105 protein-coding genes, 12 tRNA genes and 1 riboswitch (2 of these 118 only partly in view) are annotated in these 113,933 nt (G+C 56.5%); of the genes, 65 read left to right on the forward strand and 52 right to left on the reverse strand.

Going from position 1 to position 113,933, the window contains the following annotated elements; all coding sequences use genetic code 11:
• A protein-coding gene (gene miaB / locus NUX24_RS00290) for a tRNA (N6-isopentenyl adenosine(37)-C2)-methylthiotransferase MiaB (RefSeq protein ID WP_032641703.1) crosses the window boundary here: on the reverse strand, positions 1–296 show its 5' portion. The gene continues 1,129 nt to the left of window position 1, outside the view; the window shows 296 of its 1,425 coding nt (coding positions 1–296); the start codon lies at positions 294–296; its stop codon lies off the left edge, out of view.
• 135 nt (positions 297–431) lie between these two features.
• Here miaB and ubiF point away from each other — a divergent pair, with 135 nt between their 5' ends.
• Positions 432–1,607 carry a 3-demethoxyubiquinol 3-hydroxylase gene (gene ubiF / locus NUX24_RS00295; protein WP_257829156.1) on the forward strand — a complete coding sequence of 392 codons (1,176 nt, stop codon included), beginning with the start codon at positions 432–434 and terminating at the stop codon, positions 1,605–1,607.
• Between the two features lie 110 nt (positions 1,608–1,717).
• On the opposite strand, the gene NUX24_RS00300 is transcribed toward ubiF, so the two are convergent.
• The 12 genes from NUX24_RS00300 to nagB all read right to left on the reverse strand — a co-directional run bounded on the left by NUX24_RS00300 (position 1,718) and on the right by nagB (position 8,584).
• Positions 1,718–1,792, reverse strand: a tRNA-Gln gene (locus NUX24_RS00300).
• 36 nt (positions 1,793–1,828) lie between these two features.
• Positions 1,829–1,903, reverse strand: a tRNA-Gln gene (locus NUX24_RS00305).
• Positions 1,904–1,943: 40 nt separating this feature from the next.
• A tRNA-Met gene (locus NUX24_RS00310) sits at positions 1,944–2,020 on the reverse strand.
• Positions 2,021–2,037: 17 nt separating this feature from the next.
• A tRNA-Gln gene (locus tag NUX24_RS00315) sits at positions 2,038–2,112 on the reverse strand.
• Positions 2,113–2,144: 32 nt separating this feature from the next.
• Positions 2,145–2,219, reverse strand: a tRNA-Gln gene (locus NUX24_RS00320).
• Positions 2,220–2,242: 23 nt separating this feature from the next.
• A tRNA-Leu gene (locus tag NUX24_RS00325) sits at positions 2,243–2,327 on the reverse strand.
• 8 nt (positions 2,328–2,335) lie between these two features.
• Positions 2,336–2,412: transfer RNA gene (locus NUX24_RS00330), tRNA-Met, on the reverse strand.
• A 226-nt stretch (positions 2,413–2,638) separates the two neighbouring features.
• A complete protein-coding gene (gene asnB, locus NUX24_RS00335; protein WP_023310762.1) occupies positions 2,639–4,303 on the reverse strand; it encodes an asparagine synthase B in 1,665 nt (554 codons plus the stop codon).
• Positions 4,304–4,552: 249 nt separating this feature from the next.
• A complete protein-coding gene (gene nagD / locus NUX24_RS00340; protein ID WP_023310763.1) occupies positions 4,553–5,305 on the reverse strand; it encodes a ribonucleotide monophosphatase NagD in 753 nt (250 codons plus the stop codon).
• 45 nt (positions 5,306–5,350) lie between these two features.
• Positions 5,351–6,571, reverse strand: coding sequence for an N-acetylglucosamine repressor (locus tag NUX24_RS00345; protein ID WP_021242995.1), 1,221 nt, complete (start codon positions 6,569–6,571; stop codon positions 5,351–5,353).
• A gap of 8 nt (positions 6,572–6,579) precedes the next feature.
• Positions 6,580–7,728, reverse strand: a complete 1,149-nt coding sequence (gene nagA / locus NUX24_RS00350; protein ID WP_047650586.1) for an N-acetylglucosamine-6-phosphate deacetylase — start codon at positions 7,726–7,728, stop codon at positions 6,580–6,582.
• A gap of 55 nt (positions 7,729–7,783) precedes the next feature.
• Entirely contained in the window at positions 7,784–8,584 is an 801-nt protein-coding gene (gene nagB, locus NUX24_RS00355) for a glucosamine-6-phosphate deaminase (RefSeq protein WP_023310765.1), read from the reverse strand.
• 328 nt (positions 8,585–8,912) lie between these two features.
• Between nagB and nagE the strand changes: the two genes are divergently transcribed.
• The 4 genes from nagE (at position 8,913) to chiQ (ending at position 14,992) form a co-directional block, all read left to right on the forward strand.
• Positions 8,913–10,934, forward strand: coding sequence for an N-acetylglucosamine-specific PTS transporter subunit IIBC (gene nagE, locus NUX24_RS00360; RefSeq protein ID WP_126328027.1), 2,022 nt, complete (start codon positions 8,913–8,915; stop codon positions 10,932–10,934).
• A 169-nt stretch (positions 10,935–11,103) separates the two neighbouring features.
• Positions 11,104–12,771: a glutamine--tRNA ligase gene (gene glnS / locus NUX24_RS00365; protein WP_032649541.1), complete on the forward strand. Its 1,668-nt coding sequence runs from the start codon at positions 11,104–11,106 to the stop codon at positions 12,769–12,771.
• Positions 12,772–13,217: 446 nt separating this feature from the next.
• Entirely contained in the window at positions 13,218–14,615 is a 1,398-nt protein-coding gene (gene chiP, locus NUX24_RS00370) for a chitoporin (protein WP_047650588.1), read from the forward strand.
• Between the two features lie 47 nt (positions 14,616–14,662).
• Positions 14,663–14,992, forward strand: a complete 330-nt coding sequence (gene chiQ / locus NUX24_RS00375; protein ID WP_257829968.1) for a ChiQ/YbfN family lipoprotein — start codon at positions 14,663–14,665, stop codon at positions 14,990–14,992.
• A 94-nt stretch (positions 14,993–15,086) separates the two neighbouring features.
• Here chiQ and fur read toward each other — a convergent pair whose 3' ends face one another.
• The 4 genes from fur to ybfF all read right to left on the reverse strand — a co-directional run bounded on the left by fur (position 15,087) and on the right by ybfF (position 17,699).
• Positions 15,087–15,533 (reverse strand): ferric iron uptake transcriptional regulator, encoded by a 447-nt coding sequence (gene fur / locus NUX24_RS00380; protein WP_010428651.1) that lies wholly within the window; start codon positions 15,531–15,533, stop codon positions 15,087–15,089.
• A gap of 290 nt (positions 15,534–15,823) precedes the next feature.
• Entirely contained in the window at positions 15,824–16,354 is a 531-nt protein-coding gene (fldA, locus tag NUX24_RS00385; RefSeq protein ID WP_008501067.1) for a flavodoxin FldA, read from the reverse strand.
• 155 nt (positions 16,355–16,509) lie between these two features.
• Entirely contained in the window at positions 16,510–16,797 is a 288-nt protein-coding gene (gene ybfE / locus NUX24_RS00390; RefSeq protein ID WP_028019455.1) for a LexA regulated protein, read from the reverse strand.
• Between the two features lie 128 nt (positions 16,798–16,925).
• Positions 16,926–17,699, reverse strand: a complete 774-nt coding sequence (gene ybfF / locus NUX24_RS00395) for an esterase (protein ID WP_214576221.1) — start codon at positions 17,697–17,699, stop codon at positions 16,926–16,928.
• A gap of 183 nt (positions 17,700–17,882) precedes the next feature.
• On the opposite strand from ybfF, the gene seqA reads away from it, so the two are divergent.
• Both seqA and pgm read left to right on the forward strand, forming a co-directional pair.
• Positions 17,883–18,431, forward strand: a complete 549-nt coding sequence (seqA, locus tag NUX24_RS00400; RefSeq protein ID WP_008501070.1) for a replication initiation negative regulator SeqA — start codon at positions 17,883–17,885, stop codon at positions 18,429–18,431.
• A 24-nt stretch (positions 18,432–18,455) separates the two neighbouring features.
• Positions 18,456–20,096, forward strand: coding sequence for a phosphoglucomutase (alpha-D-glucose-1,6-bisphosphate-dependent) (gene pgm, locus NUX24_RS00405; RefSeq protein WP_126328029.1), 1,641 nt, complete (start codon positions 18,456–18,458; stop codon positions 20,094–20,096).
• Positions 20,097–20,130: 34 nt separating this feature from the next.
• Here the strand turns inward: pgm and potE are convergent, their stop codons facing one another.
• From potE to kdpF, 9 genes are all read right to left on the reverse strand, one after another.
• Positions 20,131–21,444: a putrescine-ornithine antiporter gene (gene potE, locus NUX24_RS00410; protein ID WP_014831099.1), complete on the reverse strand. Its 1,314-nt coding sequence runs from the start codon at positions 21,442–21,444 to the stop codon at positions 20,131–20,133.
• Complete coding sequence (gene speF, locus NUX24_RS00415) at positions 21,441–23,639, reverse strand: ornithine decarboxylase SpeF (protein WP_257829166.1); 2,199 nt, start codon at positions 23,637–23,639, stop codon at positions 21,441–21,443. The genes potE and speF overlap by 4 nt, the downstream gene beginning before the upstream one ends.
• Before the next feature lie 254 nt (positions 23,640–23,893).
• Positions 23,894–23,998 carry a leader peptide SpeFL gene (speFL, locus tag NUX24_RS00420; protein WP_003858645.1) on the reverse strand — a complete coding sequence of 35 codons (105 nt, stop codon included), beginning with the start codon at positions 23,996–23,998 and terminating at the stop codon, positions 23,894–23,896.
• Positions 23,999–24,277: 279 nt separating this feature from the next.
• Complete coding sequence (gene kdpE, locus NUX24_RS00425) at positions 24,278–24,955, reverse strand: two-component system response regulator KdpE (RefSeq protein WP_257829169.1); 678 nt, start codon at positions 24,953–24,955, stop codon at positions 24,278–24,280.
• Complete coding sequence (gene kdpD, locus NUX24_RS00430) at positions 24,952–27,639, reverse strand: two-component system sensor histidine kinase KdpD (protein WP_257829171.1); 2,688 nt, start codon at positions 27,637–27,639, stop codon at positions 24,952–24,954. Before kdpD ends, kdpE begins: the two co-directional genes overlap by 4 nt.
• Complete coding sequence (gene kdpC, locus NUX24_RS00435; RefSeq protein WP_126328032.1) at positions 27,640–28,215, reverse strand: potassium-transporting ATPase subunit KdpC; 576 nt, start codon at positions 28,213–28,215, stop codon at positions 27,640–27,642.
• Positions 28,216–28,227: 12 nt separating this feature from the next.
• Positions 28,228–30,276 carry a potassium-transporting ATPase subunit KdpB gene (gene kdpB, locus NUX24_RS00440; RefSeq protein ID WP_045286153.1) on the reverse strand — a complete coding sequence of 683 codons (2,049 nt, stop codon included), beginning with the start codon at positions 30,274–30,276 and terminating at the stop codon, positions 28,228–28,230.
• A gap of 18 nt (positions 30,277–30,294) precedes the next feature.
• Positions 30,295–31,974: a potassium-transporting ATPase subunit KdpA gene (gene kdpA, locus NUX24_RS00445; RefSeq protein ID WP_257829177.1), complete on the reverse strand. Its 1,680-nt coding sequence runs from the start codon at positions 31,972–31,974 to the stop codon at positions 30,295–30,297.
• On the reverse strand, positions 31,974–32,063 hold the full coding sequence (kdpF, locus tag NUX24_RS00450; protein ID WP_014069365.1) for a K(+)-transporting ATPase subunit F: 90 nt from the start codon (positions 32,061–32,063) through the stop codon (positions 31,974–31,976). The genes kdpA and kdpF overlap by 1 nt, the downstream gene beginning before the upstream one ends.
• Positions 32,064–32,372: 309 nt before the next feature.
• Between kdpF and NUX24_RS00455 the strand changes: the two genes are divergently transcribed.
• The 7 genes from NUX24_RS00455 (at position 32,373) to nei (ending at position 38,479) form a co-directional block, all read left to right on the forward strand.
• Positions 32,373–32,579, forward strand: a complete 207-nt coding sequence (locus NUX24_RS00455) for a YbfA family protein (RefSeq protein ID WP_023310781.1) — start codon at positions 32,373–32,375, stop codon at positions 32,577–32,579.
• 599 nt (positions 32,580–33,178) lie between these two features.
• Positions 33,179–34,591 carry a deoxyribodipyrimidine photo-lyase gene (gene phrB / locus NUX24_RS00460; protein ID WP_257829181.1) on the forward strand — a complete coding sequence of 471 codons (1,413 nt, stop codon included), beginning with the start codon at positions 33,179–33,181 and terminating at the stop codon, positions 34,589–34,591.
• A 10-nt stretch (positions 34,592–34,601) separates the two neighbouring features.
• Complete coding sequence (locus NUX24_RS00465) at positions 34,602–35,345, forward strand: type 2 GTP cyclohydrolase I (RefSeq protein ID WP_023310783.1); 744 nt, start codon at positions 34,602–34,604, stop codon at positions 35,343–35,345.
• Between the two features lie 14 nt (positions 35,346–35,359).
• Entirely contained in the window at positions 35,360–36,016 is a 657-nt protein-coding gene (pxpB, locus tag NUX24_RS00470) for a 5-oxoprolinase subunit PxpB (protein WP_047650596.1), read from the forward strand.
• Complete coding sequence (gene pxpC, locus NUX24_RS00475; RefSeq protein WP_047650597.1) at positions 36,010–36,942, forward strand: 5-oxoprolinase subunit PxpC; 933 nt, start codon at positions 36,010–36,012, stop codon at positions 36,940–36,942. The genes pxpB and pxpC overlap by 7 nt, the downstream gene beginning before the upstream one ends.
• Entirely contained in the window at positions 36,929–37,669 is a 741-nt protein-coding gene (pxpA, locus tag NUX24_RS00480; protein WP_257829188.1) for a 5-oxoprolinase subunit PxpA, read from the forward strand. The genes pxpC and pxpA overlap by 14 nt, the downstream gene beginning before the upstream one ends.
• An 18-nt stretch (positions 37,670–37,687) precedes the next feature.
• Positions 37,688–38,479 carry an endonuclease VIII gene (nei, locus tag NUX24_RS00485; RefSeq protein WP_257829191.1) on the forward strand — a complete coding sequence of 264 codons (792 nt, stop codon included), beginning with the start codon at positions 37,688–37,690 and terminating at the stop codon, positions 38,477–38,479.
• Between the two features lie 96 nt (positions 38,480–38,575).
• On the opposite strand, the gene NUX24_RS00490 is transcribed toward nei, so the two are convergent.
• Positions 38,576–39,859, reverse strand: a complete 1,284-nt coding sequence (locus NUX24_RS00490) for a citrate synthase (RefSeq protein ID WP_023310788.1) — start codon at positions 39,857–39,859, stop codon at positions 38,576–38,578.
• Between the two features lie 639 nt (positions 39,860–40,498).
• On the opposite strand from NUX24_RS00490, the gene sdhC reads away from it, so the two are divergent.
• From sdhC to pnuC, 26 genes are all read left to right on the forward strand, one after another.
• Entirely contained in the window at positions 40,499–40,903 is a 405-nt protein-coding gene (gene sdhC, locus NUX24_RS00495) for a succinate dehydrogenase cytochrome b556 subunit (protein WP_020684965.1), read from the forward strand.
• Positions 40,897–41,244 carry a succinate dehydrogenase membrane anchor subunit gene (gene sdhD, locus NUX24_RS00500; protein ID WP_008501088.1) on the forward strand — a complete coding sequence of 116 codons (348 nt, stop codon included), beginning with the start codon at positions 40,897–40,899 and terminating at the stop codon, positions 41,242–41,244. Before sdhC ends, sdhD begins: the two co-directional genes overlap by 7 nt.
• Positions 41,244–43,010, forward strand: a complete 1,767-nt coding sequence (gene sdhA / locus NUX24_RS00505) for a succinate dehydrogenase flavoprotein subunit (protein ID WP_023310789.1) — start codon at positions 41,244–41,246, stop codon at positions 43,008–43,010. The genes sdhD and sdhA overlap by 1 nt, the downstream gene beginning before the upstream one ends.
• Before the next feature lie 15 nt (positions 43,011–43,025).
• The gene (sdhB, locus tag NUX24_RS00510; protein WP_008501090.1) at positions 43,026–43,742 is read left to right on the forward strand and encodes a succinate dehydrogenase iron-sulfur subunit SdhB; all 717 of its coding nucleotides are present in this window, start codon (positions 43,026–43,028) and stop codon (positions 43,740–43,742) included.
• A gap of 223 nt (positions 43,743–43,965) precedes the next feature.
• A complete protein-coding gene (gene sucA, locus NUX24_RS00515) occupies positions 43,966–46,773 on the forward strand; it encodes a 2-oxoglutarate dehydrogenase E1 component (RefSeq protein WP_257829209.1) in 2,808 nt (935 codons plus the stop codon).
• A gap of 14 nt (positions 46,774–46,787) precedes the next feature.
• Positions 46,788–48,008, forward strand: a complete 1,221-nt coding sequence (odhB, locus tag NUX24_RS00520; RefSeq protein WP_008501093.1) for a 2-oxoglutarate dehydrogenase complex dihydrolipoyllysine-residue succinyltransferase — start codon at positions 46,788–46,790, stop codon at positions 48,006–48,008.
• A gap of 83 nt (positions 48,009–48,091) precedes the next feature.
• Positions 48,092–49,258 carry an ADP-forming succinate--CoA ligase subunit beta gene (gene sucC, locus NUX24_RS00525; RefSeq protein ID WP_023310791.1) on the forward strand — a complete coding sequence of 389 codons (1,167 nt, stop codon included), beginning with the start codon at positions 48,092–48,094 and terminating at the stop codon, positions 49,256–49,258.
• The gene (sucD, locus tag NUX24_RS00530; RefSeq protein WP_008501094.1) at positions 49,258–50,127 is read left to right on the forward strand and encodes a succinate--CoA ligase subunit alpha; all 870 of its coding nucleotides are present in this window, start codon (positions 49,258–49,260) and stop codon (positions 50,125–50,127) included. The genes sucC and sucD overlap by 1 nt, the downstream gene beginning before the upstream one ends.
• Before the next feature lie 732 nt (positions 50,128–50,859).
• Positions 50,860–52,428 (forward strand): cytochrome ubiquinol oxidase subunit I, encoded by a 1,569-nt coding sequence (gene cydA / locus NUX24_RS00535; protein WP_023310795.1) that lies wholly within the window; start codon positions 50,860–50,862, stop codon positions 52,426–52,428.
• A gap of 15 nt (positions 52,429–52,443) precedes the next feature.
• Positions 52,444–53,583 (forward strand): cytochrome d ubiquinol oxidase subunit II, encoded by a 1,140-nt coding sequence (gene cydB, locus NUX24_RS00540; RefSeq protein WP_039261312.1) that lies wholly within the window; start codon positions 52,444–52,446, stop codon positions 53,581–53,583.
• A gap of 14 nt (positions 53,584–53,597) precedes the next feature.
• Positions 53,598–53,711: a cytochrome bd-I oxidase subunit CydX gene (cydX, locus tag NUX24_RS00545; RefSeq protein ID WP_003858598.1), complete on the forward strand. Its 114-nt coding sequence runs from the start codon at positions 53,598–53,600 to the stop codon at positions 53,709–53,711.
• Positions 53,711–54,001, forward strand: coding sequence for a cyd operon protein YbgE (ybgE, locus tag NUX24_RS00550; RefSeq protein ID WP_010428735.1), 291 nt, complete (start codon positions 53,711–53,713; stop codon positions 53,999–54,001). Before cydX ends, ybgE begins: the two co-directional genes overlap by 1 nt.
• Before the next feature lie 148 nt (positions 54,002–54,149).
• Positions 54,150–54,554, forward strand: a complete 405-nt coding sequence (ybgC, locus tag NUX24_RS00555) for a tol-pal system-associated acyl-CoA thioesterase (RefSeq protein ID WP_003858593.1) — start codon at positions 54,150–54,152, stop codon at positions 54,552–54,554.
• Positions 54,551–55,243, forward strand: a complete 693-nt coding sequence (gene tolQ, locus NUX24_RS00560) for a Tol-Pal system protein TolQ (protein WP_008501101.1) — start codon at positions 54,551–54,553, stop codon at positions 55,241–55,243. The genes ybgC and tolQ overlap by 4 nt, the downstream gene beginning before the upstream one ends.
• 3 nt (positions 55,244–55,246) lie before the next feature.
• Positions 55,247–55,675 (forward strand): colicin uptake protein TolR, encoded by a 429-nt coding sequence (gene tolR, locus NUX24_RS00565; RefSeq protein ID WP_003858589.1) that lies wholly within the window; start codon positions 55,247–55,249, stop codon positions 55,673–55,675.
• Positions 55,676–55,703: 28 nt separating this feature from the next.
• Entirely contained in the window at positions 55,704–56,990 is a 1,287-nt protein-coding gene (tolA, locus tag NUX24_RS00570; RefSeq protein WP_257829220.1) for a cell envelope integrity protein TolA, read from the forward strand.
• Positions 56,991–57,124: 134 nt separating this feature from the next.
• Positions 57,125–58,417, forward strand: coding sequence for a Tol-Pal system beta propeller repeat protein TolB (tolB, locus tag NUX24_RS00575; protein ID WP_013097529.1), 1,293 nt, complete (start codon positions 57,125–57,127; stop codon positions 58,415–58,417).
• 35 nt (positions 58,418–58,452) lie between these two features.
• Positions 58,453–58,974 (forward strand): peptidoglycan-associated lipoprotein Pal, encoded by a 522-nt coding sequence (gene pal / locus NUX24_RS00580; protein ID WP_003858578.1) that lies wholly within the window; start codon positions 58,453–58,455, stop codon positions 58,972–58,974.
• Between the two features lie 9 nt (positions 58,975–58,983).
• Complete coding sequence (gene cpoB, locus NUX24_RS00585; protein WP_102789923.1) at positions 58,984–59,778, forward strand: cell division protein CpoB; 795 nt, start codon at positions 58,984–58,986, stop codon at positions 59,776–59,778.
• 161 nt (positions 59,779–59,939) lie between these two features.
• A tRNA-Lys gene (locus NUX24_RS00590) sits at positions 59,940–60,015 on the forward strand.
• 26 nt (positions 60,016–60,041) lie between these two features.
• Positions 60,042–60,117: transfer RNA gene (locus NUX24_RS00595), tRNA-Val, on the forward strand.
• A 3-nt stretch (positions 60,118–60,120) separates the two neighbouring features.
• Positions 60,121–60,196, forward strand: a tRNA-Lys gene (locus NUX24_RS00600).
• Positions 60,197–60,337: 141 nt separating this feature from the next.
• A tRNA-Lys gene (locus NUX24_RS00605) sits at positions 60,338–60,413 on the forward strand.
• 31 nt (positions 60,414–60,444) lie between these two features.
• Positions 60,445–60,520 (forward strand) — tRNA-Lys (locus tag NUX24_RS00610).
• A gap of 191 nt (positions 60,521–60,711) precedes the next feature.
• Positions 60,712–61,755 carry a quinolinate synthase NadA gene (nadA, locus tag NUX24_RS00615; RefSeq protein ID WP_257829226.1) on the forward strand — a complete coding sequence of 348 codons (1,044 nt, stop codon included), beginning with the start codon at positions 60,712–60,714 and terminating at the stop codon, positions 61,753–61,755.
• 22 nt (positions 61,756–61,777) lie between these two features.
• Positions 61,778–62,497: a nicotinamide riboside transporter PnuC gene (gene pnuC, locus NUX24_RS00620; RefSeq protein ID WP_039261332.1), complete on the forward strand. Its 720-nt coding sequence runs from the start codon at positions 61,778–61,780 to the stop codon at positions 62,495–62,497.
• On the opposite strand, the gene zitB is transcribed toward pnuC, so the two are convergent.
• The gene (gene zitB, locus NUX24_RS00625; protein WP_126328043.1) at positions 62,494–63,432 is read right to left on the reverse strand and encodes a CDF family zinc transporter ZitB; all 939 of its coding nucleotides are present in this window, start codon (positions 63,430–63,432) and stop codon (positions 62,494–62,496) included. The genes pnuC and zitB overlap by 4 nt on opposite strands.
• A gap of 105 nt (positions 63,433–63,537) precedes the next feature.
• Positions 63,538–63,918 (reverse strand): protein YbgS, encoded by a 381-nt coding sequence (locus NUX24_RS00630; protein ID WP_047650607.1) that lies wholly within the window; start codon positions 63,916–63,918, stop codon positions 63,538–63,540.
• A gap of 304 nt (positions 63,919–64,222) precedes the next feature.
• Between NUX24_RS00630 and aroG the strand changes: the two genes are divergently transcribed.
• The gene (gene aroG, locus NUX24_RS00635) at positions 64,223–65,275 is read left to right on the forward strand and encodes a 3-deoxy-7-phosphoheptulonate synthase AroG (protein ID WP_024908788.1); all 1,053 of its coding nucleotides are present in this window, start codon (positions 64,223–64,225) and stop codon (positions 65,273–65,275) included.
• Between the two features lie 61 nt (positions 65,276–65,336).
• Here aroG and gpmA read toward each other — a convergent pair whose 3' ends face one another.
• From gpmA to modE, 7 genes are all read right to left on the reverse strand, one after another.
• Positions 65,337–66,089 (reverse strand): 2,3-diphosphoglycerate-dependent phosphoglycerate mutase, encoded by a 753-nt coding sequence (gpmA, locus tag NUX24_RS00640; protein ID WP_033144959.1) that lies wholly within the window; start codon positions 66,087–66,089, stop codon positions 65,337–65,339.
• Between the two features lie 206 nt (positions 66,090–66,295).
• Positions 66,296–67,336, reverse strand: a complete 1,041-nt coding sequence (galM, locus tag NUX24_RS00645) for a galactose-1-epimerase (RefSeq protein ID WP_257829235.1) — start codon at positions 67,334–67,336, stop codon at positions 66,296–66,298.
• The gene (galK, locus tag NUX24_RS00650) at positions 67,330–68,478 is read right to left on the reverse strand and encodes a galactokinase (RefSeq protein ID WP_257829238.1); all 1,149 of its coding nucleotides are present in this window, start codon (positions 68,476–68,478) and stop codon (positions 67,330–67,332) included. The genes galM and galK overlap by 7 nt, the downstream gene beginning before the upstream one ends.
• Positions 68,479–68,481: 3 nt before the next feature.
• Positions 68,482–69,528, reverse strand: coding sequence for a galactose-1-phosphate uridylyltransferase (galT, locus tag NUX24_RS00655; protein WP_047650611.1), 1,047 nt, complete (start codon positions 69,526–69,528; stop codon positions 68,482–68,484).
• A 9-nt stretch (positions 69,529–69,537) separates the two neighbouring features.
• The gene (gene galE / locus NUX24_RS00660) at positions 69,538–70,554 is read right to left on the reverse strand and encodes a UDP-glucose 4-epimerase GalE (protein ID WP_023334950.1); all 1,017 of its coding nucleotides are present in this window, start codon (positions 70,552–70,554) and stop codon (positions 69,538–69,540) included.
• A gap of 200 nt (positions 70,555–70,754) precedes the next feature.
• Positions 70,755–72,227, reverse strand: coding sequence for a molybdate ABC transporter ATP-binding protein ModF (gene modF, locus NUX24_RS00665; RefSeq protein ID WP_257829241.1), 1,473 nt, complete (start codon positions 72,225–72,227; stop codon positions 70,755–70,757).
• Positions 72,228–72,294: 67 nt separating this feature from the next.
• A complete protein-coding gene (modE, locus tag NUX24_RS00670; RefSeq protein WP_257829244.1) occupies positions 72,295–73,083 on the reverse strand; it encodes a molybdenum-dependent transcriptional regulator in 789 nt (262 codons plus the stop codon).
• A 127-nt stretch (positions 73,084–73,210) separates the two neighbouring features.
• Between modE and NUX24_RS00675 the strand changes: the two genes are divergently transcribed.
• From NUX24_RS00675 to modC, 4 genes are all read left to right on the forward strand, one after another.
• Positions 73,211–73,360 carry an AcrZ family multidrug efflux pump-associated protein gene (locus NUX24_RS00675; protein WP_008501118.1) on the forward strand — a complete coding sequence of 50 codons (150 nt, stop codon included), beginning with the start codon at positions 73,211–73,213 and terminating at the stop codon, positions 73,358–73,360.
• Positions 73,361–73,526: 166 nt separating this feature from the next.
• Positions 73,527–74,300 carry a molybdate ABC transporter substrate-binding protein gene (modA, locus tag NUX24_RS00680; RefSeq protein WP_047650615.1) on the forward strand — a complete coding sequence of 258 codons (774 nt, stop codon included), beginning with the start codon at positions 73,527–73,529 and terminating at the stop codon, positions 74,298–74,300.
• The gene (gene modB, locus NUX24_RS00685) at positions 74,300–74,989 is read left to right on the forward strand and encodes a molybdate ABC transporter permease subunit (RefSeq protein WP_033144966.1); all 690 of its coding nucleotides are present in this window, start codon (positions 74,300–74,302) and stop codon (positions 74,987–74,989) included. The genes modA and modB overlap by 1 nt, the downstream gene beginning before the upstream one ends.
• Before the next feature lie 2 nt (positions 74,990–74,991).
• Positions 74,992–76,050: a molybdenum ABC transporter ATP-binding protein ModC gene (gene modC / locus NUX24_RS00690; protein WP_257829248.1), complete on the forward strand. Its 1,059-nt coding sequence runs from the start codon at positions 74,992–74,994 to the stop codon at positions 76,048–76,050.
• Here modC and NUX24_RS00695 read toward each other — a convergent pair whose 3' ends face one another.
• The gene (locus NUX24_RS00695) at positions 76,051–76,869 is read right to left on the reverse strand and encodes a pyridoxal phosphatase (RefSeq protein WP_047650617.1); all 819 of its coding nucleotides are present in this window, start codon (positions 76,867–76,869) and stop codon (positions 76,051–76,053) included. It abuts the gene before it with no gap.
• A gap of 140 nt (positions 76,870–77,009) precedes the next feature.
• Between NUX24_RS00695 and pgl the strand changes: the two genes are divergently transcribed.
• A complete protein-coding gene (gene pgl / locus NUX24_RS00700) occupies positions 77,010–78,005 on the forward strand; it encodes a 6-phosphogluconolactonase (RefSeq protein WP_023310837.1) in 996 nt (331 codons plus the stop codon).
• A 77-nt stretch (positions 78,006–78,082) separates the two neighbouring features.
• On the opposite strand, the gene NUX24_RS00705 is transcribed toward pgl, so the two are convergent.
• Positions 78,083–79,366, reverse strand: a complete 1,284-nt coding sequence (locus tag NUX24_RS00705) for a putative acyl-CoA thioester hydrolase (RefSeq protein WP_257829252.1) — start codon at positions 79,364–79,366, stop codon at positions 78,083–78,085.
• A gap of 225 nt (positions 79,367–79,591) precedes the next feature.
• On the opposite strand from NUX24_RS00705, the gene hutI reads away from it, so the two are divergent.
• The 5 genes from hutI to hutH all read left to right on the forward strand — a co-directional run bounded on the left by hutI (position 79,592) and on the right by hutH (position 85,837).
• Positions 79,592–80,815, forward strand: coding sequence for an imidazolonepropionase (hutI, locus tag NUX24_RS00710; protein ID WP_257829254.1), 1,224 nt, complete (start codon positions 79,592–79,594; stop codon positions 80,813–80,815).
• Positions 80,812–81,750, forward strand: a complete 939-nt coding sequence (hutG, locus tag NUX24_RS00715) for a formimidoylglutamase (protein ID WP_257829257.1) — start codon at positions 80,812–80,814, stop codon at positions 81,748–81,750. The genes hutI and hutG overlap by 4 nt, the downstream gene beginning before the upstream one ends.
• A gap of 19 nt (positions 81,751–81,769) precedes the next feature.
• A complete protein-coding gene (locus NUX24_RS00720) occupies positions 81,770–82,504 on the forward strand; it encodes a histidine utilization repressor (RefSeq protein WP_257829260.1) in 735 nt (244 codons plus the stop codon).
• Between the two features lie 127 nt (positions 82,505–82,631).
• The gene (gene hutU / locus NUX24_RS00725) at positions 82,632–84,317 is read left to right on the forward strand and encodes a urocanate hydratase (protein ID WP_257829263.1); all 1,686 of its coding nucleotides are present in this window, start codon (positions 82,632–82,634) and stop codon (positions 84,315–84,317) included.
• Complete coding sequence (gene hutH / locus NUX24_RS00730; protein ID WP_257829267.1) at positions 84,317–85,837, forward strand: histidine ammonia-lyase; 1,521 nt, start codon at positions 84,317–84,319, stop codon at positions 85,835–85,837. Before hutU ends, hutH begins: the two co-directional genes overlap by 1 nt.
• Before the next feature lie 50 nt (positions 85,838–85,887).
• Here the strand turns inward: hutH and NUX24_RS00735 are convergent, their stop codons facing one another.
• Positions 85,888–86,364 carry a kinase inhibitor gene (locus NUX24_RS00735; protein ID WP_024908770.1) on the reverse strand — a complete coding sequence of 159 codons (477 nt, stop codon included), beginning with the start codon at positions 86,362–86,364 and terminating at the stop codon, positions 85,888–85,890.
• A 48-nt stretch (positions 86,365–86,412) separates the two neighbouring features.
• Positions 86,413–87,720, reverse strand: a complete 1,308-nt coding sequence (gene bioA / locus NUX24_RS00740; RefSeq protein ID WP_257829271.1) for an adenosylmethionine--8-amino-7-oxononanoate transaminase — start codon at positions 87,718–87,720, stop codon at positions 86,413–86,415.
• A 68-nt stretch (positions 87,721–87,788) separates the two neighbouring features.
• On the opposite strand from bioA, the gene bioB reads away from it, so the two are divergent.
• Genes bioB through bioD form a run of 4 tightly spaced genes read left to right on the forward strand, consistent with a single transcriptional unit; the run spans position 87,789 to position 91,416 of the window.
• Positions 87,789–88,829 (forward strand): biotin synthase BioB, encoded by a 1,041-nt coding sequence (gene bioB / locus NUX24_RS00745; RefSeq protein ID WP_257829274.1) that lies wholly within the window; start codon positions 87,789–87,791, stop codon positions 88,827–88,829.
• Positions 88,826–89,983 carry an 8-amino-7-oxononanoate synthase gene (gene bioF, locus NUX24_RS00750; RefSeq protein ID WP_257829277.1) on the forward strand — a complete coding sequence of 386 codons (1,158 nt, stop codon included), beginning with the start codon at positions 88,826–88,828 and terminating at the stop codon, positions 89,981–89,983. The genes bioB and bioF overlap by 4 nt, the downstream gene beginning before the upstream one ends.
• Positions 89,967–90,722 (forward strand): malonyl-ACP O-methyltransferase BioC, encoded by a 756-nt coding sequence (bioC, locus tag NUX24_RS00755; protein ID WP_214576249.1) that lies wholly within the window; start codon positions 89,967–89,969, stop codon positions 90,720–90,722. The genes bioF and bioC overlap by 17 nt, the downstream gene beginning before the upstream one ends.
• Positions 90,715–91,416 (forward strand): dethiobiotin synthase, encoded by a 702-nt coding sequence (bioD, locus tag NUX24_RS00760; protein ID WP_214576250.1) that lies wholly within the window; start codon positions 90,715–90,717, stop codon positions 91,414–91,416. Before bioC ends, bioD begins: the two co-directional genes overlap by 8 nt.
• Here bioD and NUX24_RS00765 read toward each other — a convergent pair.
• Positions 91,379–92,101, reverse strand: a complete 723-nt coding sequence (locus tag NUX24_RS00765; RefSeq protein ID WP_047061409.1) for an ABC transporter ATP-binding protein — start codon at positions 92,099–92,101, stop codon at positions 91,379–91,381. The genes bioD and NUX24_RS00765 overlap by 38 nt on opposite strands.
• A 751-nt stretch (positions 92,102–92,852) precedes the next feature.
• On the opposite strand from NUX24_RS00765, the gene uvrB reads away from it, so the two are divergent.
• The gene (uvrB, locus tag NUX24_RS00770) at positions 92,853–94,868 is read left to right on the forward strand and encodes an excinuclease ABC subunit UvrB (RefSeq protein ID WP_047650628.1); all 2,016 of its coding nucleotides are present in this window, start codon (positions 92,853–92,855) and stop codon (positions 94,866–94,868) included.
• A gap of 60 nt (positions 94,869–94,928) precedes the next feature.
• Here the strand turns inward: uvrB and yvcK are convergent, their stop codons facing one another.
• Positions 94,929–95,837 (reverse strand): uridine diphosphate-N-acetylglucosamine-binding protein YvcK, encoded by a 909-nt coding sequence (gene yvcK, locus NUX24_RS00775; protein ID WP_023310851.1) that lies wholly within the window; start codon positions 95,835–95,837, stop codon positions 94,929–94,931.
• Between the two features lie 225 nt (positions 95,838–96,062).
• A riboswitch (molybdenum cofactor riboswitch) is annotated at positions 96,063–96,196 on the forward strand.
• On the opposite strand from yvcK, the gene moaA reads away from it, so the two are divergent.
• From moaA to NUX24_RS00805, 6 genes are all read left to right on the forward strand, one after another.
• Entirely contained in the window at positions 96,184–97,173 is a 990-nt protein-coding gene (moaA, locus tag NUX24_RS00780; RefSeq protein WP_047650630.1) for a GTP 3',8-cyclase MoaA, read from the forward strand. (Overlaps the previous riboswitch by 13 nt.)
• A gap of 24 nt (positions 97,174–97,197) precedes the next feature.
• Positions 97,198–97,710 (forward strand): molybdenum cofactor biosynthesis protein B, encoded by a 513-nt coding sequence (gene moaB, locus NUX24_RS00785; protein WP_024908761.1) that lies wholly within the window; start codon positions 97,198–97,200, stop codon positions 97,708–97,710.
• 3 nt (positions 97,711–97,713) lie between these two features.
• Complete coding sequence (gene moaC / locus NUX24_RS00790) at positions 97,714–98,199, forward strand: cyclic pyranopterin monophosphate synthase MoaC (RefSeq protein ID WP_008501142.1); 486 nt, start codon at positions 97,714–97,716, stop codon at positions 98,197–98,199.
• Positions 98,192–98,437 carry a molybdopterin synthase sulfur carrier subunit gene (moaD, locus tag NUX24_RS00795; protein WP_257829290.1) on the forward strand — a complete coding sequence of 82 codons (246 nt, stop codon included), beginning with the start codon at positions 98,192–98,194 and terminating at the stop codon, positions 98,435–98,437. The genes moaC and moaD overlap by 8 nt, the downstream gene beginning before the upstream one ends.
• Position 98,438: 1 nt before the next feature.
• The gene (gene moaE / locus NUX24_RS00800) at positions 98,439–98,891 is read left to right on the forward strand and encodes a molybdopterin synthase catalytic subunit MoaE (RefSeq protein WP_219940720.1); all 453 of its coding nucleotides are present in this window, start codon (positions 98,439–98,441) and stop codon (positions 98,889–98,891) included.
• A 64-nt stretch (positions 98,892–98,955) separates the two neighbouring features.
• Positions 98,956–99,663, forward strand: a complete 708-nt coding sequence (locus NUX24_RS00805) for a Bax inhibitor-1/YccA family protein (protein ID WP_024908758.1) — start codon at positions 98,956–98,958, stop codon at positions 99,661–99,663.
• Positions 99,664–99,768: 105 nt separating this feature from the next.
• On the opposite strand, the gene NUX24_RS00810 is transcribed toward NUX24_RS00805, so the two are convergent.
• From NUX24_RS00810 to NUX24_RS00820, 3 genes are read right to left on the reverse strand one after another with little or no spacing between them, the layout of a single operon-like run.
• Positions 99,769–100,731, reverse strand: coding sequence for a YbhN family protein (locus NUX24_RS00810; RefSeq protein WP_023310857.1), 963 nt, complete (start codon positions 100,729–100,731; stop codon positions 99,769–99,771).
• A complete protein-coding gene (clsB, locus tag NUX24_RS00815; protein WP_047650634.1) occupies positions 100,731–101,969 on the reverse strand; it encodes a cardiolipin synthase ClsB in 1,239 nt (412 codons plus the stop codon). The genes NUX24_RS00810 and clsB overlap by 1 nt, the downstream gene beginning before the upstream one ends.
• Positions 101,966–102,727, reverse strand: coding sequence for an endonuclease/exonuclease/phosphatase family protein (locus tag NUX24_RS00820; RefSeq protein WP_023334979.1), 762 nt, complete (start codon positions 102,725–102,727; stop codon positions 101,966–101,968). Before NUX24_RS00820 ends, clsB begins: the two co-directional genes overlap by 4 nt.
• Before the next feature lie 133 nt (positions 102,728–102,860).
• Between NUX24_RS00820 and NUX24_RS00825 the strand changes: the two genes are divergently transcribed.
• On the forward strand, positions 102,861–103,271 hold the full coding sequence (locus NUX24_RS00825) for a YbhQ family protein (protein WP_014883088.1): 411 nt from the start codon (positions 102,861–102,863) through the stop codon (positions 103,269–103,271).
• Here the strand turns inward: NUX24_RS00825 and NUX24_RS00830 are convergent.
• From NUX24_RS00830 to cecR, 5 genes are read right to left on the reverse strand one after another with little or no spacing between them, the layout of a single operon-like run.
• Positions 103,233–104,339 carry an ABC transporter permease gene (locus tag NUX24_RS00830; protein WP_257829298.1) on the reverse strand — a complete coding sequence of 369 codons (1,107 nt, stop codon included), beginning with the start codon at positions 104,337–104,339 and terminating at the stop codon, positions 103,233–103,235. The genes NUX24_RS00825 and NUX24_RS00830 overlap by 39 nt on opposite strands.
• 9 nt (positions 104,340–104,348) lie before the next feature.
• Positions 104,349–105,482 carry an ABC transporter permease gene (locus tag NUX24_RS00835; RefSeq protein ID WP_257829300.1) on the reverse strand — a complete coding sequence of 378 codons (1,134 nt, stop codon included), beginning with the start codon at positions 105,480–105,482 and terminating at the stop codon, positions 104,349–104,351.
• Complete coding sequence (locus NUX24_RS00840) at positions 105,472–107,211, reverse strand: ATP-binding cassette domain-containing protein (protein ID WP_257829302.1); 1,740 nt, start codon at positions 107,209–107,211, stop codon at positions 105,472–105,474. Before NUX24_RS00840 ends, NUX24_RS00835 begins: the two co-directional genes overlap by 11 nt.
• Positions 107,204–108,199 carry a secretion protein HlyD gene (hlyD, locus tag NUX24_RS00845; protein ID WP_257829304.1) on the reverse strand — a complete coding sequence of 332 codons (996 nt, stop codon included), beginning with the start codon at positions 108,197–108,199 and terminating at the stop codon, positions 107,204–107,206. Before hlyD ends, NUX24_RS00840 begins: the two co-directional genes overlap by 8 nt.
• Positions 108,196–108,873, reverse strand: a complete 678-nt coding sequence (gene cecR / locus NUX24_RS00850) for a transcriptional regulator CecR (protein ID WP_047650639.1) — start codon at positions 108,871–108,873, stop codon at positions 108,196–108,198. The genes hlyD and cecR overlap by 4 nt, the downstream gene beginning before the upstream one ends.
• 207 nt (positions 108,874–109,080) lie before the next feature.
• On the opposite strand from cecR, the gene rhlE reads away from it, so the two are divergent.
• Together rhlE and dinG are read left to right on the forward strand one after the other, a co-directional pair.
• Complete coding sequence (rhlE, locus tag NUX24_RS00855; protein ID WP_257829310.1) at positions 109,081–110,460, forward strand: ATP-dependent RNA helicase RhlE; 1,380 nt, start codon at positions 109,081–109,083, stop codon at positions 110,458–110,460.
• Between the two features lie 97 nt (positions 110,461–110,557).
• Positions 110,558–112,735, forward strand: coding sequence for an ATP-dependent DNA helicase DinG (dinG, locus tag NUX24_RS00860; RefSeq protein ID WP_257829313.1), 2,178 nt, complete (start codon positions 110,558–110,560; stop codon positions 112,733–112,735).
• Here dinG and NUX24_RS00865 read toward each other — a convergent pair.
• On the reverse strand, positions 112,722–113,225 hold the full coding sequence (locus tag NUX24_RS00865; RefSeq protein WP_126328074.1) for a fimbrial protein: 504 nt from the start codon (positions 113,223–113,225) through the stop codon (positions 112,722–112,724). The genes dinG and NUX24_RS00865 overlap by 14 nt on opposite strands.
• Positions 113,222–113,933, reverse strand: the 3' portion of a protein-coding gene (locus NUX24_RS00870) for a fimbrial protein (protein ID WP_047650673.1). 281 nt of this gene lie beyond the right edge of the window; the window shows 712 of its 993 coding nt (coding positions 282–993); its start codon lies beyond the right edge, outside the window; the stop codon is at positions 113,222–113,224. The genes NUX24_RS00865 and NUX24_RS00870 overlap by 4 nt, the downstream gene beginning before the upstream one ends.

The following is a 113,933-nucleotide window of genomic DNA, read 5'->3' on the forward strand; positions in this document are numbered from 1 at the left end:
ACATACGGGGCTCTCTGGCGGATCAGCTTACCTTCCTGCGACGCGACGCAGCCACCCACCCCGATGATCAGGTCCGGATTTTTTCGTTTGAGAAGCTTCCAGCGGCCTAACACGTGAAAGACTTTTTCCTGCGCTTTTTCACGAATCGAACAGGTGTTCAGCAGCAGCACGTCCGCTTCTTTCACATTTTCTGTCAGCTGGTATCCGTGGGTTGAATCCAGCAGATCGGCCATCTTGGATGAATCGTATTCGTTCATCTGACAGCCCCAGGTTTTTATATGGAGTTTTTTAGTCATCGACTTGCTCAGCTCAGGATTGCAAGCCGCGTATTGTAATGCTTTGGTGGGGTTGTGACCAGTATGAAGGTTATGTGTCTCAGGACCGCAAAAATCCGGTAAACTTAAGGGATTCTCCAATAAGGAAAATTGACCATGACACTCCTACACACCGAAGTTGCCGTTGTCGGCGGCGGTATGGTCGGCGGCGCGCTGGCGCTGGGGCTGGCGCAGCAGGGATTTGAGGTAACGGTAATCGAACAGGCTGCTCCGCCGGCCTTCGATCCCGCCAGCAAACCGGACGTGCGCATTTCCGCGATCAGCGCGGCGTCCGTCGATCTGCTGCGCGGGCTGGGCGTCTGGGAGGCGGTGCTGGCGATGCGCGCCCATCCTTACAGCCGTCTTGAAACCTGGGAGTGGGAAAATGCCCACGTCGCGTTTGATGCCGCTGAGCTGAAGCTGCCGCGCCTGGGTTATATGGTGGAAAACAACGTGCTTCAGCAGGCGCTCTGGCAGGCGCTGGAGGCGCATCCGAGGGTGACGCTGCGTGTTCCTGCGTCGATTAAGGCTCTGCATCCTCACGAGAGCGGGTATTTGCTGACGCTCGACAGCGGCGATGAACTGGCCGTGAAGCTCGTCGTCGGAGCGGACGGCGCTAACTCGCAGGTCAGACAGATGGCGGGAATTGGCGTTCATGCCTGGCAGTATGAGCAGTCCTGCATGCTGATTACCGTCGAGTGCGAGAATGCGCCGGGAGAAAGCACGTGGCAGCACTTTACCCCGAATGGCCCGCATGCGTTTTTACCGCTGTTTGATAACTGGGCATCGCTGGTCTGGTACGACAAACCGGCGCGCATTCGCCAGCTGCAGGGGCTTTCAATGGAACAATTGCAGCGGGAAATCCGCCTGCATTTTCCGAGCCGTCTGGGCAACGTTACGCCGGTGGCTGCCGGGGCGTTTCCCCTCACGCGCCGCCATGCTTTGCAGTATGCCCGTGCAGGGCTGGCGCTGGTGGGCGATGCAGCACACACCATTCATCCGCTGGCCGGGCAGGGTGTCAACCTGGGGTACCGTGATGTCGATGCGTTACTGGAAGTGCTGAGCAGCGCCCGCGGGCACGCGGAAAACTGGGCCAGCCATCAGGTCCTGAAGCGTTACCAGACGCGACGCATGGCGGATAACTTTATTATGCAGTCGGGAATGGATCTGTTCTATGCCGGGTTCAGCAATGACTTAGCCCCGGTGCGCATTCTGCGTAATATTGGATTGATGGCAGCGGAGCGTGCTGGTGGTCTGAAGCGTCAGGCGCTGAAGTACGCCCTTGGCCTGTAATCTTTTTTCCCTCTCCCTGTGGGAGAGGGTCAGGGTGAGGGCATCAGGCAGCACAATGTCGAACAACAAAAACAAAAAAGCCCGCAGAGCGGGCTTTTTTGTTACTTAAGTGGCTGGGGTGCAGGGATTCGAACCCCGGAATGCTGGTATCAGAAACCAGAGCCTTACCGCTTGGCGACACCCCAATTGCGTTAAACAAACTGCTTAACGACTTTTTAAATTGGCTGGGGTACGAGGATTCGAACCTCGGAATGCCGGAATCAGAATCCGGTGCCTTACCGCTTGGCGATACCCCAACAATTTGTCTTGATTACCGAAAAATCGACAATCTTAATTTGGTGGCTACGACGGGATTCGAACCTGTGACCCCATCATTATGAGTGATGTGCTCTAACCAACTGAGCTACGTAGCCAGTACTGCAATCTTCGATGGCTGGGGTACCTGGATTCGAACCAGGGAATGCCGGTATCAAAAACCGGTGCCTTACCGCTTGGCGATACCCCAATACCGCGAAGAACCGCAAAATCGAAGAAATATGGCTGGGGTACCTGGATTCGAACCAGGGAATGCCGGTATCAAAAACCGGTGCCTTACCGCTTGGCGATACCCCATCCGTGCAACGCTTACCCGGGAATGGTGCGGGAGGCGAGACTTGAACTCGCACACCTTGCGGCGCCAGAACCTAAATCTGGTGCGTCTACCAATTTCGCCACTCCCGCAAAAAAGATGGTGGCTACGACGGGATTCGAACCTGTGACCCCATCATTATGAGTGATGTGCTCTAACCAACTGAGCTACGTAGCCATCTTTTTTCGCGTTACCTTATCGGCGTTGCGGGGCGCATTATGCGTATAGACCCTTGCAGCGTCAACACCTTTTTCAACGAAAATAGCCGGAATGTGACTGTTTGGTTAGGTTGCGAACAGCGTGGCCGAATATTCGGCAATTATTGGTTATTAATCAGATTTAGACGGTGAAATGTGAGGCAAAAAAATCAGGCCCCTGAGGGGCCCGATTGCGATCTGAGTGATTATTTGTAGGCTGACTGGTGAACGCCTACCGCACGTCCTGACGGATCGTTCATGGATTTGAACGATTCATCCCATTCAATCGCTTTGGCAGAAGAGCAGGCGACTGACGGGCCACCCGGTACGCACTCCGCGGCACTCGGTACCGGGAACAGCTCTTCAAAAATTTCACGGTACAGATAGGCCTCTTTCGAGCCCGGCGTGTTGTACGGGAAGCGGAAGCTCGCGGTTTCCAGCTGTTGGTCAGAAACCTGTTTTGCCGCGACCTCTTTCAGGGTGTCGATCCAGCTATAGCCTACGCCATCAGAGAACTGCTCTTTCTGACGCCATGCCACGCTCGCCGGCAGGTAGGATTCAAAACATTCGCGCAGGATATGCTTTTCCATTTTGCCGTTGCCGCACATCTTGTCCTGCGGGTTGATGCGCATCGCCACGTCGAGGAATTTCTTATCCAGGAACGGCACGCGCGCTTCTACGCCCCAGGCAGACATTGCTTTGTTGGCACGCGCACAGTCGAACATGTGCAACGCCTGCAGCTTACGCACGGTCTCTTCGTGCAGCTCTTTAGCGTTTGGCGCTTTGTGGAAGTACAGGTAGCCGCCAAACACTTCGTCAGAACCTTCACCGGAGAGCACCATCTTGATGCCCATCGCTTTGATCTTACGCGACATCAGGTACATCGGGGTTGAGGCACGGATGGTGGTCACGTCATAGGTTTCAATGTGATAAATCACATCGCGGATCGCATCCAGACCTTCCTGCACGGTGAAGTGAATCTCATGGTGCACGGTGCCGAGGTGGTTCGCCACTTCCTGCGCGGCTTTCAGATCCGGTGCCCCTTCCAGGCCAACGGCAAAAGAGTGCAGCTGTGGCCACCAGGCTTCTGAGCGCTCCTGATCTTCCACGCGACGGGCCGCGAATTTCTTGGTGATCGCGGAGATCACGGAGGAGTCCAGACCGCCGGAGAGCAGCACGCCGTACGGCACATCTGACATCAGGTGGCTTTTCACGGAATCTTCAAGGGCCTGACGCAGCTCGGCTTTGTCCGTGACGTTGTCTTTTACCGCATCATAGTCGAACCAGTCACGCTGGTAATAGGAGCGGATCTCGCCGTCTTTGCTCCACAGATAGCTGCCTGCCGGGAACTCTTTAATGGTGCGGCAGACCGGCACCAGGGCTTTCATTTCAGAGGCGACGTAGAAGTTGCCGTGCTCATCGTGGCCCATGTACAGCGGGATAATGCCGATATGGTCGCGGCCAATCAGGTAAGCGTCTTTTTCGCTGTCGTACAGGGCGAAGGCAAACATGCCCTGCAGATCGTCCAGGAACTCGGGCCCTTTCTCCTGATACAGTGCCAGGATCACTTCACAGTCAGAACCGGTCTGGAACGCGTAGCGGTCGCCGTATTCGGCGCGCAGCGCCTGGTGGTTGTAGATCTCACCGTTGACAGCCAGTGCGTGCGTTTTTTTCTCGTTATACAGCGGCTGTGCACCGGCGTTGACGTCAACAATAGACAGACGTTCGTGAGCCAGAATCGCTTTATCGCTGGCGTAAACGCCTGACCAGTCCGGACCGCGGTGGCGCATCAGGCGGGACAGTTCGAGTGCCTTTTTACGCAGTTCGCCCGCGTCAGTTTTAATATCCAGTACGCCAAAAATTGAACACATAACCTTCTCCGTTAACCCTGTTGCTTTGTAATGTTGCTTGCTTATGAAAATGCCGCAAAGGGGCTGGCCGCGCAAGCGTTTTACGGGTGAAAAAGGAAATAGTGCAATAGTGATTGCGGAATAGTGAAAAAAGAGTACGTCATGAATTATTTTATTGATGATTATGCAATGAAATGTGCTTTTTATTAGATGGGGTTTTATTTGTGCAGGCTATAAATGAAAAACCACGCCCTGAGGCGTGGTTCGGTATCAGATAATGTCGATTTCATCGACGGAGGGGTAAATCCAGCTTGGACGGAACGGCATTGAGTCAATGTCATCAAGCTGAGAGACGCCGGAGAGGACCAGAATCGTCTCCAGACCCGCCTGGAACCCGGCCAGAATATCGGTGCGCAGGTTGTCGCCGACAATAACCGTTTCTTCAGAGTGGGCCTGCATCTTGTTAAGCGCGGCACGAATAATCCACGGGCTCGGTTTACCGACCACAAACGGCTGACGACCAGAGATTTTCTCGATACCGGCGCACAGCGCGCCGCAGGCCGGATAAAAACCACGGCCGTGCGTATCCGGGTTGGTGGCGATAAAGCGTGCGCCGCTGGCGACAAAGTATGCTGCTTTATGCATCATCTCCCAGTTAAAGGAGCGCGTTTCGCCGACAATCACAAAGTCCGGGTTCACGTCAGTGATGGTAAAGCCAGCTTTGTACAGCTCGTGTATCAGCGCACCTTCACCCACCACGTAGGCTTTTTTCCCTTCCTGACGCTTCAGAAAATCCGCCGTGGCCATTGCCGAGGTATAAAACACGCTGTCCGGAACGTCGACGCCCGCCGTGGCAAAGCGGTTAGCCAGGTCCTGACCGGTTTGGGAAGGGTAGTTCGTGAGCAGAACCAGAGGCATTCCTTTGTCGATGATGCGGTGTAGAAACTCCGCAGCACCCGGCACGGCAACGTTGTCGTGCATCAGCACGCCGTCGATATCACAAATTACATTCTTAATGGTCATGGACAGTCCGACATCAAAAAAAGAAGGCGTTACTATAAGGTCCGATCAACTTTCCAGCAAATGCTGCAGCAGAATTCCGTTGAGCATGGCGCGTTTGACCAGCGCGAACGCGCCAATCGCCGAGCGATGATCAAGCTTTGAACGAACCACCGGGAGGTTCTGGCGGAATGCTTTCAGCGCCTGGGTGTTAATACAGCCTTCAATGGCGGGGAGCAGCACCTTTTCCGCCTCCACAATTTCACCGGCGATCACCACTTTTTGCGGATTAAACAGGTTAATGGCGATGGCGATGGTTTTCCCCAGGTGGCGTCCTACCTGCTCAATCACTTCACAGGCCAGCGCGTCGCCTTTATTGGCGGCTTTGCAGATGGTGCCTATCTTGCAATCGTCCAGCGTGACGCGGCTTTGATAACCCTGCTCAAGGAGATGACGAACGCGCTGCTCGATAGCGGTGTTAGCCGCGATGGTTTCAAGGCAGCCGAAATTGCCGCAGTGACAGCGCTCCCCGAGGGGTTCAACCTGAATGTGGCCGATCTCGCCGACGTTACCGTTTCGACCAATAAAAATACGGCCGTTAGAGATAATACCGGCGCCCGTTCCGCGGTGTACGCGCACCAGAATAGAGTCTTCACAGTCCTGGCTCGCACCAAAGTAGTGCTCTGCCAGCGCCAGAGAGCGAATGTCGTGGCCCACGAAGCAGGTCACCTTAAAACGCTTTTCCAGCGCGTCGACCAGCCCCCAGTTTTCAACCTGAATGTGCGGCATATAGCGGATCACGCCGCTTTCCGGGTCGACCAGACCGGGCAGAATCACGGAGATGGCAATGAGTTCGCGGATCTTGCGCTGACAGCTTTCAATAAACTGCGCGATGGTATTCAGCAGCGCATGCTCCAGCGTTTCCTGAGTGCGCTCCGGAAGAGGGTAGTGCTCTTCCGCAATCGCTTTACTGCTCAGATCGTACAGCGTGAGCGTGGTGTCATGACGGCCCAGACGGACGCCAATGGCCTGGAAATTGCGGGTTTCAGTAATAATGGAGATGGCGCGGCGGCCCCCGGTGGAGGCCTGCTGATCGACTTCTTTGATCAGACCGCGCTCAATGAGCTGGCGGGTAATTTTTGTCACGCTGGCGGGAGCAAGCTGGCTCTGTTCGGCTATCTGAATTCGCGAGATGGGTCCGTGCTGGTCAATCAGGCGGTATACCGCCGCACTGTTAAGTTGTTTAACGAGATCGACATTACCGATTTGAGCTTGTCCGCCAGGTGTCATACTTTTACTTACTCAGTGACGACCTCGTTACCATTAACGATGGTCTTAATAATTTTATAATCGTGTGTGAATGCCGTCAGGTTTGCAACCATACCTGGTGCAATTCCGCCGAGCTGTTTATCCACGCCCATTGCGCGCGCCGGATAAAGGGTTGCCATACGCAGGACTTCATCAAGCGCAATCCCGCAATGTTCAACCAGGTTACGCACCCCTTCAATCATGGTTAAAGAGGAACCACTCAGCGTACCGTTTTCATCCACACACAGCCCATTGCGGTAGTATATTGTTTTACCGGCAAAAATGAACTGCTCAATATTTGCACCTGCCGGTGCGGTGGCATCCGTCACCAGACAAAGCTTGTCACCTTTCAGCCGCTTAGCGTTGCGAATGTTGGTATAATCGACGTGTAAGCCGTCAGCAATAATGCCGCAGTAGACGTCTGGTTCATCCAGAATCGCCCCGACCAGACCCGGTTCACGGCCTGTGATATACGGCATGGCGTTGTAAAGGTGCGTTGCGAAGGTAATGCCCGCGCGGAAACCGGCTTTCGCTTCTTTCAGCGTCGCGTTTGAGTGGCCTGCTGAAACGATAATCCCGGCACCAGCCAGTTTGCTGATCACATCCGTACCCGCCATTTCGGGCGCCAGCGTCACTTTGGTGATCACATCGGCGTTTGCACACAGGTAGTCAACCAGCTCCGCATCCGGTTTACGCACATAATTCGGGTTATGCGTTCCTTTCTTGACCATATTTAGCCATGGCCCTTCAAGATGAAGACCCAGCGCCTGGTTAGGATGTTTGGCCAGGTATTCGCGCATCACGCGGATACCCTGCTTCATGAGGTCATCACTGCTGGTGATGAGCGTTGGCAAATAGCTGGTGCAGCCCGATTTCTCGTTGGCTTTCTGCATGATCTCCAGCGTTTCGACCGTCACCGCATCCGCGGTGTCATTGAATTGCACACCGCCGCAGCCGTTGAGCTGTACGTCGATGAAACCGGGGGAGATTACTGCTCCATTGAGTGAGCGCTGTTCAATCTCCGGCGGCAGTTCTGCCAGCGGGCAAACACGTTCAATCAGGCCATCAGCGATAACAATCGCATGGTCATCCAGAATGTCATGGCCGGTATAAATCCGACCGTGGGTTAAAGCGTACATAACGACCCCCGGTTAAAAAAAGCGGCCGCCTCTTGATGAAGAGGCGGTTATTCAATTACAGACCTTTGATGTTCTCGGCTTCTAACTCGTTAAAGTATTTCAGCGTTTTTACCTTCAGCTCCATCGTGGACGGTTCGTCGCAGACGATGACTGATTTCGGATGCAGCTGCAGGCAGCTGATGGTCCACATGTGGTTTACGTTGCCTTCAACGGCAGCCTGGAGCGCTTGCGCTTTCACGCCACCCAGCACCAGAATCATCACTTCTTCGGCATCCAGCAGGGTGCCCACGCCAACGGTCAGGGCGTATTTTGGAACCTGGTTAACATCGCCATCAAAGAAGCGGGAGTTTGCCACGCGCGTGTCATGGGTCAGCGTTTTAATACGGGTGCGGGAAGCCAGAGATGACGCCGGTTCGTTAAACGCGATATGACCATCATTGCCTACACCCCCCATGAACAGGTGGATCTTACCGTAAGAACGGATTTTTTCTTCATACTGACGGCATTCTGCGTCAATATCAGGCGCGTTTCCATTCAGCAGGTTAATATTTTCAGATGGAATATCAACGTGATCAAAGAAATTGCGGTGCATAAAGCTATGGTAGCTTTCCGGATGGTCTTTAGGTAAGCCAACGTATTCATCCATATTGAAGGTCACAACATGTTTGAAGCTAACCTGGCCTGCTTTATGCATCTCAACCAGCGCCTTATAGGCTGTCAGCGGCGTGCCGCCTGTCGGAAGTCCAAGAACGAAAGGACGATCGGCGGTCGGTTTAAAGGCGTTAATACGGTTAACGATATGGCGAGCGGCCCATTTACCGACTTGTTCAGCAGTTGCCAGGGGAATCAGTCTCATTGTTCACCTCAAGAGTTAAAGTAGAAGAGTGGGCGGATGGCTATCGGAACCTGATACTTAAGCGTAACCTGGAAACTTTCAGGCCGGATCAATCCGTCTTGATTTTTTGAATGATAAAATAAGTTTTCGCTGTTAGCCAGTATAAGGGAGGGTGAATAACGATATTTGGTGACAAAAATCACAAAAAGTACGCGTTTAATTTGCGATACGAATTAATTTTTCACACACTCACAATGCCAGTGAAGCATCAACTGTATCTATAGTTCGTGACACAATAAAAAACAGAGCTGAGAACATGCCTTAAACGGGGTCTCATAGGGGGAAGAAAGTGAGTATTCTAGGTTATTTACAAAAGGTTGGTCGCGCACTTATGGTGCCGGTCGCCACGCTGCCTGCCGCAGCCATCCTGATGGGTGTCGGCTACTGGATCGACCCCAACGGCTGGGGTAATACCAGCGCGCTGGCGGCGTTCTTTATCAAGTCAGGTTCCGCCATTATTGACAACATGTCCGTGTTGTTCGCGATTGGTGTGGCTTACGGTATGTCTAAAGACAAAGACGGTGCCGCTGCGCTGACCGGTTTTGTCGGTTTCCTCGTGTTAACCACCCTCTGCTCGCCAGCAGCGGTGGCCATGATCCAAAAAATTCCGGCGGACCAGGTTCCGGCGGCATTCGGGAAGATCAGCAACCAGTTTGTCGGTATCCTTGTGGGTATCATCTCCGCCGAACTGTATAACCGCTTCAGCAGCGTAGAGCTGCCAAAAGCGCTCTCCTTCTTTAGCGGTCGCCGCCTGGTTCCTATCCTGACCTCGTTTGTGATGATCGTTGTCGCGTTCATCATGATGTACGTCTGGCCAATGATCTTCGACGGTCTGGTGAACTTCGGTGAGCACATCCAGAAACTGGGCTCCGTCGGTGCAGGCGTGTACGCGTTCTTCAACCGTCTGCTGATCCCGGTCGGTCTGCACCACGCGCTGAACTCCGTATTCTGGTTCGACGTTGCCGGTATTAACGATATCCCTAACTTCCTGGGTGGCGCACAGTCCATCGAAGCAGGTAAAGCGGTTGTCGGTATCACCGGTCGTTACCAGGCGGGCTTCTTCCCGATCATGATGTTTGGTCTGCCGGGTGCTGCGCTGGCTATCTACCACTGCGCACGTCCAGAGAATAAAGCGAAAGTGCTGGGTATCATGATGGCGGGGGCGTTTGCGGCCTTCTTCACCGGTATTACCGAGCCGCTGGAGTTCTCCTTCATGTTCGTGGCGCCGGTTCTGTATGTGATCCACGCCGTGCTGACCGGTATCTCCGTGTTCATCGCTGCCAGCATGCACTGGATTGCCGGTTTCGGCTTCAGCGCCGGTCTGGTGGATATGGTGCTTTCGTCCCGTAACCCGCTGGCGACCCACTGGTGGATGCTGATCCCGCAAGGTCTGGTGTTCTTCGCGATCTACTACGTAGTGTTCCGTTTCACTATCACCAAATTCAACCTGATGACCCCGGGTCGTGAACTGGCCGTGGCCGGTAGCGAAGCGGATGGTCAGGATGTGAACGTGAGCGGTGCTCAGGATCAGGACGTATCAGGTCTGGCGCGTCAGTACATCGCCGCTATCGGCGGTTCTGATAACCTGACCGGTATCGACGCCTGTATCACTCGTCTGCGTCTGAACGTCAAAGACTCTTCCCTGGTGAACGAAGCGCTGGCCAAACGTCTGGGTGCTTCCGGCGTTATCCGCCTGAACAAAACCAGCGTGCAGATTATCGTTGGCTTCGTGGCAGAGAAAATTGCTAACGCCATGAAAACCACTGGTCCGGTAGCCGCAGCAGAAGCTTCTGCCGCACCTGCCGCCGCGCCAGCGGCCGCAAAACCGCAGGCGGTACCGAACGCCAAAACGGTAGCCGCGCTGGTTTCACCGGTAACCGGTGAAGTCGTTGCGATTGAGCAGGTGCCTGACGAAGCCTTCGCCAGCAAAGCGGTTGGTGACGGTGTGGCGGTGAAACCAACGGACAAAACCGTTGTGTCTCCGGCGGCCGGTACCATCGTGAAAATCTTCAACACCAACCACGCGTTCTGCCTCGAAACCGAAAATGGCGCGGAGATCGTTGTCCATATGGGTATCGATACCGTTGCGCTGAACGGTCAGGGCTTTACTCGCCTGGTGGAAGAGGGCGCTGAAGTGGTGGCCGGGCAGCCGATTCTGGAAATGGATCTGGACTTCCTGAACGCCAACGCGCGCTCCATGATAAGCCCGGTCGTTTGCAGCAACATCGACGACTTCAGTGGCCTGGTCATTCAGGCGAAAGGTCAGGTTGTTGCGGGTCAAACACCGCTGTACGAGATTAAAGGCAAGTAATCGCTCCTGAGTAGAGTCATGCCTTAAGCGGCGGGGGATATCCTCCGCCGCTTTTTTTTGCAGCAAAAGCCCCCATTATTTTCTTCAGAGACGTTTTAAGGGTTGTCACTACGTCCGGCTTATAAGATCATATGCCGTTATACGTTGTTTACGCTTTGAGGAATCCACGATGAGTGAGGCAGAAGCCCGCCCGAGTAACTTTATTCGTCAGATCATCGATGAAGATCTGGCCAGTGGTAAGCACACCACAATTCATACCCGTTTCCCGCCGGAGCCGAACGGCTACCTGCATATCGGGCATGCGAAGTCCATCTGCCTGAACTTTGGCATTGCGCAAGACTACCAGGGACAGTGCAACCTGCGTTTCGATGACACCAACCCAGTAAAAGAAGACATCGAATACGTTGAGTCCATCAAGAACGACGTGCAATGGTTGGGCTTCAACTGGTCTGGCGATATCTGCTACTCCTCTGACTATTTTGATCAGCTGTACGCCTACGCGGTTGAACTGATCAATAAAGGTCTGGCGTACGTTGACGAACTGTCTGCTGATGAAATCCGTGAATATCGCGGTACGCTGACCGCGCCGGGCAAAAACAGCCCGTTCCGCGATCGCAGCGTGGAAGAGAACCTGGCGCTGTTTGAAAAAATGCGTGCCGGCGGCTTCGAAGAAGGCAAAGCGTGCCTGCGTGCCAAAATCGACATGGCGTCTCCGTTCATCGTGATGCGCGATCCGGTGCTGTACCGCATTAAGTTTGCGGAACACCACCAGACCGGCAACAAGTGGTGCATCTACCCGATGTACGACTTTACCCACTGCATCAGCGATGCGCTGGAAGGCATTACGCACTCCCTGTGTACGCTGGAGTTCCAGGACAACCGTCGTCTGTACGACTGGGTGCTGGATAACATCACCATTCCTGTGCATCCACGCCAGTACGAGTTCTCTCGTCTGAATCTGGAATACACCGTGATGTCCAAGCGTAAGCTGAACCTGCTGGTGACCGACAAGCACGTTGAAGGCTGGGATGACCCACGTATGCCGACCATCTCCGGTCTGCGCCGCCGTGGTTACACTGCTGCCTCTATTCGTGAGTTCTGCAAACGCATCGGCGTGACCAAGCAGGACAACACCATCGAGATGGCTTCCCTTGAATCCTGCATTCGCGAAGACCTCAACGAAAACGCCCCGCGCGCGATGGCCGTTATCGACCCGGTGAAACTGGTTATCGAAAACTATCCGCAGGGTGAAAGCGAGCTGGTCTCCATGCCTAACCATCCGAACAAACCGGAAATGGGTAGCCGTGACGTGCCGTTCAGCGGTGAGATCTGGATTGACCGCGCTGACTTCCGCGAAGAAGCCAACAAGCAGTACAAGCGTCTGGTGCTGGGAAAAGAAGTGCGTCTGCGTAATGCCTACGTCATCAAAGCCGAGCGCGTAGAGAAAGATGCGGAAGGGAATATCACCACCATCTTCTGTTCCTATGACGCTGAAACGCTGAGCAAAGATCCGGCGGATGGCCGCAAGGTGAAAGGCGTTATTCACTGGGTGAGCGCTTCCCACGCGCTGCCGGTAGAAATTCGTCTGTACGATCGTCTGTTCAGCGTGCCTAACCCAGGTGCAGCGGAAGACTTCCTGGCGACCATCAACCCGGAATCTCTGGTGATCAAGCAGGGTTATGCGGAGCCTTCTCTGAAAGCCGCTGAAGCGGGCAAAGCGTTCCAGTTCGAACGTGAAGGTTACTTCTGCCTGGACAGTCGTTACAGCACGGCGGAAAAACCGGTATTCAACCGTACCGTAGGTCTGCGTGATACCTGGACGAAGATCGGCGAATAATATTGCTGGTCTGGTCAATGAGAGACAAACGCCGCACTATGCGGCGTTTTTTTATTTAGCGATCAGGGTATTAAGACAGGACCTAAAAAGGCGTGATAAAAATATCAGGTCAATGAGGTGCTACTTATTTTTCAAAAAAAAGTTTGTATCATTACGGAAATTAAAAAGGTTATAAAAAAAGGAGAATGTTCCACGTCTAGTCACTGAAATACCTGATAATTCCCCGCCATTTCTCGCCTCTCCATAAATGTTACAAAGCACTACCAATTATGTGCACTTCGTCATAATCCTGACTTTTGTCAGCTAAAAAGCATTGATAATTCGCGTCGCGAAAAATAACCTAAGGACGGTAGTTAATTCGAGGGTATTTAAAGCTATCCCTGACCATTTGGTCTTTTTTATTTACGCCGCTTCAGGCGTTTTAATTCGTCAAAGAGGAATAATCTATGCGTACGTTCAGTGGCAAACGTAGTGCGCTGGCGCTGGCTATTGCCGGTGTGACAGCAATGTCGGGCCTGGTGATGACACCAGAGGCGAAAGCGGCGGGCTTCATCGATGATTCTACCCTCACGGGCGGTATTTATTACTGGCAGCGTGAACGTGACCGTAAAGACGTCACTGAAGATAAATACAAAACCAACCTTTCTCACTCCACCTGGAACGCCAACCTGGACTTCCAGTCAGGCTATGCTGCGGATATGTTCGGTCTGGATATTGCTGCGTTCACCGCGATTGAAATGGCGGAAAACGGCGACAGCGCCCACCCGAACGAAATTGCCTTCTCCTCCAGTAATAAAGCCTATAAAGAAGACTGGTCCGGGGATAAGAGCGGCATCAGCCTTTACAAAGCCGCTGCAAAATTTAAATACGGTCCGGTTTGGGCGCGCGGTGGTTATATTCAGCCAACCGGTCAGACCCTGTTAGCACCGCACTGGAGCTTTATGCCGGGTACCTATCAGGGTGCAGAAGCCGGGGCGAACTTTGACTACGGTGATGCGGGTGCGTTGAGCTTCTCCTATATGTGGACCAATGAGTACAAAGCACCGTGGCACATCGAAATGGACAAGTTCTACCAGAACGATAAAAAAACCAAAGTCGATTACCTGCACTCGCTGGGCGCGAAGTACGACTTCAAAAACGATCTGGTGCTGGAAGCGGCATTTGGTCAGGCGCAGGGCTATATCGATCAGTACTTTGCCAAGGCCAGCTATAAATTCGATGTCGCGGGTAGCCCGCTGAGCACCAGCTACCAGTTCTACGGTACGCGCGATAAAGTCAGCAACGGTGGCGTCAACGACATTTATGACGGCACCGCGTGGCTGCAGGCGTTAACCTTCGGCTACAAGGTTGGTCAGGTTGATTTGCGTCTGGAAGGCACATGGGTGAAGGCGGAAGGGCAGCAGGGCTACTTCCTGCAGCGTATGACCCCGACCTACGCCTCATCCAACGGTCGTCTTGATATCTGGTGGGATAACCGCTCAGACTTCAACGCCGACGGCGAGAAAGCGGTCTTCTTTGGCGCAATGTACGATCTGAAAAACTGGAACCTGCCTGGCTGGGCGGTGGGCGCTTCTTACGCTTACGCCTGGGACGCAAAACCTGCCGATATGGCCACGCCGGATGCATACTACGATCCCAACTATCGCCTGAAAGAGTCTGCGTACAGCCTCGATGCTATCTATACCCTACAGGATGGCCGCGCGAAAGGCACAATGTTCAAACTGCACTTCACTCAGTATGACAACCACTCCGATATCCCGAGCTATGCAGGCGGTTACGGCAACATCTTCCAGGATGAACGTGACGTGAAATTCATGGTTATCGCCCCATTCACCATCTTCTGATGAACGCCCCGGCGGGCCGAGTCCCGCCGGTATGGAGACTGCATATGATGAAAAAAATCGTAATCGTCGCGCTGCTGGCATCAGGGCTGGTGGCGTGTGCTCAGAGTGAGGCACCGGAAGAGGACTCCCGTCTGAAGGAGGCCTATAGCGCCTGTATAAATACTGCGGAAGGATCGCCGGAGAAAATTCAAGCCTGTCAGAGCGTGCTGAACGTGCTGAAGAAAGAGAAAGCGCACGAGCAGTTCGCGACGCAGGAGAACGTCCGCGTAATGGATTATCAGGCCTGTATCCAGGCGCGTAAAACCGGTAACGATCAGGAAGTGGCGAAGCGTTGCGAGCAGATTTGGAAAGAAATACGAAGCAATAACAGTAACTAATTCGCTGTTATTATGCCCGGTGGCTCTGCGCTTACCGGGCTTTTTTCAGGCAAAAAAAAGCCAACCTTGCGGCTGGCTCAGAGTATGAATCTTATTATTTCGCGTCGTGCGCGTGGTCGTCTTCGCGGCAGTCGCCTTCAGCGCAGTGACCGTAAAGGTACAGGCTGTGGTTCGTCAGGCGGATGCCATGACGCGCCGCGATTTCACGCTGGCGTGATTCAATGGAATCATCGCTAAATTCAATGACCTTGCCGCAATCGAGGCAGATCAGGTGATCGTGGTGGTGCTGCTGGGTCAGTTCGAAAACAGATTTACCGCCTTCGAAATTATGACGGGTAACAATGCCCGCGTCATCAAACTGGTTCAGCACGCGATAGACGGTAGCCAGCCCAATCTCTTCACCCATGTCGATAAGACGTTTATAAAGGTCTTCCGCACTGACATGGTGATTGTCTGGACCCTGAAGCACTTCAAGGATTTTTAACCGAGGAAGCGTAACTTTCAGGCCAGCCTTCTTTAGTGCGGTATTGTTGTCAGTCATGCGGAATCTGTCCTGTTGCTAAACGATTCACTTCTGTGGGAAGTGACAGAAAATGCACCCGGGATAATGCGTCTCATTATAGAACTGCCATGGCTAAATGAAAACTGCAAGTCTCAGGCAAAATATGCTTATAAAAACGTGGTATCACCAACAAACTTGCTCAATTGAAAACCACGTTTTATCAGGGAGACATTGTACAGGTCTGGGCGAAAAAGTTAAAAGATTGTAGCGATTAATTTAATCGGTTTGACCTGGGGCATGGGCGCAACCGCAGTTGCGCCGCGATAAAATCAGGCGTTCAGAATATCATCCAGGTGCAGTTCTTCACGGATCTGCTTCACCCATTTCTCAACGCGCTCTGCTGTGAGCTCTGGCTGACGGTCTTCGTCAATGGCCAGACCTACGAAGTGATCGTCATCAGCCAGGCCTTTGGACGCTTCGAAGTGGTAACCGGCGGTCGGCCAGTGGCCTACGATCACTGCACCGTTCGGCTCAATGATATCGCGGATGGTACCCAGCGCGTCACAGAAGTATTCGGCGTAGTCTTCCTGATCGCCACAGCCAAACAGCGCGACCAGCTTACCGTTGAAGTCCACTTCTTCCAGCGTCGGGAAGAAATCATCCCAGTCGCACTGGGCTTCACCGTAGTACCAGGTTGGGATACCCAGCAGCAGAATGTCATAGCCTTCCAGATCTTCTTTGCTGCTCTTAGCGATGTCATGCACATCAGCAACGTCTTTACCGAGCTGTTTTTGAATGTTTTTTGCGATATTTTCGGTATTGCCGGTATCACTGCCAAAGAAAATGCCGATGATTGCCATGAGTAAAATAACCTCTTGAAACTTAATAGTATGGTGGCGCAATTCGGCCACGGATAAGGGCAATAATAGCAGAACTGGCAACCCTGCGGAAACAGCTATCGCGCAGGACTGCACTCTGTGCTACATGAAAAGGGCGTTAAAGGGGATTTTCAGACTTATGCCTGGCTGCGTAACGTCTCAAGCTGGACGAGCAACATCTCTTCAATGAGCTCGCTGCGGCTGATATTACGCGCGTCAGCCAGCTCGTTCAGCGCATCGACGGCGTCGGCATTAAGCTTCAGTTCGACACGCTTAAGCCCACGATTTTTGTCGCGTTTAAGCTGGTTGCGTTTATTGATACGCAGCTGTTCATCACGCGAAAGCGGATTCGTCTTCGGTCGTCCCGGTCGACGCTCATTCGCGAACAGATCTAGTGTCGTACGGTCCGTTTGTTCTTTGGCCATGATTCTGAGACTTCGGGGGAAATACGCCGCCCTGCTAATGCCTGGGCGATAAGCGCGCCATCATACATCACCGAAAACGGCACGCCAACGACTGGAAGCCCGCAGCCTTCCAGTCGCTTTCTTTTTAATCAATTTGCAGTATCAGCAAGATAGCGGCGAATGGCGCGCAGCACAGCATCCGGTTTTTCCGCATGCACCCAGTGCCCGGCACCGGCAATCACGTGGGCGCGCGCCTGCGGGAATTGGGCCAGCAGAGTGTCGCGGTACGCGTCGGTTACGTAAGGCGAGTTTCCGCCGCGAATAAAAAGGGTAGGGTGTGGCCAGGCGGGGACGGTTTCCCAGCCCACGATGTTATTGTATTGATCCCAGAGCACCGGCACGTTAAAACGCCATTGTCCGTCAACAAACGACTTCAGCAAGAACTGGACGACGCCTTCTTCATCAAGATGCTCACGCATGACGGCGGCTGCCTGTTGGCGCGTCGCAACACCCGCTTCTGTGACCGCATTAATGGCGGCAAAAATCTCGTCGTGACGGCGAACGTCATAATCCACGGGCGCGACGTCAATCACCACCAGACCGTTAATACGCTCCGGGGCCAGTGCCGTCAGGGCCATCACCGCTTTGCCACCCATTGAATGCCCGATGAGGGTCACCTTTTGCAGGTCGTGGGCATCCAGCGTATCCAGCAGATCCTGCGCCATTGCCGCGTAGGTCATCTCGTCGGAACGCCCGGAAAGACCGTGATTGCGCATATCGACCTGTAAAATATCGTGGTCGGTAACCAGATCGCGCGCCAGCACGCCCAGGTTATCCAGACTGCCAAAAAGCCCGTGAACCAGTACGATGGGAGAATTATTGTTCGGCGATTGTGCAGTTTGCGCTCGGGTATTCAATTTCATGGCAAAGTTCTTTTTTTACGTATGTCAGGTTAGGGTATCATGTTGACCATTCTGCCGCCCGGCTGCAAGGTTCCAGTTTAATCTGACTTTTGCTGCCAACCTGGTTTGACGCTATCCGCTGTTGGGATTTGACCTTATAATCCCAATGACTTGTATTCAGATAAGATATCGCACTGGATTAAGATGAAAACAATCGAAGTTGATGACGAACTCTATCAGTATATTGCCAGCCAGACGCGGCATATCGGGGAGAGCGCGTCCGACATTTTACGGCGCATGCTTAAAATTTCCGCCGCTTCACAGCCTGCTACCCCAGTCACCAAAGATGTCGTGTCTCAGCCGAGCGTAGTTGCGCAAGCAAAACCTGCCGTGACGCCGGCAAAAGATAAAGTGCGCGCGATGCGCGAGCTGCTGCTCTCCGATGAATACGCGGAGCAGAAAAAGGCGGTTAACCGCTTTATGCTGGTGCTATCTACACTTTACTCACTGGATAACAAAGCGTTTGCTGAAGCGACCGAGTCGCTGCACGGTCGCACTCGCGTCTATTTCGCGGGTGACGAACAGACGCTGCTGCAAAATGGCAACCAAACCAAACCTAAACATGTCCCTGGCACCCCGTACTGGGTGATCACCAATACCAATACGGGCCGCAAGTGCAGCATGATTGAACACATCATGCAGTCCATGCAGTTCCCGGCGGAATTGATTGAAAAGGTTTGCGGTACAATTTAACCCTTGCATCAGAAGGACCCGGTAATGGCAAATCACAGCCGTGCAGGCCAACCTGCACAACAAAGCGATTTGATTAACGTCGCTCAGCTGACCGCGCAGTATTACGTGCTGAAACCGGTCGTGGGCAACGCAGAACACGCAGTGAAGTTTGGTACATCTGGTCACCGCGGCAGCGCGGCGCGCCACAGCTTTAACGAACCGCACATTCTGGCCATTGCTCAGGCCATTGCGGAAGAGCGCGCTAAAAACGGCGTTACCGGTCCGTGCTACGTGGGGAAAGATACCCATGCCCTGTCTGAACCGGCGTTCATCTCTGTTGTGGAAGTGCTGGCGGCAAACGGTGTCGATGTGATTGTTCAGGAGAACAACGGCTTCACCCCAACGCCTGCGATCTCTAACGCCATCCTGGTGCACAACAAAAAAGGTGGCGCGCTGGCTGACGGTATCGTTATCACGCCATCCCACAACCCGCCGGAAGACGGCGGTATCAAATACAACCCGCCTAACGGTGGCCCGGCTGACACCAACGTCACCAAAGTGGTGGAAGATCGTGCGAACGCCTTGCTGGCGGATGGTCTGAAAGGCGTGAAGCGCATTTCTCTGGATGCTGCTATGGCGTCCGGTCACGTGAAAGAGCAGGATCTGGTTCAGCCGTTCGTGGAAGGACTGGCGGATATCGTCGATATGGCGGCCATCCAGAAAGCCGGCCTGAAGCTGGGCGTGGATCCGCTGGGCGGCTCCGGTATCGAATACTGGAAACGTATCGCCGAGCATTACAAGCTTGATCTGACCATCGTGAACGATCACGTCGATCAGACCTTCCGCTTTATGCACCTCGACAAAGACGGTGCGATCCGTATGGACTGCTCCTCCGAGTGCGCGATGGCGGGCCTGCTGGCGCTGCGTGACAAATTCGATCTGGCGTTTGCTAACGATCCGGATTATGACCGTCACGGTATCGTCACGCCTGCCGGGCTGATGAACCCGAACCACTATCTGGCTGTTGCAATTAACTATCTGTTCCAGCACCGCCCGCAGTGGGGCAAAGAGGTGGCCGTCGGTAAAACGCTGGTTTCCTCCGCGATGATCGACCGCGTGGTCGAGGCGCTGGGCCGCAAGCTGGTGGAAGTGCCGGTGGGCTTCAAATGGTTCGTTGACGGTCTGCACGACGGCAGTTTCGGCTTCGGCGGTGAAGAGAGCGCGGGCGCATCTTTCCTGCGTTTCGACGGCACGCCATGGTCAACCGATAAAGACGGCATCATCATGTGCCTGCTGGCGGCGGAGATCACCGCGGTCACCGGTAAGAACCCGCAGGAACATTACAACGACCTGGCGGCACGCTTTGGCGCACCAAGCTATAACCGTATTCAGGCTAGCGCGACGTCAGCCCAGAAAGCGGCCCTGTCCAGGCTCTCTCCGGAGATGGTCAGCGCAAGTACCCTGGCAGGCGATCCTATCACCGCGCGTCTGACGGCGGCACCGGGCAACGGCGCATCCATTGGTGGTCTGAAAGTGATGACCGACAATGGCTGGTTCGCCGCGCGTCCGTCCGGTACGGAAGATGCGTATAAAATCTATTGCGAAAGCTTCCTCGGCGCTGAGCACCGTCAGCAGATTGAGAAAGAAGCGGTAGAGATTGTCAGCGAAGTGCTGAAAAACGCGTAAGAATGAAAAAAGGGAGCCGAATGGCTCCCTTTTTTTAACTATGCTTATTCTTCAATTCAAATCTCGGCGATACCAGACCGTACAGCGTCCAGCCCATAAAGGTCACCATCGCGCCATACAGCATCGCTTCCTGGCCGGATGAGTAGAGCGCGTAGAAGCTGTAGATTGCCCCAATCAGCGCCACGATATTGGCCGCACGCGCTTTGCGTGGATCCACCTTCGCCACCTTCTGAATAATCACCAGCGCTGCCATCGACAAAATATACGGAATGATGTTCGTCACCACCGCCAGGTTGACCAGCACGTTGAACTGGCTGTTCAGCGACGGGCTAATGGTCATCAGCGACAATCCGCTCTGGAAGATAACAATCGCCAGCATGCCTTGCACCGGCGCATCCGCTTTGGTCACGCGGGAGAAGATTTTTGGGAAGTAACCTTCATCAGCCGAGGATTTAAACACCTGTGCGATGGTGAACTGCCAGCCGAGGAGTGAACCGCAGCAGGACATGACCATCAGACCCATGATTACTTTCCCGACTTCCGGAGTGAACATCTGCGCGAAGGCCAGCCCGAACGGCGCCGTGGAGTTGGCCAGATCCATGTTTGGCACAATCCCGGCAATCACGTTCGTCGAGACGATATAGATCACCGCCGCGCCCAGCGTGCCGCCGAGGACCGCAATCGGCACGTTCTTTTCTGGATTCTCTACCACTTCCGCGTTCGCGCAGGCGGATTCCAGACCCAGGAAGGCCCAGAGCGTCATGGCGATAGAAGAGCCGACTGCGGTAAAGAACGGCACGTGGTGCGGGTTCCAGGAATTGGCGTAGAGGGTCGGGCTAAACCAGAACCAGCCGATGATACACAGGCCGACAACCGGGATAATCACGCCCCAGACGGTGATGCTGGAGAGCTGTCCGGTGATACGCGCGCCGCCAAAGTTAGCTACGGTACAGATCCACAGCACCCCGATGGTCGCCAGCCCAATTTGCACAGGACTGAGCGTCGCGCCAAACAGCTCCGTACCGTAACCCACGGCGGAGATGGCAATCGCCACGTTGGCGATCAGCAGCGACACGCCGTAGGTATAGTTGGCCATAAAGTTGCCCGACTTGCCAAAAGCGTATTCGGCATAGCCGCCCATGCCGCCTGACTTACGGCTGAACATTCCGCACTTGGCAAACGCCCACGCCAGCGCCATTGAACCGACTGCCGTCACTAGCCAGGAGATGATAGAGATGGTGCCCACCTCTGCCAGTTTGGTAGGCAGCATGATAATCCCGGAGCCCATCATGTTCACCATGGTGAGGATGGTCAGCTGCACCACGCCCATCTTATTGGACTTACTCATAATTTCTCTCCTTTCAGCAGCGCGGGCTGAGCAGCGGGTTGTCTGATGACGTTACAGCGAACCAGTTTGCGACCCTCGCACTCCTCGACGTACACACCCTGCAGCTCCGGCGCGAAGCCCGGCAGCAGATTGATGCCTTCTTCCAGCGCGGCAAAGTAGCGCAGCACGGAACCGCCCCAGACTTCCCCTGGAACCACGCACAGTACCCCCGGTGGATAAGGAAGGGCGCCTTCGGCGGCGATGCGGCCTTCCGCGTCGCGCAGTGAGACCAGCTCAACCTCACCGCGCAGATAGGCGTAGTTCGCGTCCTGCGGGTTCATCATCACGCGCGGGAAGTGAGACTTGCGGAACATCTCTTTCTGCAGCTGTTTCACGTTGTGGCGGGCGTACAGGTCATGCATCTCCTGGCAGATCTGGCGCAGGGTGTAATCCGCGTAACGTTCCGGATGTTGTTTGTAGAGAGAAGGCAGGACGTCTTTCAGCGGAACATCGCTCTCGAGCAGTTTTTCGAAGCGCACCAGCTGCGCCACCAGCTGCTGCAGTTTTCCCATATCTTCCGCAGGCGTGAGCAGGAACAGGATCGAGTTGAGATCGCATTTTTCCGGCACGATGCCGTTTTCACGCAGGAAGTTGGCGAGGATAGTGGCGGGCACGCCGAAGTCCTCATATTCCCCGGTGCGGGCGTTAATACCCGGCGTGGTCAGCAGGAGCTTACACGGGTCGATAAAGTACTGATGTTCAGCGTAGCCTTCAAAAGCGTGCCAGTTTTCACCCGGTACGAAGTGGAAGAAGCGCAGATCGGTCGCAATGTCCGCCGTGTCCCAGCTTTCCCACGGACGGCCATCCACCGTCTCCGGCACGAAGGGGCGCAGATACCGGCAGTTCTCCAGAATCAGCTTGCGCGCTTCGATACCGTTCACCACGCAGTCCATCCACATGTTGCGGCCGCTCTGGCCTTCATGCATGCGGGCGTTAATGTCCAGCGCGGCGAACAGCGGATAAAACGGGCTGGTGGAGGCGTGCATCATAAAGGCATTGTTCAGCCGCTTATGCGGGACATAGCGCTGTTGCCCTTTGATGTGGCTGTCTTTCTTATGGATTTGCGAGGTCTGCGAGAAGCCGGCCTGCTGTTTATGCACGGACTGGGTGACCAGGATCCCCGGATCGTTTTCGTTCAGCTCCAGCAGCAGCGGAGAGCAGTCGGCCATCATCGGAATAAACTGCTCGTAACCCACCCAGGCGGAGTCAAACAGGATGTAATCACAGAGGTGCCCAATCTTATCCACCACCTGACGGGCGTTATAGATGGTGCCATCGTAGGTGCCCAACTGGATCACCGCCAGACGGAACGGACGCGCATCGCGTGCACGGCCAGGCGCCACCTCTGCCACCAGCTCGCGCAGATAACTTTCTTCAAAACAGTGGGCGTCAATGCCGCCAATAAAGCCGTACGGGTTGCGCGCGGTTTCCAGATAGACCGGCGTTGCGCCAGCCTGGAGGAGGGCACCGTGATGGTTAGATTTGTGGTTGTTACGGTCAAACAGCACCAGGTCCCCCGGGGTGAGCAGGGCGTTAAGCACCACTTTGTTGGATGACGAGGTGCCATTCAGCACGAAGTAGGTCTTATCGGCATTAAAGACCTTTGCCGCATGCTGCTGGGCGATGCACGGCGCGCCTTCGTGGATCAGCAGATCGCCCATCGCCACGTCGGCGTTACACAGGTCGGAGCGAAAAAGCGTCTCACCAAAGAAATCGACAAACTGATTACCGGCAGGATGACGGCGGAAGAACTGTCCACCCTGATGCCCTGGGCAGTCAAACGCGCTGTTGCCCTGTTTCACATAGTCGACAAGGGCGCGGAAAAACGGCGGGCGCAGCTGGGTTTCATACTTCTGGGCTGCCGCTTCCAGCTGGCGTCCATAAAATTCGTTGCTGGTGTCTGAATACTCAAATACGCCGTGAATGCGCGATAAATAGTCTGCCGGAATGAATTCCTCTTTATGCGTCGCGACAAAAACAGGAATGCCAAAACCAGTGGCTTCTATTTCGTCCAGGATACCGCTGGCAATATCCGTGACCGCCAGAACAATGGCGGCAACATCAATATAATCAGAGGCGCGGACATCTACCAGTTCTCGCTGGGTAGTAAAGCAATCCGGACATGCACGGCTGGCTGCGATTTTTAAACTTTTCATCTTTCTCTCTTTATTTTAGGTAATAAGCGTCCCTCGATTTCTTGCAAGAAAGAAATCGATAATTTTCCGGAAAAAAAGCAAAGGGTGGCCGCTGATTAAAATCAGTAAATTGCTTTTTTGATAATTGCAATTCAGTCCGCCCGGTGCGGATGAGTCTGAATTAAAATGAATGAGCGCACGAGTTCACAGGCAATAGCCTGTAAAATAAGGTGTTTCAGGATAACCTGTAAGCGAGTGCGCCAGAAGTCGAAGGACTACCGGGCATTAAAGAGATGAAAGTCAAAGCAGTTTCGGTGGGCAAACATCATGATATGTGTTGTCCGCCTTATATGGGGCATTAAGCGATTGTTGTTTTCCATGTTTCATTTTCCTTTCAGTAATTGAAAGCATGGTCATTTTATCCAGGAAAAGGCGATTAACCGTGAGGTAGATCACCGTTAACCGATCAAATCAGAAATAAATATTCGTTTTAGATGAATATCTCAGATCAAAACTCTGGTTTGTTGGTGTTACGTTAATGGAATGTGTTAACAATGTTTTAAATGAGCAAAAATAACCCGTAAAAATAACGTATGGATTATTTATGAAATATTGTCTGAGGTATTTCGATTTTATTTAAAAATAAAATGAATAGTTATTCAAAGCATAAACCGATAACCGATACCGGTTTCAGTTAATAAATGGCGAGGGCGAGCGGGGTCAACTTCGAGTTTCTGACGAAGATGTCCCATATATATGCGTAAATAATGACTATGTTCCACCGCGTTGGGCCCCCACACCTGGCTTAACAGCTGGCGTTGGGTGAGAACCTTGCCGTGGTTGTTGAGCAGAACGGCGAGCAGGCGAAATTCTATTGGCGTCAGATGGATTTCTTCTTCACCGCGCACAATACGCCGCGCGGCCAGGTCAACCCGGATATCACCAAACGCGTAGGTTGGATCGGCAGGCGCGGTGGCGCTGTGGCGACGCAGCGCCACGCGAAGGCGAGCCTGCAGCTCCCCGATACCAAACGGTTTAATCAGATAGTCATCCGCCCCGGCATCCAGCGCCGCGATTTTATCCGTCTCTTCCGTACGGGCGGAGAGCACGAGGATGGGCATCTGGCTCCACTGACGAACTTCCCGGATAAAATCGATGCCGTCGCCGTCCGGCAGCCCAAGATCGAGGATCACCAGGTCCGGCTTGCGGGTGGCGGCTTCAATTAAGCCCCGTTGAAGCGTGCCCGCATCGTGAACGCGCAGACCGTCCCCTTCCAGCGCAGCGCGCAGAAAACGGCTAATGGCGATCTCATCTTCAACAATCAGAACGTTGATCACAAATCCTCTGGTAATTCATTAAGTTCTGGCGGGGTTTCAAGAGGAAGTGTAACACAAAACCGCGCGCCGCCTTCGGGACGATTCTCGGCGGAGATGGACCCACCGTGGACGTCAATGATTGCCTGGCAAATCGCCAGCCCCAGCCCCACGCCCGGAATGGCCGACTCCTTATTGCCGCGTGCGAATTTTTCGAAAATAGCCAGCTCCTGCCCGGCGGGAATGCCGGGTCCGGTATCCCAGACGTCAAGGTGAAGCGTGCCATCGTCCACCGTCGCATCCACGCCTATTTGCGCGCTGGCGCCCGCATATTTGCCGGCATTTTCCAGCAGGTTGATCAGCACCCGTTCAAACAGCGGACCATCAACGTGAATTAAGGTCAGGGGCTCGGGCATGTTCAGCGCGATATGTCGCCCACCCAGACCGGGTTCGAGCATTTTCAGGGCGCTGCCCACCACCTCTTCAAGCGTGAGCCACTCTTTTTTGAGGTTAAAACCGCCTGACTGGATACGCGCCATATCAAGCAAGTTATTCACCAGACGCGTGGTATTCAGCACATGCTGGCGGATCTCGCTGGCCTGAAGCGCGTGTTTAGAGCCTTCCGCCGCCAGGTCCAGCGTCAGGATTTCTGACTGACCAAACAGGACGGTGAGCGGGGTTCGCAGATCGTGAGACAGCGCCGCCAGCAGCGAGTTACGAATGCTTTCACGCTCGCTCGCCAGCCGGGCCTGTTCTTCGCTGGCGGTGAGGGCCAGCCGCTCCAGCGCGCTGGCAACCAGCAGCGTAAAGGTCTCCAGCAGCCGCTGCTGTTCGGGGATCATCAGCTGGCGCAGGTTTGAGGGCTCAACAATCACCAGCCCCTGATTTTTATCGGCGCTGCGCAGGGGCAGAATTTGATAGGGCACGCCGGGCAGGGTGTCGGTCCCTGCACCTGCAGGTAACCCTTTATCAAAGCTCCAGCGCGCGATGGCTTCGTCCCAGGGCGTCATGCCTGTGGCGGACGTCAGCGGGCGCAGCTTGCCGTGTTCGTCCGGGAGCAAAATCAGGTTGCTGGCATGAAACGTCGAGCGAATAAACTGCTCGCTGGTCTGCACGATATCCAGCGGCGTGCGTCCCACTGCCAGCGATTTCGACATCTCATAGAGATGGCGCGTGCGCTGCTCGCGATAGCGGGCAATACGCGCCTGGTAGCGCACGCCCGCCGTCAGATTCCCGATCACCAGCCCGACGGTGAGCATCACCGCAAAGGTGAGGATGTACTGCACATCCGAGACGGCGAGCGTCCCGCGGGGGGCAATAAAGAACAGATCGAAGCTGATGACGTTGATCACCGTCGCCAGGACCGACGGCCAGCGCCCGTAAAAGAGCGCCACCACCACTACGCCAAGCAGGTAGATCATCACCAGGTTGGCGGCATCAAACGCGATCAGCCACTGGCTGGCAATCACCGTAATCAGGGCGCAGAGCACGACGGCGACAAGACAGCCGCGCAGCTGAATGCGCCATTTATCGCTGAAGGCACGGCTGTCCGGCGCGCGGCTGGGTAACGGCGTGGGCTTATCATCCAGCGCCACGATCACCAGATCCAGATCCGGCGCGCGGCGGGCCAGCTTGTCGGCAAACGATTCGCGGCTAAACCAGCGGCGATGCTGGCGAAGGCCAATCACGATTTTCCCCAGGTTGTGCTCACGGGCGTAGCGCAGGATGGCTTTATCTTCCTGAGGATCGGAAAGGGTGGCGGTTTCGGCACCCAGCTCCTGCGCCAGGCGCAGCGAGCTCAGAATAGCGCGACGCTGGTTTTCGGGCAGCGCGTGCAGCTGCGGCGTTTCGACATACACCGCATGCCAGACGCTGCCAAATTTAGCCGCCAGGCGAGCGGCGGTGCGAACAAGCTTTTCATTGCCGCTGCCGTGGCCTACGCACAGCAGGATGGCATCTCGCGTATGCCAGACGCGTTCCTGGCCCTGCAGGTCACGCCAGGCGCGCATCTGATCGTCGACGCGATCGGCAGTACGACGCAGGGCCAGCTCGCGCAGGGCAATCAGGTTGCCTTTTCGGAAGAAGTGTTCGATGGCGCGCTCGGCCTGGCCGGCGATATAGACCTTGCCTTCATGCAGGCGCTGGCGCAAATCGTCAGGGGGCAGGTCGACCAGCACCACTTCATCGGCAGAATCAAAGAAGGGGTCGGGCACCGTCTCGCGCACCTGAATACCGGTCACGCCGCTCACCACGTCGTTCAGGCTCTCCAGATGCTGAACGTTTACCGTCGTGAATACATCGATGCCGGCTTCGAGCAGCTCTTCAACATCCTGCCAGCGTTTTGGATGGCGTGAGCCTGGCGCATTGCTGTGCGCCAGCTCGTCCATCAGGATAAGGGCGGGACGGCGGGCGAGGGCGGCATCAAGATCGAATTCGGTAACTAACCGACCGCGATGGCTTATGCGGCGGGGCGGCTGGGTAGCCAGCCCCTTCAGCAGGGATGCGGTCTCTTTGCGTCCGTGGGTTTCGACCACGCCGATCAGAATATCGAGCCCCTGCGCCCGTAGCCGCTGGGCTTCCGTCAGCATGGCGAAGGTTTTCCCGACGCCTGCGCAGGCGCCAAAGAAAATTTTCAGTTTGCCGCGATGGGCTTCAGCCGTCTGTTCAAGCAGCCTGTCCGGATCCGGGCGCATGGGCTCGTCGGTCATTTAGTTTTTCCTTAGCGCGTCCAGCGCCAGATTCAACTCAACAATATTCACCACGGGCATGCCGATGAAGCTGACCAGCGGCTTTTGCGTGTGCTCTGCAACCAGCTGGCTCACCTGTTCGACGGTCAGCTGACGGGCGGCGGCAACGCGCGGGATCTGCCATGCCACCGCTGCCGGCGTCAGACTGTAGTCCAGCCCGCTGGCCGAGGCGGTCACCAGCTCCACGGGCACCTCACGGCTGGCCTGCGGATTCGCGGCGCGCAGGGCTGCCACGCGCTCAGCAACGGCTTTGTCCAGCTCGGGGTTGCTGCCCGCCAGGTTACTGCCGCCAGAGGCCATCGGATTATACGGGCTTTCGGCAGTGGCGGAAGGGCGTCCCTGGAAGTAACGGGCATCCGTAAAGTTCTGACCAATCAGGCGCGAACCGCGGTTTTCACCGTTTTGCAGTATCAGCGAGCCGTTAGCCTGATCCTTAAACCACCACTGGCCCAGCGCTGTGGTCACCAGCGGGTACAGCCCGCCGGTAATGAGAGACAGCAGAATAAACAGAAGTATAGCGGGGCGTAACATCGTCATTTGATTCACCTTTTAAACCAGGCCGAACAGCGTCAACAGCAGGTCGATAACCTTGATACCGATGAAGGGCACCACCAGCCCGCCCAGGCCGTAAATCCACAGGTTGCGGCGCAGCATGGCGGCGGCCGTGAGCGGCTTATAGCTCACGCCTTTCAGCGCCAGCGGGATCAGGAAGACAATAATCAGGGCGTTAAAGATCACTGCGCTCAGAATGGCCGAGGCCGGAGAGTGCAGGTGCATCACGTTCAACGCGTTTAATTGCGGGTAGGTCGCAGCAAACGCGGCCGGAATGATGGCGAAATATTTCGCCACGTCGTTGGCGATACTGAACGTGGTCAGCGACCCGCGCGTCATCAGCATCTGCTTGCCAATGTGCACCACTTCAATCAGCTTGGTCGGGTTAGAGTCGAGGTCGACCATGTTGCCCGCCTCTTTTGCCGCCTGGGTACCGGAGTTCATCGCCACCGCCACGTCGGCCTGCGCCAGGGCAGGGGCATCGTTGGTACCGTCGCCCGTCATCGCCACCAGACGGCCTTCCGCCTGATACTGACGAATCAACGCCAGCTTGGCTTCCGGTGTGGCTTCGGAAAGAAAATCATCCACGCCCGCTTCGGCGGCAATCGCCGCGGCGGTAAGACGATTATCCCCGGTGATCATCACCGTTTTGATCCCCATTTTACGCAGCTGGGCAAAGCGCTCCTTGATGCCGCCTTTGACGATGTCCTTCAGGGCTATTACCCCGAGCACGCGCGCGCCTTCGGCCACCACCAGCGGGGTCGCCCCCTGACGGGCCACGCTTTCGACCAGGCTGTCCACTTCCGGCGGGAAGTGGCCGTTGTTGGCCTCAATGTGGCGACGGATGGCGTCAACAGAGCCTTTACGGATCATGCGATCCTGAATGTTAATTCCGCTCATGCGGGTTTGCGCCGTGAAGGGCACGAAAGTGGCGTGCAGGCTCTGAACGTCGCGCTGGCGCAGGTTAAAGCGCTGCTTGGCGAGGATCACGATGCTGCGGCCTTCCGGGGTTTCATCGGCAAGCGAAGAGAGCTGTGCGGCATCCGCCAGCGTTTTTTCATCCACGCCCGGGGCGGGTAAAAAATCTGACGCCTGGCGGTTGCCGAGGGTAATGGTCCCGGTTTTATCCAGCAGTAAGACATCCACGTCACCGGCGGCTTCAACCGCACGCCCGCTGGTGGCGATGACGTTGGCACCGAGCATACGGCTCATGCCGGCTACGCCGATGGCTGACAGCAGGCCACCAATGGTGGTGGGGATCAGGCAGACCAGCAGCGCCACCAGCACCGTGACGGTCACCGCGGTGCCGCCATAGGCGGAGAAGGGCCACAGGGTCGCGGTTGCCAGCAGGAAGACGATGGTCAGGGCCACCAGCAGGATGGTCAGGGCAATTTCGTTTGGCGTTTTACGGCGCTGGGCGCCTTCCACCATGGCGATCATCCGGTCGAGGAAGGTTTCACCCGGGTTAACGCTGCACTGGATCACCAGCCAGTCGGAGAGAATGCGCGTCCCGCCCGTCACGGAGGCGAAATCGCCGCCGGACTCACGGATCACCGGCGCGGACTCCCCGGTAATGGCGCTTTCATCCACCGAGGCGCCCCCTTCGATGACTTCACCGTCGCAAGGGATAATGTCACCGGCCTCTACCAGTACTACATCGCCTTTACGCAGTTCATCAGCCGGAACGTGGTCCATCTGCGCGCCATATTTCGGTTCACGTAGCTTGCGCGCGAAGGCGGTTTTCTTCACCCCTTTCAGGCTGTTGGCCTGGGCTTTACTCCGGCCTTCCGCCAGCGCTTCCGCAAAGTTGGCGAACAGCACGGTAAACCACAGCCACAGGCTGATGGCGCCGGTAAACATCGCATTCCCCGGCATGTGGCCCGTTCCCATGGCAATCGCCAGGGCGGTGGTCAGGACGCTTCCCGCCCAGACAATAAACATCACCGGGTTGTGCCACTGCACGCGCGGGCTCAGCTTTTTCACCGCATCCATGAGCGCCTGGCGAACTAATGACGGTTCGAACAGGGCCAGTTGTTTACGACTCATGACAATTTCTCCGCAAAATCAGCGTAAAGAGAGGTATTCCGCGACCGGGCCTAACGCGAGGGCGGGGATAAAGGTCAGGGCGCCGACCAGCAACACGGTGCCCGTCAGCAGGCCGATAAACAGCGCGCCGTGGGTCGGCAATGTCCCGGTACTGGTCGGCTGGATTTTTTTATTCACCAGCGATCCGGCTATCGCCAACACCGGCACAATGATCCCGAAGCGACCCACAAACATGCAGAACGCCAGCAGACAGTTCCAGAACGGAGAGTTGGCGCTTAAGCCCGCAAAGGCGCTGCCGTTGTTGTTGGCGGCAGAGGAGACGGCATACAGCACTTCACTGAAACCGTGAATGCCAGGGTTAAAGATGCCGCTGCGTCCGGCTTCGGTCATCAGCGCCAGCGCGGTGCCGAGCAGCACGAGAGCCGGGGTGACCAGAATCGCCAGCGCGGTTAATTTCATCTCGCGAACATCAATTTTTTTACCGAGGTATTCCGGGGTGCGGCCAATCATCAAACCGGCAATAAACACCGCCAGCAGCACGAACAGCAGCATGCCGTAAAGACCTGAACCCACGCCGCCAAACACCACTTCACCAATCTGCATCAGCCACATCGGGATCATGCCACCCAGCGCCGTAAAGGAATCATGCATGGCGTTGACTGCCCCGCACGAGGCCGCCGTGGTGACCACCGCATACAGGCTGCTGGCGAGAATGCCAAAGCGGCTCTCTTTACCTTCCATGTTGATATTGCTGTTAGCCCCAAGCTGCATGAAATGGCTGTTGCCGCTCCATTCAGCCCACATCACCAGCGCCACGCAGACCACAAAGATCAGCGACATGGTCCAGAGCAGGGTGCGGCCCTGACGGCGATCGTTAACCACATCACCAAAGGCAAAGCAGAGCGCGGCGGGGATCAGGAAAATCGCCAGCATCTGCACAAAATTGGTCAAGGCTGTAGGGTTTTCAAACGGATGCGACGAGTTGGCGTTGAAGAAGCCACCCCCGTTCGTTCCGAGCATTTTGATGGCTTCCTGTGACGCTACCGGCCCCATCGGCAGGAGCTGTTTTGCGCCTTCCAGTGAGGTATAGGGCGCGTAAGGCATCAGGTTTTGCAGGGTGCCCTGCTGGATAAAGAACAGCGCGATCAGCAGCGCAATCGGCAGCAGGATCCACAGCGTGATGCGGGTCAGATCCACCCACGCGTTACCCAGGGTATTGATTTTCTGACGCGCAAACGCACGGGTCAGCGCGAAGATCACCGCGATACCGCTGGCGGCCGAGAGGAAGTTTTGCACGGTTAACCCGACCATCTGGCTGAAGTAGCTGAGCGTGGTTTCACCGGAATAGGACTGCCAGTTAGTGTTGGTGACAAAGCTCACCGCCGTGTTCAGCGCAAGATGCCAGGACAGGCCCGGTAACTGTTGCGGATTCAGCGGCAGGATGCCCTGCAACATCAGCATGGCAAAAAGCGCAATGAGCCCAACGATATTCAGCAGCAGAATGGCGATCAGATACTGACGCCAGTTCATCTCCCGATCGTCTATTCCCAGTACGCGCCAGATCCCTTTTTCAACGCTTCCCGTGCCGGGCAAAGGGACGTTATTGATCAATCGTGCCAGTCCCGATCCCAGTGGTCTTGCCAGAATGAACAGTACCAATAAGAAGCTGGCAATAAGCAGAAACGCCTGAGCAGCCATCAGAAGGCCTCCGCATTAATCAGGGCATAGACCAGATAACCCAATAACAGGAACACCAGCACGATGCCGGCAATAAGACCTGCACTCACAATCCACCTCCGGGTGACTTTTGTTGTTGTGCTAACGGTAGGATTTCCGGCGCAAAGATTTCGCAAAAATGGGGAGGGCGGGTGTAAAAAAAGTATAAAAATGGCAAAGCCCACAATTTAACTATTGATAAGTAAACTGTTAACTTTTTTGTAACTTAATTACGGCGTAAGTGTAAATTTTTGCTAAACGGACGAAAATAAGTGGTCGGATGAGTAGTAAAATTACAAACAAAGCGATATTATTTTAGCCAGGTCACAGATTTTGAATTTTCCGGATGACGTTTCCGGCCAACTATAGGGGAGAAAAATATGGATCTTTATAAAGAGTATCCGGCTCATATCGTGTTCTTGCGCCGCGCTTTCGCCGTAGTGGCTGGCGTGCTGGCTCTGCCGGTGATGCTGTTCTGGAAAGATCGTGCACGTTTTTATAGCTATCTGCACCGCGTCTGGGCGAAAACCAGCGAGAAGCCGGTGTGGATGGATCAGGCCGAGAAAGCGACCTGCGATTTCTACTGATACTAAGACTACACATAGCAATAAAAAAACCGCCACATTACTGTTGGCGGTTTTTTTGTCCCTCGGGATTCGCGGTCCGTTGGGTGGTTTTCAAGCCCTCGTCAGAGGGTTACAAGAATATCTCGGGTTCTTAAGTAATCAAACTGCAACTCCCTAAATATATTCTTAAAAATCATTTCAGTGGATTACCTTTTACGCGAGGGCCAACTACTATGCAGCGTCCCTTTCCGCCATCTCGCACATGGGCACCGGTCCCGGGGAAGGCGTCACCACAACCGTAAGTCAGGCTCTCGTCAGGGCTTGTGTCCACCGACTTATCACCGGTGGTGAACGGTGGAGCGGTTAGCTGCAGGGACCGCATAATGAAACGCTATTTTTGCATCGCGTTCATTGTCGCCAGCGTACTCGTTGTAAAGAGCGATGAACCTAATGGGTTTGTCGCGTTAACCACGATAGCGCAGGACAAGTAGCGCTAAGGCCGCCTCGGGCGGCCTTTTTTATTTCATCCCGTCTACACTTCATGGCAAAGTAGTTCAATGCATGCTTTTTCCTTTTACGGCATGCCCTTACGGACATAATGGATAATTGCCTGGAGTTTTATGCCCACCCATCTGGTTTGGTTTCGCGCGGACCTGCGCGTACATGACAACATCGCCCTTGCGGCAGCATGCCGCGCCAAAGACGCTAACGTACTGGCACTGTTTATGGGCACGCCCGAGCAGTGGCGGCAGCACGATATGGCCCCCCGGCAGGCGGCCTTGCTCCGGGCGTATCTGAACGATCTGCAGCACTCGCTTGCCGGAAAAGGCATACCGCTGATTTATAAAGAGGTGAATGATTTTGCCGCACAGCTTCAGACGGTGCAGGAGATCTGTAAGCAGCACGAGGTTACGCATCTTTTCTACAACTACCAGTACGAATTCAACGAGCAGCAGCGCGACCGTCAGCTGGAGAAGATGCTGGAAGGGGTGGTCTGCGAAGGGTTTGATGACAGCGTGATGCTGGCGCCGGGCAGCGTGATGACCGGCAACCACGAGATGTATAAAATTTTTACGCCGTTCAAAAATGCCTTTATCAAACGTCTTAAAGAGGCGCTGCCGGAGTGCGTTGCCGCGCCTGCCGTGCGAGGCGAAGCCATAAAAGAGCTGCCTGAGCTGACGTTTGATTACCCTCAGCAGCCGTTTGATGAAGCGCTGTTCCCCCCCGATGAAAAAGCGGCCATCGCCCAACTGCGCCAGTTCTGCAAGCAGGACGCGGCCAGTTACGACGCGCGTCGGGATTTTCCCGCCATCGAGGGCACCAGCCGCCTGTCGGCCTGTCTGGCGCTGGGCGCGATCTCACCGCGCCAGTGTTTGCACCGTCTGCTGGCGGAGCAGCCGCAGGCGCTGGAGGGCGGCGCAGGGTCCGTCTGGCTGAATGAACTTGTCTGGCGCGAGTTTTATCGCCATCTGATGACCTTTCATCCAGGTTTATGTAAGCATCGGCCCTTTATTGGCTGGACCGATAACGTAAAGTGGCAATCGAATGACAAGCAGCTGAAGGCCTGGCAAACAGGGCAGACAGGCTATCCGATAGTCGATGCCGCCATGCGTCAGCTTAATGAGACGGGGTGGATGCACAACCGCCTGCGAATGATTACCGCCAGCTTTCTGGTGAAGGATCTGCTTATCGACTGGCGTATCGGAGAGCGCTATTTTATCTCTCAGCTGATCGATGGCGATCTCGCGGCGAATAACGGCGGCTGGCAGTGGGCAGCCTCTACAGGCACCGATGCCGCACCCTATTTCCGGATTTTCAATCCGACCACTCAGGGGCAAAAATTTGATGCGGACGGCGAGTTTATCCGCCGCTGGGTTCCTGAACTTAACGGTATACCTGCTAAAGCGATCCACGAACCGTGGGCATGGGCGGATAAACAGCGTGTAAAGCTGGATTACCCTCGTCCGATTGTCGACCATAAACAGGCGCGTGTCGCCACGCTGGCGGCGTACGAAGCTGCCCGCAAAGCATAAGAGAGTGATGATGAAAAACAGCGAACTGGAAAGCCTGATTAACGAAAAACTGAACAGTACCTCTTTCAGCGATTACGGCCCGAACGGGCTCCAGGTTGAGGGACGCGAGACGGTGCAAAAAATTATCACCGGCGTGACGGCAAGCCAGGCTCTGCTGGACGAGGCCGTCCGTCAGAACGCCGACGCGGTGATTGTTCATCACGGTTACTTCTGGAAAAACGAATCGCCGATTATTCGCGGGATGAAGCGCAATCGTCTGAAAACGCTGCTGGCTAATGACATCAACCTGTACGGCTACCATCTGCCGCTGGATGCACACCCGGAGCTCGGCAACAACGTCCAGCTGGCGCAGCTACTGGGGATTACCGTGATGGGTGAGATTGAACCGCTGGTGCCGTGGGGCGAGCTGGCGATGCCGGTTCCGGGGCTGGAGCTGGCGTCGTGGATTGAAGCGCGCCTGGGCCGTCGCCCGCTGTGGAGCGGTGATACCGGTCCGGATACGGTGAAGCGTGTCGCATGGTGTACCGGCGGTGGTCAGGGCTTTATCGACAGCGCCGCGCGCTTCGGCGTCGATGCTTTTATCACCGGCGAGGTTTCCGAGCAGACCATTCATTCGGCGCGTGAACAGGGGCTGCATTTTTACGCGGCTGGCCATCACGCCACCGAGCGCGGCGGCATTCGCGCCCTCAGCGAGTGGCTGACGGAAAATACCGATCTGGATGTGACCTTTATTGATATCCCTAACCCGGCCTGACGAGAGGTAGTTAAGTGCAGCGAGCGCGTTGTTATCTTCTGGGTGAGACCGCCGTGGTTCTGGAGCTTGAACCACCGGTGACGCTTGCCACGCAAAAGCGTATCTGGCGGCTGACCCAGCGTCTGGCCGACATGCCCGACGTGGTTGAAGCCATTCCGGGGATGAATAACATCACGGTGGTGCTACGTAGCCCGCATACCCTGGCGCTGGATGCCATTGAGCGTTTGCAGCGCTGGTGGGAAGAGAGCGAGGCGCTGGAGCCGGAATCGCGCGCCATTGAGATCCCGGTCGTTTATGGCGGTACGGGTGGGCCGGATCTGGGCGTGGTGGCAGACCACTGCGGATTAACTGAAAAGCAGGTAGTTGAGCTGCACAGCTCGGTTGACTACGTGGTCTGGTTCCTGGGATTTCAGCCCGGATTCCCGTATCTGGGTGGGTTATCTCCCCGGCTGCATACGCCACGCCGTGCCGAGCCGCGCCTGAGCGTGCCGGCGGGGACGGTGGCTATCGGCGGCGAGCAGACCGGCGTTTATCCGCTGACATCGCCTGGGGGCTGGCAGCTTATTGGGCATACCGCGACACCGTTATTTGAACCCGGGCTGGAGACGCCAATACTCCTGCGTCCCGGCGATACCCTTCGCTTTATCCCGCAGAAGGAGGGGGTATGTTAACGCTTATTCGCGCCGGGCTTTACACCTCCGTACAGGATGCCGGCCGCTTTGGTCTGCGCCAGTCGGGCGTGAGCTACTGCGGTGCGCTTGACCGTCCTTCGCTGGAGATTGCCAACCTGCTTGTGGGCAACCCAGGCAGCACGGCGGCGCTAGAAATTACGCTGGGTCAGTGTGTGATTGAGTTTGGTCAGGAAACCTGGTTTGCCTTAACCGGCGCAGGGTGTGATGCAACGCTGGATGGCAAAGCGGTGTGGACCGGCTGGCGGCTAAGAGCGAAAGCCGGGCAGCGCCTGACGCTCAAACGTCCGCTGCACGGCGTGCGTAGCTATCTCGCGGTGGCGGGGGGCATCGACGTGTCGGAGGTGCTGGGCTCGTCCAGTACCGATCAGAAGGCCGGGATCGGCGGTCACGAAGGACGTTTGTTGCGCGACGGCGATCGGCTGGCAATCAAACCCTCCGCGCGCCATTTCTCGACCACACAGGGCGTAAAACAGCTGCTGTGGGGAAACCAGATTCGCGCCTTACCGGGGCCCGAATATCATGAGTTTGACGAGGCGTCTAAAGAGTCCTTCTGGCGCGCGCCGTGGAAGATCAGCCCGCAGAGTAACCGCATGGGCTACCGCCTGCAGGGTCAGCCGCTGACCCGCACGACGGACCGGGAACTGCTCTCCCACGGTTTATTGCCGGGGGTTATTCAGGTGCCGGGGAACGGTCAGCCCATCGTGTTAATGAACGATGCGCAAACGACCGGCGGCTATCCGCGCATTGCCTGCATCATTGAAGCGGATCGCTACCATCTGGCGCAAATTCCCCTCGGTCAGCCGATTCACTTCGTGCAGTGTTCGCTGGAGGAGGCGCTGAAGGCCCGGCAGGATCAGCAGCGTTATCTCGAACAGCTGGCGTGGAGGCTTGATGGCAAAGATTGATTTAAACGCCGATCTGGGCGAGGGAAGCTGCGCTGATGCGGAACTGATGACCCTGGTCACCTCGGTCAATATCGCCTGCGGCTTTCACGCGGGCGATGCCCAAACCATGCTGGAGAGCGTGCGTAATGCCATTAAAAACGGCGTCGCGATTGGGGCTCACCCCAGCTTTCCCGATCGGGAAAACTTTGGCCGTACGGCGATGGATCTGCCCCCTGAGACGGTCTACGCTCAGGTGCTCTACCAGATCGGCGCGCTGGATGCGATGGTGCGCGCCCAGAACGATGTGATGCGCCACGTGAAGCCGCACGGCATGCTCTACAACCAGGCAGCGAAAGATGCCGATCTGGCGGACGCCATTGCCCGAGCGGTGCGGGACTGCAACCCGCAGCTGATCCTTGTGGGTCTGGCGGGCAGCGAGCTGATTCGCGCTGGGGAGCGGCTGGGGCTGACCACGCGTCAGGAAGTGTTTGCCGATCGGGGATACCAGCCGGACGGCAGCCTGGTGCCGCGGACGCAGGCCGGCGCGCTGATTACCGACGAAGGTAAAGCGCTGGCGCAGACGCTCGAGATGGTGCGCGCCGGGCGGGTGATTGCCGTGGATGGAACACCGGCACACGTTCAGGCCGATACGGTATGTTTACACGGCGATGGCGAGCATGCGCTCCAGTTCGCGCGCCGCTTGCGGGCAGCGTTCTCTGAAGAGGGCATCCTCGTCAGCGCCGAATAATGACGATAAGGACACAAAATGCCTGAAGGTCCGGAGATCCGCCGTGCGGCAGATAGCCTGGAGGCGGCGATAAAGGGCAAACCTCTGACGGATGTCTGGTTTGCTTTTCCTCAGCTAAAACCGTTTGAATCACAGCTGGTGGGCCAGACTGTGACTCATATTGAAACGCGCGGCAAGGCCCTGCTTACGCACTTTTCCCATAACCTGACGTTATATAGCCATAATCAGCTTTACGGCGTCTGGCGCGTGGTGGAGGCGGGCGAGCAGCCGCAAACCACCCGCGTGCTCCGCGTCCGGCTGCAAACGGCGGATAAAGCGATCCTGCTCTATAGCGCGTCGGATATCGAAATGTTAACGCCGGAGCAGCTGCTGACGCACCCGTTTTTGCAGCGCGTCGGGCCAGACGTGCTGGACATGCGCCTGACGGCAAGCGACGTGAAGGCCCGGCTGCTATCCCCCAAATTCCGCAACCGGCAGTTTTCCAGCCTGTTCCTTGACCAGGCCTTTCTGGCCGGGCTTGGCAACTACCTGCGGGTGGAAATCCTCTGGGAAGTCGGGCTGGCGCCGCAGCATAAAGCGTCTCAGCTGAGCGATGAACAGCTGGAGGCGTTATCCCACGCGCTGCTGGATATTCCGCGGCTCTCTTACAACACGCGCGGCGTGGTGGATGAGAATACCCATCACGGGGCACTGTTCCGCTTTAAGGTGTTTCATCGGGCGGGGAAAAAGTGCGAGCGGTGCGGCGGGATTATTGACAGGATTATGCTCTCTTCAAGACCTTTTTACTGGTGCCCACACTGCCAGAACTAAAAGTAAAACGGCAACGAAAGTTGCCGTTTTTAAGGTTTTCACCCTCTCCCTGTGGGAGAGGGCCGGGGTGAAGGCATCATGCCGCCCCCAACTTTTTTAGCGCTTCAGGTCAGACTTAAAATCACGCTGCTCGTAGCCGGTATACAGCTGACGAGGACGGGCGATTTTCATGCCTTCGCTGTGCATTTCGTTCCAGTGCGCAATCCAGCCCACGGTACGGGCCATGGCGAAGATCACGGTGAACATGGAAGACGGAATGCCCATCGCTTTCAGAATAATGCCAGAGTAGAAATCGACGTTCGGGTAGAGTTTCTTCTCGATGAAGTACGGGTCGTTCAGCGCGATGTGTTCCAGCTCCATCGCCACTTCCAGCAGGTCATCTTTGGTGCCCAGCTCTTTCAGCACTTCGTGGCAGGTCTCACGCATGACGGTGGCGCGCGGGTCATAGTTTTTGTAAACACGGTGACCGAAGCCCATCAGACGGAAGGAGTCATTCTTGTCTTTCGCGCGACGCACGAACTCAGGAATGTGCTCAACGGTGCTGATCTCTTCCAGCATCTTCAATGCCGCTTCGTTCGCGCCACCGTGCGCCGGTCCCCACAGGGAGGCGATGCCCGCAGCGATACAGGCGAACGGGTTCGCGCCTGAAGAGCCCGCGGTACGGACGGTAGAGGTAGAGGCGTTCTGTTCGTGGTCAGCGTGCAGGATCAGAATACGGTCCATCGCGCGTTCCAGCACCGGGTTCACTTCGTACTCTTCGCACGGCGTGGAGAACATCATGCGCAGGAAGTTACCCGCGTAGGAGAGGTCGTTGCGCGGATACACAAACGGCTGGCCGATGGAGTATTTGTAGCACATCGCCGCCATGGTAGGCATTTTGGACAGCAGGCGGAACGCCGCGATATCGCGGTGACGCGGGTTATTCACGTCAAGGGAGTCGTGGTAGAACGCCGCCAGCGCACCGGTAATCCCGCACATCACCGCCATTGGGTGAGAGTCACGGCGGAACGCATGGAACAGACGGGTAATCTGCTCATGGATCATGGTGTGACGGGTCACGGTGGTTTTGAATTCATCGTACTGTGCCTGCGTCGGTTTTTCGCCGTTCAGCAGGATGTAGCACACTTCCAGATAGTTGGATTCGGTGGCTAACTGATCGATGGGGAAGCCGCGATGGAGCAGGATACCTTCGTCACCGTCAATGTAGGTGATTTTGGATTCGCAAGATGCGGTAGAGGTAAATCCAGGGTCAAAGGTGAATACACCTTTAGAGCCCAGCGTACGGATATCAATAACATCCTGACCGAGCGTGCCTTTTAGCACATCCAGTTCAATAGCAGTGTCACCATTTAGGGTGAGCGTTGCCTTTGTATCAGCCATTTACGGTCTCCTTAGCGCCTTATGCTTAAGACTGCGCTTTACCGGATTTGCTTTCAGCTGTTAATCACCGTTACCAGATTGTTATTTGGCTTTCCGCTCAGCTCACGAGGACAAACCAGGGTACAGAGCTATGGCGCCTTGCAGGTAAACGAATGAAATATCAGTGAAACAACAGCAAATCAGCGTTTTTGCAGTCCGAATTATTCAAACCTGTATATCACTAATAACTGTCCTGATAACTTCGGTCAATACCATCACACTGTTACATAACTATTTGTCAGGTGAAAGAGAGACCTCATAACTTTTGCGCATTATATGCCTTTTCTGATGACGTTTGTAACAATATTGTTTAACATTTGTCAAATCAGATGATTAAAAATTAAAAAGATGTTGTTATCGTGACCCTGATCACTGTTCCAGAGAAAACCCGACAAACTGTATGTAGGTTAATTGTAATGATTTTGTGAACGGCCTATACTGCCGCCAGGTCTCCGGAACACCCTGCAATCCCGAGCCACCCAGCGTTGTAACGTGTCGTTTAAGCATCTGGAAGCAATGTTTTGCATGACGCGCAGTTATAGAAAAGGAACGCTGCTTGACCCGCATCGCAGTCCGGAGGAAGGAAACAATAAGAACAGCATGTGGGCGTTATTCATGATAAGAAATGTGAAAAAACAAAGACCTGTCAATCTGGATCTCAAAACGATCCGGTTCCCTGTAACAGCAATAGCGTCCATTCTGCACCGTGTTTCAGGTGTGATTACGTTTGTGGCGGTCGGTATTTTACTGTGGTTACTGGGCACCAGCCTCTCTTCCCCTGAAGGATTCCTCCAGGCCTCTGCCATCATGAACAGCTTCTTCGTGAAATTCATCATGTGGGGCATTCTGACCGCGCTGGCGTACCACGTCGTCGTCGGTGTTCGCCATATGCTGATGGACTTTGGCTACCTGGAAGAGACTTTCGAAGCCGGGAAACGCTCCGCTAACATTTCATTTGTGATTACTGTCGTGCTTTCACTTCTCGCAGGAGTTCTCGTATGGTAAGCAACGCCTCCGCATTAGGACGCAACGGCGTACATGACTTCATTCTGGTCCGTGCTACCGCCATCGTTCTCACTCTTTACATCATCTATATGATCGGGTTCTTCGCGACCAGCGGCACGCTGACGTGGGAAATCTGGAGTGGGTTCTTCGGATCCGCCTTCACCAAAGTGTTCACCCTGCTGGCTCTGTTCTCCATCCTTATTCATGCCTGGATTGGCATGTGGCAGGTGTTGACCGATTACGTTAAACCGCTGGCGATTCGCCTCCCACTGCAGCTGGCCATTGTTGTTGCACTGGTGGTTTACGTTATTTATGGATTCGTTGTGGTGTGGGGTGTGTAATGAAACTGCCAGTCAGAGAATTTGATGCTGTTGTAATTGGTGCCGGTGGCGCAGGTATGCGTGCCGCACTGCAAATTTCCCAGAGCGGCCAGACCTGTGCGCTGCTCTCTAAAGTTTTCCCGACCCGTTCCCACACTGTGTCTGCGCAGGGCGGTATCACCGTTGCGCTGGGTAACTCCCATGAAGATAACTGGGAATGGCACATGTACGACACGGTAAAAGGTTCCGACTACATCGGCGACCAGGATGCCATCGAATATATGTGTAAAACCGGCCCGGAAGCGATTCTGGAGCTGGACCACATGGGTCTGCCGTTCTCCCGTCTGGAAAATGGCACCATCTATCAGCGTCCGTTTGGCGGCCAGTCGAAAAACTTCGGCGGCGAGCAGGCGGCACGCACCGCGGCGGCGGCTGACCGTACCGGTCACGCACTGCTGCACACCCTGTATCAGCAGAACCTGAAAAACCACACCACCATCTTCTCCGAGTGGTACGCGCTGGATCTGGTGAAAAACGCCGATGGCGCAATCGTCGGCTGTACCGCGCTGTGCATTGAAACCGGTGAAGTGGTTTACTTCAAAGCCCGCGCTACCGTGCTGGCTACCGGCGGCGCAGGCCGTATCTATCAGTCCACCACCAACGCCCACATCAACACCGGTGACGGCGTCGGTATGGCTATCCGCGCGGGCGTGCCGGTTCAGGATATGGAGATGTGGCAGTTCCACCCAACCGGTATCGCCGGTGCAGGCGTTCTGGTGACGGAAGGCTGCCGCGGTGAAGGTGGCTACCTGCTGAACAAACACGGCGAGCGCTTCATGGAGCGTTATGCCCCGAATGCGAAAGACCTGGCGGGTCGTGACGTGGTGGCGCGTTCCATCATGATCGAAATCCGTGAAGGCCGCGGCTGTGACGGCCCATGGGGTCCACACGCCAAGCTGAAGCTCGACCATCTGGGTAAAGAAGTTCTGGAATCTCGTTTGCCGGGCATCCTGGAACTGTCCCGCACCTTCGCACACGTCGACCCGGTGAAAGAGCCGATTCCGGTTATCCCAACCTGCCACTACATGATGGGCGGTATTCCGACCAAAGTGACCGGTCAGGCGCTGACCGTGAACGAGCAGGGCGAAGACGTGGTCATCCCGGGCCTGTTCGCGGTAGGCGAAATTGCCTGCGTATCCGTACACGGTGCAAACCGTCTGGGCGGCAACTCCCTGCTGGACCTGGTGGTGTTTGGTCGTGCTGTAGGTCTGCATCTGCAGGAATCCATTGCCGAGCAGGGCGCACTGCGTGACGCGACCGACGACGAAATTGATGCCTCTCTTGAGCGCCTCAACCGCTGGAACGGTAACCGTAACGGCGAAGATCCGGTGGAAATCCGCAAAGCGCTGCAGGAATGCATGCAGCACAACTTCTCGGTATTCCGAGAAGGCGACGCGATGGCCAAAGGTCTTGAGCAGCTGAAAGCGATCCGCGAGCGTCTGAAAAATGCCCGTCTGGACGACACCTCCAGCGAATTCAACACCCAGCGCGTTGAGTGCCTGGAGCTGGATAACCTGATGGAAACCGCGTTCGCGACGGCGATGTCGGCAAACTTCCGTACCGAAAGCCGTGGCGCGCATAGCCGCTTCGACTTCCCGGATCGTGATGACGAAAACTGGCTGTGCCATTCCCTGTATCTGCCAGAGTCGGAATCCATGACGCGTCGTAGCGTCAACATGGAACCGAAACTGCGTCCGGCGTTCCCGCCGAAGATTCGTACTTACTAATGCGGAGACAGGATAATGAAACTCGAATTCTCAGTTTATCGTTATAACCCGGATGTTGATGACGCTCCGCGTATGCAGGACTACACCCTGGAAGCGGAAGAAGGTCGCGACATGATGCTGCTGGATGCGTTAATCCAGCTGAAAGAAAAAGATCCTACGCTGTCGTTCCGCCGCTCCTGCCGTGAAGGGGTTTGTGGCTCTGACGGTGTGAACATGAACGGCAAAAATGGCCTGGCCTGCATCACGCCAATTTCAGCGTTGCAGCGTCCTGGTCAGAAAATTGTTATCCGTCCTCTGCCAGGCCTGCCGGTCGTGCGTGATTTGGTGGTAGACATGGGGCAATTCTATGCACAATATGAGAAGATTAAGCCTTACTTATTGAATAATGGGCAAAATCCACCCGCTCGCGAGCACTTACAGTCTCCTGAGCAGCGTGAAAAACTCGATGGGTTGTACGAGTGTATTCTCTGCGCATGCTGTTCAACGTCCTGCCCGTCGTTCTGGTGGAACCCGGACAAGTTTATCGGCCCGGCCGGTCTGCTGGCTGCCTATCGCTTCCTGATCGATAGCCGCGACACCGAAACCGACAGCCGTCTGGAAGGGCTGAGTGACGCTTTCAGCGTATTCCGCTGCCATAGCATCATGAACTGCGTCAGTGTGTGTCCGAAGGGGCTGAACCCGACGCGCGCCATCGGCCATATTAAGTCGATGCTGCTGCAGCGCAGTGCGTAAGTAGTAAGAGGGGAGCGCTGTTCCCCTCACCCTAACCCTCTCCCAATGGGAGAGGGAACAGATTGCAGAAACCTTTAAAAACTGCCCTGAAGTTTAGACAGTTTCTAAAGGTTCCTTCGCGGGCCAAATGAAAAGAGCTCGCAGGTGAACCCCGGCACGTACACGTGGTGTGCGTGGTAGTTTCTACGGCGAAAGTAAGCATAAAAATGCTTAAGGGATCACGATGCAGAACGGCGCAATGAAAGCCTGGCTGGACTCTTCTTTCCTTTCTGGTGCGAACCAGAGCTGGATTGAACAGCTCTATGAAGACTTCTTAACCGATCCTGACTCAGTGGACGCAAACTGGCGTTCCATGTTCCAGCAGTTGCCTGGCACAGGGGTCAAACCGGATCAATTCCATTCCAAAACACGTGATTATTTCCGTCGTCTGGCGAAGGATGCCTCACGTTACTCTTCTGCGATTTCCGACCCTGACACCAATGCGAAGCAGGTAAAAGTCCTGCAGCTCATCAACGCTTATCGCTTCCGCGGTCACCAGCATGCGAATCTCGATCCGCTGGGACTGTGGCAGCAAGACCGTGTGGCCGATCTCGATCCGGCGTATCACGATCTGACCGAGGCCGATTTCCAGGAAAGCTTTAACGTAGGTTCCTTTGCCATCGGCAAAGACACGATGAAGCTGGGCGATCTGATTGACGCGCTCAAGCAAACCTACTGCGGCTCCATCGGCGCGGAATACATGCACATTACCTCTACCGAAGAGAAACGCTGGATCCAGCAGCGCATCGAATCCGTAGCGGGCCACGCGACCTTCTCGGCTGACGAGAAAAAACGCTTCCTGAACGAACTGACCGCAGCGGAAGGGCTTGAGCGCTATCTGGGCGCGAAATTCCCGGGCGCAAAACGCTTCTCGCTGGAAGGCGGCGACGCGCTGGTGCCGATGCTGAAAGAGCTGATTCGTCACGCAGGCAAGAGCGGCACCCGTGAAGTGGTACTGGGCATGGCGCACCGTGGTCGTCTGAACGTGCTGGTCAACGTGCTGGGTAAAAAACCGCAGGACCTGTTCGACGAGTTCGCGGGCAAACATAAAGAACACCTCGGCACCGGCGACGTGAAGTACCACATGGGCTTCTCGTCGGATATCGAAACCGAAGGCGGTCTGGTTCACCTGGCGCTGGCGTTTAACCCGTCACACCTGGAAATCGTTAGCCCGGTGGTTATCGGTTCCGTGCGTGCGCGTCTGGATCGTCTGGACGAGCCGAGCAGCAATAAAGTTCTGCCAATTACCATCCACGGCGATGCGGCGGTAACAGGGCAGGGAGTGGTTCAGGAAACCCTGAACATGTCGAAAGCGCGTGGTTATGAAGTGGGCGGTACCGTTCGCATCGTGATCAACAACCAGGTGGGCTTCACCACCTCTAACCCGCTGGACGCGCGTTCTACCCCGTACTGCACCGACATCGGTAAGATGGTGCAGGCGCCAATCTTCCACGTTAATGCGGATGACCCGGAAGCCGTTGCTTTCGTTACCCGCCTGGCGCTGGACTTCCGTAATACCTTTAAACGCGATGTGTTCATTGACCTCTTCTGCTACCGCCGTCACGGCCACAACGAAGCGGACGAGCCAAGTGCAACCCAGCCGTTGATGTATCAGAAAATCAAAAAACACCCGACCCCGCGCAAAATCTATGCTGACAAGCTGGAGAGCGACAGAGTGACGACGCTGGAAGATGCGACCGAAATGGTCAACCTCTACCGCGACGCGCTGGATGCGGGTGAATGCGTGGTGAAAGAGCTGCGCCCGATGAACATGCACTCCTTTACTTGGTCGCCGTACCTCAACCACGAGTGGGATGAGAGCTATCCGAACAAGGTTGAGATGAAGCGCCTGCAGGAGCTGGCTAAACGCATCAGCACCGTACCGGACGCTGTCGAGATGCAGTCTCGCGTGGCGAAAATCTACGCTGACCGTCAGTCCATGGCGGCAGGCGAGAAGCTGTTCGACTGGGGCGGCGCGGAAACGCTGGCTTACGCAACGCTGGTTGACGAAGGCATTCCTGTTCGTCTGTCCGGTGAAGATGCGGGCCGCGGGACCTTCTTCCACCGTCACGCGGTGGTTCACAACCAGTCCAACGGTTCAACCTACACCCCGCTGCAGCACGTGCACAACGGTCAGGGCCAGTTCAAGGTCTGGGACTCCGTGCTGTCTGAAGAAGCGGTTCTGGCCTTCGAATACGGTTACGCCACCGCTGAACCACGCACCCTGACCATCTGGGAAGCGCAGTTCGGTGACTTCGCCAACGGTGCGCAGGTGGTGATCGACCAGTTCATCTCCTCCGGCGAGCAGAAGTGGGGCCGCATGTGTGGTCTGGTAATGCTGCTGCCGCACGGTTATGAAGGTCAGGGGCCGGAGCACTCCTCCGCGCGTCTGGAACGTTATCTGCAGCTCTGCGCCGAGCAGAATATGCAGGTCTGCGTGCCGTCCACCCCGGCTCAGGTGTACCACATGCTGCGTCGTCAGGCGCTGCGCGGTATGCGCCGTCCGCTGGTGGTGATGTCGCCGAAATCCCTGCTGCGTCATCCGCTGGCGGTGTCCAGCCTGGAAGAACTGGCGAACGGTACTTTCCAGCCGGCCATCGGTGAAATTGACGAGCTGGATCCGCAGGGCGTGAAGCGCGTGGTGATGTGTTCTGGTAAGGTTTATTACGACCTGCTGGAACAGCGCCGCAAGAACGATCAGAAAGATGTCGCCATCGTGCGTATCGAACAGCTTTATCCGTTCCCGCATCAGGCGATGCAGGAAGTGCTGAAACAATATGCTCACGTACATGATTTTGTCTGGTGCCAGGAAGAGCCGCTCAACCAGGGCGCATGGTACTGCAGTCAGCATCATTTCCGTGAAGTGATTCCATTTGGGGCAGCCCTGCGTTATGCAGGTCGCCCGGCCTCCGCCTCTCCGGCGGTAGGGTATATGTCCGTTCACCAGAAGCAGCAACAAGATCTGGTCAATGACGCGCTGAACGTCGATTAATTAAAGGATACAAAATGAGTAGCGTAGATATTCTTGTTCCCGACCTGCCTGAATCCGTAGCAGATGCGACCGTCGCTACCTGGCACAAAAAACCAGGCGATGCCGTTAAGCGCGATGAAGTGCTGGTAGAAATCGAAACTGACAAAGTGGTACTGGAAGTACCGGCTTCGGCGGATGGCGTTCTGGACGCGGTGCTGGAAGATGAAGGTACCACCGTCACCTCTCGTCAGATCCTGGGTCGCCTGCGTGAAGGCAACAGCGCGGGCAAAGAGTCCAGCGCGAAATCTGAAGAGAAAGCCTCTACGCCGGCTCAGCGCCAGCAGGCTTCTCTGGAAGAACAGTCTAACGACGCTCTCAGCCCGGCGATCCGTCGCCTGCTGGCTGAACACAGCCTCGACCCGGCTGCCATCAAAGGCACCGGTGTGGGCGGTCGTCTGACCCGCGAAGACATCGACAAACACCTGGCGAAAGCGCCTGCTCAGGCGGAAGCGAAAGCTCCTGCGGCAGCACCAGCAGCACAGCCTGCTCTGGGTGCCCGCAGCGAAAAACGCGTGCCGATGACCCGCCTGCGTAAGCGTGTGGCCGAGCGTCTGCTGGAAGCGAAAAACTCCACCGCGATGCTGACCACCTTCAACGAAGTGAACATGAAGCCAATCATGGACCTGCGCAAGCAGTACGGTGACGCGTTTGAAAAACGTCACGGTATCCGTCTGGGCTTTATGTCCTTCTATGTGAAGGCGGTAGTTGAAGCGCTGAAACGCTACCCGGAAGTGAACGCGTCTATCGATGGCGATGACGTGGTTTACCACAACTATTTCGACGTCAGCATGGCGGTTTCTACTCCACGCGGCCTGGTCACCCCGGTTCTGCGTGATGTGGATACCCTGGGTATGGCTGACATTGAGAAAAATATTAAAGAGCTGGCTGTAAAAGGCCGCGACGGCAAGCTGACCGTAGACGACCTGACCGGCGGTAACTTCACCATTACCAACGGCGGCGTATTCGGCTCGCTGATGTCTACCCCGATCATTAACCCGCCGCAGAGCGCGATCCTGGGTATGCATGCCATTAAAGATCGCCCTATGGCGGTAGACGGTAAAGTTGAGATCCTGCCAATGATGTACCTGGCGCTCTCTTACGATCACCGCCTGATCGACGGCCGCGAGTCCGTGGGCTTCCTGGTCGCGATTAAAGAGCTGCTGGAAGATCCAACCCGTCTGCTGCTGGACGTCTAGTTTTGCAGTCTTGCCCGGCGGCGTATGGCTGCCGGGCCAATAAAAGCACGACCTAACGATTACCTGAAGGATGGATAGAACACATGAACTTACATGAATATCAGGCCAAACAGCTGTTTGCCCGGTATGGCTTACCGGCTCCGGTGGGTTATGCCTGTACTACCCCGCGTGAAGCAGAAGAAGCCGCATCTAAAATCGGTTCCGGCCCTTGGGTAGTTAAGTGTCAGGTTCACGCTGGTGGCCGTGGTAAAGCGGGCGGTGTGAAGGTTGTTAAGAGCAAAGAAGAGATTCGTGCGTTTGCTGAACATTGGCTCGGCAAGCGTCTGGTAACCTACCAGACAGATGCGAACGGCCAGCCGGTTAACCAGATCCTGGTTGAAGCGGCGACCGACATCGCAAAAGAACTGTACCTGGGCGCGGTTGTTGACCGTAGCTCCCGTCGCGTGGTGTTCATGGCGTCTACCGAAGGCGGCGTGGAAATCGAAAAAGTGGCGGAAGAAACCCCTCACCTGATCCACAAAGTGGCTATCGATCCGCTGGCAGGCCCAATGCCTTACCAGGGTCGCGAGCTGGCGTTCAAGCTGGGCCTGGAAGGCAAGCTGGTTCAGCAGTTCACCAAGATCTTCATGGGTCTGGCGAACATTTTCCTGGAGCGCGACCTGGCGCTGATCGAGATCAACCCGCTGGTGATCACCACCCAGGGCGATCTGATCTGCCTCGACGGCAAGCTGGGCGCTGACGGCAACGCGCTGTTCCGCCAGTCCGATCTGCGCGAAATGCGCGACCAGTCTCAGGAAGATCCACGTGAAGCACAGGCTGCACAGTGGGAGCTGAACTACGTGGCGCTCGACGGCAACATCGGCTGCATGGTTAACGGTGCGGGCCTGGCAATGGGCACCATGGACATCGTTAAGCTGCACGGCGGTGAGCCAGCAAACTTCCTCGACGTAGGCGGTGGCGCAACCAAAGAGCGCGTAACCGAAGCGTTCAAAATCATCCTCTCTGACGATAACGTGAAAGCGGTTCTGGTTAACATCTTCGGCGGCATCGTGCGTTGCGACCTGATTGCCGACGGCATCATCGGTGCGGTAGAAGAAGTGGGTGTTAACGTACCGGTGGTTGTGCGTCTGGAAGGTAACAACGCTGAACTCGGCGCGAAAAAACTGGCTGACAGCGGCCTGAATATTATTGCAGCGAAAAGTCTGACGGATGCAGCTCAGCAGGTTGTTGCCGCAGTGGAGGGGAAATAATGTCAGTTTTAATTAATAAAGATACCAAGGTTATCTGCCAGGGCTTCACCGGTAGCCAGGGGACTTTCCACTCCGAACAGGCGATTGCCTACGGCACGCAGATGGTTGGCGGCGTAACGCCAGGTAAAGGCGGCACCACGCATCTGGGTCTGCCGGTGTTCAACACCGTGCGTGAAGCCGTCGAAGCGACGGGCGCAACCGCGACCGTGATCTACGTTCCGGCACCGTTCTGCAAAGACTCCATTCTGGAAGCGATCGACGCAGGCATCAAACTGATCATCACCATCACCGAAGGCATCCCGACACTGGATATGCTGACCGTGAAGGTGAAGCTGGATGAAGCAGGCGTGCGCATGATCGGCCCGAACTGTCCAGGCGTTATCACTCCGGGCGAATGCAAAATCGGCATCATGCCGGGCCACATTCACAAGCCGGGTAAAGTGGGCATCGTGTCCCGTTCCGGTACCCTGACCTATGAAGCGGTTAAGCAGACCACCGACTACGGTTTCGGCCAGTCCACCTGTGTGGGCATCGGCGGTGACCCAATCCCAGGCTCTAACTTCATCGACATCCTGAAGCTGTTCCAGGAAGATCCACAGACCGAAGCGATCGTGATGATCGGTGAGATCGGTGGTAGCGCGGAAGAAGAAGCCGCTGCTTACATCAAAGAGCACGTGACCAAGCCAGTTGTCGGCTACATCGCGGGTGTGACCGCGCCGAAAGGCAAGCGTATGGGTCACGCAGGCGCGATCATCGCCGGTGGTAAAGGTACGGCTGATGAGAAATTCGCAGCGCTGGAAGCCGCAGGCGTGAAAACCGTTCGCAGCCTGGCGGATATCGGCGAAGCACTGAAATCCATCATTAAGTAAGTCCTCTCTGCTCCCCGAAAGGGGGGCGTTGAAGTATAAAAATGTCCGTTTCGACATGGTTGGCCGCTGTAAAGCGGCCTTTTTTATTGTCTGCCGGGCGACATGCAATAGTCACTAAATGGTGTTAATTAGAGAGGGGGATAAAAGTAAAATAATTGTTATTTATTTACCTTAAAGAGAGCGGATGGAAAAAAACGAAAAACGCACTAAAATTTATGTCCTGAATAAATTAGGTATTCGGGCTTCTGAGTTAATAAAAATCACTTCTGTTTATATTCATCAATCGACCTGATAACCTTAATTGTATTTTATATACATATCTTTAACATGGTTTTTACTATGTTCACCGCATCAAAACACATTTAACACAACGGATTGTTTTTGATTTAAATCAATGTTTAATCCTTGGAAAAACCCATCAAAAGGCGGTAAATTGTCCCCGATCAAAATGGCCGAAAAGTGGTAATTTTGCTATAAATTGATCGCCGTCGAAAAACGTAAATGTGATTCAATAAAAACCTGTTTATTGTAAGGGTTTTGCAGCGTATTATATTTGCGGGATCAATTTGAGTTTTTTATTAACGTATTTGTAACCTCACGTCATCGTTTTTATCCTCCTTCAGGGTAATAACGACGACAAGGATGCGAATAATTTGTATTGGGGCATGCGTGTGGATCTCTCTCTGATGGGGTTCACTCTCGGAGTCTTCATGCGATGAGCAAGGAGTCATGATGTTAGATATAGTCGAACTGTCGCGCTTACAGTTTGCCTTGACCGCGATGTACCACTTCCTGTTTGTGCCACTGACGCTCGGTATGGCGTTCCTGCTGGCCATTATGGAAACGGTATACGTTCTCTCCGGCAAACAGATTTATAAAGATATGACCAAGTTCTGGGGCAAGTTGTTTGGTATCAACTTCGCGCTGGGCGTGGCAACCGGTTTGACCATGGAGTTCCAGTTCGGGACTAACTGGTCTTACTATTCCCACTATGTCGGGGATATCTTCGGTGCGCCGCTGGCCATTGAAGGTCTGATGGCATTCTTCCTCGAATCCACCTTTGTAGGTCTGTTCTTCTTCGGTTGGGACCGTCTGGGTAAAGTCCAGCATATGGCGGTGACCTGGCTGGTGGCATTAGGTTCGAACCTTTCCGCGCTGTGGATCCTGGTGGCGAACGGCTGGATGCAGAACCCAATCGCGTCTGATTTCAACTTCGAAACCATGCGTATGGAGATGGTCAGCTTTGCCGAGCTGGTCCTGAACCCGGTGGCACAGGTTAAATTCGTTCACACCGTAGCATCTGGCTACGTGTGCGGCGCAATGTTCGTACTGGGTATCAGCTCCTACTACATGCTGCGCGGTCGTGACTTCGCGTTTGCTAAGCGCTCCTTTGCTATCGCTGCAAGCTTCGGTATGGCTGCAATCCTCTCTGTTATCGTTCTGGGTGATGAATCCGGTTACGAAATGGGTGACGTGCAGAAAACCAAACTGGCCGCTATCGAAGCCGAATGGGAAACCCAGCCGGCACCAGCTGCCTTTACGCTGTTCGGTATCCCCGATCAGGACGCGCAGGAAAACCGCTTCGCTATTCAAATCCCTTACGCGCTGGGTATTATCGCCACCCGTTCTGTTGATAAGCAGGTGACGGGCCTGAAAGAGCTGATGGTTCAGCACGAAGAGCGTATCCGTAACGGTATGAAAGCCTACTCGCTGCTCGAACAGCTGCGTGCCGGTTCTACCGACCAGGCCGTTCGCGACCAGTTCAACAACGTGAAGAAAGATCTGGGTTACGGTCTGCTGTTGAAGCGTTATACCCCGAACGTTTCTGATGCGACAGAAGCGCAGATCCAGATGGCAACCAAAGACTCGATTCCACGCGTTGCGCCACTGTACTTCGCATTCCGTATCATGGTGGGCTGCGGCATCATCATGCTGCTGATCATCGCGGCCTCCTTCTGGTCCGTGATTCGCAACCGCATCGGCGAGAAAAAATGGCTGCTGCGCACCGCGCTGTACGGTATTCCACTGCCGTGGATCGCTATCGAATCCGGCTGGTTTGTTGCGGAGTATGGCCGTCAGCCATGGGCTATTGGTGAGGTACTGCCAACGGCGGTAGCGAACTCGTCCCTGACAGCGGGCGACCTGATCTTCTCCATGCTGCTGATTTGTGGTCTGTACACCCTGTTCCTGGTGGCTGAACTGTTCCTGATGTTCAAGTTCGCGCGCCTTGGCCCAAGCAGCCTGAAAACCGGTCGCTATCACTACGAGCAGTCCACCGCGACTACTCAGCCGGCACGCTAAGACAGGAGTCATCAAATGATCGATTATGAAGTATTGCGTTTTATCTGGTGGCTGCTGGTTGGCGTTCTGCTGATCGGTTTCGCCGTCACGGATGGTTTCGACATGGGGGTGGGGATGCTCACCCGTTTCCTCGGTCGTAATGACACCGAGCGTCGAATCATGATCAACTCCATCGCCCCTCACTGGGACGGTAACCAGGTGTGGCTGATCACCGCTGGCGGCGCGCTGTTCGCTGCCTGGCCGATGGTCTACGCGGCTGCGTTCTCCGGCTTCTACGTGGCGATGATTCTGGTGCTGGCCTCTTTATTCTTCCGTCCGGTCGGTTTCGACTACCGTTCCAAGATTGAAGACACCCGCTGGCGCAACATGTGGGACTGGGGCATCTTTATCGGTAGCTTCGTTCCACCGCTGGTGATCGGCGTGGCGTTCGGTAACCTGCTTCAGGGCGTACCGTTCCACCTGGACGAATACATGCGTCTTTACTACACCGGTAATTTCTTCCAGCTGCTGAATCCGTTTGGTCTGCTGGCCGGCGTGGTGAGCGTGGCGATGATTATCACTCAGGGCGCAACCTATCTGCAGATGCGTACGGTTGGTGAACTGCACCTGCGTTCTCGCGCGACGGCTCAGGTCGCTGCGCTGGTGACGCTGGTCTGCTTCGCACTGGCCGGTGTGTGGGTGGTGTACGGCATTGATGGTTATGTGGTGACCTCTGCAATCAACCATACTGCGCCGTCTAATCCGCTGACCAAAGAAGTGGCGCGTCAGGCTGGCGCATGGCTGGTGAACTTTAATAACACCCCTGCGCTGTGGGCGATCCCGGCTCTGGGCGTGCTGTTGCCGCTGCTGACCGTGTTGACGTCTCGTCTGGAGAAAGGCGCGCTGGCGTTCGTGTTCTCTTCGCTGACCCTGGCGTGCATCATCCTGACGGCGGGTATTGCAATGTTCCCATTCGTCATGCCATCCAGCACCATGCTGAATGCTAGCCTGACCATGTGGGATGCCACGTCCAGCCAGCTGACGCTGAACCTGATGACGTATGTTGCTTGCGTGTTCGTACCGATTATCCTGCTCTACACCACCTGGTGTTACTGGAAAATGTTCGGTCGTATCACTAAAGAACATATCGAAAGCAACACCCACTCTATGTATTAAGTAAGGAGCTGAATATGTGGTATTTCGCATGGATTTTAGGGACGCTTCTTGCCTGTGCATTTGGTGTCATCACTGCCCTGGCGCTTGAGCACGTCGAAGCGACCAAAGCGGGTGAAGAAAAACACTGATGAATATTATCGCAACGTTATATGCGGTAATGGATAAGCGCCCGTTACGGGCGCTTTCTTTAGTGATGGCATTACTGCTGGCAGGTTGTATCTTCTGGGACCCTTCGCGCTTTGCAGCGAAAACCAGCGAGCTTGAAATCTGGCACGGCTTCCTCATTATGTGGGCGGTGTGCGCAGGTGTGATCCACGGCGTGGGCTTTCGTCCGAAAGCCGTTCACTGGCAGGGAATTTTTTGCCCGCTGATTGCCGATCTGGTGCTTCTCGCCGGTTTGATTTTCTTCTTCTTCTGAATAAGAAATGTCCGTTAACGTTATGGGCTTACCCGAGCCCATAAAAATTTACTCTCCGTTTACTTTCCCCCATTCCCAACCCTCTTTCCCGCGCGTATAGTAGCGAAGTTTAAAAGCTCTAACTTTTGTTGCATTACCGGGATGTAAAGTGAATACAACGCTGTTTCGATGGCCGGTTCGTGTCTATTACGAAGATACCGATGCCGGTGGTGTGGTTTACCACGCCAGCTACGTTGCTTTTTATGAACGGGCACGCACAGAGATGCTGCGCCATCATCACTTTAGTCAACAGGTGCTGTTGGCTGAGCGAGTTGCCTTCGTGGTACGCAAGATGACGCTTGAGTATTTTGCGCCTGCCAGACTCGACGATATGCTCGAAGTCCAAACTGAAATTACATCAATGCGCGGGACCTCACTGGTTTTCACGCAGCGGATAGTCAACGCAGAGAATACCGTACTGAACTCAGCTGAAGTGCTGATTGTTTGTGTTGATCCAACCATAATGAAGCCTCGTGCGCTTCCTAAGTCTATTGTCGCGGAGTTTAAGCAGTGACTGACATGAATATCCTTGATTTGTTCCTGAAGGCAAGCCTTCTGGTTAAACTTATCATGTTGATTTTGATTGGTTTTTCAATCGCATCCTGGGCCATCATCATCCAGAGAACGCGTATCCTCAATGCCGCTGGCCGTGAAGCTGAAGCGTTTGAAGATAAGTTCTGGTCGGGTATTGAGCTTTCTCGTCTGTATCAGGAAAGCCAGGGACGCCGTGAAAACCTTACAGGCTCCGAGCAAATTTTTTATAGCGGTTTCAAAGAGTTTGCTCGTCTGCATCGTGCAAACAATCATGCGCCGGAAGCGGTTGTAGAAGGTGCCTCGCGTGCGATGCGTATCTCGATGAACCGTGAGCTGGAAAATCTCGAAACCCATATTCCATTCCTCGGCACTGTCGGCTCCATCAGCCCGTATATCGGCCTGTTTGGTACCGTGTGGGGGATTATGCACGCCTTTATCGCGCTGGGCGCGGTGAAGCAGGCGACGTTGCAGATGGTTGCACCGGGTATCGCTGAAGCACTGATTGCGACCGCTATCGGTCTGTTTGCGGCAATTCCTGCGGTTATGGCTTACAACCGTCTGAACCAGCGCGTGAACAAACTGGAACTGAACTACGACAACTTTATGGAAGAGTTCACTGCGATTCTGCACCGTCAGGCGTTTACCAGCACCGAGAGCAACAAGGGGTAAACCATGGCCAGATCGCGTGGACGAGGTCGTCGCGAGCTCAAGTCCGAAATTAATATCGTTCCACTGCTGGACGTCCTGCTGGTACTGCTGCTGATCTTCATGGCGACAGCGCCAATCATTACCCAGAGCGTGGAAGTGGATCTGCCGGATGCGACAGAATCACAGGCGGTGAGCACCAATGACGATCCTCCGGTTATCATTGAGGTTTCCGGCGTAGGGCAATACAGCGTCGTGGTAGAGAAAGATCGTATGGATCAGCTGCCGCCTGAGCAGGTTATTGCTGAAGCGCAGCGTCGTCTGGAGTCAAATCCGAAAACGGTCTTCTTAATCGGTGGCGCGAAAGACGTACCCTACGATGAAATTATTAAAGCGCTGAACTTGCTACATAGTGCGGGTGTTAAGTCAGTTGGCTTAATGACCCAACCTATTTGATCATCCGCGTAGTTTTTGGGAACCGATAGTGTCAAAGGCAACCGAACAGAACGACAAGCTTAAGCGAGCGATAATCGTCTCCGCAGTGCTGCACGTGATTCTCTTTGCAGCGCTGATCTGGAGTTCGTTCGACGAGCATATTGATGCATCAGCCGGCGGCGGTGGAGGGTCTTCCATTGACGCCGTGATGGTGGATCCCGGTGCGGTAGTACAGAACTATAATCGCGAACAGCAGCAGAAGGCGAGTGCCAAACGGGCTGAAGAGCAGCGTGAAAAACAGTCGCAACAGCAGGCGGAAGAACTGCGTGAAAAGCAGGCCGCAGAGCAGGAGCGTCTGAAGCAGCTTGAGAAAGAGCGTTTGCAGGCGCAGGAAGCTGCGAAAGAGCAGGCGGAACAGCAGAAGCAAGCCGAAGAGGCCGCGAAGAAAGCACAGGAACAGCAAAAGCAGGCGGAAGAGGCGGCAGCAAAAGCCGCAGCGGACGCGAAAGCGCAGGCTGATGCCCAGGCGAAATTAGCGGCAGAAGCGGCGAAGAAAGCCGCTGCAGATGCTCAGAAGAAAGCTGAAGCGGAAGCCGCGAAGAAAGCCGCTGCTGATGCCCAGAAGAAAGCTGAAGCGGAAGCCGCGAAGAAAGCCGCTGCTGATGCTCAGAAGAAAGCCGAAGCGGAAGCCGCGAAAAAAGCCGCTCAGGAAGCAGAGAAGAAAGCTGCTGCCGAGGCCGCGAAGAAAGCGGCTGCTGCTGAGAAAGCGGCTGCAGAAAAAGCTGCCGCCGCTGAAAAAGCCGCCTCCGATAAAAAAGCTGCAGCTGAGAAGGCTGCTGCCGATAAGAAAGCTGCAGCTGAGAAGGCCGCTGCCGATAAGAAAGCTGCTGCTGATAAAGCGGCTGCCAAAAAGGCCGCTGCTGCTGAAAAAGCTGCTGCTGCCGCAGGGGTTGACGATCTGCTGGGCGATTTGAGCTCCGGTAAGAATGCACCGAAAACGGGCGGTGGGGCGAAAGGAAACAACGCAGCGCCGACGGGAAGTGGTAACACTAAGAGTAACGGTGCGACAGGGGCTGAAATCAACGGTTATGCCGCGCAGATTAAATCCGCTATTGAAAGCCGATTCTATGATGCGTCTTCCTATACCGGTAAAACGTGTACGTTGCGTATAAAACTGGCTCCGGACGGCATGCTGCTGGATATTAAGTCTGAAGGTGGCGACCCGGCTTTATGTACTGCGGCCCTGGCTGCAGCGCGTCAGGCGAAGATGCCTAAACCGCCGTCTCAGGCAGTTTACGAAGTCTTCAAAAATGCGCCGCTGGACTTCAAACCTTAAGTTACATTTTCCCCGTGCAAACGGGGAAAAATAGACCAGGTTTAGTCACAGGGTTCTGGTAGTTTTGTCTATTTGAGTTTGTTAACATTCTGCTAAATTATCGTGGGTAAGGTTACCCGGATAAGGGAGATATGATGAAGCAGGCATTACGTGTAGCATTTAGTTTTTTAATGCTGTGGGCAGCAGTACTGCACGCAGAAGTACGTATCGAGATCACCCAGGGGGTGGACTCGGCACGCCCAATCGGTGTTGTTCCGTTCCAGTGGGCCGGTCCTGGCGCTGCACCTGAAGATGCCGGTGGCATCGTGGCGGCTGACCTGCGTAACAGCGGTAAATTCAACCCGTTAGATCGTTCTCGTCTGCCGCAGCAGCCGGGCAGCGCGCAGGAAGTACAGCCTGCAGCATGGTCTGCACTGGGTATTGATGCCGTGGTTGTGGGTCAGGTTACGCCTAACCCGGACGGCTCTTACAACGTGGCCTGGCAGCTGGTGGATACCGGCGGTGCGCCGGGTACCGTTCTGGCACAGAACTCTTACAAGGTCACTAAGCAGTACCTGCGCTACGCGGCACACGCTGCCAGTGATGCGGTATTTGAAAAACTGACCGGCATTAAAGGGGCGTTCCGTACCCGTATTGCTTATGTGGTTCAGACCAACGGCGGTCAGTTCCCGTATGAGCTGCGCGTATCTGACTACGACGGCTACAACCAGTTCCTGGTGAAACGTTCTTCGCAGCCGCTGATGTCTCCAGCCTGGTCTCCGGACGGTTCTAAACTGGCCTATGTAACCTTCGAAAGCGGCCGTTCAGCGCTGGTTATCCAGACGCTGGCAAACGGTGCTGTTCGTCAGGTGGCCTCTTTCCCACGTCACAACGGTGCGCCTTCCTTCTCTCCGGACGGGTCTAAACTGGCGTTTGCGCTGTCAAAAACCGGTAGCCTGAACCTGTACGTGATGGACATTGGCTCTGGTCAGATTCGTCAGGTGACCGACGGTCGCAGCAACAACACCGAACCTTCATGGTTCCCGGACAGTCAAAACCTGGCGTTTACCTCTGACCAGGCTGGCCGTCCACAAATTTACAAAGTCAACATCAACGGCGGTGCTCCGCAGCGTATTACCTGGGAAGGTTCGCAGAACCAGAACGCAGACGTGAGCAGCGACGGTAAATTTATGGTAATGGTGAGCTCCAACGGTGGGCAGCAGCACATTGCCAAACAAGATCTGGTAGCGGGTGGCGTTCAAGTTCTGTCGTCAACGTTCCTGGATGAAACGCCAAGTCTGGCACCTAACGGCACGATGGTAATCTACAGCTCTTCTCAGGGGATGGGATCTGTGCTGAATCTGGTTTCTACAGATGGGCGTTTCAAAGCGCGTATTCCGGCAACTGATGGACAGGTTAAATCACCTGCCTGGTCGCCGTATCTGTAAATAATAATTAATTGATTACTAAAGGAATCATAGAAATGCAACTGAACAAAGTGCTGAAGGGGCTGATGATCGCTCTGCCTGTAATGGCAATCGCAGCGTGTTCTTCTAACAAGAACGCCAGCAATGACCAGAGCGGCGAAGGCATGATGGGTGCCGGTACCGGTATGGACGCGAACGGCAATGGCAACATGTCTTCTGAAGAGCAGGCGCGTCTTCAGATGCAGCAGCTGCAGCAGAACAACATCGTTTACTTCGATCTGGATAAATACGACATCCGTTCTGACTTCGCTGCGATGCTGGATGCGCACGCTAACTTCCTGCGTAGCAACCCATCTTACAAAGTCACCGTAGAAGGTCACGCGGACGAACGTGGTACTCCAGAGTACAACATCTCTCTGGGTGAACGTCGTGCTAACGCTGTTAAAATGTACCTGCAGGGTAAAGGCGTTTCTGCTGACCAGATCTCCATCGTTTCTTACGGTAAAGAAAAACCTGCAGTACTGGGTCACGACGAAGCGGCTTACTCCAAAAACCGTCGTGCCGTACTGGTTTACTAAGAGAATTGCATGAGCAGTAACTTCAGACATCATCTGTTGAGTCTGTCGTTACTGGTTGGAATAGCGGCCCCTTGGGCCGCTTTTGCTCAGGCACCAATCAGTAGTGTCGGCTCAGGCTCGGTAGAAGACCGGGTCACTCAACTCGAGCGTATTTCTAACGCTCACAGCCAGCTTTTAACCCAACTCCAGCAACAACTTTCCGATAATCAAAACGATATTGACTCTCTCCGCGGCCAGATTCAGGAAAGCCAGTATCAGTTGAACCAGGTTGTGGAACGTCAGAAGCAGATTTTGCTGCAGATGGATAGCCTGAGCAGCGGTGGTGCAGCAGCACAAGCACAGCCAGCCGCGGGCGATCAGACCGGTGCGGCGACATCAGCTCCGGCTGCAGATTCTTCTGCTTCAACAGGTGCGCCTGTGCAGAGCGGTGACGCGAATACGGACTACAACGCGGCCATTGCCCTGGTGCAGGATCAATCTCGTCAGGATGACGCGCTTGCTGCGTTTCAGAACTTTGTGAAGAAATACCCTGATTCCACTTATCAGCCAAATGCGAATTACTGGCTCGGTCAGCTGAATTACAACAAGGGTAAAAAGGACGATGCGGCGTTTTATTTTGCCTCAGTGGTGAAAAATTACCCGAAATCGCCAAAAGCGCCTGATGCGATGTATAAAGTGGGCGTCATCATGCAGGACAAAGGCGACACTGCGAAAGCCAAAGCGGTTTATCAGCAGGTGGTCTCTAAATTCCCGGGTACCGAAGGTGCCAAGCAGGCGCAAAAACGTCTGAATTCGATGGGATGATTATCGCATGACCAGAAATCGCGTTATTTCTGGTCGTGCAGCATGATTCGTAAGCAGTTAAGTGATCTTCATCGAAATTTTTGTTGCGCTGAATTCTTAAATCAGTAATATATGCCGCCGTTGCCACGGGATATCAAACAACGTGAAAACAGCGTAAAAGTGGGTCGTTAGCTCAGTTGGTAGAGCAGTTGACTTTTAATCAATTGGTCGCAGGTTCGAATCCTGCACGACCCACCACTTAACGCACACCAGCAGTACAGAGTGGGTGATTAGCTCAGTTGGTAGAGCATCTCCTTTACACGGAGGGGGTCGGCGGTTCGAGCCCGTCATCACCCACCACTCGGGTCGTTAGCTCAGTTGGTAGAGCAGTTGACTTTTAATCAATTGGTCGCAGGTTCGAATCCTGCACGACCCACCAATTTTAATGTCTTACTCAGATATTAAACGTGAAGGATAACGTTGCTTTAGCAACGGCCCGAAGGGCGAGGCGAAGCCGAGTCATCCTGCACGACCCACCAATTTTATTGGTTCCGAGTGATAATTCAGGCAACACCCAAAAGGGTCGTTAGCTCAGTTGGTAGAGCAGTTGACTTTTAATCAATTGGTCGCAGGTTCGAATCCTGCACGACCCACCAGCCTGAATAAATTTGAAGTACATCCCGCAAAGGGTCGTTAGCTCAGTTGGTAGAGCAGTTGACTTTTAATCAATTGGTCGCAGGTTCGAATCCTGCACGACCCACCAATGTTAAAAAGCGCCCTAAAGGCGCTTTTTTGCTATCTGCGATACAACAAATGCTCCGCACATCTATTCCCGGTGACTTTTCACTCCAGATTCGCTATCTTGTTTAGTATACAAAACACAATTGCCACGCTTTTTGCTATGTCAGGCAAAAGAAAGGCAATATTGTTAAGCCAGTAAAACGAGAAGCCATAATGAGCGTGATGTTTGATCCTGAAGCCGCAATCTATCCGTTTCCGCCTAAGCCTGTCCCGCTGACCCAGGACGAAAAGCAGTTCTACCGCGAGAAGATCAAACGTCTTCTCAAAGAGCGCGATGCGGTGATGGTGGCCCATTACTACACCGATCCGGAAATTCAGCAGCTGGCGGAAGAGACCGGGGGCTGTATTTCTGACTCACTGGAGATGGCACGCTTCGGTGCAAAACATCCCGCTTCCACGCTGCTGGTTGCTGGCGTGCGTTTTATGGGCGAAACGGCAAAGATCCTGAGCCCTGAAAAAACCATTCTGATGCCGACGCTTAACGCAGAGTGTTCCCTGGATCTCGGCTGCCCGATTGACGAGTTCACGGCCTTCTGCGACGCCCACCCTGACCGGACCGTGGTGGTTTACGCCAACACCTCTGCGGCGGTAAAAGCGCGGGCAGACTGGGTTGTCACCTCCAGCATCGCCGTTGAGCTGATTGAACATCTGGATAGCCTGGGCGAGAAAATCATCTGGGCGCCTGACCGCCATCTTGGAAATTATGTCCAGAAGCAGACGGGGGCTGACGTTCTCTGCTGGCAGGGTGCCTGCATTGTGCACGACGAATTCAAAACCCAGGCGCTGGCGCGCATGAAGTCACTTTATCCTGACGCCGCGATTCTTGTTCACCCTGAATCACCGCAGTCGATTGTCGACATGGCGGACGCCGTGGGCTCAACCAGCCAGCTTATCAACGCGGCCAGAACGCTGCCTAACAGGCAGCTCATCGTGGCGACCGATCGCGGTATCTTCTACAAGATGCAGCAGGCCGTGCCGGAGAAAGAGCTCCTTGAAGCGCCAACGGCGGGTGAGGGCGCAACGTGTCGCAGCTGTGCGCACTGCCCGTGGATGGCGATGAACGGCCTGAAGGCCATTGCCGAAGGGCTCGAGACGGGCGGTGCAGCACATGAAATCCATGTGGATGCTGCCCTGCGTGAAGGTGCGTTAATTCCGCTTAACCGCATGCTGGATTTTGCAGCTACACTACGTACTTAATTCAAAACGCCCCGGGGAAAAGATGGATTTTTTTAGCACGCAGAACATTCTGGTTCATATACCGATTGGTGCAGGTGGCTATGACCTGTCATGGATTGAGGCCGTTGGCACGCTGGCGGGATTACTCTGTATCTGGCTGGCAAGCCTGGAGAAGATCAGCAACTACGCGTTCGGGCTGATTAACGTTACGCTGTTTGCGATTATCTTCTTCCAGATCCAGCTGTACGCCAGCCTGCTTTTACAGCTGTTCTTCTTCGCCGCCAATATTTACGGCTGGTACGCGTGGTCGCGTCAGAACAGCCAGCAGGAGGCAGAGCTGCAGATCCGCTGGCTGCCCTTGCCGAAAGCCATCGCCTGGTTTGTCGCCTGTCTGGTCGCCATTGGCTTAATGACCGTCTATATCAACCCGGTGTTTGCGTTCCTGACCCGCGTTGCCGTTTCGGTGATGTCAGGTTTCGGCCTGAACGTGACGATGCCCGAGCTCCAGCCGGATGCTTTCCCGTTCTGGGATTCCTGCATGATGGTGCTGTCGATTGCGGCGATGATCCTGATGACCCGTAAATACGTTGAGAACTGGCTGCTGTGGGTCATCATCAACGTGATCAGCGTGGCGATCTTCGCCCTGCAGGGCGTCTATGCGATGTCGCTGGAATATCTGCTGCTGACCTTCATCGCGCTGAACGGCAGCCGGATGTGGATTAAGAGCGCGCGTGAGCGAGGTTCTCACGCGCTTTCCAGCTAGTGGTGATGCTGATGTGAATGTCCGGACTGTGCCTCGTTAAGGTGGCAGTCCGGCCCGTTACAGGGCTGATACTCCATCTGGATGGTGGCGTGGCCAATTTCGTAGTGATGTTCAAGAAAATGCTGGATGCGCTCAAGCAGCGCATCGTGGTCGTGAGGCGGGATCACCTGGACGTGCAGCGTCATGACCGGTTTTTCCCCCACCAGCCAGACGTGCACGTGATGAACATTACGGACTTCCGGGACCGAACGGCGCAGGTTGCGCTTCAGCTCGTCAATATCCATCGATGACGGTGCCCCTTCAAGCAGTTCATTCACGCTCTCCTTCAGCAGCCGCCAGGCGCTGCGCAAGACCAGACACGACACCAGCACGGACAGAATAGGATCGACAGGCGTCCAGCCGGTGTAGAGGATCACCAGCGCGGCGACAATCGCCCCGACTGAGCCGAGCAAATCACCCAGAACATGCAGAGCCGCAGCGCGTACGTTGAGGTTCTTTTCCCCGCTGCCGCGGTGCAAAATCCAGAAGGCCAGTATATTCGCCAGCAGCCCCGCCACGGCAATCACCATCATGGTTGCCCCGGCGATCGGCTGCGGGTGTCTGAAACGCTGTACGGCCTCCCAGACGATAAGAACGGTAATGACCACCAGCGCAATGGCGTTAACAAACGCGGCGAGGGTTGTCAGCCTCAGCCAGCCGAAGGTATGGCGCGCATTGGGAGGACGACGCGCAAACTGTACCGCCAGCAGGGCGAAGAGCAGCGCTGCGGCATCGGTCAGCATATGTCCGGCGTCAGCCAGTAGCGCCAGAGAGCCGGAAATCAGGCCGCCAATGACCTCGATAATCATAAACGTTGCGGTAACGCCAAAGGCCAGCATCAGTCGTTTAGCGTTGTCGTTGCCGGGAGAGGGTGAGTGGGAATGGGAGTGCGCCATGTCTGCTTTCCTGATGTGTTATTGTTTTTAGTGTAGCGTTTTTAATAGGTTACTCCAAAAAGAAAGGAGAGCCAGAGCTCTCCTTTTTCTTACCGAACATCCCCATTACTGGGTGGTGCCATCGGTTTTGGTATTCGCGTCGTTTCCTACTTTGTCATTAGGGTCAGGGCATTTGCCGTCCTTACACATTGAGTTCTTATGAACCTCATCCGAACTCATATTGTCATGATTCATGGTGTCGGAACCGCTGCCGTTGGGATGCAGCATGGTGCCGCCGGTGTTGGTATTACCGGTATTGATCTGGCTGTTGTCGACATTATTCGGGGCGATATTCTGTTTCGCATCAGGTGCGGGCTGGCCTGCTGCCGCAGCGGCATTCGCATCGCCGTTGCTGTCTGATGTGCCCGTTTCCGCGGCCAGGACGCTGCCGCTGGCCAGAGTGAGTGTGGCGGTCAGGAAGAGGGTTGCCAGTTTTGTCATTTTCATCATGGTGCTCCTGTTCTTGTCGTTACGCTGGATAACATTCTCCAACAGTGCATCTTTTTCAGAGGCGAAAGATTCCGCCTTACGGACTTACGCCAGTAGGGAATCGCGTTTAAGCGTGTAAAATTGGTTGTTACAGTTAAAAAGCTTAGGTTAGATCTCGTTTTTCGCTATTTTGTGGCGATTTTTAGGCGAATTCCAGGAATTATCTGCGTGAAGTGTAAAACCGTGTTTACACTTCCTGGTCGACAAGATAGATTGAAAGGATTGCTTTCATTACTAAAGATATGGCAGAGCTGGAACGAAGATGAATTATCAGAACGACGATTTACGCATTAAAGAGATCAATGAGTTATTACCTCCTGTAGCGCTCCTTGAGAAATTCCCCGCCACTGAAAATGCCGCAAACACGGTTTCTCATGCTCGTAAAGCGATCCATAAGATCCTGAAAGGTAATGACGATCGTCTTCTGGTGGTGATTGGCCCGTGCTCCATTCACGATCCTGCAGCTGCGAAAGAGTACGCAGCCCGTCTGCTCACTCTGCGTGAAGAGCTGAAGGACGAGCTTGAAATCGTCATGCGCGTTTATTTTGAAAAACCGCGCACCACCGTGGGCTGGAAAGGGCTGATTAACGATCCGCATATGGATAACAGCTTCCAGATCAACGACGGTCTGCGCATTGCGCGCAAGCTGCTGCTGGAGATCAACGACAGCGGCCTGCCTGCTGCCGGTGAATTCCTGGACATGATTACGCCACAATACCTGGCAGACCTGATGAGCTGGGGCGCAATTGGTGCGCGCACGACTGAATCTCAGGTTCACCGCGAGCTGGCGTCCGGTCTCTCTTGCCCGGTGGGTTTCAAAAACGGCACTGACGGCACCATTAAGGTGGCTATCGACGCCATCAACGCAGCGGGTGCGCCGCACTGCTTCCTGTCCGTAACCAAATGGGGCCATTCCGCCATCGTTAACACCAGCGGGAACGGTGACTGCCATATCATTCTGCGCGGCGGCAAAGAGCCGAACTACAGCGCGAAACACGTGGCAGAAGTGAAGGTCGGGCTGGAAAAAGCCGGGCTGCCACCGCAGGTGATGATCGATTTCAGCCATGCCAACTCCAGCAAGCAGTTTAAAAAGCAGATGGAAGTGGGTGCAGACGTCTGCCAGCAGATTGCCGGCGGTGAGAAGGCAGTGATTGGGGTGATGATCGAAAGCCATCTGGTTGAAGGTAACCAGAACCTGGAAGGCAGCGAGCCGCTGGTGTATGGCAAAAGCGTCACCGATGCCTGCATTGGCTGGGACGATACCGACACCATCCTGCGTCAGCTGGCGAATGCGGTAAAAGCGCGCCGCGGCTGAATTCTCAGGCACAAATAAAAAAGCGCGGAAGGCTCCGCGCTTTTTTTATGCCTTGCGAAAATTACTTCGCTTTACCCTGGTTCGCGACAGCCGCTGCTTTCGCCGCGATCTCTTCTGCGTTACCCAGATAGTAGTGTTTGATTGGCTTGAAGTTTTCGTCGAACTCATACACCAGCGGTACGCCGGTTGGGATGTTCAGTTCGAGGATTTCGTCTTCACCCATGTTGTCCAGGTATTTCACCAGCGCACGCAGGGAGTTACCGTGAGCGGCGACGATCACGCGCTCGCCGCTTTTCAGGCGTGGCAGAATGGTTTCGTTCCAGTAAGGCACAACGCGGTCGATGGTCAGCGCCAGGCTTTCGGTGGTTGGCAGCTCAGCGTCGGTCAGCTTCGCGTAACGCGGATCGTGGCCCGGGTAGCGCTCGTCATCTTTGGTCAGCTCTGGTGGGGTGATTGCGAAGCCGCGACGCCACTGTTTAACCTGCTCATCGCCATATTTCTCAGCGGTTTCCGCTTTGTTCAGGCCCTGCAGCGCACCGTAGTGACGTTCGTTAAGTTTCCAGGACTTCTCAACCGGCAGCCAGGCCTGATCCAGTTCGTCCAGCACGTTCCACAGGGTGTGGATGGCACGTTTCAGCACAGAGGTGTAAGCAAAATCAAAGCTGAAGCCTTCTTCCTTCAGCAGTTTACCCGCTGCTTTTGCTTCGCTTACGCCTTTCTCAGACAGATCAACGTCGTACCAACCGGTAAAGCGGTTTTCGTTGTTCCACTGGCTTTCGCCGTGACGCACCAGGACCAGCTTAGTTATAGCCATCTCTTACTCCTCAAGCATTTTTAGAATGATAACAATTCTCATTATATTGCCGTGGCCGTGCCACCAGCAACGCTTAACCCTAACCATAGCGAAAATAGTCTCTGAGTGTAAGATGCTTGTGAATCCAGGGTTATGATTTTGTCTGCGATCGGCGCTATTTTCAGCAAGGCGCGCAGAAAAAAGCCCTCCGGAGGGAGGGCTGGATATTAATGTGGAATAAAATGATATTCCGTCACGCTCACGTACTCTTCACCCGGGCGCAGCACGCAGTCCGGCTGTGGCCATTCCGGATGGTTCGGGCTGTCCGGCAGGAACTCGCTCTCCAGCGCCAGGCCTTGCCAGTCGCTGTACTCATCGTGTTCACGCGCCGTCGTGCCGCCGAGGTAGTTGCCTGAATAGAACTGCAGGGCAGGGGCAGAGGTGTAAACCGTCATCTGCAGTTTCTCATCCGCAGACCAGACCTGTGCTGCGGGCTGTGCCACATCGCCTTTGGCCTGCCGCAGGAAAGCGTGGTCGTAGCCTTTTACCTTACGCTGATCGTCATCGCTCATGAAATCCTGGGCGATGGACTTCGCGCTGCGGAAGTCAAAGCTGGTGCCGCTCACGTCTTTGAGGCCCTGATACGGAATGCCCATCTCGTCAACCGGCAGATACGCATCCGCCAGGATCTGCAGCTTATGGTTACGCACGTCGCACTGGCTACCGTCCAGGTTGAAATACGCGTGATTGGTCAGGTTGACCGGACACGGCTTGTCGACCGTCGCACGGTATTCGATGGCGATACGGTTGTCGTCGGTCAGCGTAAAGCGCGCGGACGCGACAAGGTTCCCCGGGAAGCCCTGATCGCCATCAGGCGAATCCAGCGAGAACAGCACTTCGCCATCGTTTTGACGAACAATCTTCCAGCGGCGTTTATCAAACCCGTCCGGTCCGCCGTGCAGCTGGTTCTCACCCTGGCTTGGAAGCAGGGTGTACTGCACGCCGTCGAGCTCAAAGCGGCTCTTTGCGATGCGGTTAGCATAACGCCCAACGGACGCGCCCAGATAGGCGGACTGATTGACGTACTGCTCAGGCGAGGCGCAGCCGAGCAGAGTCTCGCGCACGCTGCCGTCCGGCATCGGTACGCGGGCAGAAAGAAGGGTTGCCCCCCAGTCCATCACCGTAACGACCATCCCCGCGCTGTTGCGCAGGGTTAACAGGCGATACGGCAGACCATCCGGTGCAAGGGTAGGTGTTTCGTTTAGCACTGTCCGGCTCCTTGTGATGCTTTGCAAACATAGAAGGTTTCTTTGATGCCTGTTTTGGCTTCGTACTGCTTCGCCACGGCATCCTGTACGGCAGGGACCAGCTCTTCTGGCACCAGCGCAACGATGCAGCCGCCAAAACCGCCGCCCGTCATGCGCACGCCGCCTTTGTCGCCAATGGTGGCTTTAACGATGTCCACCAGGGTGTCGATCTGCGGAACGGTGATTTCAAAATCATCGCGCATGGAGGCGTGAGATTCCGCCATCAGCTCACCCATGCGTTTCAGGTCACCTTTCGCCAGCGCGGACGCGGCTTCAACGGTACGGGCATTTTCCGTCAGCACGTGACGAACGCGTTTGGCGACGACCGGATCCAGCTCGTGCGCCACTTTGTTAAATTCATTGAGCGTCACGTCGCGCAGGGCTGGCTGCTGGAAGAAGCGGGCGCCGGTTTCGCATTGCTCGCGGCGGGTATTGTATTCGCTGCCCACCAGCGTGCGCTTAAAGTTGCTGTTAATGATGACGACAGCCGCGCCTTTTGGCAGGGGAACGGCTTTGGTACCCAGCGAGCGGCAATCAATCAACAGGGCATGCTCTTTTTTGCCGAGCGCGGAGATCAGCTGGTCCATAATGCCGCAGTTACAGCCCACGAACTGGTTTTCTGCTTCCTGACCATTCAGGGCTACTTGCGCGCCGTCCAGCGGCATATGATAAAGCTGCTGGAACACGGTGCCCACGGCGACTTCCAGCGAAGCAGAGGAGCTTAAGCCCGCACCCTGCGGCACGTTGCCGCTGATAACTAAATCGGCACCGCCGAAGTTCTTGTTGCGCTTCTGAAGGTGTTTCACCACCCCGCGCACGTAGTTAGACCACTGCTGGCTGTCGTGCGTCACAATCGGGGCATCGAGGGAAAACTCGTCCGTCTCATTACCGTAATCTGCCGCAATCACGCGAACTTTACGGTCGTCGCGCTTCGCACAGCTGATGACAGTCTGGTAATCGATAGCGCACGGCAGCACGAAACCGTCGTTATAGTCGGTGTGTTCACCGATCAGGTTGACGCGGCCTGGCGCCTGGATAACGTGGGTGGCAGGGTAGCCAAATTTCTCAGCAAACAGGGATTGTGTTTTATCTTTCAGACTCATTTTTTAGACTCCTGATTCGCGATAGTGGACGTCGCTAACGGCACGCAGACGTTCTGCCGCCTGTTCCGCCGTCAGGTCACGCTGGGTTTCCGCCAGCATTTCGTAGCCCACCATAAATTTACGCACCGTCGCAGAGCGCAGCAGCGGCGGATAGAAATGGGCGTGCAGCTGCCAGTGTTGATTCTCTTCGCCGTTAAACGGGGCGCCGTGCCAGCCCATGGAGTACGGGAAGGAGCACTGGAACAGGTTGTCGTAACGGCTGGTGAGCTTTTTCAGCGCCAGAGCAAGGTCGTCGCGCTGCGCGTCGCTGAGATCGGTGATGCGCTGCACGTGCGCTTTCGGCAGCAGCAGCGTTTCAAACGGCCAGGCGGCCCAGTAAGGGACAACGGCCAGCCAGTGTTCGGTTTCCACCACGGTGCGGCTGCCGTCGGCCAGCTCGCGCTGGGTGTAATCCACCAGCATCGGCGAACCGTTTTCCGCGTAATACGCTTTCTGCAGACGGTCTTCACGCTCGGCTTCGTTAGGCAGGAAGCTGTTCGCCCAGATCTGGCCGTGCGGGTGCGGGTTTGAGCAGCCCATGGCCGCGCCTTTGTTTTCGAACACCTGCACCCACGGATAGCTCTGCCCCAGCTCGGCGGTTTGCGCCTGCCAGGTGCTGACGACCTCTTTCAGCGCGTCCACGCTCAGCTCCGGCAGCGTTTTGCTGTGATCGGGCGAGAAGCAGATCACACGGCTGGTTCCGCGCGCGCTTTCGCAGCGCATCAGCGGATCGTGGCTTTCCGGCGCGTCCGGCGTGTCGGTCATCAGGGCGGCAAAATCGTTGGTGAACACGAAGGTGCCTTTGTAGTCCGGGTTTTTGTCCCCAGTGACGCGCGTGTTGCCCGGACAGAGGAAGCAGTCCGGGTCGTGCTGTGGCAGCGTCTGTTTTGCAGGCGTCTCCTGCGCCCCCTGCCAGGGGCGCTTGGCGCGATGCGGAGAGACCAAAATCCATTGCCCGCTTAACGGGTTAAAACGACGATGCGGATGATCGACGGGATTAAATTGCGTCATGACGGATCCTTAGTCCGGATAGCCTTGCGGGTGGCGTGACTGCCAGTGCCAGGTATCCTGTGCCATTTCATCAAGCGTGCGCGTCACACGCCAGTTGAGCTCTTTATCGGCTTTGGTGGCATCGGCCCAGTAAGCAGGCAGGTCGCCATCACGACGCGGAGCGAAGTGGTAGTTCACCGGCTTGCCGCAGGCTTTGCTGAAGGCGTTAACCACGTCCAGCACGCTGCTGCCGACACCGGCGCCGAGGTTGTAAATATGCACGCCCGGTTTGTTGGCCAGCTGCTGCATGGCCGCAACGTGGCCGTCGGCCAGATCCATCACGTGGATGTAGTCGCGCACGCCGGTGCCGTCTTCGGTCGGATAGTCATTGCCAAAAATCGCCAGCGAGTCGCGGCGACCCACGGCAACCTGGGCGATATACGGCATCAGGTTGTTCGGGATGCCCTGCGGATCTTCACCCATGTCGCCAGACGGATGCGCGCCGACCGGGTTGAAGTAGCGCAGTAAGGCGATGCTCCACTCCGGCTGCGCTTTTTGCAGGTCGGTCAGGATCTGCTCCACCATCAGCTTGCTTTTGCCGTACGGGCTTTGCGGCGTACCGGTCGGGAAGCTTTCAACGTAAGGGATTTTGGGCTGATCGCCGTAGACGGTGGCGGAGGAGCTAAAGATGAAGTTTTTGACGTTGGCCGCGCGCATGGCGGAGATGAGACGCAGGGTGCCGTTGACGTTGTTGTCGTAATACTCGAGCGGTTTCGCCACGGATTCACCGACCGCTTTCAGACCCGCAAAGTGGATCACCGCTTCGATGGCGTGGTCGTGAAGGATCTCGGTCATCAGCGCTTCGTTGCGGATGTCGCCTTCCACGAAAGTCGGTTGTTTACCGCCAAGACGTTCAATCACCGGCAGCACGCTGCGCTTACTGTTGCACAGGTTGTCGAGGATGATGACGTCGTGACCGTTTTGCAGCAGTTGCACGCAGGTATGACTACCTATGTAACCGCTACCACCTGTTACCAGAACTCGCATATTTCGCTCCATTGGGCTTATGGTATGTAATAACCATAGCATAACAGAGACGCGAAAAGTGTGACATGGGATAAAATAGTGGAATCGTTTACACTCGTTTTCATACTCACTTTTTCAATGACTGAGAGCATTCTAGATCAAAGAGATAGCGATGTATTGATGCAAGTTATCTGAAAAGAGGAGGGCAAAGCCCTCCACGGTTAATCGACGTTGCTGAGAAGGTAGCGATAGCCCTCACCGTCGGGAACAAACTCCAGGCGATGCGTGATGCAGGCAGGGGCATCTTCGGCATGGTGTGAAACGAACAGCAGCTGCGTTTCACCTTCGCTAATCAGCACGTCCACAAAGCGGCGGATAAGCTGTCGATTCAGCGGATCGAGTCCCTGCAGCGGTTCGTCGAGGATCAGAAGCGTAGGGTGTTTCACCAGCGCGCGAACGATCAGGGCCAGGCGCTGCTGCCCCCACGACAGACTATGAAACGGCGCGTCAGCGACCCGGTTGTCCATACCCAGGATATCCAGCCACTGCTGGGCGAGCTTGTGCTGTTTGTCCGACACCGCCTGATAAATGCCGATGGAATCAAAATACCCGGAAAGGATCACGTTGCGTACCGTGGTACTGACCCGATAGTCCAGATGCAGGCTGCTGCTGACGTAGCCGATATGTTTTTTAATATCCCAGATGGTTTCGCCGCTGCCGCGACGCCGACCAAACAGCGTCAGATCGTTGCTATAGCCCTGCGGGTGATCGCCGGTGATCAGGCTCAGCAGCGTGGATTTCCCCGCGCCGTTAGGGCCGACAATCTGCCAGTGTTCGCCGGGATTGACCGTCCAGCTAAGACGGTTGAGGATCGGGCGATCGTCATAAGAGACAATCCCATCCCGCAGCACGATGCGCGGCTGGTGGGGATCGAGCGCATGGCGGGCCGAAGGGGCGTCAGGTTCCGGAAGGGTAATTCCATCGAGTTGTTCACTGTGCGCGAGCTGGGCAATGAGCGCCTGCTTGAGCAGCGCTGTTTTTTCACCGGTCTCGGTCAGGTTACAGTCAGCCAGTACGCCTGCGTGCTGGACAAAGTCCGGAATTTCATCGAAGCGGTTAAGCACCAGCACCAGGGTATATCCCTGCTGATTAAGCGACTCCAGCAGGGCCGCCAGCTGCGCACGGGACTGCACGTCAAGGCCGTCAAACGGCTCGTCGAGGATAAGCAGCTCGGGCTCGCTCATCAGCGCCTGGCAAAGCAGCGTTTTTCGCGTCTCGCCGGTAGAAAGGTATTTAAAGCGTCGGTTCAGCAGGGCGGTGATACCGAACCGTTCTGCCAGGCGCAGACAGCGGGCGGGATCTTTCACCTCATCCTGAATAATTTCCGCCGTCGTACGGCCGGTATCTTCTTCGCCAGGGCTGAGTAAATCGGTGTTGTTGCGCTGCCACTCGTCGCTGACCAGCTTTTGCAGTTGTTCAAATGACAGGCGCGTCAGGCGAGTAAAGTCCCTCTGGTATTCGCCCTTGAGGAGGGGGAGCTCGCCGGCCAGCGCGCGGGCCAGCGCGGATTTACCGCTGCCGTTAGTGCCGACAAACGCCCAGCTTTCACCCGCGCGTATCGTCAAATCAGCAATCGTCAGCGTTCGGGTATCGCTAAGACGAAACGTGCCTTGCGAAATATGCAATGATGACATGATTTATCCCTGTTTTTGCAGCACCAGATATCAGGGATACGCACTGTCGGCGCGATTGTCAATGCGCTCAGTACAATGTGGCGATAATGACCCGGTCCGCGTTGAAATACGCGGTGACGACAGTACCTTCTTCTAAACTGTCCGCTTCGCTAAGCGGTATCGTCGCGCAAAGCGGTTGCCCGTCTGCCAGGGTCATCAGCACTTCGCACTGCTCCTGGCCGCGTTCGATATGGCTAATTGCGCCCTGGAGCTGGTTATCGGCCGCCTTTGCGGCGTCGGGATCGCGCGTGATATTGACCCACGGCGCTTTCAGCAGCACCAGCACCTCTTTACCTTCATACAGCTCGAGGCGCTCTGCGCTCTGCGCCGTTATGGCGGCTTTCAGACGGGTGGTGCCATCGGCAAGCAGGATCTCAATATGCTGCTGTACCTGAAGATTGTCGCGCGCCGTCACCGTTCCAAACCACTGGTTGCGGGCGCTGGTTTGTAACGAGAAGCGGGAAATGGCGGCCAGCAAGCTGTCCAGCGGAACGTTATCGTCGTCGCTCAACGCATCAAACGCCTTTTGCTGGATCTGGGCCAGCAGATCGTAAAGCTGAATAAGGCGCTGGCCATAGCGCGTCACGATCGCACCGCCGCCGCCTTTGCCGCCTGTGGCTCTGTCCACCAGCGGTTGTTCGCTCAGGGTGTTCATTTCGTTGATGGCGTCCCAGGCGCTTTTGTAGCTGATGCCCGCGTTTTTCGCCCCCTGGCTAATTGAGCCCGTTTGTTCTATTTGTTTAAGCAGGGCGATACGTCGCGGATCGGCGAAAAGTTTTTGCTGAAGTCGTAAAGTGAGGAGAATTTCGGCCTGCATAACAGTGTCCTGGCAAAAAGAGCATTGTGACCCAAATGGTGCGGGGCGCAAAGGGTACCGCACAAAAGGGGATGTTTTTCTCACTTTTCAAGGTAGAATGAGCCATTCACAATATCTGGAGAAAACCATGTTAGAGTTGTTGAAAAGTCTGGTATTCGCCGTGATCATGGTACCAGTAGTGATGGCCATCATCCTCGGTGCCATCTACGGCCTGGGTGAAGTGTTCAACGTCTTTTCGAACATTGGTCACAGAGACCAGGCTAAAAAGCAGCATTGATTCCCCACAAAACGCCCGGCGAGTCCGGGCGTTTTGCTCTCAAGATTTCCCCGTTTTCGCCGATATTATTTAAGTTTACCCCTTCAGCGGTACGATTAAACGCTGGGATCTCCATGACGTTACCGTTATATTAAGATGTATATAACGATACTCACAGGAGTTACAGATGGCACGTTCATGGGTACGCCTTTTCGCAGGGGCAACGCTGACGCTTTCTCTTACCGGACACGCGCTGGCGGACGAGGGTAAAATCACGGTCTTTGCCGCGGCGTCGCTGACCAACGCGCTGCAGGACATCGCGGCGGCGTATAAAAAAGAGAAAAACGTCGAGGTGGTCTCCTCATTTGCCTCTTCCTCTACGCTGGCTCGCCAGATAGAAGCGGGCGCACCGGCGGATCTGTTCATCTCGGCTGACCAGAAGTGGATGGATTACGCGGCGGAGAAGAAATCAATTGATGCGACAACCCGCGAAACGCTGCTGGGGAATAGCCTGGTTGTCGTGGCGCCAAAAGCCAGCGCGCAGGCGGACATCACCATCAACAAAGAGACCCACTGGACGAGCCTGCTGAACGGTGGCCGTCTGGCGGTGGGCGACCCGGAGCACGTTCCGGCCGGGATTTATGCCAAAGAGGCGCTGCAAAAGCTGGGCGCATGGGAGACATTGTCACCGAAGCTGGCCCCGGCGGAAGACGTGCGCGGCGCGCTGGCGTTGGTAGAGCGCAACGAAGCCCCGCTGGGCATTGTGTATGGCTCTGATGCCGTTGCCAGTAAAGGGGTAAAAGTGGTCGCAACGTTCCCGGAAGACTCCCACAAGAAAGTGGAATATCCTGTTGCGATTGTTGATGGACATAAAAATGCGGCCGTGACGGCCTTCCGCGATTATCTGAAGGGGCCGGAAGCGTCCGCAATCTTTAAACGTTACGGATTTACGACTCACTGATGATATTGACCGATCCTGAATGGCAGGCTGTTCTGCTGAGCCTTAAAGTCTCTTCCCTGGCGGTTGCGCTGAGTTTGCCCTTTGGGATCTTCTTTGCCTGGTTACTGGTTCGCTGTCAGTTTCCCGGCAAAACGCTGCTCGACAGCGTGCTTCATCTTCCGCTCGTTTTGCCACCCGTGGTGGTCGGTTACCTGCTGCTGATTTCGATGGGGCGACGCGGTTTTATCGGCGAGAAGCTCTACGACTGGTTTGGGCTGACGTTTGCATTTAGCTGGCGAGGTGCGGTACTGGCGGCCGCAGTGATGTCATTCCCGCTGATGGTCAGAGCGATACGCCTCGCGCTGGAAGGCGTGGACATGAAGCTCGAACAGGCGGCCCGCACGCTGGGCGCCGGGCGCTGGCGCGTCTTTTTCACCATCACGCTTCCGCTAACGCTGCCTGGCATTATTGTCGGGACGGTGCTCGCCTTCGCCCGCTCGCTGGGCGAGTTTGGCGCGACGATCACGTTTGTGTCGAATATCCCCGGCGAGACGCGAACGATTCCGTCGGCCATGTATACCTTGATTCAAACGCCGGGCGGAGAAGGCGCGGCGGCGCGTCTATGCATAATTTCAATTGTGCTGGCGCTGGTGTCGCTAATGGTGTCTGAATGGCTGGCGCGGCTCAGTCGCGAGCGGATGGGGAAATAAGCATGCTGGAACTCCATTTCACCCAGACGCTGGGAAACCATACCCTGACGCTTAACGAGACGCTGCCGGCAAGCGGAATCACCGCCATCTTTGGCGTGTCGGGGGCGGGAAAAACGTCGCTGATTAATGCCATCAGCGGTCTGACCCGCCCGCATTCAGGACGGATTGTATTGAATAACCGCGTCTTAAATGACGTGGAAAATAAGGTGTATCTTTCACCTGATAAACGCCGCATCGGCTATGTTTTCCAGGACGCGCGCTTATTCCCGCACTACAGCGTGCGCGGCAACCTGCGTTACGGCATGGCGAAAAGCATGGCCGGGCAGTTTGATAAGCTGGTGACGCTTTTAGGGATTGAGCCTCTGCTCGACAGGCTGCCATCCTCGCTCTCCGGCGGAGAAAAACAGCGGGTGGCCATTGGCCGCGCGTTGCTGACTGCACCCGAACTGCTGCTGCTCGACGAGCCGCTGGCCTCGCTCGATATTCCGCGTAAACGCGAACTTCTGCCTTATCTACAGCGCCTGGCGCGCGAAATTAATATTCCGATGCTCTACGTCAGCCATTCGCTGGATGAGATCCTGCATCTGGCCGACAAGGTGCTGGTGCTGGAAGAGGGCAGCGTGAAGGCCTTCGGCAACCTGGAAGAGGTGTGGGGCAGCAGCGTAATGCACCCCTGGTTACCCAGGGAACAGCAGAGCAGCATTCTTAAAGTGAGCGTTCTGGAACACCATCCGCACTACGCGATGACCGCCCTGGCGCTGGGCGACCAGCATCTGTGGGTCAATAAGATCGACAAACCGCTACAGTCCGCGCTGCGAATTCGCATCCAGGCGTCGGACGTCTCGCTGGTGCTGCAGCCGCCGCTGCAAACCAGTATCCGAAATATTCTGCGCGCCAAAGTCGCGGAGTGTTTTGATGATAACGGGCAGGTGGAAGTGAAGCTTGAAGTCGGCAGCAGGACGCTCTGGGCGCGCATCAGCCCGTGGGCCAGGGATGAGTTAGGGATCAAACCCGGCCTGTGGCTTTACGCGCAAATTAAGAGCGTCTCGATTACCGCCTGATTACAGCAGGTGGGTATAAATGTACTGCGCGATGCTGTCGGTGGTGTTGTCGCCAATCACCACGTTGGCGCGGGCTTTGACCGCGTCGTCGGCATTGCCCATCGCCACGCCGGTACCGGCGGCTTCCAGCATGCTGATGTCGTTGTAGTTGTCGCCGAAGGCGATCACGTCACGCATCGACCCGCCCTGAGATTCCACATACTGCGTCAGGCGCTTGCCTTTGCTGTTGCCTTTGCGGGCAATGTCCACCTGGTCATGCCAGGACCATTCGCACTCCAGACCCAGCGTCTGCTCCACGTGTTTTGCGAAGGTATTCAGTTTGGTGGTGTCTTCATCGGTCAGGGCAAATTTCCAGATAGCCTCAACGTCCTGGGCGGCCTGACGCAGGGAGGAGACCTGGGTAAAGACCGGACGCTGCGCTTCAGGCAGGGACAACGCCCAGTTGCTGGTGCGCACCACGTGGCCAGTAGGGCGCTCGTACAGCATCGCGTTATCCACATACATCAGGCCGTGAACGGCATGCTCATCCAGCAGATCGATCAGCTGCAGCGCCTGGGGAACCGGCAGCGGGTCGGAGGCTAAAACCTTTTTTGCCTGATAATCATACAAATAAGTGCCATTACAACAAATTGCAGGTGTATCTAACGCCAGTGCCTGATAAAAAGGGTGAATGGCAACGTGATGTCGACCCGTTACGATAAGGAGTTGATATCCCACTTCCTGCGCGCGTTTTAGCGCCTCAAGGGAGGAGGGGAGAAGGGTTTTTTGCGGCGTCAGTAAGGTACCGTCTAAATCCAGAGCAATCACACGCGAGGTCATCTGTTTTCCCGGGTTAATATTGAATTTACGTTTTGATGGGATGGTACACCGAGAGGCGAACGCTTCAAAACTCCTGTCGACAATTCAGCATTCACCGTCAAAAGTTAACTACTTTCATGCGCAGTGAGGAGTGAATATTCATGAAACAAACCGTTTATACCGCCAGTCCTGAAAGCCAGCAGATCCACGTCTGGCGTTTAAATACCGAAGGGACACTCACGCTGGTTCAGGTTGTTGACGTGCCAGGCCAGGTGCAGCCGATGGTCATCAGCCCGGATAAACGTTTCTTGTACGTGGGTGTGCGCCCGGAGTTCCGCGTGCTGGCCTATCGCATTTCTCCGGACGATGGCGCGCTGACGTACACTGCCGAAGCCCCGTTGCCGGGCAGCCCAACCCATATCTCGACCGATCGTAAAGGCAACTTTGTCTTCAGCGGCTCTTATAACGCGGGCTGCGTCAGCGTAACGCGTCTGGAAGAGGGCATTCCGGTCGAAACCGTGGATGTGGTGGAAGGGCTTGAAGGCTGCCACTCGGCGAATATTTCTCCGGATAACCGCACGCTGTGGGTGCCTGCGCTGAAGCAGGATCGTATCTGCCTGTTCACCCTGAGCGATGATGGTCACCTGGTGGCGCAGAATCCTGCCGAAGTGACTACCGTTGAAGGCGCCGGCCCGCGCCATATGGTCTTCCATCCGAACCAGCAGTACGCCTATGTGGTTAATGAGCTGAACAGCTCGGTGGACGTATGGGAGCTGAAAGATCCTAACGGCCAGATTGAGTGCGTGCAGACGCTGGACATGATGCCGTCCGACTTCTCCGACACCCGCTGGGCAGCGGATATCCACATTACGCCAAATGGCCGCCATCTGTACGCCTGTGACCGTACTTCCAGCCTGATTACCGTGTTTAGCGTCTCTGAAGACGGCAGCGTGCTGGCGATTGAAGGGTTCCAGCCAACGGAAACCCAGCCGCGCGGCTTTAATATCGATCACAGCGGTAAATACCTGATTGCGGCGGGGCAGAAATCCCACCACATCGCGCTGTATGAAATTAAAGGCGAGCAGGGGCTGCTGGAAGAGAAAGGGCGTTATGCCGTCGGCCAGGGGCCTATGTGGGTCGTGGTAAACGCTCACTAAGCGGCTAAAAACAAAAAACCTCGCGAATGCGAGGTTTTTTTACGCCCGGTAAACGCAGCGCCACCGGGCAAAACAGCTTACTGCTTCGGCTCAGCAACCACTTTGCTACCCAGACCGCGGTTGTTGTATTCCCACATGCGGTTGAAGTTAGCGTCGTTCAGGTTGCGCTGCACGTTCCCTTTATCATCCACCGCACCGGTATTGCCGGAGAATGGACGTTTGGAGATCGCGGCATCAGCCCACGGTTTCGCCATGTTGAAGCCTTCGTTGATCACGCTGTCGCGGATCACGACCTGGCCGTTGGTCGCAGAGTCCACGTCTAGGGAGCGTCCCAGCTGCGCCACGCCGTCACCGGCAGCGTTAAAGCGGCTGTTCACGGCCAGGAAGCCGTAGAAGAGGTTAGACTGGGTTGCCGGAGCAAACACGTAACCTTCCTGCTGAGTGCGTGAGTTCACCACGCGGAAATCGGTATTATCAAACACCACCGCGCCGCGACCGGACACCAGATCCACGTCACCTTCAACGTAGCTGTTGGTCACCAGAGTACGGGTCAGGCGGTTATTCTGCAGGGTGTTCTGCACGCCGCTGTTGGTCACGAAGAAGGTGTTCTGACGGCCCAGAATGTTGACGTTATTAATCTGCACCTTATCGCCATCGCTACGCAGCGCAACGGCCTGGTGGCTGCCGGCATCAACGCTGTCGCCCAGGGTATTCTGAATGGTCAGGTTCTGCAGCTGCAGACCGTTATTCTGAGACCAGAATACCGCCGAGCACATCACGCCAATGGTGGCGGAACGCTTGCTCTGACAGTTATCAAACATGTACCACGCCGGTTTACCCGGCATATATTTACCGGCCGGGTTCACCAGGTGACGCCAGGTGTTGCTGTCGATTTCGGAATCAATCGCCAGGCCAATTTTTACGTCGATCGCTTTTTCGCCCAGACCGTAAAGCGTAATGCTGCCTGGTGCCGCCGGAACATACACGGTGCCTTCATATTCACCCGGCAGGATCGCGATGTACTGGCGAGACGCGCTGTGTTTAGTGATGGCAGCATCAACCGCAGCCTGAATAGAAGTATGCGTTACGCCCTGCGCACCCGCCGGGCCAACCACGAAGTCAGGCTGTTTAGGCAGGTTAATAGACGACGGTGTCCACGGCGCAGCGTTAGGATCCATCGCCGTGAAGTAGTGCGCACGATCGAAGTTCTTCGCTTCATCAGCGGACAAAATCGGGCGGGAGGCGGTACCGGGCGCAACCTGCTCAGAAGGGCGCTGATCCGGTGGTGTTGAACTGCATGCGGATAAGGTCACGCCAAAGGCGAGTGCTAACGCCAGACGGGAAATCCTGGAAATGTTCAAGGTGAAGCTCCTGGGTATGCAAGTCTTTACGGGATAGACGAAATAGCCTGCTTTTTTATACTAAGTTGAGCGAAACGGGAAGATAAAAAGGGTAAAAGTTGCATTTTTAGCCCTGGGGCGGCAGGTAAGTGATCACAAATAAATAACATTTTCCGTTAAGGCGGTTGACAGTAGACGGTGGATGCAAATAAATGTCTATACAACCTAAGACAAGTGGAATGCCCCATGCAGCAGATTCATCCCGACGATGTTATATGGCGAAATGCGCGACTGGCTACGATGGCGCCGAACGTACCTGCGCCTTATGGACTGAAAGAGCAACACGCCCTGGTCGTGCGCGGCCACACTATTCTGGCCGTGATCCCTGAATCTGACATTCCTTCCGGACACCGTCACTGTGTCGATCTTCAGGGACGTCTTGTCACGCCTGGCCTGATTGACTGCCACACCCACCTGGTATTTGGCGGCGACCGCGCGGCGGAGTGGGAGCAGCGTCTGAACGGCGTCTCTTATCAAACCATCAGCGCCCAGGGGGGCGGGATTAACGCTACCGTGACGGCGACGCGCAGCAGCTCAGCCGAAACCCTGCTTAAGCTGGCGCAGCAGCGGCTCCAGCGTCTGATGAATGAAGGTGTCACCACGGTTGAAATCAAATCCGGATACGGGCTCAACGCCGAGGCCGAAGAGAAGATGCTGCAGGTCGCGCGCCAGCTGAGCCTCAATAATCCGATTGATATCAGCCCAACGCTGCTGGCGGCGCATGCGGTTCCGCCGGAATACCGGCAGGATCCGGATGCCTACCTCACGCTGGTCTGTGAGCAGATACTGCCCACGCTGTGGCAAAAAGAGTTATATGAAGCAGTAGACGTGTTTTGTGAAAACGTCGGCTTTACCCCGTCGCAAACCGAACGCCTCTTCAAGGCCGCCGCCGCGCTGGGTATCCCGGTGAAAGGGCATGTCGAGCAGCTGTCGAATCAGGGCGGCGCGGCGCTGGTCAGCCAGTATAAGGGACTTTCCGCCGATCATATCGAATATCTCGACGACGCAGGCGTTCAGGCGATGGCGGAAAGCGGCACGGTTGCCGTCCTGTTGCCGGGGGCGTTCTATTTTCTGCAGGAGCGCCAGCGTCCGCCGGTTGAACAGCTCAGAAAACGCGGTGTTCCGATGGCCGTCGCCACCGACTATAACCCCGGCACCAGCCCGTTTGCGAGCCTGCACCTGGCGATGAACATGGCCTGCGTCCAGTTTGGCCTGACCCCGGAAGAAGCCTGGGCAGGCGTCACGCGCCATGCCGCGCAGGCGCTGGGCCGCGGTGAAACCCACGGACAGCTGCGGGCCGGGTTTGTCGCTGATTTCGTCGTCTGGGATGCTCACCATCCGGTTGAGATGGTCTACGAGCCGGGACGCAATCCGCTGTATCAACGTATTTTCCGTGGGGAGGCAGTATGAGGTTATGGCGGCCCGTAGCCGAAACCGTCTGGCAGGGGCGCGATGACAGCGCCGAGGCCAGCAGCGCAAAGCGCATTTTTCAGACGATAAAGCAGCAGGGACAGTTCACGCCGCTTTCATCCGGCATTGCGCTGATAGGTTTTGAATGTGATGAAGGGGTAAAACGCAATCAGGGCAGGCCAGGCGCCGTGCAGGCACCGGATATGCTGCGAAAAGCGCTGGCAAATATGGCAAGCCATCAGGGGCATGACCGGCTGGCGGATATGGGCTCGGTGTACGTTGAAGGCCACGAGCTGGAAGCGGCACAGCAGGCGTTAAGCGATGCCGTCACGGCCTGTCAGCAGTCCGGGATGCGCACGCTGGTCTTTGGCGGCGGGCACGAAACCGCCTGGGCGCACGGTCGCGGCGTGCTGGACGCCTTCCCGAACGAGCGGGTTGTCATTATCAACCTTGATGCCCATCTCGATCTGCGCAAGGCCGACCATGCGACGTCCGGCACCCCGTTTCGCCAGCTGGCGCGCTACTGCGATGAGCGCGGGCGGGAATTTCATTACGCCTGCCTTGGCGTGAGCCGGGCGGCGAACACGCAGGCTTTGTGGGATGAGGCCGAACGCCTGAACGTCACGCTGGTGGAAGACCTCCATTTCAGGCGCGATGCGCTATCCGCCCTGGAAAGGGTGCTGGCGCAGGCCGATCGTATCTATCTGACAATCGACCTGGACGTCCTGCCCGCCAGCGAAATGCCTGCCGTGTCCGCACCGGCTGCGTTAGGCATACCGGCGCTGGATCTTCTCCCGGTTATTGAACAAATCTGCCGTAGCGGTAAGCTACAGGCCGCCGATCTGGTAGAGTTTAACCCGCAGTACGATCGGGACGGGCAGGGCGCAAAGCTTGCCGCCCGCCTGGCCTGGCAAATTGCTCACTGGTGGGCATAACACTATTCAAGGAGTCACGATGTTTTCACGCTCACCTCTGCCGCAGTCGAGCCCTCCCGCGCCTTTCTACGAAAAGGTGAAGCAGGCAATTAGCGAAAAAATCGCCGCCGGCGTCTGGCGCCCGCACGACCGCATACCCTCGGAGGCCGAGCTGGTGGCGCAGTTTGGTTTTAGCCGGATGACCGTCAACCGGGCGCTGCGCGAGCTGACTGACGAAGGGCTTCTGGTGCGCCTGCAGGGCGTGGGGACGTTTGTGGCGGAACCGAAAGGACAGTCGGCGCTGTTTGAAATCCGCAGCATTGCGGACGAGATAGCCGCGCGTAATCATCAGCACCGCTGTGAGGTGCTGGTGCTCGAAGAGACCCAGGCCAGCGCCGAGCAGGCGGTAGAGCTTAACGTCAAGGAGGGAAGCCGAATCTTCCACTCCGTGATGGTGCATTTCGAAAACGACATTCCGGTGCAGATTGAAGATCGCTGCGTTAACGCTGAGCGGATACCGGACTATCTGAACCAGGATTACACCCAGACCACGCCGCACGCCTATCTCTCGCTCGTCGCACCGCTGACGGAAGGGGAGCACATTGTGGAGGCCGTGCGCGCCGCGCCGCAGGAGTGCGAGCGGCTGCGCATTAAAGAGCACGATCCGTGCCTGCTGATCCGCCGTCGAACCTGGTCCTCGTCGCACATTGTGTCGCATGCCCGGCTGCTTTTCCCGGGGAATCGCTACCGGCTGCAGGGCCACTTCATGTCATAAGTTTTATAAGCGTGATCGCTAACGCAATATAACAAAATTGTATCTTTTTTGTTAAATCCGGCCTTGTGTGTGCTTGTCTATACAAGTATATCTAAATGCATCATCTGTCCCCTATGAGGAGCACACAATGTCGTCAGGTAAATACCGCCAGCAGGACGTCCGCGCCGCGCGCGGCACCACGCTTACCGCCAAAAGCTGGCTCACCGAAGCCCCGCTGCGCATGTTGATGAACAACCTCGACCCTGAGGTGGCGGAAAACCCCCACGAGCTGGTGGTCTACGGCGGCATAGGCCGCGCCGCGCGCAACTGGGAATGCTATGACGCAATTGTAAAATCCCTGACCGAACTCGAACACGACGAAACCCTGCTGGTACAGTCCGGCAAGCCGGTTGGCGTGTTTAAAACGCACAAAAACGCCCCGCGCGTGCTGATCGCCAACTCTAACCTCGTGCCGCACTGGGCCACCTGGGAACACTTCAACGAATTGGACGCGAAAGGGCTGGCGATGTACGGCCAGATGACAGCGGGCAGCTGGATCTACATCGGCAGCCAGGGGATCGTGCAGGGCACCTACGAAACCTTCGTGGAAGCCGGTCGCCAGCATTATAACGGCTCGCTCAAAGGTCGCTGGGTATTGACCGCGGGTCTTGGCGGCATGGGCGGCGCGCAGCCGCTGGCCGCTACGCTTGCCGGCGCGTGCTCGCTCAACATCGAGTGCCAGCAGAGCCGCATTGATTTCCGTCTGCGCACCCGCTACGTCGATGAGCAGGCAACCGATCTGGACGATGCGCTGGCGCGCATCAAAAAATACACTTCCGAAGGCAAAGCCGTGTCGATTGCCCTGTGCGGCAACGCGGCGGACATTCTCCCGCAGCTCGTTGCCCGCGGCGTGCGTCCGGATCTGGTCACCGACCAGACCAGCGCCCATGACCCGCTGCACGGCTATCTGCCAAAAGGCTGGACGTGGGAAGAATATCAGCAAAAAGCGGAAACCGACCCGGAAGGCACGGTGCTTGCCGCGAAACGCTCCATGGCTGAGCACGTCTCCGCCATGCTGGCCTTCAGCCAGATGGGCATTCCGACCTTTGACTACGGCAACAACATCCGCCAGATGGCGAAAGAGATGGGCGTGAATAAGGCGTTCGACTTCCCGGGCTTCGTTCCTGCCTATATTCGCCCGCTGTTCTGCCGCGGTATCGGCCCGTTCCGCTGGGTTGCCCTGTCCGGCGACCCGGAGGATATCTACAAAACCGACGCCAAAGTGAAGGAGATCGTCGCCGATGACGAGCATCTTCACCACTGGCTGGACATGGCCCGCGAGCGCATCAACTTCCAGGGCCTGCCGGCGCGTATCTGCTGGGTAGGGCTGGAGTGGCGTCAAAAACTCGGCCTCGCCTTCAACGAAATGGTGCGCAGCGGTGAAGTCTCCGCGCCGATCGTCATCGGCCGCGATCACCTGGACTCCGGCTCCGTCGCCAGCCCGAACCGCGAAACCGAAGCCATGCGCGACGGCTCGGATGCGGTCTCCGACTGGCCGCTGCTGAACGCTCTGTTGAATACCGCCAGCGGCGCGACCTGGGTGTCGCTGCACCACGGCGGCGGCGTGGGGATGGGCTTCTCCCAGCATTCCGGGATGGTCATCGTCTGCGACGGAACCGATGAAGCCGCCGCGCGTATCGCTCGCGTGCTGCACAACGACCCGGCCACCGGCGTGATGCGTCACGCGGATGCGGGTTACGAAATTGCCATTGACTGTGCCAAAGAGCAGGGCCTTAACCTGCCGATGATCCCTGCCACACAAGGAAAGCATTGATGAACGCATTAACACTCACTCCCGGCTCTCTGACGCTCAAGCAGCTGCGTAACGTCTGGCGCAAGCCGGTCACCCTGTCGCTGGATGAAAGCGCCCACGCCGCCATTAACGACAGCGTCGCCTGCGTCGAAGCCATCGTTGCCGAAGGGCGCACCGCCTACGGGATTAACACCGGCTTTGGCCTGCTGGCGCAGACCCGCATCGCCACACACGATCTGGAAAACCTGCAGCGTTCGCTGGTGCTGTCACATGCGGCGGGCGTGGGTCAGCCGCTGGAGGATGAGATTGTCCGTCTAATGATGGTTCTCAAAATCAACAGCCTGGCCCGCGGCTTCTCCGGCATTCGCCTGAGCGTGATTCAGGCGCTGATGGCGCTGGTCAATGCGGAAGTCTATCCGTGGATCCCGGCGAAAGGTTCCGTCGGCGCATCCGGCGATCTTGCGCCGCTGGCGCACATGTCGCTGCTGCTGCTGGGCGAAGGCAAAGCGCGCTGGCAGGGCGAGTGGCTTCCTGCGAAAGAGGCGCTGAAAAAAGCCGGGTTAAACCCGATCACCCTGGCGGCGAAAGAGGGGCTGGCGCTGCTGAACGGTACGCAGGCATCGACGGCCTTCGCGCTGCGCGGCCTGTTTGAAGCGGAAGATCTGTTTGCCTCGGCGGTGGTGTGCGGTGCCCTGACCACCGAAGCCGTGCTGGGCTCGCGTCGCCCGTTCGATGCCCGCATCCACGAGGTGCGCGGTCAGCGCGGGCAGATTGATGCCGCCGCGATGTACCGTCACGTGCTTACCGACACCAGCGAGATTGCCGATTCACACCACAACTGCGAGAAGGTGCAGGATCCGTATTCCCTGCGCTGCCAGCCGCAGGTGATGGGCGCGTGCCTGACGCAGCTGCGCCAGGCGGCAGAAGTGCTGCTGGTCGAAGCCAACGCGGTGTCCGACAACCCGCTGGTGTTCGCCCAGGAAAACGAGGTGGTCTCAGGCGGTAACTTCCACGCCGAGCCGGTGGCAATGGCTGCGGATAATATCGCCCTGGCGATTGCCGAAGTCGGCGCCTTGTCCGAGCGCCGCATCGCGCTGATGATGGATAAACATATGTCCCAGCTGCCGCCGTTCCTGGTGCGTAACGGCGGGGTGAATTCGGGCTTTATGATTGCCCAGGTGACCGCGGCGGCGCTGGCGAGCGAGAACAAAGCCCTGTCGCATCCGCACAGCGTGGACAGCCTGCCTACCTCGGCGAATCAGGAAGATCACGTTTCGATGGCGCCGGCTGCCGGGCGTCGTCTCTGGGAAATGGCCTCCAATACCCGCGGCGTGCTGGCGGTGGAATGGCTGGCGGCAAGTCAGGGTATCGATCTGCGTGAAGGACTAAAATCGAGCCCGCTGCTGGAGCAGGCGCGTCATGCGCTGCGCGAGCACGTATCGCACTACGATGATGACCGCTTCTTTGCGCCGGATATTGATAAGGCGATGCAGTTTCTGGAAGAGGGGCGGCTGGTGGGGTTGTTGCCGCCGGTGCTGTGATTTTTTTGCCCTAACCCTCTCCCTGTGGGAGAGGGCATTAGCCCGCACTATTATGAATACATCGCCGTAATCGACGCGCTCCCCAGCGTATGGAAATGCACGTTAAACCCTACCATCGCGCCGCTCGCGCCTTCATCGACCTCAATCTTCTCCACATCCAGCGCGTGCACCGTGAAGATATAGCGGTGGGTTTCCCCTTTTGGCGGCGCCGCGCCGCCGTAGCCCGCTTTACCAAAATCGGTGCGCGTCTGAATGGCGCCTTCAGGCAGAGCAACCAGATCTGAACCGGAGCCCTGCGGCAGGACGCGCGTGTCGGCAGGCAGGTTCGCCACAATCCAGTGCCACCAGCCGGAGCCGGTAGGCGCATCCGGGTCGTAGCAGGTCACGACAAAGCTTTTGGTTCCGGCCGGAACCTCGTCCCACGCCAGGTGCGGGGAGATATTGTCTCCCTGATACCCCATGCCGTTGAATACGTGGCGTTCCGGCAGTTTTTCACCGTCGCGCAGATCTTTACTGATGATTTTCATACGGTTTACCCTCGTTGATCGCTCGTTCAGCAAGTGTAATGCATAGGGTTACATCGTGAAATGCGCGGGAATGTTAACGGCTGTTACAACCGCGTCGGTTAATTTACGCAGCTGCTCCGGCGTAATGCTGTACGGCGGCATCAGGTAGATAAGCTTGCCGAAAGGCCGCACCCAGACGCCCTGCTCAACGAAGAAGCGTTGCAGCGCCGCCATATTCACCGGATGGGTGGTTTCAACCACGCCGATGGCGCCCAGCACGCGCACGTCTGCCACGAAATTCGCGCCCGAGGCGGCGCTCAGTTCATCTTTCAGCTGCGCCTCAATCGCCGCAACCTGCGTCTGCCACTCGCCGCTCTCCAGAATGGCGAGGCTTTCGCTTGCGACGGCGCAGGCGAGAGGATTACCCATAAAAGTCGGGCCGTGCATAAAGCAGCCCGCCTCACCGTCGCTGATGGTGTCGGCCACCAGGCGGGTCGTGAGCGTGGCGGAAAGCGTCATGGTGCCGCCGGTCAGCGCTTTACCCAGACACAGAATATCCGGCGCAATGCCCGCATGCTCGCAGGCAAACAGCTTGCCGGTGCGGCCAAAGCCGGTGGCGATCTCATCGGCAATCAGCAGAATGCCCTCGCGGTCGCACATCTTGCGAATACGCCTCAGCCATTCCGGATGGTACATCCGCATTCCGCCAGCGCCCTGCACAATCGGCTCCAGGATCACGGCGGCGATTTCATGGCGGTGCGCCGCCATCAGCCGGGCGAAACCGACCATGTCCATCTCGTTCCACTCGCCGTCGAAGCGGCTCTGCGGGGCCGGAGCGAACAGGTTTTCCGGCAGATAGCCCTTCCACAGGCTGTGCATGGAGTTGTCCGGATCGCACACCGACATCGCCCCGAAGGTATCCCCGTGATAGCCGTTGCGGAAGGTGAGGAACCGCTGGCGCGTTTCGCCCTTCGCGTGCCAGTACTGCAGCGCCATTTTCATCGCCACTTCAACCGCCACGGAGCCGGAATCCGCCAGGAACACACACTCCAGCGAGTCAGGCGTCATCGCCACCAGACGGCGGCATAAATCCACCGCGGGCCGATGGGTGATTCCGCCAAACATCACGTGCGACATCTGGTCAATCTGGGCCTTCATCGCCGCATTCAGGCGCGGGTGGTTGTACCCGTGAATGGCCGCCCACCACGAAGACATCCCGTCAACGAGCCGTTCGCCGCTGGCGAGGTGCAGCTCGCAGCCGTGGGCGGAGGCCACCGGATAGACGGGAAGAGGGCGGGTGGTGGAGGTGTAAGGGTGCCAGATATGCTGCTTGTCGAAGGCGAGATCGTCCTGGGTCATAATCGACTTGTAAACCATTTTGAAAAGTTTTAGGTTTACGAGTATAAACCGAACCGAAAATTAACAAAACCCTTTGGAGAAGCCCCATGGCTCACCACGCACGCTGGACGATGTCGCAAGTCACTGAATTATTCAACAAACCTTTCCTTGAGCTGATGTTCGAAGCCCAACAGGTGCATCGTCAGCACTTCGATCCGCGCCACGTTCAGGTCAGCACGCTGCTGTCGATCAAAACCGGTGCCTGTCCTGAAGACTGCAAATATTGCCCGCAGAGCGCGCGCTACAAAACCGGCCTGGAATCCGAACGGCTGATGGAGGTGGAGCAGGTGCTCGACTCGGCGCGCAAGGCGAAAAACGCCGGTTCAACCCGCTTCTGCATGGGCGCGGCGTGGAAGAACCCGCACGATCGCGACATGCCGTATCTGGAGCGGATGGTGAAGGGCGTGAAGGAGATGGGCCTCGAAGCCTGTATGACGCTCGGCACGCTCAACGACGAGCAGGCGCAGCGCCTCTCCGCCGCGGGGCTGGACTACTACAACCACAACCTCGACACCTCGCCGGAGTTTTACGGCAACATCATCACCACGCGGACCTATCAGGAGCGTCTGGACACGCTGGATAAAGTGCGCGATGCGGGGATCAAGGTCTGCTCGGGCGGTATTGTCGGCTTAGGCGAAACGGTGAAAGACCGCGCGGGCCTGCTGCTACAGCTGGCAAACCTGCCGACCCCGCCGGAAAGCGTGCCGATCAACATGCTGGTGAAGGTTAAGGGAACGCCGCTGGCGGATAACGACGACGTGGATGCGTTTGATTTTATTCGCACCATCGCCGTGGCGCGCATCATGATGCCAACCTCTTTCGTGCGCCTCTCTGCGGGCCGCGAGCAGATGAACGAGCAGACCCAGGCGATGTGCTTTATGGCCGGAGCCAACTCCATCTTCTACGGCTGCAAGCTGCTGACCACGCCGAACCCGGAAGAGGACAAAGACGTTCAGCTGTTCCGCAAGCTGGGGCTTAACCCGCATCAGACCGAAGTGCTGACGGGCGATAACGAGCAACAGCAGCAGCTGGAGCAGCAGATTTTCAACGCCGACACCGACAAGTTCTACAACGCGGCTGCCGTATGACCTGGCAGGCACGCATTAATACCGCGCTGGACGAACGCCGGGCGGCAGAGGCGTTTCGCGTTCGCAGGGTGGTGGAAAACGGCGCGGGCCGTTTTCTTATCCGCGAGGGGCGGCAGTTTTGTAATTTCTCCAGCAACGACTATCTCGGGCTGAGCCAGCATCCGGCCATTATCCGCGCCTGGCAGCAGGGGGCGGAGCGGTTTGGCGTGGGCAGCGGCGGCTCGGGACACGTCAGCGGATACACCACCGCGCATCAGGCGCTGGAAGAGGTGCTTGCCGACTGGCTCGGCTACCCGCGCGCGCTGCTGTTCATCTCCGGCTTTGCCGCCAATCAGGCGGTTATTACCGCCTTGATGGGAAAAGAGGACCGCATTGTCGCCGACCGCCTGAGCCACGCCTCCCTGCTGGAGGCGGCAAATTTAAGCCCGGCGCAGCTGCGCCGCTTTGCCCATAACGATGCGGGGCAGCTCGGCGCGCTGCTGGATAAACCCTGCGACGGACAGCAGCTGGCGGTCACGGAAGGGGTATTCAGCATGGACGGCGACAGCGCGCCGCTTGCCGCGCTGCACGAGGCCGCAAAACGGCAAAACGCCTGGCTGCTGGTCGACGATGCCCACGGCATTGGCGTAATGGGCGACGAAGGTCGCGGCAGCGCGCATCAGCAAAACGTAAAGCCGGAGCTGCTGATCGTCACCTTCGGTAAGGGCTTTGGCGTCAGCGGTGCCGCCGTGCTGTGCAGCGAATCCGTCGCCGACTATCTGCTGCAGTTTGCCCGGCACCTGATCTACAGCACCAGCATGCCCCCGGCGCAGGCCGTGGCGCTGTCTGCGTCGCTGGCGGTGATCCGCAGCGCGGAAGGGGATGAACGTCGCCAGCGGCTGGCGGAGCATATCTCTTGTTTCCGGAAGGGATTAGCGGCGCTGCCCTTCCACAGCCCCGATTCGCAGAGCGCTATCCAGCCGGTGATTGTCGGCGAAAACGGCCGCGCGCTGGCGCTGGCACAGGCGCTGCGCGAGCGCGGCATGTGGGTTACAGCCATCCGACCGCCAACGGTCCCGCCGGGTACCGCGCGGCTGCGCTTAACCCTGACGGCGGCACATGAACGACAGGATATTGAGACGTTGCTGGAGGCGCTCCATGACGCCGGTGAATAAACAGGCCGTTGCGGCGGCATTTGGTCGGGCCGCGCAGAGCTATTCGCAGCACGATGAGCTGCAGCGTCTGAGCGCCCAGGGGCTTCTGGCCGCGCTTGGCGAGAACCGTTTTCCGCAGGTGCTGGACGCGGGCTGTGGTCCCGGCAGCAACAGCCGTTACTGGCGAGGGGCGGGAAGCCAGGTTACGGCTATTGACCTTTCAGAGCAGATGCTCGACGAGGCGCGTCAGCGGCAGGCAGCGGATCGCTATCTGCTGGCCGATATCGAGGCGATCCCGCTGGCGGATGCGCAGTTCGATCTGGTCTGGAGCCATCTGGCGGTTCAGTGGTGCAGCAGTCTGGCGCAGGCCCTGCGCGAGCTTTATCGCGTTGCGCGACCGGGCGGGAAGGTAGCCTTTACCACCCTGCTGGAAAGTTCGCTGCCGGAGCTGAATCAGGCGTGGAAAGCGGTGGATGAGCAGCCGCACGCTAACCGTTTTTTATCGCATGAGCAGGTGACGCAGGCGCTGGCAGGCTGGCGCTACCGCAGCGTGGTGCAGACCATCACGCTTAATTTTAGCGATGCGTTCAGCGCCATGCGTTCGCTGAAGGGCATCGGCGCCACGCACCTGCATACCGGACGCGAGAAAAAACCGCTCACCCGCGGACAACTGCAGCGTCTGGAGCTGGCCTGGCCTCAGCAGCGGGGTCACTTCCCGCTCTCTTATCAACTTTTTCATGGGATTATCGAACGTGACTGAACGTTATTTTGTCACCGGAACGGATACGGAAGTGGGCAAAACGGTGGCCAGCTCGGCGCTGCTGCAGGCGGCGCGAAAGCTTGGGAAAAACACCGCCGGGTATAAGCCCGTTGCTTCCGGCAGCGAGATGACGGCGGAAGGGCTACGCAATACCGACGCGCTGGCGCTCCAGCGTAACAGCACGCGTGAGCTTGCCTATTCCGCGGTGAATCCGTACACCTTTGCCGAGCCGACCTCGCCGCACATCATCAGCGCTGACGAAGGTCGTCCGATTGATTTCACCGTGCTGTCAGCCGGGTTACGGACGCTGGAAAGCCAGGCCGACTGGGTGCTGGTGGAAGGCGCAGGCGGCTGGTTTACGCCGCTTTCGGAGACGCAGACGTTTGCTGACTGGGTGCAGGCCGAGCAGCTTCCGGTCATTCTGATCGTCGGCGTCAGGCTGGGCTGCATCAATCACGCCATGTTGACCGCGCAGGCCGTACAGCAGGCCGGGCTGACGCTGGCGGGCTGGATAGCCAACGACGTGGTTGCGCCGGGGAAACGACACCAGGAGTATCTGGCGACGCTCAGGCGCGTACTTCCCGCCCCGTGCCTCGGGGAAATTCCCTGGCTTGCTGACGGCGCGGAAAATGCCGACACCGGGCGTTATCTCGATCTCAGCGTCTTGCTTCCCGCGACATCCAGTGCGCGATAAGCTCGTCATCCAGTTCGTTAACGTGGCCCTGCGCCACGTTACGTCCGCGATAGAGCATGCAGAAACGGTCCGCAACCCGGCGGATAAACGACAGCTGCTGCTCCGCTAATAGCACCGTCATACCTAACTCCCGGTTTAAGCGCACCAGCAGCTGCCCCAGCTTCTGGGCGAAGCTGTGTCCTGCGCCGTGCAGGGGCTCATCGAGGATCAGCAGGTGCGGACGGTTAACCAGCGCATTAGCCAGCGCCAGCTGATACTGATCGTCCGGAGAGAGCGTATTGGCGCGGGCCTGTCGCAATGCGTAGAGCGCCGGAAACAGGTCGTAAACGTCACTTTTCGCCTCCGGGTTGGGTTTCCCCATCGCCCGCATGGCGATATGCAGATTCTCCTCAATCGTTAACTGGGAGAAGATCCGCCTGTCCTGCGGGACATAGCCTATCCCCGGTCCTGAGCGCTGTTCTGGCGGCAGGTTAAGCAAATCGCGCGGCGGTGCGCCCGCCTCATGCCAGATGATGCTGCCGCTTTCAACGGGCACTCTCCCGGCTATGCAATTCATGAGGGTAGTTTTCCCCATCCCCGGCAGGCCAACGACGCCTGTACACATCCCTTGCGGAAAATCCAAATTCACGTTCCATAGCGTATGTTGGCTTCCGTAAAACTGATTCACAGCACGCAGACTCAACATCTTTCTCTCCTTAAAAATGTGTGTAGGTGAGGCTCGGGTTTGAATCTGCAAAACCCCTGCCAGAAACCGAAATGTGTTCAAAAAAATAGCTTTTTTAGGAATAAATCACCGGAAAGTGGTTTATTAAAAACCGGATTGCACATCGACGGTGCTGGCGGTGGTGAGTTGTGGTGCAGAAATCAAATGATGAAAATGTGAGCAAGATCTCGTCGATTGGTTATGAATGACGCAACTGTTAATCAGCAAAAAATAGCTATAAAAATTTTTTCCCGCCGTCTCGTGGGAAAATCCGGGAATTTGCCGAGCGCCAGTCTGCATGGGCTGGAAGCAGTTATCCACTATTCCTGTGGATAACCATGTGCATTAGAGTTAGAAAACACGCGATAAGCGAGAGAAGACGCGGCTTACGCCCAAATTGACGCGAAACGCGGCTTTAGAAAATATCGTTTATTATTTAATTGCTTAGATAAAAGCAATTCCCGTCATGAAAGTGTCACCCGTTGCCACAAAACTATCATTACCTGGCTTGACAAATGTTAAAAAAGAAAAAGTTCTGGGGATAACCTGACCTGACTGGTGTTTTATATTGTCTCAGTCTAAATTTTGGCCGTTATCCCACTCATCATTCAGGCGCTATGCTAAATATCATGACATGCCACTGGTTTTTCATCCAGTGTTTTTTACTGGCATTCCTGGCAACAACGAGTAAAATTACTCACCTGCCGCTTATAACGTCATCAGGTCGTCGCCCATGAGTAAACCGTTCAAATTGAATTCTGCTTTCCGTCCATCTGGCGATCAGCCTGAGGCGATCCGTCGTCTGGAAGAGGGGCTGGAAGACGGGCTGGCGCACCAGACGCTGCTGGGGGTAACCGGCTCGGGTAAAACCTTCACCATCGCCAACGTGATTGCGGATCTCCAGCGCCCAACGATGGTGCTGGCACCCAACAAAACCCTGGCCGCACAGCTTTACGGCGAGATGAAAGAGTTCTTCCCGGAAAATGCGGTGGAGTATTTCGTTTCCTACTACGATTACTACCAGCCTGAAGCCTACGTGCCGAGCTCTGACACCTTCATCGAGAAAGATGCCTCGGTGAACGAACATATCGAGCAGATGCGTCTGTCGGCCACGAAGGCGCTTCTGGAGCGTCGCGATGTGGTCGTCGTCGCGTCGGTTTCCGCGATCTACGGTCTGGGCGATCCGGATCTCTATCTCAAGATGATGCTGCACCTGACGCAGGGGATGATTATTGACCAGCGGGCGATTTTGCGTCGTCTGGCGGAGCTGCAGTACACCCGCAACGATCAGGCCTTCCAGCGCGGCACCTTCCGCGTGCGCGGAGAAGTGATCGACATCTTCCCGGCGGAATCGGACGATATGGCGCTGCGCGTCGAGCTGTTTGACGAAGAGGTTGAACGCCTGTCGCTCTTCGACCCGCTGACCGGACACGTTGAGTCGGTGATCCAGCGCTTCACCATCTACCCGAAAACGCACTACGTGACGCCTCGGGAGCGAATCGTGCAGGCGATGGAAGAGATCAAAGTGGAGCTGGCCGAGCGCCGTAAGGTGCTGCTGGCCAACAATAAGCTGCTGGAAGAGCAGCGCCTCAGCCAGCGCACCCAGTTCGACCTTGAGATGATGAACGAGCTGGGCTACTGCTCCGGCATTGAAAACTACTCGCGCTTCCTCTCCGGGCGCGGGCCGGGCGAGCCGCCGCCGACGCTGTTTGATTACCTGCCGGCAGACGGTTTGCTGGTGATCGACGAATCCCACGTCACGATCCCGCAGATCGGCGGGATGTACCGCGGTGACCGGGCGCGAAAAGAGACGCTGGTGGAATACGGTTTCCGCCTGCCGTCAGCGCTGGATAACCGTCCGATGAAGTTTGAAGAGTTTGAGGCATTGGCGCCGCAAACCATTTACGTCTCGGCCACGCCGGGCAACTACGAGCTGGAGAAATCCGGTGAAGACGTTGTCGATCAGGTTGTACGTCCGACCGGATTGCTGGACCCGATTATCGAGGTGCGTCCGGTGGCGACGCAGGTGGACGACCTGCTCTCAGAGATCCGCGCCCGTTCCGCCATCAACGAGCGCGTGCTGGTGACCACGCTCACCAAGCGTATGGCGGAAGACCTCACCGAGTATCTCGAAGAGCACGGCGAGAAGGTGCGCTATCTGCACTCGGATATCGACACCGTGGAGCGCATGGAGATTATCCGCGACCTGCGTCTGGGCGAGTTTGACGTGCTGGTGGGGATCAACCTGTTGCGAGAAGGTCTGGACATGCCGGAAGTCTCGCTGGTGGCGATTCTGGATGCGGACAAAGAGGGCTTCCTGCGTTCTGAACGCTCCCTGATCCAGACCATCGGCCGCGCCGCGCGTAACGTCAACGGTAAAGCGATTCTGTACGGTGACAAAATTACCCCGTCGATGGCGAAAGCGATTGGCGAAACGGAGCGCCGCCGCGAGAAACAGCAGCGCTACAACGAAGAGCACGGCATTACCCCGCAGGGGCTGAACAAGAAGGTCGTGGATATTCTGGCTCTGGGTCAGAACATTGCCAAAACCAAAGCGAAAGGTCGCGGCAAGGCGCGTTCAGTGGTGGAAGAGGATACCGTCGTGCTGACGCCGAAAGCGCTGCAGCAGAAAATCCACGAGCTGGAAGGGCAGATGATGCAGCACGCGCAGAACCTGGAGTTCGAAGAGGCGGCGCAGATCCGCGACCAGCTTCATCAGCTGCGGGATCTTTTCATCGCGGCATCGTGAGTAAAGCGTTGTTTTCTCCCTCTCCCTGTGGGAGAGGGCATCAGGCCGCACAAAACGAACCTAACCCAGCGCCTGAATCGCCTTCTCCAGCGCCTCGCGCAGCAGGTGACGGTCATGGCGATATTTGATATCACTCGCTTCCAGTGGCTCCTGCACCACCACGCGGTCGCCAATACCCGACACATCCACCTTCGGCCCGACCACGACGCCGTCGATAATTTTTTTACCGACGTACTGCTCCATTAATTCAAGTTTGTCTGCCAGCGACAGGCTCGCTGCCGCCGGGCTCAGCTCACGTCCCAAGTTACCGATGTAAACCATTGGGGCAGGAGTGCGGCGCAGCGCCTGCGCCAGCTCTTTCACCAGCAGAATCGGCATCAGGCTGGTGTAAAAACTGCCCGGACCGATCAGGATAAGATCCGCTTCCCCAATGGCCTCCACCGCTTCTCGCGTGGCGGGCACGCTCGGATAGGTCATTAACTCCGTGGGCGGCAGGATGAGCTGGTCAATATTCACTTCGCCGTAAACTTCATGCCCTTCGGCATCGATTGCCATCAGATCAACCGGTTGTTCAGACATGGGGATCAGGAATGCGTCCACTTTGAGCAGGTTACGGATTAAGTTAATGGCTTCCAGAGGCCGTACGCTCAGGTGATCCAATGCCTTTAACATCAGGTTTCCGAGGTTATGCCCTGAAAGTTCGCCATTGCCGCCAAAACGGTACTCAAACATCGCCGACGCGACGCTTGGCTCGGTAATTAACTGGTTCAGACAGTTGCGCATGTCTCCCCAGGCAATGCCGCCTTCGGCACGACGAATGCGCCCGGTTGAGCCGCCGTTATCGGTGGTGGTCACTATCCCTGTCAGCCTTGAGCCGAGTGACGATAAAGAGGACATAACCCGGCCTAAGCCGTGTCCTCCGCCAAGAGCGACCACTCGGTCAAGATCCGCAAAAGTGCGATTGCGCATACGTATTCCTTATCACGTTCGATCGCGTAACAGTAACCTAACTACCCCTAAAAGACGATGCCTCACCCGATGCAAAATGACGTATATCAATGTGAAAATGCGGATTTTAGGTATTCTGTAGCGAAAATGCAGGATCGATTCGCTATATAGATAATTATATAGCGTGAAGCGATAATGGCGTCGTCAGAATTTCCGCGCTACTATCGCCCTAACCACGTTTTCAAAATTGAAAACATACACTCTAGCCCTTGTGCCTGTGTCGAAAGATATGGCGCTCTGGCCGTGGCGAATTTGCCACCAGGGTACAGAAAGAAATGACTGTGCCTCCCGATCTGGAAAGGTGTACATGGCTTCACAACTTACTGATGCTTTCGCGCGTAAGTTTTATTACTTACGTCTGTCGATTACCGATGTGTGCAACTTCCGTTGCACCTACTGCCTGCCCGATGGCTACAAACCGGGCAGCGTCACCAATAACGGCTTTCTCTCCGTGGATGAAGTGCGCCGCGTCACGCGCGCCTTCTCTGAGCTCGGCACCGAAAAAGTGCGTCTGACCGGCGGCGAACCCTCCCTGCGCCGCGATTTCCCCGACATCATTGCCGCCGTGCGTGAAAACGAACGTATCCGCCAGATTGCGGTGACCACCAACGGTTACCGCATGGCGCGTGACGTGGCGAACTGGCGCGATGCGGGGCTGACGGCGATCAACGTCAGCGTCGATAGCCTGGACGCCCGTCAGTTCCACGCCATTACCGGCCAGGATAAATTTCAGCAGGTCATGGACGGCATCGACGCGGCGTTCACGGCGGGCTTCGAAAAAGTCAAAGTCAACACGGTACTGATGCGTGATGTGAACCATCATCAGCTCGATACATTCCTGGCGTGGATCCAGTCCCGCCCCATTCAGCTGCGTTTCATTGAGCTGATGGAAACCGGCGAGGGCAGCGAACTGTTCCGTCGCCATCACATCTCCGGCATGGTGCTGCGCGACGAGCTGCTGAAACGCGGCTGGATCCACCAAATCCGCCAGCGCAGCGACGGCCCGGCGCAGGTCTTCTGTCACCCGGATTATGAGGGTGAGATTGGGCTTATCATGCCCTATGAGAAAGACTTCTGCGCCAGCTGCAACCGCCTGCGCGTCTCCTCCGTTGGCAAGCTCCATCTTTGCCTGTTCGGCGACGGCGGCGTGGATCTTCGCGATCTGCTGGAAGACGATGCGCAGCAGGACGCGCTTGAAGCGCGCATTTCTGACGCGCTGACGCATAAAAAACAGACCCACTTCCTGCATCAGGGCAATACCGGCATTACTCAGAACCTGTCCTACATCGGCGGGTAATCAGGCTTAAGAAGGAATCAGAAGATGAGTCAGGTAAGCGCAGAATTTATCCCGACACGCATTGCTATCCTTACCGTTTCCGACCGCCGGGGCGAAGAGGATGATACCTCTGGCCACTGGCTGCGCGAGGCGGCCCATGACGCGGGGCATCACATCGTCGATAAAGCGATCGTGAAGGAGAACCGCTACGCCATTCGCGCTCAGGTTTCGCAGTGGATTGCCAGCGATGAGGTGCAGGTGGTGCTAATCACCGGCGGCACTGGTTTTACCGCGGGCGATCAGGCCCCTGAAGCGCTGATCCCGCTGTTCGACCGCGAGGTAGAAGGCTTCGGCGAAGTGTTCCGCATGCTCTCCTTTGAAGAGATTGGTACCTCCACGCTCCAGTCGCGCGCCGTTGCCGGGGTGGCTAACAAAACCCTGATTTTCGCTATGCCGGGCTCGACCAAAGCCTGCCGCACCGCGTGGGAAAACATCATTGCCCCGCAGCTGGACGCCCGTACCCGTCCGTGTAATTTCCATCCCCATTTAAAGAAATAAGCTATGTCACAACTGACCCACATCAACGCCGCCGGCGAAGCGCATATGGTGGACGTCTCCGCCAAAGCGGAAACGGTGCGCGAGGCGCGCGCGGAAGCGTTCGTCACCATGCTGCCGGAGACGCTGGCGATGATTATCGACGGCAGCCACCACAAGGGCGACGTCTTTGCCACCGCCCGCATCGCCGGTATTCAGGCCGCCAAGCGGACCTGGGATCTCATTCCGCTGTGCCATCCGCTGATGCTGAGCAAGGTGGAGGTGAACCTGCAGGCGCAGCCGGAACACAATCGGGTGCGGATTGAATCGCTGTGCCGCTTAACCGGCAAAACCGGCGTGGAGATGGAGGCGCTGACGGCGGCCTCCGTGGCGGCGCTGACCATCTACGACATGTGCAAAGCGGTGCAGAAAGATATGGTGATTGGCCCGGTGCGCCTGCTGGCAAAAAGCGGCGGCAAATCCGGTGATTTTAAGGTGGACAGCCATGATTAAGGTGCTCTTTTTTGCCCAGGTGCGCGAGCTGGCGAATACCGATAGCCTGACGCTGGACGCGTCTTTCGAAAACGTCGCCGCACTGCGCGCGCATCTCGCGGCACAAAGCGACCGCTGGGCGCTGGCGCTCGACGAAGGCAAGCTGCTGGCTGCCGTTAACCAGACGCTGGTGGAATTCACCCATCCGCTGAACGAAGGGGATGAAGTGGCCTTCTTCCCGCCGGTTACGGGGGGCTAAGATGGCTGAAACCCGAATTCTGGTGAGCCCCGAGCGTTTTAACGTAGGGACCGAATACAGCTGGCTGGCGGAACGTGATGAAGACGGCGCGGTCGTGACCTTCACCGGCAAGGTACGCAACCACAACCTCGGCGACAGCGTGAAGGCACTGACGCTGGAGCACTATCCGGGGATGACCGAGAAATCGCTGGCGGAGATTGTCGACGAGGCGCGGAGCCGCTGGCCGCTTGGCCGCGTCACGGTGATTCACCGCATCGGCGAGATGTGGCCCGGCGAGGAGATTGTCTTCGTCGGGGTGACCAGCGCGCACCGCAGCAGCGCGTTTGCGGCAGGGGAGTTCATTATGGATTACCTCAAAACCAAAGCGCCGTTCTGGAAGCGCGAAGCCACGCCGGAAGGTGACCGCTGGGTGGAATCTCGCGACAGCGATAAACAAGCCGCCAGCCGTTGGTAGTCGGTTTACGTGGATGTGTTAATCTTAACGTGTGTGTCTACTTAATCTTAATCAGGAGTGAATCATGGACCGATTTCCGCGTTCCGATTCAATAGTACAGCAGACCCGTAGCGGCCTGCAGACGTATATGGCTCAGGTGTACGGCTGGATGACGGTTGGCCTGCTGCTTACCGCGTTTATCGCGTGGTATGCGGCGAACACGCCTGAACTGATGATGTTTATCTTTTCGAGCAAAATCACCTTCTTTGGGCTGATTATTGCGCAGCTGGCGCTGGTGTTTGTGCTGTCCGGTCTGGTGCAAAAGCTGAGTGCCGGAATGGCGACCACGCTGTTTATGCTCTATTCGGCGCTAACCGGGCTGACGCTTTCCAGCATTTTCATCGTTTACACCTACTCCTCCATCGCCAGCACCTTCGTGGTGACCGGCGGGATGTTCGGTGCGATGAGTCTCTACGGTTATACCACCAAACGCGATCTGAGCGGCTTCGGCAGCATGCTTTTTATGGGGCTGATTGGGATTGTGCTGGCGTCGCTGGTGAACCTGTGGCTGAAGAGCGAAGCGCTGATGTGGGCCGTGACCTACATCGGGGTGGTGATCTTCGTTGGGTTGACGGCGTATGACACCCAGAAGCTGAAAAACATCGGCGAGCAGATCGACGTACGCGACAGTTCAAACCTGCGCAAATACGCGATTCTGGGCGCGCTGACGCTGTATCTGGACTTCATCAACCTGTTCCTGATGCTGCTGCGGATTTTCGGCAACCGTCGTTAAGGTTGTTTTGCCGGGTGGCGGTGCGGTCTGGTGCCCTCACCCTGACCCTCTCCCACGGGAGAGGGAACAAACACCAAAAACGGCAACAAGGTTGCCGTTTTGCTTTTATTTCGCCAACGCCTTCTCGTTCTTCGCTCTCAGCTTTTTCGCTCGACTCTCCAGCACCAGATAACAGACCGTTGCCAGCGCCAGCGGCAGGAAGTAATACAGCATCCTGTACGCCAGCAGGGCCGCGATAATCGTTCCCTGAGAGACATGCTCCCCGGCCAGCAGGGCGATAAATACCGCCTCCAGCACGCCGATCCCCGCCGGAATATGCACAATCACGCCCGCAATACTGCTCACCAGCAGCACGCCCAGCACGAAGAAGTAGTTCACGTCCTCGCCAATCAGCAGCCAGATAATGGCCCCCATCGCCATCCAGTTGGCGCTGGAGACCGCCATCTGCAGCACTGCAAACTTCCATGAGGGCAATACCAGCTTTTGCCCTTTGATGGTCATATGGCGGCGTTTAGCAAAGGCGCAGGCCCATAGATACACGGCGATGATGAGCAGCAGCACGATGCCCAGAATGCGCAGCGTGGCCTCATCGATATACCAGTGCGCGGGTAGCTGCACCACGCCGATAGTGAAGATCACGCCGCCGAGCAGAATATAGCCCAGCCAGTTGGTGGTGATGCTTAACGAGAAAATGCGCGTGATGGTCCCGCCCGGCAGGCCGAGCCGCGAATAAAGGCGATAGCGCATGCCAATGCCGCCGACCCAGGTGCTCAGCGTCAGGTTAAAGGCGTAGCAGATAAACGACACCAGCATTACCTGACGTTTGGCCAGCTTGTGGCCGCAGTATGCGCGGCCCAGCAGGTCATAGCAGCCGTACATCAGGTAGCTGACAATAACCAGCCCCACAGCGCCCAGCAGCACCATCCGGTTATAGTTGCGGATGACCTTCCACACCTCTTCCCAGTCTACTTTCTGCGCGTAGACCACCAGCAGAACCGCGACCGCAATAAAAAATAGCCAGGTGAGGATTTTTTTTGCCAGCCGCCAGCGCGGATGCGATTTCGACATCAGGGTTTGCCTCCATCTTCCGCTTCAACGCGGTCCTGGGTTTCCATTTCGGGTTGTACCGGCGGATCCACCTGCGCTAGCTTCGGCGTATGCGCCGGCAGCCAGCCGACCATCGCCGGGAAGTGGCGCAGGAAGTGGAACACCACCACGCCGATGCCAACGTTCCACCAGCTGCGTTTCGGCACCATGGATTCATCGACACGCACGCAGTCTTTGTCGATAAGCCCCTGAAGGTTATCGCGCAGGGTCTGATTAAACTGACGATCGTGGATGATCAGGTTCGCTTCCAGATTAAGCGATAAGCTCAGCGGATCGAGGTTACTGGAACCGACGGTTGCCCAGTGGTCATCCATTACAGCGACTTTGCCGTGCAGCGGACGGCGGCGATATTCATATATCTGCACGCCGCTTTTAACCAGATAGCGATAGAGTAAACGCGCGCCAACCTTCACAATCGGCATATCCGGCTCGCCCTGCACAATCAGCTTCACGCGCACGCCGCGTCGGGCCGCATTGCGCATGGCGTGCAGCAGACGATAGCCCGGGAAAAAGTAGGCGTTAGCAATAATCACTTCGCGCTTCGCGTTGGCGAGCATCTTGAGATAATGACGTTCAATGTCGTCCCGGTGCTCGCCGTTATCCCGCCAGACGAAAAGGGCCTGCGCTTCGCCGGGCTTACGGTTCTCTTCCGGGCGATGGCGGCGTTTCCACCAGCGGCGAACGGCCTCTTTACCCGGCAGGTTCTCCAGCTCAAACAGCAGGATGTCCTGCACCACGGGGCCTTCAATACGGATCGCGTAATCCTGCTTTGCTTCCGGACCGTAGTCGGACATATGCTCAGCGGAGTAGTTAATGCCGCCGACAAACGCCACCGTCTCATCCACCACCACAATTTTGCGGTGCATCCGACGGAAAAGGTTGGTGCGCATACCGAACAGGCGAGGGCCGGGATCGTAGTAACGGAACACCACGCCTGCGGAGGTCAGTTCATTGACGAACGCATCGCTGAGGTCCGGCGAGCCATAGCCATCAAGCAATACTTCAATTTTGACGCCGCGCCGGGCAGCGCGCAGCAGCACACTGTGCAGCTGTTTGCCGACGTTATCTTCGAACCAGATAAAGGTTTCAAGGATCACCTTCTGCTGAGCGTTATCAATCGCCTTAAACACGGCCGGGTAGTACTCGTCCCCATTGACCAGCAGCGTGATCCGGTTGCCTTCCTGCCAGGAACATTTCATAGGTGGATCTCCGCGCTGAGCGGGGCGTGGTCGGAAAGATGTCGCCAGTTAAGGAGCGCCAGGGCGGTCGGGCTGCTGGCGTGGGCATTTTTCACGTAGATGCGGTCAAGCCGAAGCAGCGGGAAACGGACCGGGAAGGTGCGCGCAGGCCTGCCGTTGGCACGCGTAAAAATCTCCTCCAGCCCGGCATCTACCTTCAGCGGATGGTTTGCCCGCTGTCGCCAGTCGTTGAAGTCGCCCGCGACGACTACCGGTTCACCTTCGGGAAGCGCGTTGGCCCATTCGGCCAGCATTTTCAGCTGCGCCTGACGATGGGCTTCGCGAAGGCCCAGATGAACGCAGCCGACATGGACAGGTCGCTCGAGGTCGGGCGGCGTAATGCGGCAGTAAAGCAGGCCGCGTTTTTCGCTTTCCCCGACGGAAACGTCGCGGTTTTCGTAATGTTCAATGGGATAACGGGACAGCACCGCGTTTCCGTGATGCCCTTCCGGGTAGACCGCGTTGCGGCCGTAAGCGTAATCACTCCACATGGTGTCGGCCAGAAATTCATAGTGCGGCGTGTCGGGCCAGTTCTCAAAGTGGAGCGGATGCACTTCGTGTGCGCCCATCACCTCCTGCAGGCAGACAATATCCGCGCTGACGGTGCGTACCGCGTCGCGCAGCTCCGGTAAAATGAAGCGGCGATTAAATGCTGTGAAGCCCTTATGAATGTTTATCGTCAGCACCTTAAGCGAGAAATGCTGCATTTTTTGAGTCATAAGCTCCTTCCTGAGTGACTATCCCAATGAAAATAAAGTGTAGTCGGCGTCACAAAAAGATGCGGCGTTACGGAATTTTCCGTAAAGTGCGGTAGTCTGATTAAGCAGAGAAAAATCCTTCAGGAGAGAAGCCATGAAGTGGCAACAACGTGTTCGTGTCGCAACTGGCCTGAGTTGCTGGCAGATAATGTTGCATTTACTGGTCGTGGCCGTACTGGTGATGGGCTGGATGAGCGGCACGCTGGTGCGTGTTGGCCTGGGGCTATGCGTCCTTTATGGCGTCACCGTGCTGTCGATGCTGTTCTTACAGCGCCACCATGAAGCGCGCTGGCGCGAGGTGGGTGACGTGCTCGAAGAGCTCACCACCACCTGGTATTTTGGCGCGGCGATGATTGTGCTTTGGCTGCTGTCGCGCGTGCTGCAAAACAACCTGCTGCTGGCCCTGGCGGGTCTGGCTATCCTCGCAGGGCCTGCGGTGGTCTCGCTGCTGACCAAAGAGAAAAAGCTACGCAATGTTGCGTCTAAACATCGCGTACGCCACTGAGCCCGTCGTGGCCGCTATGACCAGTAGCGGCCACAAACTTCCCCAGACAATATCCAGACTCGCATCCTTCAGATAGATTTGCTTGGTGATGTCCGTAAAGTGCCGAATCGGGTTTACCCACGTCAGATCCTGTAGCCATACCGGCATGTTCTCGACGGGCGAAACATAACCCGAGAGCAAAATTGCGGGCATCATAAAGACGAAGACCCCAATAAACGCCTGCTGCTGCGTCGAGCAGAGCGCCGAGATCAGCAGTCCAAACCCCACCAGCGACAGCCCGTAAATCACCATCGTGAAGTAAAACAGCGCCAGCGAACCGGCGAACGGGATCTGATAGGCCCAAATCCCCACTCCCAGCACGATGGTGGCCTGGAACGTCGCGACGATCAGCGCCGGGACCGCTTTGCCGACGAAAATTTGCCAGGTGGCGAGCGGGGAGACCAGCAGCTGATCCAGCGTGCCCTGTTCACGCTCGCGGGCGACGGACAGGGAAGTCACGATCATCACCCCGATAGTGGTGATCATGGCGATCAGCGACGGCACCACGAACCATTTGTAGTCCAGATTCGGGTTGTACCAGTTACGCACCACCAGCTCGCTGTTGTTGGGCTTCGGTTTGCCCGCCATCAGCTCCTGCTGGTAATCCTTCACCACCTGCTGCAGGTAGTTGGCGGCTATCTGGGCGCTGTTGGAGTTACGCCCGTCGAGGATCAGCTGCATCGGCGCGGTCTGGAAGGTATCCAGATTGCGGGAGAAATCCGCCGGGAAGCGCACCAGCAGCAGCGCTTTTTGCGTGTCGATGGTGGGCTTAATTTCCTGCGGGCTTTTCAGCATCAGGATGTGGGTAAAGGCTTTCGCTCGGGCAAAGCGCTGCGTCAGCTCGACGGAATGTTTGCCGTTGTCTTCGTTGTATATGGCAATGGTGGCGTTGGTCACCTCAAGGGTGGCGGCAAACGGGAACAGTAACACCTGGATCAGCACCGGCAGCACCAGAATGGCGCGGGTTTGCGGCTCGCGCAGCAGGGATTGCAGCTCTTTGCGGATCAACGTCCATAATCGGTGAAACATGTTCGCTCCTTAATCCAGTCGCCGTTTGGTTTTCATCCACGTCAACCCAATAAACATCAATGCTGATGCCATTAAAAACAGCGTGTTGACGATCAGCACCACCGGAATATTCCCCGCCAGGAACAGGCTTTGCAGCGTGCTCACAAAGTAGCGCGCCGGAATAACATAGGTCACGGCGCGGATCACCGCAGGCATACTGTCTATCTGGAAGATAAACCCGGACAGCATAATCGACGGTAAAAAGGCGGCGTTGAGGGCCACCTGCGCGGCGTTGAACTGGTTGCGGGTGATGGTGGAGATGAGCAGCCCCATCCCCAGCGTGCTGAGTAAAAACAGGCTGGTGATAAAAAACAGCACCACCAGCGAGCCGCGATACGGCACGCCGAGGATAAAGACTGAGACAAGCATACAGAGCAGCATCGCCAGCATGCCGAGGAAATAGTAGGGGATGAGCTTGCACAGCAGCAGCTCGACGCGCGTCACTTCGGTAGAAAGCAGCGCCTCCATGGTCCCGCGCTCCCACTCGCGGGCGATCACCAGCGAGGTCAGAATTGCGCCGATTACCGTCATGATAATCGTCACCGCGCCCGGAATGATAAAGTGCTGGCTGATGGCGGCGGGGTTAAACCAGTAGCGCGTCTGCACGTCGATGAGCGGTTCAAACGTCTCGCCCCGGTCTTCCGCGCGCTGCATCTGCCAGAGCTGCCAGATCCCCTCCGCGTAGCCCTGCACGAAGTTGGCGGTGTTCGGCTCGCTGCCGTCGGTAATCACCTGGATCGGCGCATCGGTTTCAGCGCGCGCCATATTGGCGGCAAAATCCACCGGAATGACGATCAGACCGCGAATTTTCCCGGCCTGCATTTTCTGGATCAACTCCTGCCGGTTGTCGCTGATGGTGGCGTCAATGTAGGGCGATCCGGTCATGGCGTGAGTAAAGTCCAGCGCCTCTTCGCTCTGCTGCTCCAGCAAAATCCCGACCCGCAGCTTGCTGGAGTCCAGGTTAATGCCGTAGCCAAAGATAAACAGCAGCAGCAGGGGGATGACTACCGCAATCAGCCAGCTGCTGGGGTCACGCACGATCTGCCGCGTCTCTTTAATGCACAGCGCGCGCACCCTGCGCCAGGAAATGGCGTTACTGCGCATGGGCATTCTCCTTATCCCAGTCGTGGATGAGGGTGATAAACGCCTGCTCCATGGTCGGATCCGGAACCTCAGCGTCGGCGGCCTGGTTTTTAAGGTCGTCCGGGGTACCGTGGGCAATCAGCTTGCCGCGATACACCAGCCCGATGCGGTCGCAGTACTCCGCCTCGTCCATGAAGTGGGTGGTCACCATCACGGTCACCCCTTTTTCCACCATGCTGTTGATATGCAGCCAGAACTCGCGGCGAGTGAGGGGATCAACGCCGGAAGTGGGTTCATCCAGAAACAGAATATCCGGCTCGTGCATCAGCGAGCAGGCCAGGGCCAGCCGCTGCTTAAAGCCGAGCGGCAGCTCGTCGGTGGCGTGGGAGGCAATATTCGTTAACCCGAAGGCGTCACTCATACGGCGGATTTTCTCGTTCTGCGCCCGCCCGCGAAGGCCATACACGCCGGAGAAAAAGCGCAGATTCTGCTCGACCGTCAGGTTGCCATACAGGGAGAACTTCTGCGCCATATACCCGAGATGCTGGCGCGCCTTGCCGGAGCTGACCTTCAGGTCCATATCCAGCACCAGAGCCTTGCCGGACGTCGGCACCAGCAGGCCGCACATCATCTTAAAGGTGGTCGATTTTCCCGCGCCGTTCGGTCCGAGCAGGCCAAAAATCTCGCCGCGTTTTACCGCGAAATTGACGTTATCGGTGGCGGCGAAATCCCCGAACTTTTTGGTGAGGGACTTGGCCTCAATGACCGTTTCGCCCGGCGTGCCGTCCACCGTATGCAGAATGGCGGCAAGCGGCGACTCTGAGGTACCCGCGCCGCCCAGCAGGTCGATAAACGCGTCCTCAAAGCGCGGGGCGGTCTCTTCCATCTCGATCTCAGGCATGCCGGGCGCCCGGCGAATATCGTCGACGGTGGCCTCTTTTTTGAGGATCACCCGCACCGAGCGGCCCTGGATCATCCCGTCGCTGACCTGCGGCAGCCTGAGCACCCGCTGGAGCAGCCTGCGGTTGGACTCCTGCGGGCTGTGCAGCAGGAAGCTGCGCCCGGCCATGCTCTGCGTCAGCGTCGTCGGCTCGCCCTGATACAGCAGTTCGCCTTCGTTCATCAGCAGCACGTCCCGGCACTGTTCCGCTTCGTCGAGGTAAGAGGTGCTCCAGAGGATCAGCATCCCGTCGCCCGCCAGCTCGTGCACCATCTGCCACAGCTCGCGGCGCGAAATCGGGTCAACGCCGACGCCGGGTTCGTCCAGCAGCAGCACCTTTGGCTCGCCGACCAGCGTGCAGGCCAGCCCCAGCTTCTGCTTCATCCCACCGGAGAGCTTGCCCGCCAGCCGGTCGGTAAACGGGCCTAGGGAGGTAAACTCCAGCAGTCGGGCGAAGGTTTTCTCCCGGGTTTCACCGGTGACGCTGCGCAGGTCGGCGTACAGGTTCAGGTTTTCCATCACCGTCAGGTCTTCATACAGGCCAAACTTCTGCGGCATATAGCCGAGCATGGCGTGAAGGGCTCCGTCATCCTCGATCGGGTCAAGACCGAGCACGCGGGCCGATCCTTCATCCGGCTTCAGCAGCCCGGCCAGCATCCGCATCAGCGTGGTTTTCCCCGCGCCGTCCGGACCGACCAGCCCGGTCACATAGCCTTTCTGAATGGTGCAGTTCAGCGGCGCGACGGCCGGTTTGTCCATTCCCGCGAAGCGTTTAACCAGATTGTTGAGCTGAATAACCGCGTCATTCATGTCGTTCCCCGCTGTCTACTCTTACGGTGACGGGCATGCCCTGACGCAGCGCGTCGTCCGCATCGGTCACAATGATGCGCAGGCGATACACCAGGTCGGTGCGCAGGTCCGGTGTTTCAACGGTTTTCGGCGTGAATTCGGCAGTAGGGGAGACAAAGCCCACCTTGCCGTGATACGGCTTGTCCGGGCGGCCGTCGGTATAGAGCAGCAGCTCGCGGCCCGGCTGCATCTGGCCGAGGTTAGGCTCGTCAACGTAGGCGCGCACCCACACCGGGCGGGTCAGGGAGAGCGTTAAGACGGTGCTGCCGGCGCTGAGCATGCTTCCCGGCTCCACGGCGCGGGTCATCAGCATGCCGTCAGACGGCGCGATCAAGGTGGTGTCGTGCAGATCCAGCTCTGCCTGCGCCAGCTGCGCCTGCGCCTGTTCAAGGCTGGCTTTCGCCTGGGCGATATCCTGCGGGCGGTTACCGGTGTGGTACTGGCTTAATTTATCCTGCGCGGACTTCAGCGTGGCCTGCGCCTGGTCGCGGGACGAGCGCGCATTTTCCAGATCGTTGGCGGAAATGGTGCGGCTTTTCCACAGCCCCTGCTGGCGCGCGTAGAAGTTCTGCGCGTAGTCAAAGGCGGCTTGCGCCTGCTTAACGGCGGCGGCGGCCTGGGCGATCTCTTCGTCGCGATAGCCCGCCAGCATCAGGTCATACTGCGCCTGGGCGACGGACACGCCCGCTTTGGCCTGCAGCAGCGCATTTTCATAGGGCGCTTTATCCAGCATCCCCAGCGTCTGCCCGGTTTTAATGGCATCGCCTTCGTCCACGCTCAGCGAGGCGAGACGTCCGCCCACGCGGAAGCTCATGTTCACCGTGCGAATATCCACGTTACCGTACAGCGTCAGGCCTTTATCCTGATGGCTCTGATACCACAGCCATCCACCGACTCCGGCGGCAAGCAAAACAACAACCACCAGAATGATGGCGACAGGTTTTTTCATGACTTCAGGCTCCTTTGCGTTAAGCCTTGCAGGATCAGATCGACGTGACAGGCGATGACCTTGCTAATCTGCGCGGCTTTATCCTCATCAAATTGTGTCCAGCCAGTGCGTAACAGGATGGTTTCCCTGCCCAGACGGAAGGCAAGAATTTCACCCAGCAGGGCGTGGGTATGCAAAATTGTCTCGGTATCACTGGCGTCCCGCCCGGTATAGGCGGCGATCAGCCGGGTCAGATGGGTATGCATTGGGGCAATCACCCGATCGTGTACCCGCTGGTAGGCGACGGTCGGGGAAAGCTGCTCGCGGGAGATAAACTTGCTCAGGTTGAGCGTATCGTCGTGCGTCAGCAGGCGGATCATGTTGTGGCAGGCATTGAGAATAAGCTGGCGGACGGCGGCGCGATCGGGCGACGGCTGGCCGAGCAGCGCGGTGGCTTCCTCAACGTGCGGGTGAAACTGCGTGCCGATAAAATCGGCGATCCACTCGGCGCAGGCGAGGTACAAATCCTCTTTTGAGCCAAAATAGTAGGTAATCGCCGCAATGTTCTGCCCGGCCAGCGCGGCAATATCGCGCGTGGTCGCATGCAGCCCGTACTCACCAAACTGCGCCAGCGCGGCGGCGATAAGCTGATTTTTGGCCTGTTCACCTTTGGTTGTTGTGGGTGTCGTATTCATGGCGGCATTAAGAATTAATCAATCGATTGATTAAGATTATGCCTGATTCACGCTAACGTCGAGGGAACGCGGAGGGATATTTTATGCGCTACGTCACAAAAGCTGCTACACTCCGCCCCTTCGCGACATTGTGGTTTTTGTCCTCCCCTATTCGTTATATCTCCCTGAAAACTACACCTGTGATGGTCGGGGCGGTTCGGAGTTTTTATGTCTTTTGATTCCCTTGGCCTGAACCCGGAAATTCTGCGCGCGATCGCAGAGCAGGGCTACGTTGAGCCAACCCCAATCCAGCAGCAGGCGATCCCCGCAGTTCTTCAGGGTCGTGATCTGATGGCGAGCGCCCAGACCGGTACCGGCAAAACCGCGGGCTTTACCCTGCCGCTGCTGGAACTGCTGGTAAAAAACCAGCCGCATGCCAAAGGCCGTCGTCCTGTCCGTGCGCTGATCCTGACCCCAACCCGCGAGCTGGCGGCGCAGATTGGCGAGAACGTGCGTGACTATAGCCGCTATCTCAACATTCGCTCTCTGGTGGTTTTCGGCGGGGTAAGCATTAACCCGCAGATGATGAAGCTGCGCGGCGGCGTGGACGTGCTGATAGCAACGCCGGGCCGTCTGCTGGATCTGGAACACCAGAACGCGGTGAAGCTTGATAGCATCGAAATTCTGGTGCTGGACGAAGCCGACCGCATGCTCGACATGGGCTTTATTCACGACATTCGTCGCGTGCTGGCCAAGCTGCCTGCGCGTCGTCAAAACCTGCTCTTCTCCGCGACCTTCTCCGACGAAATCAAGGCGCTGGCGGAAAAGCTGCTGCATAACCCGCTGGAAGTGGAAGTGGCTCGCCGCAACACCGCCTCCGAACAGGTGACGCAGCACGTTCACTTTGTGGATAAAAAGCGCAAGCGGGAACTGCTCTCCCAGATGATCGGCCAGGGTAACTGGCAGCAGGTGCTGGTCTTTACCCGCACCAAGCACGGCGCGAACCACCTGGCGGAACAGCTGAATAAAGACGGCATCCGCACCGCCGCCATTCACGGTAACAAGAGCCAGGGCGCGCGTACCCGTGCGCTGGCGGACTTCAAATCCGGCGACATCCGCGTGCTGGTGGCGACCGACATCGCCGCCCGTGGCCTGGATATTGAAGAGCTGCCGCACGTGGTGAACTACGAGCTGCCAAACGTGCCGGAAGATTACGTTCACCGTATCGGTCGTACCGGCCGCGCGGCGGCAACCGGTGAAGCGCTTTCTCTGGTCTGCGTGGACGAGCACAAGCTGCTGCGCGACATCGAGCGCCTGCTGAAGAAAGAGATCCCGCGCATCGAAACCCCGGGTTACGAAGTAGACCCGTCGATCAAGGCCGAGCCGATTCAGAACGGTCGTCAGGGCGGTCGCGGTCAGGGCGGCGGCGGTCGCGGTCAGCAGCCGCGTCGTAGCGAAGGTGGCGCGCCGAAATCATCCGGCAAACCGCCGCGTCGTAACAACGACAGCAAACCAGCGGGTGAAAACCCGTGGCGCAGCGGCGAAGGGAAACCGGCAGGGGAAGGGCAGCGTCGACGCCGCCCGCGCAAGCCTGCTAACCCGCAGTAATCTGGAAGCCCGGTCGTAAAGCCGGGCTTTTCTTTTTGCGGCAGCGAAGAGAAAGTGCCACAATAGTGGCTGTTTATACAGTATTTCAGGTTTTCCAATGGCTTTAACCGCTGCGCTCAAGGCGCAAATTGGCGCATGGTATAAGGCGCTACAACAGCAGATCCCCGACTTTATCCCCCGAGCGCCGCAGCGGCAGATGATTGCCGACGTGGCAAAAACGCTCGCCGGGGACGACGGGCGACATCTGGCGATTGAAGCCCCGACCGGCGTCGGGAAAACCCTGTCGTATCTCATTCCCGGCATCGCGATTGCGCGGGAAGAGGATAAAACGCTGGTGGTCAGCACCGCCAACGTGGCCTTGCAGGACCAGATTTTCAGCAAAGATTTGCCCCTGCTGCGCAAAATCATCCCTGACCTGCGGTTTACGGCCGCCTTTGGTCGCGGGCGTTACGTGTGCCCGCGTAACCTGGCGGCGCTGGCCAGCAGCGAGCCGAATCAGCAGGATCTGCTTGCGTTTCTGGACGACGAGCTGACGCCAAACAATAAGGCCGAGCAGGAGCAGTGTGCAAAACTCAAAGCCGAGCTCGACGGCTATAAGTGGGACGGCCTGCGGGATCACACCAGCCAGGCCATCAGCGACGACCTGTGGCGCAGGCTCAGCACCGACAAAGCGAGCTGCCTGAACCGCAACTGTCACTACTACCGGGAGTGCCCGTTCTTTGTCGCCCGGCGTGAGATCCAGGAGGCGGAGGTAGTGGTCGCGAACCACGCGCTGGTGATGGCGGCGCTGGAGAGCGAAGCGGTGCTGCCGGAGCCTAAAAACCTGCTGCTGGTGCTCGACGAAGGACACCATCTGCCGGACGTAGCGCGGGACGCGCTGGAGATGAGCGCAGAAATTACCGCCCCGTGGTTCCGCCTGCAGTTGGATCTTTTCTGCAAGCTGGTGGCGACCTGCATGGAGCAATTCCGTCCGAAAACCACGCCGCCGCTGGCGGTGCCGGAGCGGCTGAGCGACCACTGTGAAGAGGTCTATAGCCTCATTTCATCGCTGAACAACATCCTGAATCTTTATCTTCCGGCAACCCAGGAAGCTGAACACCGCTTTGCGATGGGTGAGCTACCGGAAGAGGTGATGGAGATCTGCCAGCAGCTGGCGAAGCATCTGGAAAAGCTGCGCGGGCTGGCGGAGATGTTCTTAAACGATCTCAGCGAGAAAACGGGCTCGCATGACGTGGTGCGTCTGCACCGCGTTCTGCTGCAGATGAACCGCGCGCTGGGCATGTTCGAAGCCCAGAGCAAGCTCTGGCGGCTGGCCTCGATGGCGCAGGCGTCCGGCGCACCGGTCACCAAATGGGCCACCCGCGAAGTGCGGGACGGGCAGGTCCATCTCTTTTTCCACTGCGTGGGCATCCGCGTGGCCGATCAGCTGGAAAAGCTGATCTGGCGCAGCGTGCCGCACGTGGTTGTCACCTCTGCCACGCTGCGCTCCCTGAACAGTTTTTCTCGTTTGCAGGAGATGAGCGGGCTAAAAGAGAAAGCGGGCGACCGTTTCGTGGCGCTGGACTCGCCGTTTAACCACTGCGAGCAGGGCAAGCTGGTCATTCCGCGCATGAAATTCGAGCCGCTTATCGACAACGAAGAGCAGCACATTGCGGAGATGGCGGCCTACTTCCGCGAGCAGGTCGAGAGTAAAAAATACCCCGGTATGCTGGTGCTGTTTGCCAGCGGGCGGGCGATGCAGCGCTTTCTGGAACACGTCACCGATTTGCGTTTACTCCTGCTGGTGCAGGGGGATCAGCCGCGCTACCGGCTGGTGGAAACCCACCGTAAACGCATTGATAGCGGCGAGCGCAGCGTGCTGGTGGGTTTGCAGTCCTTTGCTGAAGGTCTGGATCTGAAAGGGGACTACCTGACGCAGGTGCATATCCATAAAATCGCCTTCCCGCCTATCGACAGCCCGGTGGTGATCACCGAAGGCGAGTGGCTGAAAAGCCTCAACCGCTATCCGTTTGAGGTGCAGAGTTTACCTGCGGCGTCGTTTAACCTGATTCAGCAGGTCGGGCGTCTGATTCGTAGCCACGGCTGCTGGGGGGAGGTGGTGATTTATGACAAACGTCTGCTCACCAAAAATTACGGCCAACGGCTTCTGAACGCGCTGCCGATCTTCCCGATCGAACAGCCGGAGGTGCCTGAGGTAAAAAAACAGCCGGTCAAACTCACCGCCGTGCGTAAGAAAAGCGTCCGTGCCAAGGGGCGCAGACCTACTGATAAATAAAAGTCACCTGCACCACGCTGCTGAAGGTTCCTGCCGTGACCGGCAATGAGGTAGCGTAATAGCGGGCGGCCAGCGGGAAATCCGCCGTATGATCGTTCTGGTTGATCAATACGCTGAAGCTGGCGTCCGGGGCAAGCGAGATCTGATCCTGCGGGTCGGCAAGTTCCAGCGCCAGTCCTTTCGCGGTTCCGCTGCTGGCGAATTTAGTCGGATGAATGCTGTCCGGCTGACCGTGAAAGGTGGCCGTGGCCAGCACGGCAGTGGTTGGGCATTTCGACAGGGTTAAGTCGAATGATCTCCATTGTCCGGTATCGCCCACGTCCTTAAAATCGCCGGTGTTCGCTTTGCCCAGATTGACCGTCAGGTTCTGGCTGGCGCTGTCCACCTGGCAGGCGTTGGCGTAAATGTTTCCGCGAATATCGAGTTGAATCTCCTCCGCCAGGCTCTGGCTGGCTACTCCAAGCAGTAAAAGGGCTAATAAGGTTTTCATTTGTAGGCCACCGTAATGGTTGCGACGGCATTCGCCGTTCCGGGGGTCACCTCCGCGCTGGTTTGTTCGTAAGAGACGCTGAAGGGATATTGCGACTGGATATTGGCGTAGGTGGTAAAGGTATTCATATATTGCCCGAAAGCAGGTATCTGACCGTTAAAGAGCATTTTCACCCCGACGCCGGTCGCCACGCCGCTTTCCGGCGTTAATTTGATCACGCCGGGAAAATTCGTTTCATATCCATTGGCGCTGGCGATCATCATTTCCGGCTGAACATCCCGATCGCAGAGCATGCCGATATTGAATACCGACTGGGAGACCACGGTTCCTGCCCCGGTAAAACGGCTCACCGGAAAATCACCCAGTATGATAGTCAGGGATTTGGGTGACACAGTGCAGGTCACAGCTTTTACCTGGACATTGCCTGAGTAAGAGATGGTGTTAGGGTCACCCAGGGCCTCAATGCGTGCAACAGCAAGGTTGAATTGCGTATTGCTCATCGTCAGTGCGCCCGAAGCCACGGTTTCGCTGGTTTTTACCAGTTCCAGCGTCACGTCAAAGCTAAAGGGGATGGTAGAGTCGCTGTTTATCGTACCGGAGACCTGGCCTACGGGCATGTTCGCCGAACAAACCTGGTCCGCCGCGCCGGTCACGCGCTGTCCTTTATCATTTCTTAGCGAGATGCCGACACCAGCAACGCCTGTTTCA

The sequence above is a fragment of the Enterobacter sp. HG048 genome, assembly GCF_024702055.1.
Lineage (GTDB): Bacteria > Pseudomonadota > Gammaproteobacteria > Enterobacterales > Enterobacteriaceae > Enterobacter > Enterobacter dykesii.

Excerpts from the sequence above, each read along its gene's own strand:
- galE (WP_023334950.1), bottom strand. The coding sequence starts at position 70,554 with ATGCGAGTTCTGGTAACAGGTGGTAGCGGTTACATAGGTAGTCATACC.
- zitB (WP_126328043.1), bottom strand. The coding sequence starts at position 63,432 with ATGGCGCACTCCCATTCCCACTCACCCTCTCCCGGCAACGACAACGCT.
- NUX24_RS00735 (WP_024908770.1), bottom strand. The coding sequence starts at position 86,364 with ATGAAAATCATCAGTAAAGATCTGCGCGACGGTGAAAAACTGCCGGAA.
- pnuC (WP_039261332.1), top strand. The coding sequence starts at position 61,778 with ATGGATTTTTTTAGCACGCAGAACATTCTGGTTCATATACCGATTGGT.
- modB (WP_033144966.1), top strand. The coding sequence starts at position 74,300 with ATGATATTGACCGATCCTGAATGGCAGGCTGTTCTGCTGAGCCTTAAA.
- NUX24_RS00490 (WP_023310788.1), bottom strand. The coding sequence starts at position 39,859 with ATGGCTGATACAAAGGCAACGCTCACCCTAAATGGTGACACTGCTATT.
- NUX24_RS00630 (WP_047650607.1), bottom strand. The coding sequence starts at position 63,918 with ATGAAAATGACAAAACTGGCAACCCTCTTCCTGACCGCCACACTCACT.
- pgl (WP_023310837.1), top strand. The coding sequence starts at position 77,010 with ATGAAACAAACCGTTTATACCGCCAGTCCTGAAAGCCAGCAGATCCAC.
- seqA (WP_008501070.1), top strand. The coding sequence starts at position 17,883 with ATGAAAACAATCGAAGTTGATGACGAACTCTATCAGTATATTGCCAGC.
- speF (WP_257829166.1), bottom strand. The coding sequence starts at position 23,639 with ATGAAAAGTTTAAAAATCGCAGCCAGCCGTGCATGTCCGGATTGCTTT.
- clsB (WP_047650634.1), bottom strand. The coding sequence starts at position 101,969 with ATGAAATGTTCCTGGCAGGAAGGCAACCGGATCACGCTGCTGGTCAAT.
- NUX24_RS00465 (WP_023310783.1), top strand. The coding sequence starts at position 34,602 with ATGAAAAACAGCGAACTGGAAAGCCTGATTAACGAAAAACTGAACAGT.
- nagD (WP_023310763.1), bottom strand. The coding sequence starts at position 5,305 with ATGACCATTAAGAATGTAATTTGTGATATCGACGGCGTGCTGATGCAC.
- sdhD (WP_008501088.1), top strand. The coding sequence starts at position 40,897 with ATGGTAAGCAACGCCTCCGCATTAGGACGCAACGGCGTACATGACTTC.
- nadA (WP_257829226.1), top strand. The coding sequence starts at position 60,712 with ATGAGCGTGATGTTTGATCCTGAAGCCGCAATCTATCCGTTTCCGCCT.
- rhlE (WP_257829310.1), top strand. The coding sequence starts at position 109,081 with ATGTCTTTTGATTCCCTTGGCCTGAACCCGGAAATTCTGCGCGCGATC.
- cpoB (WP_102789923.1), top strand. The coding sequence starts at position 58,984 with ATGAGCAGTAACTTCAGACATCATCTGTTGAGTCTGTCGTTACTGGTT.
- chiQ (WP_257829968.1), top strand. The coding sequence starts at position 14,663 with ATGAAAAAAATCGTAATCGTCGCGCTGCTGGCATCAGGGCTGGTGGCG.
- phrB (WP_257829181.1), top strand. The coding sequence starts at position 33,179 with ATGCCCACCCATCTGGTTTGGTTTCGCGCGGACCTGCGCGTACATGAC.
- sucC (WP_023310791.1), top strand. The coding sequence starts at position 48,092 with ATGAACTTACATGAATATCAGGCCAAACAGCTGTTTGCCCGGTATGGC.
- NUX24_RS00720 (WP_257829260.1), top strand. The coding sequence starts at position 81,770 with ATGTTTTCACGCTCACCTCTGCCGCAGTCGAGCCCTCCCGCGCCTTTC.
- sucD (WP_008501094.1), top strand. The coding sequence starts at position 49,258 with ATGTCAGTTTTAATTAATAAAGATACCAAGGTTATCTGCCAGGGCTTC.
- odhB (WP_008501093.1), top strand. The coding sequence starts at position 46,788 with ATGAGTAGCGTAGATATTCTTGTTCCCGACCTGCCTGAATCCGTAGCA.
- NUX24_RS00830 (WP_257829298.1), bottom strand. The coding sequence starts at position 104,339 with ATGTTTCACCGATTATGGACGTTGATCCGCAAAGAGCTGCAATCCCTG.
- uvrB (WP_047650628.1), top strand. The coding sequence starts at position 92,853 with ATGAGTAAACCGTTCAAATTGAATTCTGCTTTCCGTCCATCTGGCGAT.
- moaE (WP_219940720.1), top strand. The coding sequence starts at position 98,439 with ATGGCTGAAACCCGAATTCTGGTGAGCCCCGAGCGTTTTAACGTAGGG.
- bioB (WP_257829274.1), top strand. The coding sequence starts at position 87,789 with ATGGCTCACCACGCACGCTGGACGATGTCGCAAGTCACTGAATTATTC.
- ybgE (WP_010428735.1), top strand. The coding sequence starts at position 53,711 with ATGAATATTATCGCAACGTTATATGCGGTAATGGATAAGCGCCCGTTA.
- nagA (WP_047650586.1), bottom strand. The coding sequence starts at position 7,728 with ATGTACGCTTTAACCCACGGTCGGATTTATACCGGCCATGACATTCTG.
- pxpA (WP_257829188.1), top strand. The coding sequence starts at position 36,929 with ATGGCAAAGATTGATTTAAACGCCGATCTGGGCGAGGGAAGCTGCGCT.
- sucA (WP_257829209.1), top strand. The coding sequence starts at position 43,966 with ATGCAGAACGGCGCAATGAAAGCCTGGCTGGACTCTTCTTTCCTTTCT.
- chiP (WP_047650588.1), top strand. The coding sequence starts at position 13,218 with ATGCGTACGTTCAGTGGCAAACGTAGTGCGCTGGCGCTGGCTATTGCC.
- sdhC (WP_020684965.1), top strand. The coding sequence starts at position 40,499 with ATGTGGGCGTTATTCATGATAAGAAATGTGAAAAAACAAAGACCTGTC.
- sdhB (WP_008501090.1), top strand. The coding sequence starts at position 43,026 with ATGAAACTCGAATTCTCAGTTTATCGTTATAACCCGGATGTTGATGAC.
- ybfF (WP_214576221.1), bottom strand. The coding sequence starts at position 17,699 with ATGAAATTGAATACCCGAGCGCAAACTGCACAATCGCCGAACAATAAT.
- NUX24_RS00820 (WP_023334979.1), bottom strand. The coding sequence starts at position 102,727 with ATGACTCAAAAAATGCAGCATTTCTCGCTTAAGGTGCTGACGATAAAC.
- modE (WP_257829244.1), bottom strand. The coding sequence starts at position 73,083 with ATGCAGGCCGAAATTCTCCTCACTTTACGACTTCAGCAAAAACTTTTC.
- hutH (WP_257829267.1), top strand. The coding sequence starts at position 84,317 with ATGAACGCATTAACACTCACTCCCGGCTCTCTGACGCTCAAGCAGCTG.
- NUX24_RS00765 (WP_047061409.1), bottom strand. The coding sequence starts at position 92,101 with ATGTTGAGTCTGCGTGCTGTGAATCAGTTTTACGGAAGCCAACATACG.
- fur (WP_010428651.1), bottom strand. The coding sequence starts at position 15,533 with ATGACTGACAACAATACCGCACTAAAGAAGGCTGGCCTGAAAGTTACG.
- NUX24_RS00825 (WP_014883088.1), top strand. The coding sequence starts at position 102,861 with ATGAAGTGGCAACAACGTGTTCGTGTCGCAACTGGCCTGAGTTGCTGG.
- kdpD (WP_257829171.1), bottom strand. The coding sequence starts at position 27,639 with ATGACCGACGAGCCCATGCGCCCGGATCCGGACAGGCTGCTTGAACAG.
- NUX24_RS00865 (WP_126328074.1), bottom strand. The coding sequence starts at position 113,225 with ATGAAAACCTTATTAGCCCTTTTACTGCTTGGAGTAGCCAGCCAGAGC.
- moaB (WP_024908761.1), top strand. The coding sequence starts at position 97,198 with ATGAGTCAGGTAAGCGCAGAATTTATCCCGACACGCATTGCTATCCTT.
- modC (WP_257829248.1), top strand. The coding sequence starts at position 74,992 with ATGCTGGAACTCCATTTCACCCAGACGCTGGGAAACCATACCCTGACG.
- kdpA (WP_257829177.1), bottom strand. The coding sequence starts at position 31,974 with ATGGCTGCTCAGGCGTTTCTGCTTATTGCCAGCTTCTTATTGGTACTG.
- NUX24_RS00805 (WP_024908758.1), top strand. The coding sequence starts at position 98,956 with ATGGACCGATTTCCGCGTTCCGATTCAATAGTACAGCAGACCCGTAGC.
- speFL (WP_003858645.1), bottom strand. The coding sequence starts at position 23,998 with ATGGAAAACAACAATCGCTTAATGCCCCATATAAGGCGGACAACACAT.
- nagB (WP_023310765.1), bottom strand. The coding sequence starts at position 8,584 with ATGAGACTGATTCCCCTGGCAACTGCTGAACAAGTCGGTAAATGGGCC.
- gpmA (WP_033144959.1), bottom strand. The coding sequence starts at position 66,089 with ATGGCTATAACTAAGCTGGTCCTGGTGCGTCACGGCGAAAGCCAGTGG.
- modA (WP_047650615.1), top strand. The coding sequence starts at position 73,527 with ATGGCACGTTCATGGGTACGCCTTTTCGCAGGGGCAACGCTGACGCTT.
- cecR (WP_047650639.1), bottom strand. The coding sequence starts at position 108,873 with ATGAATACGACACCCACAACAACCAAAGGTGAACAGGCCAAAAATCAG.
- pxpC (WP_047650597.1), top strand. The coding sequence starts at position 36,010 with ATGTTAACGCTTATTCGCGCCGGGCTTTACACCTCCGTACAGGATGCC.
- sdhA (WP_023310789.1), top strand. The coding sequence starts at position 41,244 with ATGAAACTGCCAGTCAGAGAATTTGATGCTGTTGTAATTGGTGCCGGT.
- moaA (WP_047650630.1), top strand. The coding sequence starts at position 96,184 with ATGGCTTCACAACTTACTGATGCTTTCGCGCGTAAGTTTTATTACTTA.
- aroG (WP_024908788.1), top strand. The coding sequence starts at position 64,223 with ATGAATTATCAGAACGACGATTTACGCATTAAAGAGATCAATGAGTTA.
- NUX24_RS00695 (WP_047650617.1), bottom strand. The coding sequence starts at position 76,869 with ATGACCTCGCGTGTGATTGCTCTGGATTTAGACGGTACCTTACTGACG.
- NUX24_RS00345 (WP_021242995.1), bottom strand. The coding sequence starts at position 6,571 with ATGACACCTGGCGGACAAGCTCAAATCGGTAATGTCGATCTCGTTAAA.
- bioC (WP_214576249.1), top strand. The coding sequence starts at position 89,967 with ATGACGCCGGTGAATAAACAGGCCGTTGCGGCGGCATTTGGTCGGGCC.
- NUX24_RS00810 (WP_023310857.1), bottom strand. The coding sequence starts at position 100,731 with ATGTCGAAATCGCATCCGCGCTGGCGGCTGGCAAAAAAAATCCTCACC.
- bioA (WP_257829271.1), bottom strand. The coding sequence starts at position 87,720 with ATGGTTTACAAGTCGATTATGACCCAGGACGATCTCGCCTTCGACAAG.
- moaD (WP_257829290.1), top strand. The coding sequence starts at position 98,192 with ATGATTAAGGTGCTCTTTTTTGCCCAGGTGCGCGAGCTGGCGAATACC.
- cydA (WP_023310795.1), top strand. The coding sequence starts at position 50,860 with ATGTTAGATATAGTCGAACTGTCGCGCTTACAGTTTGCCTTGACCGCG.
- ybfE (WP_028019455.1), bottom strand. The coding sequence starts at position 16,797 with ATGGCCAAAGAACAAACGGACCGTACGACACTAGATCTGTTCGCGAAT.
- pgm (WP_126328029.1), top strand. The coding sequence starts at position 18,456 with ATGGCAAATCACAGCCGTGCAGGCCAACCTGCACAACAAAGCGATTTG.
- cydB (WP_039261312.1), top strand. The coding sequence starts at position 52,444 with ATGATCGATTATGAAGTATTGCGTTTTATCTGGTGGCTGCTGGTTGGC.
- galK (WP_257829238.1), bottom strand. The coding sequence starts at position 68,478 with ATGAGTCTGAAAGATAAAACACAATCCCTGTTTGCTGAGAAATTTGGC.
- NUX24_RS00455 (WP_023310781.1), top strand. The coding sequence starts at position 32,373 with ATGGATCTTTATAAAGAGTATCCGGCTCATATCGTGTTCTTGCGCCGC.
- kdpC (WP_126328032.1), bottom strand. The coding sequence starts at position 28,215 with ATGACGATGTTACGCCCCGCTATACTTCTGTTTATTCTGCTGTCTCTC.
- potE (WP_014831099.1), bottom strand. The coding sequence starts at position 21,444 with ATGAGTAAGTCCAATAAGATGGGCGTGGTGCAGCTGACCATCCTCACC.
- nei (WP_257829191.1), top strand. The coding sequence starts at position 37,688 with ATGCCTGAAGGTCCGGAGATCCGCCGTGCGGCAGATAGCCTGGAGGCG.
- modF (WP_257829241.1), bottom strand. The coding sequence starts at position 72,227 with ATGTCATCATTGCATATTTCGCAAGGCACGTTTCGTCTTAGCGATACC.
- NUX24_RS00840 (WP_257829302.1), bottom strand. The coding sequence starts at position 107,211 with ATGAATGACGCGGTTATTCAGCTCAACAATCTGGTTAAACGCTTCGCG.
- bioF (WP_257829277.1), top strand. The coding sequence starts at position 88,826 with ATGACCTGGCAGGCACGCATTAATACCGCGCTGGACGAACGCCGGGCG.
- moaC (WP_008501142.1), top strand. The coding sequence starts at position 97,714 with ATGTCACAACTGACCCACATCAACGCCGCCGGCGAAGCGCATATGGTG.
- hutG (WP_257829257.1), top strand. The coding sequence starts at position 80,812 with ATGAGGTTATGGCGGCCCGTAGCCGAAACCGTCTGGCAGGGGCGCGAT.
- fldA (WP_008501067.1), bottom strand. The coding sequence starts at position 16,354 with ATGGCAATCATCGGCATTTTCTTTGGCAGTGATACCGGCAATACCGAA.
- dinG (WP_257829313.1), top strand. The coding sequence starts at position 110,558 with ATGGCTTTAACCGCTGCGCTCAAGGCGCAAATTGGCGCATGGTATAAG.
- NUX24_RS00675 (WP_008501118.1), top strand. The coding sequence starts at position 73,211 with ATGTTAGAGTTGTTGAAAAGTCTGGTATTCGCCGTGATCATGGTACCA.
- cydX (WP_003858598.1), top strand. The coding sequence starts at position 53,598 with ATGTGGTATTTCGCATGGATTTTAGGGACGCTTCTTGCCTGTGCATTT.
- tolR (WP_003858589.1), top strand. The coding sequence starts at position 55,247 with ATGGCCAGATCGCGTGGACGAGGTCGTCGCGAGCTCAAGTCCGAAATT.
- NUX24_RS00835 (WP_257829300.1), bottom strand. The coding sequence starts at position 105,482 with ATGCGCAGTAACGCCATTTCCTGGCGCAGGGTGCGCGCGCTGTGCATT.
- hutI (WP_257829254.1), top strand. The coding sequence starts at position 79,592 with ATGCAGCAGATTCATCCCGACGATGTTATATGGCGAAATGCGCGACTG.
- yvcK (WP_023310851.1), bottom strand. The coding sequence starts at position 95,837 with ATGCGCAATCGCACTTTTGCGGATCTTGACCGAGTGGTCGCTCTTGGC.
- asnB (WP_023310762.1), bottom strand. The coding sequence starts at position 4,303 with ATGTGTTCAATTTTTGGCGTACTGGATATTAAAACTGACGCGGGCGAA.
- hutU (WP_257829263.1), top strand. The coding sequence starts at position 82,632 with ATGTCGTCAGGTAAATACCGCCAGCAGGACGTCCGCGCCGCGCGCGGC.
- hlyD (WP_257829304.1), bottom strand. The coding sequence starts at position 108,199 with ATGAAAAAACCTGTCGCCATCATTCTGGTGGTTGTTGTTTTGCTTGCC.
- galT (WP_047650611.1), bottom strand. The coding sequence starts at position 69,528 with ATGACGCAATTTAATCCCGTCGATCATCCGCATCGTCGTTTTAACCCG.
- ubiF (WP_257829156.1), top strand. The coding sequence starts at position 432 with ATGACACTCCTACACACCGAAGTTGCCGTTGTCGGCGGCGGTATGGTC.
- pal (WP_003858578.1), top strand. The coding sequence starts at position 58,453 with ATGCAACTGAACAAAGTGCTGAAGGGGCTGATGATCGCTCTGCCTGTA.
- glnS (WP_032649541.1), top strand. The coding sequence starts at position 11,104 with ATGAGTGAGGCAGAAGCCCGCCCGAGTAACTTTATTCGTCAGATCATC.
- tolB (WP_013097529.1), top strand. The coding sequence starts at position 57,125 with ATGAAGCAGGCATTACGTGTAGCATTTAGTTTTTTAATGCTGTGGGCA.
- kdpB (WP_045286153.1), bottom strand. The coding sequence starts at position 30,276 with ATGAGTCGTAAACAACTGGCCCTGTTCGAACCGTCATTAGTTCGCCAG.